This window comes from Brevundimonas bullata (assembly GCF_014207965.1).
GTDB classification, from domain to species: Bacteria; Pseudomonadota; Alphaproteobacteria; order Caulobacterales; family Caulobacteraceae; genus Brevundimonas; species Brevundimonas bullata_A.
Genome location: NZ_JACHLM010000001.1, coordinates 830,406 through 920,428, shown reverse-complemented (window position 1 = coordinate 920,428; position 90,023 = coordinate 830,406). Strand labels below are relative to the sequence as shown.

The window sequence follows — 90,023 nt, the reverse complement described above, 5'->3', positions numbered from 1 at the left end:
GCCTGTTCGCGGCGGAGGCGGTGTGTACCGCCTCAAGTTTTCCGTGTCAAGCAGTTCTTTTTAAAGAACTTTTTCAACACTTCCGAAGCCCGAAGACCCCGGCGGAGGCAGCTCTCTAAGGAAAGCCGATCCCCAAGTCAACCAACCATCTGAACTTTCTGAAGCTCCAAAAGCCGAAGCTTCCGAAGCCGCAGAAAACCAGCTGGAGAAGCGAAGAAGCCCCTCACACCGGCAAATCAGCGATTTGATCGAAGCGCGGAACCTAGCCGATCCAACCGACAGAAGCAAGAAGTTTTTCAACTCCCTACCCCGCCAAAACCCCAGAAACTCAGTCCCGAAGCCCCGTGGGCCAGCCCGTCTCCGAGCGAGCCGCGTCTATACGGACCACCCCCAGAGTCCACAACCCCTGAATGACGGATTTGCGAACTATCTCAACGAACCAGAGTCCCAGAACAGCGAAGCCCGCGCTCCAAATGCCGCTGCATATATAGAGTGCGCAAAAGGGCCGGCCGGGACCTCACAACCGGACCAGGACAGGCGCCCGGCATAACCCAGCGCACCCACCCGGAAGCCTGCCCCAAACCCGAGGCCGCACGCCCTAAAAGCGGAGCCGCAACACCGCCCCACATTGAACGGGTGAAAACGTGCACGCCAACCCCGCCAGAGCACAACAACCGCGCCTTGGAGCACGCGCAGAGCGCTGCAACGCACTTTTATTCCACATTTCGGCTGGACCGGGTTGCGCCGCAGCATCGAGGGCGGCATAAGAGCGCCCAGTTGAAAGGTTCTCCTGTGTCCCACCGCGCCGCCATTGCTGCGATCCTGAGCCCCGCGAAAGCGGCGGCCGATCTGCGTGTGCTGTCGCTGGGCGTACTCCTTCTTTCGGTAATTCTTATTCCGCTTAGCCGAGCGGTGTGGATGCCTGCGACCTGACCTGACCCCGTCAAAATCGCCCGCTTCACCCCGCTCCCACCCGGCAGCGGGGTTTTTCATGTGCCCAGCACAGACCCAACAGGCAGAACCTTCCAATAATCCGATGACCAACTCGTCCGACAGCAAAAAACAACCCAATTCGCGCAGTTCCGCCGTCACTCAGGGGCCGACCCGGGCTGCGGCGCGCTCCTATCTGCGCGCCGCAGGGATGCAGGACGCCGACTTCGACAAGCCGATGATCGCCATCGTCAACACCTGGTCGACGGTCACCCCGTGCAACATGCACCTGGACCGTCTGGCCAAGGACGTGCGCGCCGGCATCATCGCGGCAGGCGGCTATCCCATCGACTTCAACACCATCGTCGTCACCGACGGCATCTCCATGGGCACCCAAGGGATGAAGGCCTCGCTGATCAGCCGTGAGGTCGTCGCCGACTCCATCGAGCTGGCGGTCGAGGGGCATCAGCTGGACGGCGTCGTCTGCATCGTCGGCTGCGACAAGACCATCCCGGCGGCGGCTATGGCCCTGGCGCGGATGGATATTCCGGGCCTGGTCTATTACGGCGGCACCATCCTGCCCGGCCGGATCGGCGAGAAGGAGGTCTCGGTCCAGGAGGTGTTCGAGGCCATCGGCGCGCACGGCGCGGGCTCGATCGACGACGCCGAGCTGAAGGCGGTCGAAAGTGCCGTCTGCCCCGGCGCCGGCGCCTGCGGCGGTCAGTTCACCGCCAACACCATGGCCATGGCCCTGTCGATGATGGGCATCAGCCCCATGGGCGCCAACGACGTCCCCGCCGTCGATCCCGGCAAGGGCGCCGAAGGCGAGCGCTGCGGCCGCCTGATCGTCGAGCGCGTCTTTGCTGGCGACACCGCCCGCAAATACATCACCCGCGCCAGCCTGAAAAATGCGGCCATCGCGGTCTCGGCCTCGGGCGGATCGACCAACGCCGTCATGCACCTGACCGCCATCGCCGCCGAGGCCGGCGTCGACTTCGGCATAGAGGACTGCCACCAGGCCTGCGTCGAGGCCCCGGTCATCTGCGACCTGAAGCCCGGCGGCCGCTTCCTGGCCTCGCACCTGTTCGCGGCGGGCGGCACGCGCCTGGTCGCCCAGCGGCTGGCCGAGGCCGGGAAGATCGTCAACACGCCGACCGTCACAGGCCGCAGCCTGTTCGCCGAGGCCGCCGAAGCCGAGGAAACCCCGGGCCAGCAGGTCGTCGCCAGTATGGACGCCCCCGTCATGGCGCGCGGCTCCTACGCCGTCATCTATGGCGACGTGGCTCCAGAGGGCGCCGTCATCAAGCTGACGGGCCACAAGGTCGACCGCTTTGAAGGCCCCGCCGCCGTCTTCGACTGCGAGGAAGACGCCTTCCATGCGGTTCAGGACGGCTCGGTCGGCGAAGGCGACGTCATCATCATCCGCTACGAAGGGCCCAAGGGCGGCCCCGGCATGCGCGAGATGTTGCAGGTCACCGCCGCCCTGAAAGGCCGCAAGATCGAGAACGTGGCCCTGCTGACCGACGGTCGCTTCTCGGGCGCCAGCTACGGCTTCGTCGCCGGCCACGTCTCGCCCGAAGCGGCGGCGGGCGGCCCGATCGCTCTCATTCGCGATGGCGATCCGATCGTCATCGACGTCACCAACCGCCGGATCGATGTGCTCGTCGATCTGGAGGCGCGCCGGGCGGACTTCGCCCCCAACCGGGTCCGTCCGGCGCAAGGCGTTTTCGCGAAATACCGCGCCGCCGTCGCCTCCGCCTCGCAAGGGGCCGTGACCATCCCCAATCCGCCGCCGGCCCAAACCGCCGCCACCTATTCCAACGCCCCGATTTCTGAGGACGCCTGAACCATGGCCATCACCATCTACACCAACGACGACATCAAGCCGGGCGCCATCGCCGGCCAGCGCATCGCCGTTATCGGCTATGGCTCGCAGGGCCGCGCCCACGCCCAGAACCTGAAGGACTCGGGCCATGACGTCGTCGTCGGCGTGCGCCAGGGCGGCACCGGCTGGAAACACGCGACCGCCGACGGCGTCCCCACCGCCGAGCCGGCTGAGGCCGTTCGCGGCGCCGACATCATCGCCATCCTGACCCCGGACATGATCCAGAACGAGGTCTATCGCGACATCATCGAGCCCAACGCCAAGCCGGGCGCCGCCCTGCTGTTCGCCCACGGCTTCTCGATCATCTACGACCGCATCACACCGCGCGACGACATGGACGTCATCCTGGTCGCCCCTAAAGGCCCCGGCGATCTGGTCCGTCGCGAGTTCGCCCGCGGGCGGGGCGTCCCCTCGCTGTTCGCCATCGAGAAGGACGCGACCGGCAAGGCGCGCGACCGCGCCATGGGCTACGCCAAGGGCATCGGCGGCGCGACCGGCGGTCTGCTGGAGACTTCCTTCCGCGAAGAAACCGAAACCGACCTGTTCGGCGAACAGGCCGTCCTGTGCGGCGGCGCCAAGGAACTGGTCATGTCGGGCTTCAACACCCTGGTCGAGGCCGGCTACCAGCCCGAGATCGCCTACTTCGAATGCCTGCATGAGCTGAAGCTGATCGTGGACCTGTTCTACGAGGGCGGCATCTCCAAGATGCACCACTTCATCTCGGAAACGGCCAAGTGGGGCGCCGTCGCCTCGGGCCCGCGCGTCATCAACGACGAGACCCGCGCCCGCATGAAGACGGTCCTGACCGAGATCCAGAATGGCACCTTCGCACGCAACTGGATCGCCGAAAACGAGGCCGGCAAGCCGCAGTACGCCGCCTGGCTGAAGGCCGACAGCGAATCCCAGATCGAACAGACCGGCGCGCGCCTGCGCGAGCGCATGGCCTGGCTGCAGACCGCCAAGTCTGAAGCCGCCTGACCCGCATATATATAAAGAGAGACCGACCCGATGAGCGCCGCCGCGCCCGCCCTGAAAACCGCCTCCGCCCCGGCGACCGTGAACGACACGGCCACCGGCGCGCGCCTGCTCGTCTCCAGCCTGGAGCGGATGGGCGTGGAGGTGGTCTTCGGCTACCCCGGCGGCGCCATCATGCCGATCTACGACGCCCTGACCGGCACGGGCCTGAAGCATATCCTGGTCCGTCACGAACAGGGCGCGGCCTTCGCCGCCGACGCCTATGCCCGCGCCTCGGGCAAGGTCGGCGTCTGCATGGCCACCTCCGGCCCCGGCGCCACCAATCTGATCACCGGCATCGCCAACGCCATGATGGATTCGGTGCCCATGGTCTGCATCACCGGCAACGTCCCCCAGGGCGTCATGGGTACCGACGCCTTCCAGGAGATCGACATCCTGGGCGTCACCCTGCCCATCGTGAAGCACTCCATCCTGGTGCGCGACGCCTCAGAGATTCCAGCCGCCGTCGAACAGGCCTTCCACATCGCCGCCTCGGGTCGTCCCGGCCCGGTCCTGGTCGACCTGCCCAAGGACGTTCAGTTCGCCACGGCGACCGCCCCGTTCGGCTTCAACATTCCCAATGAGACCGCCGAGGTCGATCACGACGCCGTCGCCGAGGCGGAACGCTTCATCCGCGCCGCCCAGCGCCCGCTGATCTACATCGGCGGCGGCGTGAAGATCGGTCGCGCCACGGAGGCCGTCCGCGCCTTCGCCGAGGCCACGGGCATCCCGACCGTCTCGACCCTGAACGCCCTGGGCACCATCCCGACCGACGCCCCCGGCTTCTTGGGGATGCTGGGCATGCACGGCACGCGCGCCGCCAACGAGGCGGTTCAGGCGTCCGACCTGCTGATCGTTCTGGGAGCCCGTTTCGACGACCGCGCCACGGGCAAGCTGGCCGAGTTCGCGCCCCACGCCCGCGTCGTCCATTTCGACATCGACGCTTCCGAGATCGGCAAGCTGCGCGAGACCCATGTCGCGGTTCGCGGCGAACTGAAGCCCGGCGTCGAGGCCCTGACCGTGCGTCTGGCGGCTGCGCCTCTGGCCATCGACCCCTGGGTCATCCGCTGCGCCACCGCCGCCGTCCATCACGCCGCCCGCTACGACGCCCCGGGCGAAGGCGTCTATGCGCCCGCCCTACTGAAGCAGTTGTCCGAGGCCGCCGGCGACCGCTTCGTCGCCGCCTGCGACGTCGGCCAGCATCAGATGTGGGCCGCCCAGCACTGCCGCTTCTCCAAGCCGGAAGCCCACATCACCTCGGGCGGTCTGGGGGCCATGGGCTTTGGCCTGCCCGCCGGTCTGGGCGCCAAGCTGGCAGACCCCTCGGCCACGGTCGTCACCATCGCCGGCGACGGCGGCTTCATGATGAACATCCAGGAGCTGGCCACGCTGAAGCGCTACGGCGTCGCCCTAAAGATCGTCCTGCTGGACAACGCCTCGCTGGGCCTGGTGCGCCAGTGGCAGGAGCTGTTCTTCGAGGAGAACTATTCCGAGGTCGACCTGTCCGACAACCCGGACTTCGTGAAGGTGGCCGAGGCCTTCGGCGTCGAGGCCTTCCGCATCGACCGTCGCGATCAGGTCGAGGCCGGCATCGCCCGCCTGCTGGCCGCCGACGGCCCCTGCCTGGCCCACGTCATCATCAACCCCAAAGAGAACGTCTGGCCTCTGGTTCCGCCGGGCAAGAGCAACGCTGAAATGATGGAAGGCGCATGAGCATGAGCGACACCATTCACATCCAGATCGACCGGGCCGACGGCTCGCTTCAGCGTCTCATCGGCCTGGTGGAGCGCCGCGGCTTCCACATCGACGGCATGAGCATGGCCCCAGATTCTGAAGAAGGGGGCCCCTCGCGCCGCATCGCCCTGACCGTGCGCGGCCGCGACGCCGCGCGTTCCATCGATAACCTGGGCTGCCAGATCGACCGCCTGTTCGGCGTGTCGCGCATCGGCGCCCCTGCCTACCAATCCGAGGCCGCGTAAAATGTCCCGAGTAGAACGAGTATCCAGAACCGCCGAGATTACGGCGTCGGACCCCAACCGCGTCATCATCTTCGACACCACCCTGCGCGACGGCGAGCAGGCGCCTGGCTTCTCCATGTCGGCCGAGGCCAAGCTGAAGATGGCCCATGTCCTGCGCGACCTGGGCGTGGACGTGATCGAGGCCGGCTTCGCCGCCGCCTCGCCGGGCGACGAGGAATGCATCCGACGGGTCTGCGGCGAGATCGAGGGACCGGTCTTCGCCTCGCTGTCGCGCGCCAACGAGAAGGACATCGACGCCTCGTTCCGGGCTCTGTCGCCGGCGCCGAAGTCGCATCGCCGCTGCCACGTCTTCCTGGCCACCAGCCCGATCCACCGCTCGGCCAAGCTGCGGATGAGCACCAACGAGGTGCTGGCCACCATCTCGCGCACGGTGGAATACGCCGCCTCGATGTTCGACGACGTCGAGTTCTCGGCCGAGGACGCCTTCCGTACCGAGCCGGAGTTCCTGGCCGAGGCCCTGATGGCCGCCGCCGACGCGGGCGCCCAGACGCTGAACGTGCCCGACACCGTCGGCTACGCCACGCCGGAAGAAGTGCGCGCGCGCTTCGCCTATCTGGACGGAATCATCCGACCGCGCCACGCGGACGTGATCTTCGCGTCGCACGCTCACAACGACCTGGGTCTGGCCGTGGCCAACTCCCTGGCCGCCGTCGAGGGCGGGGCGCGCCAGATCGAGGGCGCCATCAACGGCATCGGCGAACGGGCCGGCAACGCCTCGATCGAGGAAATCATCATGGCCCTGCGCACCCGCGCGGACCGCTATGGCGTCAGCGTATCCGCCGAGAGCCGCCACCTGGTGCGCGCTTCCGAGACCCTGCGCGAAGTGACCGAGACGGTCATCGCCCGCAACAAGGCCATCGTCGGCCTGAACGCCTTCGCCCACGAGGCCGGGATCCACCAGCACGGCATGATGGCCGACGCCCGCACCTACGAGATCATGCGTCCCGAGGACGTCGGTTTCGAGGGCAGCTACTTCGTGCTGGGCAAGCATTCCGGCCGCCATGCGGTCGGCAAGCGGGCCGAGGCCCTGGGCCATGTGCTGGAGGGCCAGCGCCTGGCCGACGTCTTCGCCGGCTTCAAGCAACGCGCCGATCAGATCGGCGAAATCAATGACGCGGAGCTGACCGCCATCATCGCGGCCGTGACGGCTGCTGGCGCCTCCGCACAAATGGACACGACCTATGCAACCGCTGGCTAAGAATATCTGGATCAACGGCGAACTGACGCCCTGGGCCGACGCCAAGGTCCACGTCATGAGCCACGCCCTGCACTACGGCACCTCGGTGTTCGAAGGCATCCGCGTCTATGACACCCCGAACGGCCCCTGCGGCTTCCGCCTGACCGACCACGTGCGCCGCCTGTTCGACAGCGCGCGCATCTATCACTTCCCCCTGCCCTTCACCGAGGACGAGTTGGTCCAGGCCTGCAAGGACGTGGTCCGTTCCGAGGGCCTGCGTTCGGCCTACCTGCGCCCCCTGGCCTTCCTGGGCGAGTGCGGCATGGGCGTGTCCCCGTCGCCTGAGAACATCCGCACCGACGTCATGATCTCGGCCTTCCATTGGGGCGCCTATCTGGGCGAGGAGGCCCTGGAGAAGGGCGTCGACGCCTGCATCTCCAGCTGGAACCGCGTCGCGCCGAACACCATCCCTTCGGGCGCCAAGGCAGGCGGCAACTATCTGTCCGGCTATCTGATCGGCCGCGAGGCCCGTGTGCGCGGCTTCGGCGAAGGCATCGCCCTGGGCGCCGACGGCCTGCTGTCGGAAGGGGCCGGCGAGAACCTGTTCATCGTCAAGGACGGGGTGCTGATGACCCCGCCCGCCGCCGCCTCCATCCTGCAAGGCATCACCCGCGACAGCGTCATGAAACTGGCGCGCGGTCTGGGCTACGAAGCCCGCGAGCAGGTCCTGCCGCGCGAGGCCCTCTACGTCGCCGACGAGGTCTTCATGACCGGCACCGCCGCCGAGATCACCCCCGTCCGCTCGGTCGACGGCATCCCCACCCGCGCCAACGGCCCCGGCCCGATCACCAAGGCGGTCAACAAGGCCTTCCGCGGCCTGTTCGACGGCACGACCCCCGACCGCTTCGGCTGGCTGGAGCCCATCAGCGAAGCCTCGTCCGCGGCCCCGGCCAAGGAGCGCGTGCATGAGCCGGCATGATCAATCCTCCCCTGTCGCGTCGCGACGGGGGAGGGGGACCGCCGCAGGCGGTGGAGGGGGCGAATCCCATCCGTCGCGCTCGGCCTTCGCCCCCTCCACCATGCTGCGCATGGTCCCCCTCCCCCGCTGCGCAGGGGAGGATCGCTGATGAGCGCCCGCACCCTGTATGAAAAGGTCTGGGACCGGCACGTCGTCGTGCCGGAAACGGCCGAGACGCCGGGCGTCATGTATGTGGACCTGCACCTGGTCCACGAAGTCACCTCGCCCCAGGCCTTTTCCGAAATCGAGGCGCGCGGCCTGAAGGTCCGCCGCCCCGACCGCACCTTCGCCACCCTGGACCACTCCACCCCGACCCTGCCGGCGGGCGCGGACGGCCAGCGCCCCTACTTCACCGCCGCCGCCAAAAACCAGGTCGAGACGCTGGAGGCCAACTGCGAACGCCACGGCGTCGAACTGGCGGGCTGGGACTCGGATCAACGCGGCGTGGTTCACGTCATGGGGCCTGAGCTGGGCCTGACCCAGCCGGGCATGACCGTGGTCTGCGGCGACAGCCACACCGCCACGCACGGCGCCTTCGGGGCCCTGGCGTTTGGCATCGGCACCTCCGAGGTCGGCCACGTGCTGGCCACCCAGTGCCTGTTGCAGCGCCGCGCCAAATCCATGCGCGTCACCGTCGGCGGGGCCTTGCGCCCCGGCGTCTCGGGCAAGGACGTGGCTCTGGCCGTCATCGCCGCCATCGGCTTCGGCGGCGGCACCGGCTACGTCATCGAATATGCGGGCGAGGCCGTGCGGTCGCTGGACATGGAAGGGCGCATGACCCTGTGCAACATGTCCATCGAGGCGGGCGCGCGGGCGGGCATGATCGCCCCCGACCAGACCACCATCGACTGGCTGCGCGGGCGCCGTCACGTTCCCGCCGACTTCGACACCGCCGCCGCCGACTGGCTGACCCTGGCTTCCGATCCCGGCGCGACCTTCGACAAGGAGGTCGTTCTGGACGGCGCCGCCATCCGTCCCATGGCCACCTGGGGCACCACGCCCGACGCTGGCGCGCCCGTCGGCGCCCCGGCGCCCCATCCTCGCAAGGCGTCTGACCAGAAGGCCCTGGACTATATGGGCTTCACCGCCGGCGAGGCGACGACCGGCCACAAGGTCGATGTCGTCTTCATCGGCAGTTGCACCAATGGCCGCCTGCCCGACCTGCGCGCCGCCGCCGACATCCTGCGCGGCCGCAAGGTCCAGCCGGGCGTGCGCATGCTGGTCGTCCCCGGCTCCGAGGCCGTGCGTCGCGACGCCGAGGCCGAGGGGCTGGACAGGGTCTTCACCGAGGCAGGGGCCGAATGGCGCATCCCCGGCTGTTCCATGTGCATCGCCATGAACGGGGATTTCGTCGCCCCCGGCCAGTTGGCGGTCTCGACCTCCAACCGCAATTTCGAGGGCCGTCAGGGCAAGGGCGCCCGCACCATCCTGGCCAGCCCGGCCACCGCCGCCGCCAGCGCCGTGGCCGGCGTCCTGACCGACCCGCGCGCCTATCTGGAGGCCATCCATGCCTGAGGCCTTCAAGGTTCTGACGTCGAAGACCCTGACCCTGAGCCAGGCCAATATCGACACGGACCAGATCATCCCGGCCCGCTTCCTGACCACCACGTCGCGCGAGGGTCTGGGCGCCCACGCCTTCCACGACTGGCGCTATGAGGCCGATGGCTCAGCCAAGCCCGAGGCGGTGCTGAACCGCATCGATCCGACCGAGCAGCGCATCCTGCTGGCCGGTCCCAACTTCGCCTGCGGCTCGTCGCGCGAGCACGCCCCCTGGGCCCTGCTGGACTATGGCTTCCGGGCGGTGATCTCGACCGAGATCGCCGACATCTTCACCTCGAATGCGCTGAAGAACGGCTTCCTGCCCATCGTCGTCGATCAGGCGACCTGGGACGACCTGGCCGCCCATCCCGAACAACCCGTCACCATCGATCTGGAAGCCGGAGAGATCCGTCGCGGAAACGTCGCCCCCGTCCCGTTCAAGGTCGAGGCCTTCGCCCGCCAGTGCCTGCTCGACGGCGTCGACACCCTCGGCTGGCTGCAGTCGAAACTGCCCTACATCCAGACCTACGAACGCTTCCGTGAACCGGAGACCATCTGATGCCCCACACCCGCACCTTCAACATCGTCGTCCTGCCCGGAGACGGCGTCGGCCCTGAGGTGGCCCTGGCGGCCGAGCGGGTCCTGACCTGCATCGGCGACATCTACGGCCATCGCTTCGAGTTCGCCGAGCACCTGATCGGCGGCGCCGCCATCGACGCGACCGGCGAGGCCCTGCCCGAGAAAACGAAGACCGCCTGCCTGGCCTCCGACGCCGTCCTGCTGGGCGCGGTCGGCGGACCCAAATGGGACGGAGCCCCCGTCCGGCCGGAACAGGGTCTGCTGGCCATCCGCAAGGCCATGGGCCTGTACGCCAACCTGCGCCCCTTGCAGGTCTCGCCGGTCCTGGCCCACCTGTCGCCGCTGAAGAAGGAGATCGTCGAGGGCGTCGATCTGATCGTCTTCCGCGAGCTGACCAGCGGCGTCTATTTCGGCGAGAAGACCCGCACCGCAACCAGCGCCTCGGACCTGTGCGTCTATACGGTCGAGGAGATCGAACGCGTCGCCCGCGCCGCCTTCCAGGCCGCCGGCCAGCGTCGCGGCAAGGTCACCTCGGTCGACAAGGCCAATGTCATGGAGACCAGCCGCCTGTGGCGCGAGGTCGTGACCCGCATCCACGCCGAGGAATATCCGCAGATCACGCTGGAGCACGCCCTGGTCGACTCCATGGCCATGCACCTGATCCGCAAGCCGCGCGACTATGACGTCATCCTGACCGAGAACATGTTCGGCGACATCCTGTCGGACGAGATCTCGGTGCTGGGCGGCTCCATCGGCCTGCTGCCCTCGGCCTCGCTGGGCAGCAGCGGTCCCGGCCTGTTCGAGCCCATCCACGGCTCGGCTCCCGACATCGCCGGCCAGGACCTGGCCAACCCGATCGGCATGGTGCTGTCGGCGGCCATGATGCTGCGTCACAGCTTCGAGCTGGAAGACGAGGCGGATTCGATCGAGGCCGCCGTCGCTGCGGTTCAGGCTTCCGGCGCCGTCACCGCCGATCTGGGCGGCGCCCTGGGCACCGTCGAGGCCACCCGCGCCATCGTCGACGCCATCCGCGCCATCCACTGGGCCGCCGCCCGCCACGTGCCGATGCACTGGGCCTGAGCCTCAGCACATATCAAAGAGAAAGGGCGGGCCTCGCGGTCCGCCCTTTTTCTATTCAGTTGTCGATCAGACCCTGGAGCGCCCCGGCCATGCGCCGCGCCAACTCCGCCTTCTGGGTCTCGCCCAGCGACGAATAGCCGTCCGACAGCTCGCGACCGATAGCCATGCCCATGATCAGCCCTGCCGCCAGGCGCGCCCGCACCGGCGCGTCCGGCCCGCCGATCCACGCGGCCAGAGGGTCAAAAAAGCGATTGTTGGAGGTGCGCTGCATGACGTCCATCGCCTTGGCCGACCCGACCGACCGCAGCAGGATCAGCAAGCCCCGCATCTTGGCGCCGGCTCCCTCGTTCTGGCCGTCGTCCTGGCACGGCATGACCTCGCCATAGACGATCTCGCGCGCCAGCCGCTCGCCGAAATCCTCGCGCGGGCCGTCCATCAGGTCGCGACCGTTCTTGCAGCTGTCCAGGACGGCGACGAACAGATCTTCCTTGGAGCCGAAGTAGCGGCTGATCAGGGCCGCATCCACGCCGACGTCACGCGCGACGTCGCGCATGCCGACATCGTCATAGCTGTCGGAGCAAAAGCGTTCGCGCGCCGCCTCCAGGATAGCCTGGCGGGTGGCGTTGGCGTTACGCGGTCGGGGGGCGTCGCACAGGACCAATAGGTCGCACTCCAATAAACCTTATCACCTATATGGCTTTGTCATCAGGCGTTGACAAGCGGAACCGCGCTCATCATTAAGTCACCCGACGTTGACTGGCGCCTCCTCCCCCGAAGAGCGCTGGTCTGTTATGTTTGAAATCCCCCTCTCTCAGGAGAATGCGCCGATGCGCACGGTTAAGATCGCGGTTGCGTCCGTCATGATGTCAGCCGCCCTCTACGGCTGTTCCAAGGGAGGCGAGGCGCCTGCGCCTCAGGCGCCGCCCGTCACCGTCGCTACCCCGCTGGCCCGTCAAGTCGTCGATTGGGACGAAGTCACCGGCCGTTTCGAAGCCACCCGTTCGGTTGACGTGCGCGCTCGCGTCGGCGGCTACATCCAGGCGGTCCACTTCAAGGACGGCGACTTCGTGCGTCAGGGCCAACTGCTGTTCACGCTCGACCCGCGCCCGGCCCAGGCCGCCCTCGCGTCCGCCCAGGCTCAACTGTCCCAGGCCCAGGCCCAGCTGACCTTGGCCCGCAGCGAGTTCGCCCGCGCCGAGGGCCTGCTGGCCTCGCAGGCCGTGTCCCAGGCCGAGGTCGATTCCAAGCGCGGCGCCGTGGCCCAGGCCCAGGCCGCCGTCTCGGCCGCCAACGCCGCCATCCGCGCCCGCCAGCTGGACGTCGAGTTCACCCGCGTCACCGCCCCGATCGCGGGCCGCGTGTCCGACCGCCGCGTCGATCCGGGCAACCTGGTCGGCGGCGGCTCTTCGGCGGGCGACGTCCTGACCACCATCGTCTCGTCCTCGCCGATCTATTTCGTCTTCGACGGCTCCGAAGCCCTGGCGCTGAAGTACCAGCGCGAAGCCCGCACGGGCGGCCCGGCCCCGATCCGTATTCGCCTGCAGGATGAGGCCAGCTACGACCGCGTCGGCACGCTGGACTTCACCGACAACGCCATCGACAGCGCCTCGGGCACCATCCGCCTGCGCGCCGTGGTCCCCAACGCCGACGGCTTCCTCAAGCCCGGCATGTTCGGTCAGGCGCAACTGGCCGGCGGCGGCGCCTACCAGGCCCTGCTGGTGCCTGACTCGGCTGTCGCCACCGACGCCGCCCGCCGCGTCGTCATGGTCGTCAACGCCGACGGCTCGACGGCCGCCCGCGCCGTTCAGACCGGCCCCCTGGTCGACGGCCTGCGTGTCATCCGTTCGGGTCTGAAGCCGACCGACCGCGTCATCATCTCGGGCGGTCAGCGCATCCAGATGCCGGGCATGAAGGTCCAGCCGAAGAACGGAACCATCGCCCCGGTCGCTCCGAAGGCGGGCGACGCCCCCGTCACCCAGGCGGCGCCGGCCTCCAGCGCCTCCTTCGCCAACGCGGGCTAAGATAGATGAATATCTCCCGCTTCTTCATCGACCGCCCGATCTTCGCGGGCGTGATCTCGGTGTTCATCACCCTGATCGGCCTGTTCGCCTATCCGATGCTGCCCCTGTCGCAGTATCCGGAGATCGCGCCCCCGACGATCACCATCAACGCGGCCTACCCGGGCGCCTCGGCCGAGACCCTGGCCGAGACCGTGGCGGCCCCCATCGAGCAAGAGGTCAACGGCGTCGAAAAGATGCTGTACCTGACCTCCTCCTCCACCTCGGACGGGGCGGTGTCGATCACCGTCACCTTCCAGCCCGGCACGGATCTCGATTCCGCGCAGGTGCTGGTTCAGAACCGCGTCGCCCTGGCCGAGCCCAAGCTGCCTGAACAGGTCCGCCAGATCGGCGTGACGGTCAACAAGGCCGAAAGCGGCTTCCTGATGATCGTCGGCCTGACCTCGCCGGACGGCAGCCTGGATAACGACTACGTCGGCAACTACGCCAACTCGACGCTGCGGGACCGCCTGCTGCGCATCGACGGCGTGGGCCAGGTCCAGGTCTTCGGTGGCGGCAACTATTCGATGCGGATCTGGATCGACCCGGCCAAGGCCGCCGAGCGCGGTTTGACTGGTTCCGACATCGTCGGCGCCCTGCGCGCCCAGAACGTGCAAGCCGCCGCCGGCGCCATTGGCCAGCCGCCCTTCGCCACCAACGCCGCCGCCTTCCAGCTGCCGGTTCAGGTGCAAGGCCGCCTGTCCGACCCTGATCAGTTCGCCGACGTGGTCATCAAGACCGACGCCGAAGGCCGCGTGACCCGCGTCCGCGATGTCGCTCGCGTCGAACTGGGCGCCCAGGACTACGGCATCCGCGGCTTCTTCGACGGCCAGCGCGGCGTCGGCGTCGCCGTCGTCCAGCAGCCGGGCGCCAACGCCCTGGCCACCGCCAACCGCGTCCTGGCCGAGGTCGAGGCCGTCAAGGCCGAAGCCCCCGCCGGCATGGCCGTCTCCATCCCCTACAACCCCACGGAATTCGTCGCCGCCTCGGTCGAGGCCGTGCAGCACACGGTGTTCGAAGCCGTCGTCCTGGTGGCGCTCGTCGTTCTGATCTTCCTTCAGACCTGGCGCGCGGCCATCATTCCCATCATCGCCATCCCGGTCGCCCTGGTCGGCACCTTCGCGGTGCAGCTGGCGCTCGGCTATTCGATCAACTCCCTGTCGCTGTTCGCCCTGGTTCTGGCCGTCGGCATCGTCGTCGATGACGCCATCATCGTGGTCGAGAACGTCGAGCGATACCTGAGGCAGGGGCTGACCCCCAAGGAGGCCGCCTATCGGTCGATGCAGGAGGTCTCCGGCGCCCTGATCGCCATCGGCCTGGTGCTGACGGCGGTGTTCGTCCCGACCGCCTTCGTGCCTGGCATTCCCGGCATCTTCTACCGCCAGTTCGCCGTCACCATCGCCTCGGCGACGCTGATCTCGCTGATCGTCTCCCTGACCCTGTCGCCCGCCCTGGCCGCCCTGCTGCTCAAGCCGCACCAGGACCACCATGAGCGCAAGCCGGGTCTGTGGGGCACGGTCCTCTATTACCTCGGCTGGGCCGGCGCCAAGTTCAACCAGGGCTTCGACTGGCTGTCGGACAAATACGGCCGTCTGACCGCCCGTCTGGTCCGTTCGCTGATGCTCGTCGCGATCATCTATGTGGGTCTGCTGGCCATCACCGGCTGGCGCCTGGTGGACACCCCGTCGGGCTTCATTCCGGAACAGGATCAGGGCTTCCTGATCGGCGTGGTGCAACTGCCCGCCGGCGCCTCGCTCGACCGCACCCAGGCCGTGATGGAGCGCGCCAACGACATCATCCGCAAGACGGAAGGCGTCGACGGCACCGTGGCCTTCGCCGGTCTGGACGGCTCCAGCTTCTCGTTCGGCTCCAACGCCGCGACGCTGTTCATCCGCCTGGACGCCTTCGAGAACCGCACCAAGGAACAGGCCGCCACGGCTCTGGCCGGCGCCATCACCGGCGCCACCGCCGGCATCGAGGACGCCAACATCTTCGTCATCGCCCCCCCGGCTGTCCAAGGCCTGGGTAACGGCAACGGCTTCAAGATGATGATCCAGGATCGTTCCGGCGCGGGCTACCGCGCGCTGGAAGGCGCCACCTTCGCCATGATGGGCGGCGCGGCCCAGATCCCGGATGAAGTGCAGCAGGTCTTCTCGACCTACAACACCGGCTCGCCGCGCATCGCCGCCGACATCGACCGCAACAAGGCCCTGATGATGGGCGTCCAGCCCTCGGCCGTGTTCGACACCCTCGGCGTCTATCTCGGCTCGTCCTACATCAACGATTTCAACCTGCTGGGCCGCACCTTCCGCGTCACCGCTCAGGCTGAACCCTCGTCGCGGGACGACATCGCCGACATCGCCAACCTGAAGACCCGCTCGGCCACCGGCGCCATGGTGCCGATCGGCGCCGTCGCCAACCTGCGCGAGGATTCCGGTCCGGCCCGCGTCGTCCGCTTCAACCTGTTCCCGGCTTCCGAGCTGCAGGGTCAGGCGGCGCCGGGCGTCTCGTCCGGCGAGGCTCTGAAGACGATGGAGAACCTGGCCGCTCAAGCCCTGCCGCAAGGCTTCAGCTACGAGTGGACCGAACTGGCCCTGCAAGAGAAGCAGGCCTCGGGCGGCGCCTCCATGATCTTCGTCATGGCCGTGGTCTTCGTCTTCCTGGTGCTGGCGGCCCAGTATGAGGCCTTCACCCTGCCGCTCGCGGTGGTGCTGATCGTCCCCATGTGTCTGCTGGCGGCCATGATCGGGGTGAACATTCGGGGGCTGGACAACAACATCCTGGTCCAGATCGGCCTGGTCGTCCTGATCGCGCTTGCGGCCAAGAACGCCATCCTGATCGTCGAGTTCGCCAAGCAGGCTGAAGAAGAAGAGGGCATGGATCGCTTCGAAGCGGCGATCTACGCCGCCAAGGTGCGCCTGCGTCCGATCCTGATGACCTCCTTCGCCTTCATCTTCGGCGTCATGCCGCTGATGCTGGCGACCGGCCCCGGCGCCGAAATGCGCCAGTCGCTGGGCACGGCGGTCTTCTCCGGCATGTTGGGCGTGACCTTCTTCGGTCTGATCTTCACCCCGGTCTTCTACGTCATGATGCGCTGGCTCGCGGGCAAGCTGCCCAACTCGCCCGAGAAGCCGCGCGACCTGCCGACCACCTACGGCACGCCGCCTCATGATCCGTACGACCCCACCGACCCCGCGCCGGCCGGCCCCGCCACGGCCAACCCGCGCCTGGGAGACGCCTGATGAACCGTAAAGCCCTTTCCCTCCTGACCGCCTCCAGCGCCGCGCTTCTGCTCGCCGCCTGCGCGGTCGGGCCCAAGGCGCCGGCCCCCACGGTCCCGATCCAGGGCCAAGGCGCCTTCGTCGGCGCGCAATCCGCCTCGGTTTCGACCGAGGCGGCCCGCGCCGACTGGTGGCGGCTCTACAACGACGCCACGCTCGACGGTCTGATCCAGCAGGCCCTGACCGAGAACAACGAGCTGGAGGCGGCCGCAGCCAATCTGCGCGCCGTCCGGGCCTCGCTGTCCGAGGCCCGCGCCGGTCGCCTGCCCTCGACCAACGCCAACGCCGCCTTCAACCGCAGCCAGGCCTCGACCATCACCAACCCGGCGGCCAACGGCGCCAAGCTGGACGACGTCGACACCTACAGCGTCGGCCTGGACGTCGCCTATGAGGTCGACCTGTTCGGCCGCGTCGAGTCGACCGTTCGCGCCGCCCGCGCCGACGCCGCCGCCGCCGCGGAGGCGCTGGAGGTGGTGCGCATCACCGTCGCCGCCGAAACCGCCCGCGCCTATGCCGACACCTGCTCGGCCAACGCCCAGATCGCGGTGGCCGAACGCACCATCGACCTGCAAGGCAAGACCGTCGACCTGACCCAGCGCCTGCTGGACGGCGGTTCCGGCAATGGACTGGACGTGGCCCGCGCCCGCGCGGCGCTGGAGTCCACCCGCGCCAGCCTGCCGCCGCTGCGGGCCCAGCGCGACGGCGCCCTCTATCGTCTCGCCACCCTGACCGGACGCACCCCGGCCGAGGCCAGCGAGGCGGCGCGCGGTTGCCAGTCGCCGCCGCAACTATCTAAGCCGATCCCGATCGGCGACGGCGCGGCGCTTCTGGCCCGTCGTCCCGACGTGCGTCAGGCCGAGGCGCGTCTGGCCGCCGCCGCCGCCCGCGTGAACGTGGCCACCGCCAGCCTCTATCCGAGCATCAGCCTGGGCGGCTCGCTGGGCTTGACCTCGCTGGACTCCTCGGGTCTGGGCGACGACGCCAACTTCCGCTTCAGCGTCGGTCCGCTGATCAGCTGGAACTTCCCCAACATCGCCGTGGCCCGCGCTCGTATCAAGCAGACCGGCGCCCTCACCGACGCGGCTCTGGCGACCTTCGACCAGACCGTGCTGACGGCCTTGCAGGAAACCGAGACGGCGCTCAGCGCCTATGCCAACGAACTGGATCGCCGCACGGCCCTGCGCACCGCACGGGATCAGGCGGCGACCGCGGCCCGCCTGTCGCGTCTGCGCTTCGACGCCGGCGCAGACAGCTTCCTGACGGTGCTGGATTCGGAACGGACCCTGGCCGGCGCTGACGCGGCCCTCGCCGCTTCGGAAGCCCAGGTCGTCACCTACCAGATCGCCCTGTTCAAGGCCCTGGCCGGCGGCTGGGATCAGGCCCCCAACCCCGAAGCCTGATCCTCGGATCATCGCTAGAAATGCAAACGCCCGGCAGGTTCGACCCCGCCGGGCGTTTTCTTTTGGCCCTCGCCGCAAGATTTTCACGCCGACACACGTGACCCCGGCCCGAATGATGCTCTAGGGAGATGGCGTGACCCTTCCCGCCGCGCCCTCCCCCGCTGCCGAGATCGTCGCCGAGGCTTCGCCCGCGACGGCGCTCACCCATGCCCGCCGCGTGGTGGTCAAGATCGGCTCCTCCCTGCTGATCGATCCCGCCACCCGCGCCGTCGCCCGCGACTGGCTGGCCTCCCTGGCCCAGGACATCGCCGTCCTGCGTCAGCAAGGGCGCGAGGTCATCGTCGTCTCCTCCGGCGCCGTGGCCCTGGGGCGCGGACGCCTGAACACCACGCCCGGCCGGCTGCAGGACAAGCAGGCCGCCGCCGCCGTCGGCCAGACCCTGCTGATGCACGCCTGGGAAGAGGCCCTGGCCCCCCACGGCCTGATCACCGCCCAGGTCCTCTTGACCCGCGACGACACCGAACGCCGCCGCCGCTGGCTGAACGCCCGCGCCACGGTCGAGGCCCTGCTGGCCCACGGCGTCGTCCCTGTGGTCAACGAGAACGACACCGTCGCCACCGAGGAAATCCGCTACGGCGACAATGACCGGCTGGCCGCCCGCGCGGCCCAACTGGCGCGCGGCGATCTGCTGATCCTGCTGTCCGACGTGGACGGCCTCTACACCGCCGACCCGCGCCGCGATCCGAACGCTCGCCACCTGCCCCTGGTCGAAAGCCTCGGCGCCGACATCCTCGGCATGGCCACCGGCGCCAACGCCGACGCCGGGGTCGGGACAGGCGGCATGGCCACCAAGCTGGCGGCAGCCCAGATCGCCCGCTCCGCCGGTTGCGCCACCGTCATCGCCTCGGGCCTGACCGCGCATCCGCTCAAGGCCATAGCCGACGGCGCCCGCGCCACCCTGATCACCGCCCCCGCCACGCCGCTCGCGGCCTGGAAGCAGTGGATCGCCGGCAGCATGTCTCCGGGCGGCGCCCTGACGCTGGACGACGGCGCCGTGCGCGCCCTGAAGTCGGGCAAGAGCCTGCTGCCCTCGGGCGTGGTCGCGGTCAGCGGCGAGTTCGAGAAGGGCGACAGCCTGCGTCTGCTCGACCCGTCCGGCGCCGTCGTCGGCGTCGGCCTGGCCGCCTATGCGGCCGACGAGATCGCCCTGATCCGGGGCCGCCATTCCGACGAGATCGAGACCCTGATCGGCTATCGCGGCCCCTCGGTCGTGATCCACCGCGACGACCTGGTGCTGGAGACCCGATGACCGACGTAAGCGCCCTCATGCTGGACATGGGCCGCCGCGCCCGCGCCGCCGCTGACGCCCTTCGCGCCACCACGCCGGACGCCCGCACCAACGCCCTGACCCGCATCGCCAAGGGCTTGCGCGCCGCCGAGGCCGAGATCCTGGCCGCCAACGCGCGCGACATTGAAAACGCCCGCGCTTCCGGCCTGTCCGAAGCCCTGATCGACCGTCTGGCCCTGACCCCCGCCCGCGTCGAGGGCATGGCGGTCGCCGTCGAGACCATCGCCGCCCAGCCTGATCCCGTCGGCGCCGAGATGGCGCGCTGGACCCCCGCCAACGGCTTGGACATCGCCCGCGTCCGCACCCCCATCGGCGTGTTGGGCGTCATCTACGAAAGCCGGCCCAACGTCACCGCCGACGCCGCCGCTCTGTGCATTCGCTCCGGCAACGCCGCCATCCTGCGCTGCGGTTCCGACTGTCTGGAATCCTCGCGCGCCATCGCCGCCGTGGTCGCCCCCGCCGTGGCCGAAGCCGGTCTGCCCGCCGACGCGATCCAGTTGGTCCCGGTCCCTGATCGCGAAGCCGTCGGCGCCATCCTGTCGGGGCTCGGCGGCGCCATCGACCTGATCATCCCGCGCGGCGGCAAGAGCCTGGTCGCCCGGGTGCAGGCCGAGGCCAAGGCCCCTGTGCTCGGCCACTTGGAGGGCCTGTGCCACACCTATCTGGACGCCGCCGCTGACCTCGATGTCGCCCGCCGCGTCGTCGTCAACGCCAAGATGCGCCGCGTCTCGGTCTGCGGCGCCACCGAGACTTTGCTGGTCGATCGCGCCGCCGCCGAGCGTCTGCTGCCTGCCGTGGCCGCTGACCTGATCAAGGCTGGCTGCGAACTGCGCGGCGACGCCGAGACGCGCGCCTTGATCCCCGAAGCCGCCGAAGCCGTCGCGGCCGACTGGACCACCGAATACCTGGCCCCCATCCTGTCGATGAAGATCGTCGATGGCGTGCAAGGCGCCGTGGACCACATCCGGGCTTACGGCTCAGGCCACACCGAGGCGATCATCACCACCGACGCCGAGGCCGCCGAACGCTTCGCCAACGGCGTCGACAGCGCCGTCGTCCTGATCAACGCCTCGACCCAGTTCGCCGACGGCGGCGAGTTCGGCTTCGGCGGCGAGATCGGCATCTCGACTTCCAAGCTGCACGCGCGCGGCCCCGTCGGCGCTGAGCAGCTGACCACCTACAAATACGTGGTGCGCGGTCAGGGCCAGACCCGGCCCTGATCCTTCCCCCGGATAACGGCTCCGCCGTTTCCGGGATGACGCGGGCCTCAAGTAGCGCGAAGAGCGATAGGCCCCAAAAAAAGAGGGCGACGCCGCAGCGCCGCCCTCTCCTGTTCTAGTCAGGCCCGATCCGTCAGTTGACGGGGCGTCCCTCGGTATCCACCACCTGAACCTCGCCCAGGTTCAGGGCGCGGATCTTGGGCTCGATGGCGGCGCGGTCGCCGACCACGACCCAGGTCGTCGGGCCGTCGCCGACGATGGCGCGCGCTGCGACCGAGGCCGATTGCGGCGTCGTCGCGTTCACCCCGGCGGCATAGCCGTCGTAGTAGTTCTCCGGCAGGCCGAAGACGACCATCTGGGTCAGGTCGCCCATGACCGAGGCGTTGGTCTCCCAATCCCCGGCCATGCCCTGGATCAGATTGGCCTTAACCGCGCTCAACTCGGCCTCGGTGACCGGACGCGAGCCGACCACTTCGCTCAGCTCACGGCGGACTTCGGCCGCGCTCTCGGCGGTCTTGTCGGCCTGAACCGCCGCCGTCGCCGCGAACAGACGCGGGCCGTTGGCCGTGCGCACGCCGGCGCCCGCGCCATAGGACCAGTGCTTGTCCTCGCGCAGGTTCATGTTGATCCGGCTGGTGAAGGCGCCGCCGAGGGCCGTGTTGAAGGCGACCTGCGCGGGTTGGGCGGCGGCGTCGAAAGCCGGAGCCAGACGGCCCGCCGTAATGATCGACTGCGGGCCGGCGCGGTCCACGATCAGGACGCGAGGCTTGGCAGGCGGGGTCGCCGTCACCACCGGGGCCTTGACCGGCAGTGGGGTCGAGGGCGCGCGCCATCCGCCCAGGGCCCGCTCCAGCTGGGTCTTCAGCTCGGCCATGCTGATGTCGCCGACGACGACCAGGGTGGCGTTGTCGGGACGGAACCAGGTGTCATGGAAGGCCTTGGCGTCCGCCGGCGTCAGCGCCGCCACCGACTGCTCCGTGCCCGAGGTCGGACGGCCATAGGGGCTTTGCGGACCATAGACGTCGGCGGCCAGGATGCGGTTGGCGATGGCTCCGGGGTTGCGGTTGGCCTGCTGGATGCCCGACACCTGCTGCGCCTGGGCGCGGGTGAAGTCATCGGCGCGGAAGGCTGGGTTCTCGATGATGTCCGCAAACAGGTCCAGCGACGGCGCCAGACGCGGCGTCAGCGCCGTCAGCGACACCGAACTATAGTCCGTCGCCGACCCGGCGCCGAGCGAGGCGCCCAGCAACTGGACCCGGTCGCTGATCTGCAGGGCGTCCAGGGTCTTGGTGCCATTGGTCATCACCGCCGGGGCCAGCTGGGCGATGCCCGCCTTGTCGGCGGCGTCTGCGGCGGAACCGGCGTTGACGATCAGGTTCATGCTCACCGTCGGCACGCCGTCGCGCGACGCCAGCACCACCTTCAGGCCATTGGACAGGGTGGCGTGTTCGATGTCGGGGAAGTCAGCCGCCGGCACCGCGCCGGGCGTCGGCACGCCCTTGGAGCGGTCAACGTCCGTGGCCGCGACCTTGTAGTCAGGGAAGGGAAGGACCGACAGGGCGTAGCTGCCGTCGGTCAGCCAGGCCCGGCCTGCGGCGGTCAGGTCGGCGGGACGCGCCGCCAGGATACGATCATACCCGACCTTCCAGGCGCCGGGATCGCCCAGATAGACCTGGCTCTCGGCCAGGATGTCGGACTTGCCGCCAAAGCCGCCGATCCGCTCGGAACCGCGAATGAAGGCCGCGCCGACGTTGGTGCGGGCGCGCTCCAGCTCGTCAGCCGTCGGGCCGTCACGCAACAGCTTGGCCATTTCCTCATCGACGATGGCTTCGATCCGGTTCAGGTCCTGCCCGGGCTTGGCCGTGACCATGACCAGGAACTGGCTGCCGATCTCGGCTTCCGAGTTGAAGGCGCCGACCGAGGTCGCGATCTGATCATCGAACACCAGACGCTTGTAGAGACGCGAGTTGCGGCCGGCGCTCAGCACCTGGCCCAGCATCCCCAGATAGTCGGCGTCCGCCGTTCCCGTCGGCGGGGTGTTCCACACCTTGTAGAGGCGCGGCTGGCCGACGCGGTCGTACATGGTCTCGCTCTGAGCGCCGGTCATCTTGGCGATCATCTGGTTGGCGTGGGTCACCGGCGGGCCCGAGGGAATGTCGCCGAAATAGCGCTCGACCTTGGCCCTGGCCTCTTCCGGCGTGATGTCGCCGGCCAGGACGATGACAGCGTTGGCCGCGCCGTAATAGTCGCGGAACCAGGCCTTGACCGTATCCAGATCCGCCGCATTCAGGTCGTCCATCGAGCCGATGACCGTGTGGCCATAGGGGTGGTCGGCCGGATAGGTGGCGTTGGTGATGGCGTCCCAGACGCGGCCATAGGGCTGGTTCTCGCCCTGGCGTTTTTCGTTCTGGACGACGCCGCGCTGCTCATCCAGGCGCGCCTGATCGATGGCGCCCAGCAGATGGCCCATCCGGTCGCTTTCCAGCCACAGGATCGAGTCCAGGGCCGAGGTCGGCACGTTCTGGAAATAGTTGGTGCGGTCGGTGTTGGTGGTGCCGTTCTGATCGGTGGCGCCCAGCAGTTCCGTGCCTTTGAAGAAGTCGTTGTTGTAGTTTTCCGACCCGTTGAACATCAGGTGTTCGAACAGGTGGGCGAAACCCGAACGGCCGACCGGCTCGTTCTTGGAGCCGACATGATACCAGATGTTGACCGCGACGATCGGCGCCTTGTGGTCCTCATGGACGATCAGGGTCAGACCGTTCGGCAGCACCATCTTGGTGAAGGGGATGCTCACGTCCGGCAAGGCGGGAAGGGCTGCGGCCGCGGCCCGGTTCTGCGCGGCGGGCGCGGAGGCCGGGGCCGGGGCCGGCGCGGCGTGAGCGGCGGCGGCGGCCAGAAGGCTGGCGGCCACCCCGCCCATAAGGGCCAGACGGCGAGCGGTGATGGTCATGAAATTCCCCCGATGCGATGTCGCAATGAGGGGACCGTAACGTCGCTATTCCACTAGAAACAAACCTTTCAGAAATTTAATCCGCCCGCCGGTCTGCTCAAGCTTCAGCCAGGCACGAAACATTGCTGCATCGCACACGCCAAAACGGTCAATCCATGCTCATGCTTTGGCGCTAGAGCGCATCATCATGCCAGGATGCATGATTTTTGGAGCCTTTATCGAAATATATTTGCACTACCGCGCCAGATTTCGCTTAATGAGCAGATGCAAAAAGGTGGCCGTTCCAACCCTGGTGGTTTTCTGATCGAGCAGCGTCGGCTGGATAAACAGCCCGCTGATCTGCGCGTACGCGCCTTTACGGAGATCACGCTCAAACCGACCGCCGACAGCGGCGCGGCTCAGGCGTCGCGTTGCACCGACTGCGGCGTGCCCTTCTGTCAGAACGCCTGCCCGCTTCAGAACAACATCCCCGACTGGCTGGCCCTGTCGGCGGACGGCGACCTGCGCGAGGCCTGGCGCGTCGCCGCCGCCACCTCGACCATGCCCGAAATCTGCGGCCGCATCTGTCCGCAGGACCGCCTGTGCGAGGGCGCCTGCACCCTGCAACAGTCCGGCTGGGACGGCGTCACCATCGGCTCGGTCGAGGCCTGGATCGCCGACACCGCCTTCGACAACGGCTGGGTCGAGCCCATCCGCCCCCTGGCCGAGCGCGGCCAGAGCGTGGCCATCGTCGGCTCCGGTCCCGCCGGTCTGGCCGCCGCCGACCGTCTGCGCAGCGAAGGCTACGCCGTCACCGTCTATGACCGCCACGACCGCGCCGGCGGCCTACTGACCTACGGCATCCCGGGCTTCAAGCTGGAGAAGCGCATCGTTCAGCGCCGCGTCGACCGCCTGATCGAGGGCGGGGTCCAGTTCGTGCTCAACACCAATGTCGGCGTCGACGTGACAATGGACGAGCTGCGGTCGCGCCATGACGCGGTGCTGCTGGCCATGGGCGTCTATCAGGCCCGCACCCTCTCCGTCCCCGGTCGCGGGGCCGACGACACCGTCGCCGCGCTCGACTTCCTGATCGCCCAGAACCGCGTCGACTGCGGCGACGCCGCCGACGCCTCCGCCCCCCATGCGGCCGGTCGCGACGTGGTCGTCGTCGGCGGCGGGGACACGGCCATGGACTGCGTCCGCACCGCCATCCGCCAGGGCGCGAACAGCGTTGTCTGCCTCTATCGCCGCGACCGCGAGAACATGCCCGGCTCGGCCCGCGAGGTGCAGAACGCCGAGGAAGAAGGCGTCCGCTTCGAATGGCTGGCCGCGCCCAAGGCCCTGATGTCCAAGGGGGAGGCGGTGACGGCCGTCCGCGCCCAGCGCATGGCCCTGACTGAGGCCTCCGCCAGCGGTCGCCGCGACATCGCCCCCGTGGCCGGCTCGGACTTCGACCTGCCCGCCGATCTGGTGATCGAGGCCCTGGGCTTCGAGCCTGAAGCCTTCGCCGAGCAGCTCGACTCCGGCCTCGGCCTGAGCAAATGGAACACCCTGCAGGTGGCGCGTGGCGGTTTCGCCACCACCCTGCCCGGCGTGTTCGCCGCCGGGGACGCCGTGCGCGGCGCCTCCCTCGTCGTCTGGGCCGTGCGCGACGGCCAGGACGCCGCGGCTGAAATCGACCGTTATCTGCGCGCGCGTACCGAGGAAGCCGCCGCATGACCGACGCATCGCAACAGAACTGGCTGGCCCAGTACGAAGAGAACCGCGCCCGCCTGATCGAGGGCGGCGCCTATGACCCGTCGTCGGAACGCGACGCCTGCGGCGTGGGCCTGGTCTGCGCCATCGACGGCAAGCCCCGGCGCGAGATCGTCGAGATGGCCATCCAGTCGTTGAAGGCCGTGGCCCACCGCGGCGCGGTCGACGCCGACGGCCTGTCCGGCGACGGCGCCGGCATCATGATCGAACTGCCCCAGGCTTTCTTCGCGGCCCAGGTGCGCGCCGTCGGCCAGACCCTGCGCCCCGGCCCCATCGCGGTCGGCCAGGTCTTCCTGCCGCGCACCGACCTGGGCGCCCAGGACCACGCCCGCGCCATCGTCGAGACCGAGGCTATCCGTTCGGGCTTCTACATCTACGGCTGGCGCCAGACGCCGATGGACCTGTCGGTCGTCGGCGTGCGCGCCGACGCCACCCGGCCCGAGATCGAACAGATCATGCTGGCCGCGCCGGAAGGCATGGAGATCGAGGAACTGGAGCGCGAGCTCTTCCTGTGTCGCCGTCGCATCGAAAAGGCGGTGCAGGCGAGCGGCCTGAACGGCTTCTACCTCTGCTCCCTGTCGGCCCGCTCCATCGTCTACAAGGGCATGGTCCGCGCCGAGCTGCTGGGCCAGCTGTATCACGACCTGAACGACCCCACGGTCGTCGCCGGCTACGCCGTCTTCCACCAGCGCTACTCGACCAACACCTTCCCCGAGTGGAAGCTGGCCCAGCCCTTCCGCATGCTGGCCCACAACGGCGAGATCAACACGCTTCAGGGCAACCTGAACTGGATGCGCAGCCACGAGATCCGCATGGCGGCCTCGGCCTTCGGCGACCGCGACCATGAGGTCAAGCCGGTGGTCCAACCAGGCGGCTCGGACTCGGCGGCCCTGGACAATGTGTTCGAGGTCCTGGTCCGCGCCGGGCGTCCCGCGCCCCTGGCCAAGGCCCTGCTGGTGCCCGAGGCCTGGTCCTCGGACGACGTGGTGATGAAGCCCGAGCACCGCGCCCTCTACGCCTATTGCAATGCGGTGATGGAGCCGTGGGACGGCCCCGCCGCCCTGTGCGCCGTCGACGGCCGCTGGGTCGTGGCGGGCAAGGACCGCAACGGCCTGCGCCCCTTGCGCGCCGTCGAGACCGTGGACGGCCTGCTGCTGGCGGGCTCGGAGGCCGGTCTGGTTCCCCTGCCCGAGGGCCGGGTCAAGCGCCGCCTGCACATCGGCCCCGGCAAGCTGATCGCCGTCGATCTGAAGCACGGCCGCCTTTACGACGAACACGAGGCCGTCGACGCCCTGGCCGCCGCCCAGCCCTATTCGGACTGGCTGGACAATATGGTCGATCTGGAACCCATCATCGGCCCCGGACCCGAGCCCCGCGCCGCTGTCGGCGAGGCCCTGATCCGTCGTCAGATCGCCGCCGGCTTCAGCCGCGAGGATCTGGACCTGCTGCTCGACGCCCTGGTCCGCGACGGCAAGGAGGCGGTCGGCTCGATGGGCGACGACGCCCCGCCCGCCGTCCTGTCCAGCCTGCCGCGCCCCCTGGCCCACTACTTCCGCCAGAACTTCAGCCAGGTCACCAACCCGCCCATCGACCCCCTGCGTGAAGCGGGGGCCATGAGCCTGAAGACCCGCTTCAAGAACCTAGGCAATATCCTGGCCCAGGACGAGGCCCAGACCGAGGTCTTCGTGCTGGACAGCCCGGTCCTGACCACCGGCATGTATCAGCGGATGCTGGGCGTCATCGCCGACGGCTCGACCACGGTGATCGACTGTACCTACCCGCTGCCGGCTGAGGGCGACCGCCCCGGCGCGGGCCTGCGTCAGGCCCTGGACCGCATCCGCGACGAGGCCGAGGCCGCCGCGCGCGAAGGCGCCACCCTGATCGTTCTGACCGACGAGCACGCCTCGGCCGACCGTCTGGCCGCGCCCATGATCCTGGCCACCGCCGGGACCCACGGCCGCCTGATCGCGGCGGGCCTGCGCACCTATTGCTCGCTGGTCGTGCGTTCGGCCGAGACCCTGGACCCGCACGCCTTCGCCGTTCTGGTCGGGGTCGGCGCCACCGCCGTCAATCCGTGGCTGGCGCAGGAGCTGTTCCAGGACCGTCTGGATCGCGGCGCCTATCCGGGCCTGACGCTTCACGACGCCTGCCTGAACTACAAGCACGGCATCGAGGCCGGCCTGCTGAAGGTGCTGGCGCGCAAGGGCATCAGCATCATCTCCGCCTATCGCGGCGGCTGCGAGTTCGAGGTCCTGGGCCTGTCCCGCGCCCTGGCCGCCGAGTTCTTCCCCGGCGCCCCGTCGCGCATCTCCGGCATCGGCCTGGCCGGTCTGGAGCAGGCGGCGCTCAAGCGCCACACGTTGGCCTTCGGCGCGGCGGTCCCCTCTCCCTCGATGGGCGGCTTCTTCCGCATCCGTGCGGGCGGCGAGGCCCACGCCCATGACGCCAGGACCATCCACCTGTTGCAGGACGCGGTGAATCGCGGCGACTACAAGCGCTTCAAGCAATACTCCGCCGCCGTTCGCGAGCAGCCGGACCTGGCCCTGCGCGACCTGCTGGACTTCAAGGACGGCCTGACCCCGGTGCAGCTGCACGAGGTCGAGAGCGTCTCCGACATCCGCCGCCGCTTCCTGTCCCAGGCCATGTCCCTGGGCGCCCTGTCGCCCGAGGCGCACGAAACCCTTAACATCGCCATGAATCGGATGGGCGCGCGCGCCGTCTCCGGCGAGGGCGGCGAGGACCCGGCGCGCTACGTCCCGCGCCCCAACGGCGACAACGCCAACTCGGCGGTCAAGCAGGTGGCCTCGGGCCGTTTCGGCGTCACCGCCGAATATCTGAACCAGTGCCGCGAGATCGAGATCAAGGTGGCCCAGGGCGCCAAGCCCGGCGAGGGCGGCCAGCTGCCCGGCTTCAAGGTCACCGAGTTCATCGGCCGCATGCGTCACGCCGTGCCCGGCACGACCCTGATCAGCCCGCCGCCGCACCACGACATCTATTCGATCGAGGATCTGGCCCAGCTGATCTACGACCTGAAGGCGATCAATCCCGACGCCAAGGTCACGGTCAAGCTGGTCTCCGCCACCGGGATCGGCGCCATCGCCTCAGGGGTCGCCAAGGCCAAGGCCGACGCCATCCTGATCGCTGGTCACAACGGCGGCACGGGCGCCTCGCCCCAGACCTCGGTCAAGCACGCCGGCATGCCGTGGGAGATCGGCCTGGCCGAGGCGCATCAGGTGCTCAGCCTGAACCACCTGCGCTCCTCGGTGTCCCTGCGCGCCGATGGCGGCATCCGCACCGGCCGGGACGTGGTCCTGGCCGCGCTTCTGGGGGCCGAGGAATACGGCATCGGCACCTCGGGCCTGATCGCCATGGGCTGTCTGATGGTGCGTCAGTGCCATTCCAACACCTGCCCGGTCGGCGTCTGTTCGCAGGATGAGCGTCTACGCGCCAAGTTCACCGGCACGCCGGAAAAGGTGGTCAACCTCTTCACCTTCATCGCCGAGGAGGTCCGCGAAATCCTGGCCTCCATCGGCGCGCGTACCATCGATGAGATTGTGGGCCGCACCGACCTGCTGCGTCAGACGCGGCGCGGGGGTTCGCATCTGGACGACCTGGACCTCAACCCCCTGCTGATGAAGGTCGACGTCGACCGTCCGGGCCGCTGGGCCGACAAGGTCCGCCGCCCTGTGCCAGACAGCATCGACGCCCTGGTGCTGAAGGACGCCGCCGCCTTCCTTGAGCGAGGCCAGACGCTGGAACTCTCCTATCCGCTGAACAACACCCAGCGCACCGCCGGGGCCGGCGTATCCTCGGCCATCGTCCGCCGCTTCGGCCCAGAGGGTCCGCAAGGCCGTCTCAAGCTGAAGCTGGAAGGCATCGCCGGTCAGAGCTTCGGCGCCTTCGGGGCCAAGGGCCTGATCCTCGACGTCACGGGCGAGGTCAACGACTACGTCGGCAAGGGTCTGTCGGGCGCCGACATCCATGTCCGCCCCTATGAGTGGCGGGCCGAGCAGCAGATCTGCGGCAACACCACCCTCTATGGTGCCACCTCGGGCCGGCTGTTCGTGGCGGGCGCGGCGGGCGAACGCTTCGCCGTCCGCAACTCGGGCGCCGAGGCCGTGGTCGAGGGACTGGGCGCGCATGGCTGCGAATACATGACCGGCGGCCGCGTGGTCGTGCTCGGCGCCGTCGGCTGGAACCTGGCGGCAGGCATGAGCGGCGGCGAGTTGTTCGTGCTCGACGCTGACGGGCGCGCGGCCCAGGCCCTGAACGGCGACATGGCCGGGGTCGGCGTCCTCAACGCCGAGGCCGAGGCCCGGCTGAAGGCCCTGATCGAAGCCCACGCCGCCGCGACCGCCTCGCCCCTGGCCCGCCGCATCCTCGGCGACTGGCCCACGTTCGCGCCCCGCTTCGTCCGCATCGCGCCCAAGACCGTCCTGGCCGCCGAGGCCGCCGAGACCGACGTCAGGCTGGCCCAACCGGCCTGACGTCTCTCCCTGACTGGACGCGGCGTGAAGCCTTCGCCGCCGTGCTGCGTTCCAGCAGTATGGCGGCGCGCGGCGAACTCGACACCTATCAGGCCAAGCGGAACTTCGGCGTGACGCCGGAGCCGAAAGGCCGCAAGGCGAAAGCGCGCCAGACCGGCCTGCGCTATCTGATCCAGCGCCACGCCGCGACCCGCCTGCACTACGACTTCCGCATCGAGCATGACGGCGTGCTCAAGTCCTGGGCCGTCACCAAGGCCCCCTCGCGCGACCCTCACGTCAAACGCCTGGCGGTCGAGGTCGAGGATCATCCCCTCGATTACGGCGGCTTCGAAGGGACCATCCCGGCCGGCAACTACGGCGCGGGCACGGTGCAGATGTGGGATGTCGGCGAATGGCGTCCCCAAGACCCGGATAAGGACGCCGATCTGGACGCGGCCTTTGCAAAGGGCGTGGTCAAACTGACCCTCGACGGCGAAAGGCTGAAGGGCGGCTGGGCCCTGATCCGGCTCAAGTCGGATCGCGGGAAACCCTCCAAACGGGCCAACTGGCTGCTGGTCAAGGAGAAGGATGAATACGCCGTCGACGGCGAAGGCGACGCCCTGGCCGAGATCGACGCCTCGATCACCACCGGCCGCAGCCTGGCGGAAATCGTTGAGGGTCAGACGCAATGGACCGCCTCCAAGGCCACTGGCCGCAAGGCCCCGCCGAAGCCCAAACCACCGAAGGCGGCGCGCCCCGTCGCCCGCCCCCACGCCTTCGTCCCCATCCAGCTATGCAAGGTCGCCGACCACCCGCCCTCGGCGCCGGGCTGGGCGCATGAGATCAAGTTCGACGGCTACCGCATCCAGATCGCCGTCGGTCATGGCCGCGCCACCTTGCGCACCCGCAAGGGTCTGGACTGGACCGAGCGTTTTCCCGAACTGGCCGCCGACGCCGCCCTCTGGCCCGACGGCGTGCTGGATGGCGAGTTGTGCGTCCTGGACGAGCACGACATGCCGGACTTCTCGGCCTTGCAGACCGCCCTCTCGGAAGGCCGGACCGACCGGCTGGTCTATTTCGCCTTCGACCTGCTGTTCGACGGCCCCGAAGACCTGCGCAAGCTGCCCTTGTCGCATCGCAAGGCGCGGCTTCAGGCCCTGATCGACCGCACGCCCAAGACCGCCGCCGACCGTCTGCGCTACGTCGAGCATTTCGGCGCCAGCGGCCAGACCATTCTGGAAAGCGCCTGTCGCATGCATCTGGAAGGCGTCATCTCCAAGAAGCTGGACGCCCCCTATCGCGCGGGGCATTCGGCCTCCTGGGTCAAGTCCAAGTGCCGGGGTCGCGACGAGGTGGTGATCGGCGGCTGGTCGTCCGAGGGCGGAAGCCGCTTCCGCTCCCTGCTGGTCGGGGTCAAGACCAGGGGCGGGCTGCGCTATCTGGGCCGGGTCGGCACGGGCTATTCCGCCGCCCTGACCAGGACGCTTCTGCCCTCGCTGAAAGCCGCCGCCGCCGACCGCTCGCCCTTCACTGGCGCCAACGCCCCCGCCGCCGAGAAGAACGTCCACTGGACCACCCCGACCCTGGTCGCCGAGATCGAGCACGGCGGCTACACCGAGGCGGGGTCGCTGCGTCAGGCCGCTTTCAAGGGCCTGCGCGAAGACAAGGCGCCGTCCGACGTGACCGACGCCCCCCGCGCGCCGACAATCGTCAGCTCCGCCGCCTCCAAACCCGGCAAGCTGGTCGTCGCCGGGGTCGCCATCTCCCACCCCGACAAGGTGCTGTGGCCGGGCGTCGAGGGGCGTCCCCCGATCACCAAGGGCGACCTCGCCCGCTATTACGAGGCCGCCGCCGAGCGCCTTCTGCCGCACCTGATGGACCGCCCCGTCTCCATCATCCGCGCGCCCGACGGCATCGCCGGCGAGACCTTCTTTCAGCGCCACGCCATGACCAGTCACAGCCCCCGGCTGAAGCTGATCGACGTGCAGGAGCGCAAACCCTATGTCGCGGTCGTCGACGTCGGCGGTCTGGTGGCGGTGGGCCAGTCAGGCGGGCTGGAGCTGCATCCGTGGGGCTGCAAGCCCGGCGATCCCGAGACGCCGGATCAGATCACCTTCGACCTCGACCCCGACGAGGGTCTCGATTTCGACGACGTCATCGTCGCCGCCCGGCTGTTGAAACCCCGGCTGATAGCCCTGGGCCTGACCCCCTTCGTCAAGACCACCGGCGGCAAGGGTCTGCACGTCGTCGTGCCGATCAAGGCCGACGCCCGCAGCCGCGTCGACTGGGACGACGCCAAGGCCTTCGCCAAGGGGGTGTCGGAGGCGCTGAAGACCGATCACCCCGACCGCTTCACCACCACCCTGGCCAAGAAGGCGCGTGGCGGAAGGATCTTCCTCGACTACCTCCGCAACGGCCGCATGGCCACCGCCGTCGCCCCCTGGTCGCCCCGCGCCCGTCCCGGCGCCGGCGTCGCCCTCCCCCTGTCCTGGGATCAGGTGAAGCCGGGACTCGATCCGCGGGCTTTCAACCTGTGGACCGCCGGCGACCTGTTGCAGGCCCCCGATCCCTGGGCCGGGTTCCGCGCCTCGGCGACCTCGCTCAAGCCCGCCATTCGCAAGCTGGGCTAAGGTCCTGGCCGCCAAACGTGCTAGGCTTTGTCTTTACGGATCAAGGACACTCCCATGGCGGGCCTCAAGGACAAGCGCGGCTTCATTGACAAGGACCGGATCGACCTGTCGGAGCGTCAGTCCGTCGAATACTTCATGAAGCGCTGGGGCGTGACCAAGGACCAGATCACCGCCGCCCACCGCAAGGTCGGTCGCATGACCAAGGACATCGCCGCCGAACTGGGCAAGAAGCGCTGACCCGAGCTGCGCCGACAACGACCGTGCGTCAGGCCCTGCTGATCATCGACGTTCAGCCCAGCTTCAATCCGCCGGACTGGCTGATCGAGGGAATTAATCGCCTGATCGGGACCATGCCCTCGGTGGCCACGGTCGAGCGCCACGACGAGGCCGTCACCCCGTTCCAGCGCCAGCTCGGCTGGACGCCGGGCCCCGACGACGACAGCCTGGTCGCCGCCGACCTGATCCACGTGAAACACGGCTACGCTCCGCCCCCGGAAACCGTCGCCCATCTGAAGGCGCTGAACCCCGAGCGGGTTCTGGTCTGCGGCGTCCAGACCGACACCTGCGTCCTGGCCGCCGGTTTCGCCCTGTTCGACGCGGGCTTGACGCCGACCCTGATCAGCGATCTGACCGTCGGCTCTTCGCTGGACCGCGCGGGCGAACTGGGCGCCCGCCTGTGGCGGCACCATTTCAAGCATGTGATCAGCACCGCCGACCTCTAGCCCGCCTTCTTCTTCGGCGCGGATTTCTTGGCGGCATCCGCTTTCGACGCCGTCCCCTTCAGACTGGCCTTCAGCGCCGCCATCAGGTCGATGACATTGGTGTCGTCCGGCTCGGCCACGGCCACCACCCCCTTGCCGCCCTTCTGCTTGGCCTTGATCATCTCTTTCAGGGCCTCGTCATAGCCGTCGTGGAAGCGGGTCGGATCGAAGTCCGCCTCCTTCTGGCCGATGATGCGGGCGGCGATCTCCACCATGTCAGGGTCGGCCTTGACCTCGGGGATGTCGTCGAAAAAGTCGTCCGCGTCGCGCACCTCGTCGTGAGCGCGCAGGGTGTAGGCGACCAGCCCCTTGCCATGGACCTCCAGCGCCAGCTGCCGCTCCTTGCCGCGCAGCACCAGTTGGCCGAGCGCGATCTTGCCCGCCGTCTTCATCGCCTCGCGGATCACGGCGAAGGCTTCGACCCCCACGCCCTTTTCCGGCACCACATAGAAGGGGTCGTCCCAGTACAGCCGGTCGATGTCCGCCTCGTCGACGAACTGGTCGATGGCGATGGTCTTGGTGCTCTCCAGCCTCACCTTGTCGAAGTCGGCCTCGTCGAACAGGACGTATTCGTCCTTGGACACCTCATAGCCCTTGACCAGGTCGGACCGCTCGACCGGCCCCGTGTCCGGGTCGGTCGTCACCATGCGAATGCGGTTGTTGGTCGCCGGATTGATCAGGTGGAAGCGCACGTCATTGGCGCTGCTGGTCGCGGTGTACAGGGCGACCGGACAGGTCACCAGCGACAGCTTCAGATGTCCCTGCCAGGTGGGTCGTGCAGCCATAATCCGGTCCTCCAGCCCGGTTCAACGGGCCGACCGAGGATTTGTTCAGCCCTCTGGCCCCCCACCCAGAACCGGGCCATCATCCGCGCCATGAGCTGGATCGCCCGCCTCTACCGTCTGCACGCCGCCTTGTGGCTGGGGCTGGCGGTCCTGATCGCGGTCATCGCCCTGGCGCCCGGCGTCCGGGACTGGCCGACGCGGATCGCGGCGGGATGGGGCGCGGGCGCTGTCGCCTTCCTCGCCCTGACCTTCGCCCGCCTGTTCCGTTCCACCTCGGTAGAGGCGATTCGCAAGCGCGCCGCCGAGATGGATCAGGCGGGCGGCGCGGTCCTGCCGCTCAGCCTGCTGGCGGCGGCGGCCAGCGTCTTCATCATCGTCATGGAAGCGGCGGGCGAAGGGCGGCCGTCGGTGGCCAGCGCCCTCTTCTCCATCGGAGTCATCGCCCTGTCCTGGCTGTTCGTGCACGTCATATTCACCCTGCACTACGCCCACGAATTCTACGCTCCCGCCGAGAGCGGTCGGGACGGGGCAAGGGACGACCGCCGGGGCCTGATCTTTCCTGGCGAGGCTGACGCCGACTACTGGGACTTTCTGCACTTCGCCCTGATCATCGGCGTCGCCAACCAGACCGCAGACATTCAGATCAGCAGTCAGAAACTGCGCCGGCTCGCCACCCTGCACTCCCTGGTCGCCTTCCTGTTCAACACGGTGATCCTGGCCCTGGCGGTCAATATGGCGGTCAACCTGCTCTAGGCATTTACGCCGCTCGCCTTGACTTGGCCTTTATTGAGGCCCATCTGCGCTGCATCGCACCATGCGATGGCCGGCTTCCTGCAACGCGTGTGGGTCTTCCTCTGCGAAGACCTGATTGCAGACGCAGCTGGCGAGACCTCAGAGTCATTACGTCGTCCGGACACGCGGGGCGGCGCCCCGATCCACCCCGACGGCTTCATTCCGAAGCTCTATCGGGATTGGCGGAGCGTCTCTCCTAGCGTGCGTCGGGTCGAGAAGGCGGAGCCTTCCGACCGCACGCATCAGGACGCCGCTTCGTCCCATGCGAAAGACGTTCCGTGAGCAATATCACTTTTGAATCCATGGGCCTGAACAAGGCCCTCCTCCAGGCGCTGGACGCCACCGGCTACACCAAGCCGACGCCGATCCAGGCCAAGGCCATCCCCGACGTCATGCTCGGCAAGGACCTGCTGGGCATCGCCCAGACCGGCACCGGCAAGACCGCCGCCTTCGCCCTGCCAATCCTGCATCGCCTGGCCGAAAACCGCATCGCCCCCAAGCCGCGCACCACGCGCTGCCTGATCCTGTCGCCGACCCGTGAACTGGCCAGCCAGATCGCTGACAGCTTCAAGCAATACGGCCAGCACCTGGGCTTCCGCGTCGCCGTCATCTTCGGCGGCGTCAAGTACGGCCCGCAGGAACGCGCCCTGCAACAGGGCCTGGACATCCTGGTCGCCGCCCCCGGCCGCCTGCTGGACCACCTGCAACAAAAGACGCTGGACCTCAGCTCGACGGAAATCTTCGTCCTCGACGAAGCCGACCAGATGCTGGACCTGGGCTTCATCAAGCCTATCCGTCAGATCGTCAGCCGCATCCCGGCCAAGCGTCAGAACCTCTTCTTCTCGGCCACCATGCCGTCGGAGATCGGCAAGCTGGCCGGCGAGCTGCTGAAGGACCCGGTCAAGGTCCAGGTCACGCCCCAGGCCACCACCGTCGAGCGCATCAAGCAGTCGGTCGTCCACATCGAGCAAGGCCGCAAGCGCGCCCTGCTGACCGAGCTCTTCTCTGACGCGGCCTATACGCGCTGCCTGGTCTTCACCAAGACCAAGCACGGCGCCGACAAGGTCGCGGCCTATCTGGAAGCCGGCGGCGTTGAAGCCGGCGCCATCCACGGCAACAAGAGCCAGTCGCAACGCGAACGCGCCCTGGAAGCCTTCAAGCAGGGCAAGCTGCGCGTCCTGGTCGCCACCGACATCGCCGCTCGCGGCATCGACGTGGACAAGGTCACGCACGTGGTGAACTTCGAGCTGCCTTATGTGCCGGAAGCCTACGTCCACCGCATCGGTCGTACGGCCCGCGCGGGCGCTGAAGGCACCGCCATCAGCTTCGTCGCCGGCGACGAGATGAAGCTGCTCAAGGACATCGAAAAGGTCACGCGCCAGAAGATCCCGGCCATCGACCGTCGTAACGACAAGGCCCTGGGCATGCTCGACGCCTCGATCATGGCCGCCGGCGTCAACTCCAAGGCCACCCTGCCCGAGCGTGAAGAGCGCGGCGGACGCGGCGGTCGCGGCGGCGGCGAAGGTCGCAACCGCAACCCGCGTCGCGACGGCGTCAAGCCGGAGGGCGGCGGTCAGCCGCATCGCCTGCGCAAGCCTGCTCCGGGTCGCGCCCACGTCGAACGCCCGGTCGCCGCCTATGACCCCATGGCCGGCGAACGTCCCAAGTCCTCACCGCGCTCGGCTCCCGCAGCCGAACCCAAGGCTGTCGGCGAACTGAAGCGCCGCAGCCGTCGCCCGTCGAACGGCGGCAAGGGCTACAGCGCCCAGGGCTGATCCCTCGGATCATCACAAGTCAGAAACGCCGGGCTCTCCTCGAGAGCCCGGCGTTTTTCATTTCGGCAGCCCTTTCCTCCCCACTTGTGGGGAGGGGGACCGCGTAGCGGTGGAGGGGGCGGCGCAGACGTCAGCCGTCCAGTCGCCCCCTCCGTCACGGCCGCTATCGCGTCCGCGCCACCTCCCCATCGGCTCCGCCGACAGGGAGGAAAGGCCCGCCCATGAAAAACGGCGGCCCCCGCAAGGGAACCGCCGCATTCCTGTCAGGCCGTCGCCGGGATCAGAAGGCCCAGCGCGCCCCCATCGAGGCGACCAGGGCCGAACCCTCGGCCGTGCCGCGCAGGTGCGAGGTCGTGGCCGCCGGCGTGCCGCCGTAGAAGGTGCGGTCGTCGAAGATGTCGCTGTCGCTGAAGGCGATGTAGGTCAGACCGGCGTCGAAGGTCACGCCGGGCGTCACTTCAGTCGAAGCGCCGACCGAGACCAGCAGGCGATCGGCGTCCGGGATGCGGGCCGTGCGCAGGCTGTCGCGGGTCGGGGTCGGGTCATAGCCGACGCCGGCGCGCAGGGTGGTCTTGTCGCTGTAGGCGTAGTCCAGGCCGATCGCGCCCGTGGTCACGTCCTTGTAGTTCTGATGGATGGAATCGCCGCCGCCGGCGTATTCGACGTCGATGGCCTCAAACTCGCTCCAGCCGATGCGGTTGACCTGGGCGTTCAGCGTCAGCTTGTCGTTGACCGCATAGCGCACAGAGGCCGAAGCGAACCACGGCGTGTTGAAGCTGGCCTTGCCGGCGGTGGCGACATTGCCGCCCGCCAGCGGGCCCAGCAGGCCGGCGATGGTGATGTCGCCTTCCAGCTCATGCTCGATCTTGGAGCGGTAGCTCAGGCCGAGATCCCACGGCCCCTTGTGCGCCTGAACGCCGACGTTCCAGCCGTAGTCCCAGCCGTCGCCTTCCAGGGTGTTGGAGCCGTCCGGCAGCAGCGGCGACAGGTTGGGCAGGGCCGAGGTCAGCTTGGCCTTGACGAACTGGGCGTCCAGGCCCGCGCCCACGTCCAGCCAATCGTTGACCTGATAGGCGACGGTCAGGCCGGCGTTGGCCGAGCGCAGCTCGGACGTCAGGGCGTCATAGCGGGTGAAGGAGGCCTGCTCGTACTTGGTCGTGAAGTTGTAGGGCGCAGCCACCGACACGCCGACGGCGAAGCGATCACCGACCGGGGCAGCGAAGGCGAAGTTGGGCACCAGGCCGCTTTCGATGGGATCGACATTGGTGTTACGCGGATTGGTCACCGGCACATTGGCGCCGCCCGGATAGGTGACATAGGAGCCGTTGTTCTTGACCTCGGAATCGATCTTGATGCCGTGCATCCCGACCGAGACTTCACGGCCGCTGCGGGCGATGGCGGCGGGGTTCCACCACATCGAGCCCACGCCGCGGTCCGCCGCTTCGCCCGAGAAGGCGCGACCGGCGCCGCGCACCGATTGTTCCTGCAGATAGAAGGAGCCCGCGAAGGCCGGGGCCGCCACGGAGGCCATGAGGACAGCGAGGCCGCTGAGGCGGGCCATGTTCCTGGGAGTCATACTGTTTCACCTATGTGGTCCGCCCGTCCTTACTCATGAACGGGTCGTTGTTCGGGGAGGACGGCGACGCTAACAGCCACAGCGCTGGTGTCTCGAAAGCGTTGCCTCCAAGGCCCCTGTCGGACCGCAAATCGGCGAAACCGTGGCGGCGATGTCGCACAATTTCACACCTTGGTGAGCTTACGTTACGGCAATATCAATGCCCAAGTAACGCAGTTCTTGGGAAAGATCGTGTTCCGCAGCGTCAACTTCGGCCCGCTCTCGGCCACGGATCACCAACTGGGTTCCCACCTCTCCATCCGTTCCGAAGCCGAACGGATAGCTTCCATACGACAGGTCGGGCCGCGCCTCGGCGGCGGCCCGCAGAACCTCGGCGATGGCGCTTTCGCCGACGCCGACAACCCGGATCGTCCGAGCGTGGACCACCGCCCCGGTGCGCAGGCGCGGGGCCACGTCCTGCAGCATGGCCTCCATGATCTTGGGCACGCCGGCCATGACGAAGACATTGCCGATCTGGAAGCCCGGCGCATCCGTAGCAGGATTGGCGATCAGGCTGCCGCCCTCGGGAATGCGCGCCATCCGCCGCCGCGCCGCGTTGAACTCGCCCGGCCCGTAGCGTCGCTCCAGGATGGCCAGGGCCTCGGGATGCTCGGCCACCGCCACGCCGAAGGCGGCGCCCACGGCGTCGGCGGTGATATCATCATGGGTCGGGCCGATGCCGCCCGTCGTCAGGACATAGTCATAGGCCTGGCGCAGGGCGTTCAGAGCCCCGACAATCTGAGCCTGACGGTCGCCGACGGTGCGCGCCTCCATCAGGTCGATCCCCAGCGCCGCCAGAAAGCGGGCTATGGTGTTCAGATTCACGTCCCTGGTCCGGCCGGAAAGGATTTCATCGCCGATGATCAGGACAGCGGCGGTCGGAGCAGCTTGAGCGTTCATGGCTCCCACATAGGGAGCGCGCCGCGCCGCGTCATCGGCGCCGCCTGACGGGCTTGAGGTTTTGTGCTAGGTTGGCCATCTGACCCCAGAGTAAAAGCACCCAGCCGCGCCCTCCCCTTCTGCGGCCCGCCCGAAAGCAGATCATGTACGAGACCCCCGACCTGGATAACGACGCCTTCGTCCGCAGCCACGAAATCCGCATCCACGACGCGGACGCCTTCGAGGGCATGCGCAAGGCCGGCCGCCTGGTCGCCGAGGCGCTGGACATGATCGGCGAGCATGTGAAACCGGGCGTCACCACCGGCGAACTGGACGATCTGGTGCGCGAGTTCACCCTGGCCCGCGGCGGCATCCCCGCCTGCCTCGGCTACAAGGGCTACACCAAGACGATCTGCACCTCGATCAACCACGTCGTCTGCCACGGCATTCCCGGCGACAAGGTTCTGAAGGAAGGCGACATCGTCAACATCGACCACACCGTCATCGTCGACGGCTGGCATGGCGACTCGAGCCGCATGTATCCGGTCGGCGAGATCAACGCCCGGTCGAAAAAGCTGATCGACGTCACCTACGACGCGCTGGAACTGGGCCTGGCCCAGGTCAAGCCGGGCAACACCTTCGGCGACATCGGCTACGCCATTCAGAAATTCGTCGAAGCCCAACGCATGAGCGTGGTCCGTGACTTCTGCGGCCACGGCATCGGCCGCGTCTTCCACGACAGCCCCAACGTCCTGCACTACGGCCGTCGCGGCGAGGGCGCCGTGCTGAAGCCCGGCATGTTCTTCACCGTCGAGCCGATGGTGAACCTGGGCAAGCCGGCGGTGAAGGTGCTGTCGGACGGCTGGACCGCCGTAACCCGCGACAAGTCGCTGTCGTCGCAGTGCGAGCACACCATCGGGGTGACGGAAGACGGGCTGGAAATCTTCTCGGCCTCGCCGAAGGGCCTGTTCCGCCCGAAATTCTAGGCCCCGCTCATCCCCGCGGAGGCGGGGACCCAGAGCTTTGGCCCCGCAATCCAGCGCTTGATCCCTGCGACGGACAAGTTAGCGTCCGGCCCCAGGACTGGGTCCCCGCCTCCGCGGGGATGAGCGGATGGGGGCATCGTGTCCGACGGCGTCGCGGGAGCAATTCCAAAGCAGGCCAAGCCGCACCACGCCGGTCATCGCGAACGGCTGCGCGAACGCGCGCGCGGCGCGGGGATCCATCATCTGCCCGACTATGAGCTGCTGGAGCTCTTCCTGTTCCGCAGCCAGCCGCAGGGCGACGTCAAGCCGATCGCCAAGGCCCTGCTGACCCGCTTCGGCTCCCTGGCCGCCGTCCTGGCCGCCTCGGTCGAGGACCTGATGACCGTGCGCGCCGAGGACTCGCGCGGCCGTTCCAAGGGCGTCGGCGCCGAAACCGCCCTGGACCTGGCCGCCCTGCACGAGGTCTCGCGTCGCGTGGCCAAGGAAGAGGCCAACAAGCGCACCGTCATCTCGTCCTGGACCGCGCTTCTGGCCTATGTACGCCTGTCGCTACAGCACGAGCCGCGCGAGCAGTTTCGCGTCCTCTACCTCGACAAGAAGAACCAGTTGATCCTCGACGAGATCCAGAACCGGGGCACGGTCGACCACGCCCCCGTCTATCCGCGCGAGGTGGTCCGCCGGGCGCTGGAACTGTCGGCCAGCGCCATGATCATCGTCCACAACCACCCCTCGGGCGACCCGACCCCCAGCCGCGCCGACATAGACATGACCAAGCAGGTGATCGAGGCCGCGCGCGCGCTCGGCCTTCAGGTCCACGACCACCTCATCGTCGGCCGCGAAGGCGTGGCCAGCTTCAAGCAACTGGGTTTGATGTGACCGTCCTGACCACCGACCGCCTGACCCTGACGCCGGTCGCCGTCGGCGACATGGACGAGCTGATCGGCCTGTGGGCCGACGCCGACTTCACCCGCCACATCATGGGGCGCGGTCTTTCGGAAGAAGAGGTCTGGTTCCGGCTGCTGCGCGACCTCGGTCATTGGCAGGCCAAGGGCTATGGCAATTGGACGATCCGCGAGTCGGACACGGGGGCCTATGTCGGCAGCGTCGGCGTGCTGGACTATCGCCGCGAGATGACGCCGGCCTTCGACGCGCCGGAACTGGGTTGGGGCGTGGCGCCCGCCTTCCAGGGTCAGGGTCTGGCTTACGAGGCGCTTCAGGCGGCCCTAGCCTGGACCGACGCCTATCGGCTGGAGCCGCGCACCGTCTGCATGATCTCGCCCGACAATACGCCTTCGATCAAACTGGCCGAACGGGTCGGCTACCGCGCCTACGCCGAGACCGACTACAAGGAGTCGCGCGTCACCCTGTTTGAACGCCCCCGCGCGGTTGCGGGCTGACAGACGACGCGCACCTCTTTAGGTTTTACAGTTCAGAACCGATCTTCCGGTTTCGCGAGTAGCTTCATGCCCATGTCCGCCGACGTCCTTCGCGCCCATCTGGTCGAGGCCTTCCCCGATGCGGACATCGCTATCGAGGACCTAGCCGGCGACGGCGACCACTATCGCGCCAGGATCGTCTCCACCGCCTTCAAGGGCCTGCCCCGCGTGCGTCAGCACCAACTGGTTTACGGTGCGCTGAAGGGCCAGATGGGCGGTGAACTGCACGCTCTGGCGCTGGAGACCTCCGCCCCCGCCGAGGTCGGCTGAGCATGCGGTATCGCCCGTTCGGCGCCACGGGCGCGGCGGTGTCCAACCTGACGCTGTCGCTCGGCGCAGAAGCGCTCGGGCGCGGCCGCACCGCCCTCAGCGAACTCATCTTCACCGCGCTCGAGGCGGGGGTGAACTCCTACCACCTTGAAAACGCGGATCCGGTTCTGGCCGAGATCGTCGGCGAAGCCCTGGGCCACGTCGAGCGCCGCCTGGTCTGCGTCGGCGTCACTCTCGGCGTCGGCGACGGCCGAAAGAGGGGCTTCCGCGACTTCTCGGCAGACAGCCTCAGCAGCTCGATCGACCACGCTCTGCACGCCTCAGGTCTGGGCTGGTTCGATGTCGCCGTGCTGGACGAGCCGGCGGACGATGAGCTGCCGCAAGCCTCGCTGATCGCGCTCAAGGCCCTGCGCAAAGCCGGTCACGTCAAGCTGCTGGGCGTCTCCGGCGACTCTCCGGTGATGGACATCTATGTCTCGACGGGCGCTTTTGACGTTCTCTACACCCCCTTCCACGCCAATGTGGAGTGGCGCATCCGCTCGCGGATGCGGGCCGCGCGCGAGCGCGACATGGCCATCTTCACCTATGACTATTTTCCGGAAAGCCTGTCGACCGAACGCAAGGCGGCGGGCGCCGGCGTCCAGCCCAAGAAAAAGGGCCTGTTCGGCTTCGGCGCCAAGCCGGCGGAGACAGGCATGGCCAACGCCGGCTCCTTCGCCTTCCTGCACCAGACCCCGAACTGGAACGCTGAAGAGATCTGCCTGGCCTTCACCCTGACGGACCCGGCGATCGGCAGCGTCATCGTGGAGGCGATCAATCCCGAACGGATGGAAGCCCTGGCCGCCGTACCCGAGCGCGACCTGCCGCCCGGCCTCTCGGCCCAGATCGAAATGGCCAGGGTCGGCTCGGCGGTCGCCTAGCCGCCCATCGCCACGAACGGTCCGTTGAGGAAGCCCGGCTTGCCATAGGCCAGCCGCTGTCCATCCGCGCCCAGGACACGCCCGCCGGCCGCCTCCAGCACCGCCTGACCCGCGGCGGTATCCCACTCGCTGGTCGGGCCGGTGCGCGGATAGGCGTCGAAGCGCCCCTCGGCGATGAGGCAGAACTTCAAGGATGAATCCGTGCCCTGCCACTGGGTGCAGCCGTGACGTGCGGCCAGACGCGCGGCCTCCTCGTCGGTCATGCTGTGGCTGAGAAGAGCGATGCCCTCGGCCGGCTGGGCGCGCACCTTGATCGGGCGCCAGGCCTCGCCGAAGACGCGGCGCACCGCGCCCTTGCCCGGCGCCGTCGAGGCCCAGCTGACGCTCGACGCCGGCGCCGTCACCACGCCAGCGACGGGGCGGTCGCGGTGGATCAGGGCGATGTTGACGGTGAAGCTTTCTCGGCCCTGAACAAAGCCCTTGGTCCCGTCCAGCGGGTCGATCAGCCAGAACCAGTCGCTGACCGAAGCAGGCGCGCCGTCGGCGGCCACAGCCTCTTCGGCCACGGTCTGCACGCCCGGCCAGCGCTCGGCCAGCCGCTGCAGGATCAGGGCCTCGGCGGCGCGGTCCGCCTCGGTCACCGGACTGGCGTCGGACTTGGTCTCGACCGTCGTTCCCACCCGCCAGTAGGGCAGGATCAGGCGCGCGGCCTCCTCGGCGATGTCGGTGATGATCTCGGCGAGGGCGCCGGAAGCGAGGTCGGTCTCAAGAGCGTGCGTCATGTCTCCGCCTCGATAGCCCATGCGCCCGGTTTCATGAACCGGCAAATCAGGTCAGCCTTAACCATTCCCGACAGCAGACCGTCCGAGCGATGACCCTTTCCGATTTTTCCGCACAACCGTCCGCGCCCGAGCTCGCGATCGCCGACCTGCCCGCGGGCGGCGCCGAACTGGCCGCCTTCATCGCCGGCAAGCTGTGCCACGACTTCATCAGCCCGGCGGGCGCCATCATGTCGGGCCTGGACCTTCTGGAAGACCCCACGGCGCAGGACATGCGCGACGACGCCATGAGCCTGATCCGCCAGAGCGCCCGCAAGATGGTCGCTCACGTCCACTTCGCCCGCGTGGCCTTCGGCGCCGCCACGACCAGCGAACAATTCGCCTCGGTCGATCTGCGCGGTCTGGTGGGCGGTCTCTACGAGGGGGGTCGCGCCACCTTGGACTGGCGCATCGGCGACGGCGCGACCTTCACCAAGCCCCAGGCTCGCATCCTGATCAACCTGGCCTGGATGACCCTGGGCGCCCTGCCGACCGGCGGCGTCGCCACCATCACGGCCCGCCAAGACGGCGAGCGCCTGCAGTTGATCGGTTCGGCCGAGGGCGCCCGCGCCCGCCTCAAGCCCGAGGCCCTGACCGGCCTGAAGGGCGAGCGTCTGACCGAGGGCCTGGCCGGACAGTGGATCCAGCCCTACTGGCTGTGGCTGGCGGTCAATGAGGCTGGCGGTCGTCTGGACATCGCCGCCGACGAAGGCCGCGTCGGCCTGATCGCCCAGACCCCGCTCTGATGTCCGCAACGGCCCCCAGGAACGATCATGGCGCATGGCGCGCTGTGGGTTCGCGCGAAGCGAGATAGAGTCCATGGACTTCCAGACCTGCCTGATCGTCGATGACAGCCGGATCATCCGCAAGGTCGCGCGCCGCATCGTCGAGGGCCTCGGCTTCGAGGTGGCGGAGGCCGCCGACGGGGCCGAAGCCCTGACCTACTGCATGGGCGTCATGCCCCATGTTGTGCTGCTGGACTGGCAGATGCCGGTCATGGACGGCCTCAGCTTCCTGCGCCGCCTACGCGACCTGCCGGGCGGTCGTGCGCCCAAGGTCCTGTTCTGCACCGTCGAGACCCGCGCCGACCGGATTGCAGAAGCCCTGTCCGCAGGAGCCGACGACTATGTTATGAAGCCTTTCGACGGCGAGATCCTTCATTCCAAACTCGCCGAAGTGGGAGCTGTTCAGTCACCGTCATGACGCCGGAGGATTTCGATCGCCTTCAGACCTTGCTGGCGTCCCGCGCCGGCTTTCGGCTGACCCGCGACCGGATGCATCTGGCTGAGCATCGCCTGGGCCCCGTGGCGCGGCGCGAGGGCTACCACAACGTCGAGGCCATGCTGTCCTCGCTGTGGAGCCAGCCCGTCGCCTCTCTGGGGTGGTCCGTGATCGAGGCCCTGCTGAACGGCGAGACCTGGTTCCGCCGCGACCGCGCCGTCTTCGACGTCTTTTCGCGCGAACTCATGCCCGCCCTGACCGCCGCCCGCCCCGGCGGCAAGGTCCGACTATGGTCCGCCGGCGCTTCGACCGGCCAGGAAGCCTATTCCCTGGCCATCGCCGCGCTGGAGAACAGCGCCGACGTCGAGATTGTCGCCACCGACCTGTCGCGCCTGTCGATCGAGAAGGCGCACTCGGGCCTCTACACCTCGTTCGAGATTCAGCGCGGCCTGTCGGCCCGGACCATGCTGCGCTGGTTCGAGCAGGCCGACGAGCAGTGGCGCGCCCGCCCGGAACTGCGCAGCGCCATCAGGTTCGAGCGCGCTAACCTGCTGGACGAACCGACCGACGACGGAAGGTTCGACGTGATCTTCTGCCGCAACGTCCTCAGCGACCTGGAACCGGCGCATCGCGCTCGCGTGCTGGAAAGGCTGGAACGCCAGTTGGTGGATGACGGCTGCCTCTTCCTGGGCGTCGATGAACGCCCCGAGGGCGACAGCATCGCCTTCCGTCCAGTCGCCGGTCGCAAGGGCCTCTACGTAAAGGCCCCCTCGGCCCTACGCCGCGCCGCCTAGCAGCCCGGCTGCGGCCGCCGCCTTGACCCGCGCGTCAGGAACCTCCCTGAAGACCAGATCGGTCGCGCCGAAATACTCGGCCTGGTTCAAGGCGCACCAGTCGGTCGTGACCAGACGCACGGTCGGCTTGCCCGCCACGTCGCTCGCCGCCCCATAGACGAAGTCGCCGCTGCGCTCGGCCAAGGGCATGGGCCGGTCCTGATTGGCCCGCGCCATGAAGCCCGCCAGCCGCTCCGGCGACACCTCCGCGACCATCAGTTTCCCGTCGAACCGCACCACGGCGTCGAACGCGTAGCGCGTCACCGGCCCCGCCGGCAGGCCCGTGCCCAAGGTGGTGTGGCCAATGAAGCCCGCCTCCGCGCCCGCCGCCCGAGCCATGGCGGCGGCGACCGCCCGGCCCGTCTCGCCCAGAGTCAAGGCGCGCGGGCTGACGCCGATCACAGCCTTCTCTTCATCGGTCAGGGTCGTCGCCAGGGTCGCGGCGATCAGGTCCGCGATGCGCGGCGACGGCGCGGCGTCCAGGTTCACCGCCGTCGAACCGACCGTGATCCGGCCATCGGCGTACAGGGTCGCCGTCGTATAGGCGTTGCTCCACGACCCGGTGTGGGCGTAGGCGCTGCGGCCCTGCTCGTGCTGGAACAGCAGGTGGTTATGCCCGCCGATCATCAGGGCGCCGTCGGGCAGCAGTGGCAGGATGTCGCGATCCCCCGCCACGCCCGCATGGCTCATCACCAGCATCAGGTCGGCGTCGTCCAGCAGACGGGCCAGGTTGGCCTGCGCCCATGCTCCGGGTTCTGGGATGCTCAGCCAGTCGCGGCTGGCCTTGGGATAGGTGTTCAGCGAATCCGTCCCCGCCCCGATAATGCGCAGCGACCGCTGGCCCAGCGGCACGGTCACGGCGGCCTCCGCGTAGGCCTGGCCGGTGCGGGCGTCGATGATGTTGCTGACCACCAGAACGCCCAGAGACCGCATCCGCGCCACCACCTCGTGCAGGTCCGGCGTCAGGTCGTTGTCGTGGTTGCCCAGATTGACCACCGTGGGCGCCAGCTTCGGCAGTTCGCCGAGGAAGGCCCAGTCGATGACCCCGCCCGAGCGCACCGAGACGACGTTGCCATGCTCGAAGATATCGCCGTCGATCGCAATCAGATGCGGCGCATCCGAGCCCTCGATCTCGGCCTCCAGCGCCGCCAGCAACTGCCCCGTCCGCTCATAGGCCGAGTGCAGATCCGACATGGCCAGGATGCGGCCGATCGCCTGCGCCTGTCCGGACGGCGCCAGCGCGCCCAGACCCGGGGCGACGGCGGCGCCGGCCATCAGCTGGAACAGACGGCGGCGGTGAAGCATGGGGATCGACATGCGCAGGTTCCTGTCAGGCCGCGCCCGGCGCGACGAGCGTTTCTTCGCCCTGACGGCGGCGCAGCCCTGCCGTTTCGCATGGCCTATTGCGGCGCACAATGCCGGGAGGGCCGCGGCGGCGCTTGCAACGTCGAGTTTTGCCGCAGCGTGGCCGTGTCGCGAAAGCTTCATCGACCGCCCCTCTTCCAGACTGGAAAAAGCGTCGCTGTGAACCTAGGCCCTCGGCCAGTTTCAACGAGGACCCTCCCCCCATGTCCCCTCGCCTCTCCGCTCTCGCCGCCTCCGCCAGCGGCCTCGCCCTGCTCCTCGCCGCCCCGGCCATGGCCCAGACCGCAGACGCCGCCGAACAGGCTGTCAGCATCGACGAGATCGTCGTCACCGCCCAGCGCCGCAGCGAAAATATCCGCGACGTCCCCTTCGCCGTCACGGCGATGAACACCGAGACCCTGACCGCCATTTCGGCCGGGGGCGCCGACATTCTCAGCCTGTCGGGGCGCGTGCCCAGCCTGCAGGTTGAAAGCTCGAACGGCCGCTACGCCCCGCGCTTCTACATCCGCGGCCTCGGCAATGTGGACTTCGACTTCACCGCCTCGCAGCCGGTCTCGATGGTGATGGACGACATCGTTCTGGAGAGCGTCTATCTGAAGGGCTTCCCCCTGTTCGACGTGAAGCAGCTGGAAGTCCTGCGCGGCCCGCAGGGCACCCTGTTCGGCCGCAACACCCCGGCCGGCGTGATCAAGATCGACACGACCAAGCCCGGCCAGGACTTCACCGGCTACGGCTCGCTGACCTACGGCAACTACGGCTCGACCCGCACTGAAGCCGCCGTCACCCTGCCGGCCTCGGACACCCTGTCGGTCCGCGTCGCCGCTCTGTGGAACCACCGCGACGACTACATCAACAACGCCTGGGACGCCCCCTTCGCCAAGAAGGACGGCAAGGATCTCGGCAATTTCGACGACATCGCCGGCCGCGTTCACGTCGCCTGGACCCCGACCGAGCGCCTGTCGACCCTGCTGACCCTGCAGGCCCGCGACTACGAGGGCACGGGCACGATGAACCGCGCCAACGTCCTGACCAAGGGCTCGAACAAGCTGAACGACAACTTCGACCGCGAGACGGTCTGGTATGACGGCGGCCGCAACAACTTCCAGAAGCAGAAGACCACCTCGCAGTCGCTGCAGGTCGCCTATGACTTCGGCCCCGCCACCCTGACCGGCGTCGTCGGCTCCTATCAGGGCTCCAGCCAGGGCGACGGCGACATCGACGGCGGCGTGGCCTCGGCGCCCGCCGGCTCGGGCTTCAAGACCCCGTTCAACGTCGAGTCCGGCACCCTTTCCAGCGACCTGCTGCAGAACACCTATGAACTGCGCCTGACCTCGAACGGCGACGGCCGTCTGGGCTGGCAGGTCGGCGCCTTCTACTGGGACGAGCGCATCAACCTGGTCTCCGGCACCTTCAACGGCGTCGGCGGTCTGATCCCGACCAAGGCCACCGACATCGTGCAGAAGTCGGACTCCTGGTCGATCTTCGGCCAGGCCAATTATCAGGTCACGGACGCCTTCAAGCTGACCGGCGGCGTGCGCTACACCGACGACAGCCGCGACTACCACGGTAAGATCGTGATCGGCACGCCCGCCAACGCCGAGGGCCGGGTCTCGGTGGGCGACGAGCAGGTCAGCTGGGACGTCAGCGCCCTGTACGAAGTCAACGACAGCCTGAACCTGTTCGCCCGCGTGGCCAGCGGCTATCGCGGCCCGTCGATCCAGGGCCGCAACCTGCCGGTCCTGACCACGGCCGACTCCGAAACCGTCATGTCCTACGAGGCCGGCCTCAAGTCGCGGCTGTGGAACGGCCGCGCCCGTCTGAACGCCACCGCCTATCTGTATGACGTCAAGGACATGCAGTTCACGGCCATCGGCGGCGTCGACAACTCCAACCGTCTGATCAACGCCGACAAGGGTCAGGGCTACGGTCTGGAGATCGACGGCGACGTCTATCTGGGCGCCGGCTTCACCCTGGCCGGCGGCGTGGCCTGGAACCACACCGAGATCAAGGACAAGGATCTGCTGGTCGCCATCTGCGGCAACCACCTGTGCACCATCACCGACCCGATCGTGAAGGTGGGCGCCAGCGACCGCGCCGCCATCGACGGCAACCCCTTCCCCCAGGCGCCGGAATATTCGGCCAACCTGACCCTGTCCTACGTTCGCCCCCTCGGCGACGCCCAGGAGCTGTTCGCCTCGACCGACTGGGTGATGCAGAAGGACTTCAACCTCTTCCTCTATGAGGCGGTCGAGTTCCGTCAGGACGCCAACTTCGAAGGCGGCCTGCGCGCGGGCTGGCGCGACCTGAGCCGTGGCCTGGAGGCGGCAGCCTACGTGCGCAACATCACGGACGAGGCCAACGTCATCGGCGCCATCGACTTCAACAACCTGACGGCCTTCGTCAACGAGCCGCGCATGTACGGCGTGGAGCTGTCGAAGCGCTTCTAAGCCTTCACGGCGGATCGCATCGGAGGGCGGCGGCGGGGAGACCTGCCGTCGCCCTCTTGCCATCCGACGCCAGCTTGGCCTTACTGTCTCCGGGATCGGGGAGGATCTTTCACATGCGGCTGGCTCTGCTGTTCGGATCGCTGACGCTCGCCTTCCTGCTGGCGGTCTGGACCACCCAAGTCCCGAAACCCCGGCCCGCCGACGCCCCCGCTGCTGCCTTCTCGGCCGCGCGAGCCATGACCGACATTGAACAGATCGCCCGCGCCCCGCATCCGGTCGGCTCGGCCGAGCACGCCCGCGTCCGCGCCTATCTGAGCGCCCGAATGACCCAGCTGGGCCTGTCGCCGGAGGAGCAAAGCGGGCCGCTGTCCCCCGGCGCGATCCAGCGCCTGAAGAAGGCCGGCGGAGATCCCGACGCCGCGAACAATCAGGCGATCAATCTGATCGGCGTTCTGCCGGGCAAGGACCGCAGCCAGCCCGCCGTCATGCTGATGGCCCACTATGACACCGTGGTCGGCTCGCCCGGCGCGGCCGACGATTCCACCGGCGTCGGCGCCGTGCTGGAGGCCGTCCGCGCCGTCCAGGCGCGCGGTCCGATCGAACGCGACCTGGTCGTCCTGCTGACCGACGCCGAGGAACTAGGCCTGGACGGCGCTCGCATCTTCTTCGGCGGCCATCCGCTGCGCGACCGCATCGGCGCCGTGGTCAACCTCGAGGCGCGCGGCGGCGGCGGCCGCGCCGCCATGTTCGAAACCGGGCGCGAGGCCGGCCCCACCGTCGACCTGTTCCGCCGCGCCGCCGCCCGCGCCGACGGCGGGACCACCGCCACGTCGCTCGCCGTCTTCATGTACGAACAGATGCCCAACGGCACCGACTTCACCATTCCCAAGGAACGCGGCGTCGGCGGGCTGAACTTCGCCTTCATCGGCCGCCCGGCCCAGTACCACTCCGCCGACGCCACCCCTGCCAATCTCGATCAGGGCGCTTTGCAGCACCTCGGCTCTCAGGCGCTGGAGGCCGCCGACGCCCTGCTGCGCGCTCCCGCCCTGCCCGCCAAGGGACCGAACACCGTCTATGCCGACGTCTTCGGCCGCTGGATGCTCAGCCATTCGACGGCCATGGGTTGGGGCCTGCTGGGCCTGACCGCCTTGCTCGGCGGCTTCGCCGCCTGGCGCGCGCGCCGCGCTGTCGGCCTGACCGCCACACAGGTCGGACGCGGCCTGCTGGACGGGCTGTGGTTCCTGTCAGCCGGACTGGTCCTGGCCCAGGCCGTGCGCCTGCTGGCCGGGCCGATGTCGAGCCGCGCCGCCTCGTCCGAGACCTACTATGTCCTGCTGCATCGCCTGCCGTGGATGGAGGCGGGGGCCGTCCTGACCATCCTCGCCCTGGCCCTGCTGTTCCTGACCGGGGCGCGCCGGGCACGTCCGCGCGTGATCGCCGGGACCGTCGCCGTCCTGACGCTTCTGACCCTGCTGATCGGCGGCTTCAGCCCGGTCATGCTCGGCGCGGGCGTCATCGCCGTCGCCCTGTCGCTGTGGCCGGTCAAGGCCGCCACCACGACCTGGGGCGGTTGGCTGGGCCTGATCGCCCTCGTCTTCCTGCTCGGCTGCGCGGTTCAGGGCGCCGCCCCCGAGGCCGCCCTGCTGTTCGTCTGGCCCGCCCTGCTGGCCGCCGTCGCCGCCGCGCTCGCCGCCCTGATCAGCCCCGATCTGACCCGCTCCACTAGCCTGATCCCCGCCGCCGTCGCGGGCGTGCTCGGCGGCGCCTGGCTGATGGGCCTGGGCCATTTCGTCTTCCTCGGCGTCGGCATGGATCTGCCCGGCGCCCTGGCCCTGATTGGCCTGCTGGCCCTGCTGTTCCTGCGTCCGTTGAGCCCGCCTGTCAGCGCAATCCGGCCGTTCCTGATCGGCGCCGCCGCCTGTCTGATCCTGGCCTGCGGTCTCAGCCTCGCCGCCCGCTTCGCCGAGCCCGCACCCACGCCGGCCGAGGCCCGGTCCTGACCGCCCGCTGGCGAAACCGTGTCCAACCGTCTATCGCAGCCTGATGTCCACTGATCCCGTCCTCGTCACCGGCTCCGCCGGCTTCATCGGCTTCCACACCGCGCGTCGGCTGCTGGAGCGCGGCGAGACGGTCATCGGTCTGGACAACCTCAACGCCTACTACGACCCGGCGCTCAAACACGCCCGCCTGGCCCAGCTTCAGGCCTATCCAGCCTATCTCCACCACACGCTCGACCTGGCCGACCGCGCCGGCGTCGCCGCCCTGTTCGCCGAGCACAAGCCGCGCCGCGTCGTCCACCTCGCCGCCCAGGCCGGGGTCCGCTACAGCCTCGAAGCGCCGGAGACCTATGTCGATTCCAACGTCGTCGGCTTCCTCAGCATCCTCGAGGGTTGCCGCGCGGTGAAGGCCGCCAACCTGGTCTTCGCCTCGACCAGCTCGGTCTTCGGCGCCAACGCCGCCCTGCCGTTCTCGGTGCGCGATCCGGCCGACCACCCGCTGACCGTCTATGCCGCGACCAAGCTGGCCAATGAGGCCATGGCCCATTCCTACGCCCACCTGTTCGGCTTCCCGGCCACGGGCCTGCGCTTCTTCACCGTCTATGGACCGTGGGGCCGGCCGGACATGGCCCTGTTCAAATTCACCCGCGCCATCCTCAAGGACGAGCCCATCGACGTTTACGGCGAAGGTAAGATGAGCCGCGACTTCACCTACGTCGACGACATCGTCACCGGCGTGATCGCGGCGCTGGACCGCCCCGCCGCCATCGACCCGACCTGGGACGCCACCGCCCCCAACCCGGCCACCAGCGGCGTCGCCCCCTGGCGCATCCTCAACCTCGGCGCCGGCCGCCCCGTCGCCCTGATGCGCTACATTGAGGTGCTGGAGGAGAAACTGGGTCGCAAGGCCAAGCTTAACCTCATGCCCATGCAGGACGGCGACGTGGCCAATACCGAAGCCGACGTCACCGACACCCTGGCCGCCCTCGACTACGCCCCCACCACCCCCGTGGAAGACGGCGTCGGCCGTTTCGTCGACTGGTACTGCAACTTCTACCGCGAGAACTGACGCGAGGGCGGGCCTGCGCCCGTCGTGTCACGAGATGATCCGGGAATGCCTTGGTGGAGCCGAGGGGAGTCGAACCCCTGACCTCGTCATTGCGAACGACGCGCTCTACCAACTGAGCTACGGCCCCGACCGACAGGCAGGAGGCGAGATAAGCGGCGCGCTGAGGGGGTGTCAACGGGTCGCGGAGGAAACCTTGGCGTTCGACGGCGGCGCCGCTAGAAGCGAACAGGTTTCACAGGAATTCGCTCATGGGCATCGGCGCCGGCGTCATCGGCTTCATCTTCTTTCTGATCGGCGCGCTGCTGCAGCTGCTGCTGTTCGCCATCATCGCCAATGCGATCCTGAGCTGGTTGTTCGCCTTCGACGTCATCAACTACCGCAATCGCTTCGTCGCCCAGGTGGCCGAGTTCCTGGACCGGTTCACCGGACCGGTTCTGGCTCCGCTGCGCCGGATCATCCCGCCGCTGGGCGGCATGGACCTGACCCCGATCGTGGCCCTGCTGATCATACAGGGCGTGCAGGGCTATCTGCTGCCGCCGCTGCACGTGGCGGCCCTGGGCCTCGTCGGCGCCTACTGATCCGAAACGTTGAGGCGGGGACACGGGGGGCGAGGAATCTTAATCGCGCCCCATTCCGCCCCTTGCGCGCGGCGGGCGGGCTCCTAAGGTGCCCGCGATTGGTCCTCATGGGGCCGCAGATTGCGCGTATTTATGACCACGATCAGGACAGTCGCCGTCATCGGCGCCGGGCAGATGGGTTCGGGCATCGCTCAGGCGGTGGCCTCCGGCGGCTATGAGGTGCGGCTTTACGACCTGTCGGCCGAGCGGATCCCGCTGGCCCAGGGCGAGATCGCGGCCAGCCTGGCGCGTCGCGCCGCACGCGGCCTGATGACACCGGCCGAGGCTGACGCCGCCCTGGCCCGCATCCAGGCCGTCGCCTCCCTGGCCGAAGCGGCCCAGGCCGATCTGGTCATCGAGGCGGCGTCCGAGGACGAAGCGGTCAAGAAATCGGTCTTCGTCGACCTGCTGCCCCACCTGCGCCCCGACACCCTGCTGGCCTCCAACACCTCGTCGATTTCGATCACGCGCCTGGCCTCGGTTACCGACCGCCCCGACCGCTTCATCGGCCTGCACTTCATGAAGCCGGCCCCGACGATGAAGCTGGTCGAGATCGTGCGCGGCATCGCCACCGCGGCCGCCACCTACGAGGCCGCCGTCGCCTTCGCCGAGAGCCTGGGCAAGATCACCACCGAGTCCGAGGACTTCCCCGCCTTCATCGTCAACCGCATCCTGGTGCCGATGATGAACGAGGCCATCTATGTCCTGTACGAAGGCGTCGGCAACGTCACCTCGATCGACAAGGCGCTGAAGCTGGGCGCCAACCACCCGATGGGGCCGCTGGAACTGGCCGACTTCATGGGTCTGGACGTCGTCCTGGCCATCATGAACGTGCTGTACGACGGCCTGGCTGACAGCAAGTACCGCCCCTGCCCGCTGCTGGTGAAATATGTCGAGGCCGGCTGGCTGGGCAAGAAGAGCGGTCGCGGCTTCTACGACTATTCCGGCGCTGCGCCGGTCCCGACCCGCTGATGTCGCGTCTCGACCGGATCGAGGACCTGCCGGGGCTGAAGCGCGTCGCGCCCCGACATTCGACGCAGCGGTTCGTGCTGGCGGCCCTGGCTGCCGCCGCCTGGCCGCCGCTGATCATCACCCTGATCGTCTGGCCGCCCGAGAACTGGGCCTCGGGCGTCGACACCGACTGGCGGCTGGTGCTGCTGGTGCTGGGCCTGATCGCCGCCCCGGTCGGCCTGTGGATGCTGCGTCAGACCCATGCCCGGGTCGGTCGTCCCTCGACGCGACTGGGCGTGGTCTGCCGCTTCATGGTCTTCGGCGGGCTTCTGGCCGCCGCGGTGCAGATCCTGATCGCCGTGGTCATGTCCCTGCTGTCGGTCATCGCCTCGCAGAGCCTGGCTCAGAGCCTGGGGGCGCTGGAAACCACCCTGCTCATCTTCGGCGTCGCCGGCCTGCCGCTGGCGGTGCTGGTGGGCGTCAGCTACGCCCTGTGGGCCGGTCTGTGCGTGGCCTTCATCGCCTTTGCGCCCGCACCGGTGGTCAAGAACCGCATGGGCCTGATGCAAAACGGCGCGGGCTGACATTACCGCGATTTAAGGTGTCGCCGCCGCCCGCAAGCCGCATGAGCGATCTGCTCACCGGGGGAGAGCCGACGCCATGACCGACCAGACCATTCTCGCGGAGGGACCGCAGCCCGTCGCCGCCGGCGCCCGTATCCAGACTCTGGACGTGCTGCGCGGGGTCGCAGTGCTGGGCATCCTCGCCGTCAACGCCGCCGCCTTCGCCCTGCCCATGAATGCGACGATGGCGCCGGAGCAGTCTCCCTTCCCCCTCAGCGGCTCTTCCGCCACCGCCTATTGGCTGGTCGAGGTCTTCTTCCGTCAGAAGTTCGTCACCCTGTTTTCCATGCTGTTCGGCGTGTCGATTTTCCTGGTCGGCGGCGAGCGCAAGGACGCCGCGCGTGGGCGGGTGCTGCGTCGCCGCCTGATGTGGCTGGCCCTGTTCGGCGTCATCCACGGAGCGGCCTTCTGGTACGGCGACATCCTGCTGCTCTACGCCTGGTCCGGCCTGTTCGTCATGCTGATGCGCTCGATGCCGGCGCGCCCCCTGATCCTGTTCGGGATCGCCGCCACCCTGGCGCTGGCCACCATGCAGGCCGTTACGATGTGGCTGACGGTCAACGGCCCCGCAGAACTGGTCGAGGCCATGAACAACGACAGCATGGCCCTGGCCGACGGCGCGGTCGCCGCCAGCATAGCCGCCTACCGCAGCGGCTGGCCGGCCGCCCTGATCGAAAACCTCAAGGCCTGGGGCATCCTGCAAAGCGCCAGCCTGTTCGGCTACGTCTTCGCCACCGTCCCGCTGATGATGCTGGGCCTGGGCCTGTTCAAGGCCGGCTTCTTCCATGCGCGGCTGCCGAACCGCGTCTATGTCGCCCTGATCGCTGTCGGCGCGGCCGTCCTGACCCTGCTGGGCCTGCTGGAATGGCGCGAGGTCATGGCCGGACCCGGCGTCGAGGCCACGCACGGCTGGGCCGAGGTCGTCGCCTCCTACCCGATTTTCATCGCCCTGGCCTACGCCAGCGGCCTGATTTTGCTGACCTCGCGCGGCGTGGGATGGGTGCGCCGGATCTTCGCCCCCGTCGGACAGATGGCCTTCACCAACTACCTCACCCAGACCCTGATTATGACCACCCTCTTCTACATGCCGTGGGGGCCGCGCCTGATGGGACAGGTCGACTATCCGGGCCAGTGGGCCATCGTCGTCGCCGTCTGGGCCTTGCAACTGATCTGGTCGCCGCTGTGGTTGAGCCGCTTCCACATGGGGCCGCTGGAGTGGCTGTGGCGCCGCCTCAGCTATGGTCACGACCTTCCCTTGCGCCGCGCGGCCTGAACCCACGGTTCGGGAAGTTGCAGCCGGTCCGCTGATGGCTTAATCGCCCGGCATGACCGACGAAGCCCCCCTCCGCCCCGAAGCCCGCGCCCCCCGGGGGTTCGCCGACCGCCGCGGCCGCGACCTGACCGCCGAGCGGCGCATCGTCGCGCGCGTGTCCGAAGTGTATGAGCGCTGGGGCTTCGAGCCGCTGGAGACGCCGGCGTTTGAGTACGCCGACGCCCTGGGCAAGTTCCTGCCCGACGCCGACCGCCCCAACGAGGGCGTCTTCGCCCTTCAAGACGATGCCGGTTCGGACGAGCCGGGCGAGTGGATGGCCCTGCGTTACGACCACACCGCTCCCCTGGCCCGGTTCGCGGCCCAGAACTGGGAAACCCTGCCCAAGCCGTTCCGCCGGTATGCCTATGGTCCGGTCTGGCGCAACGAGAAACCCGGCCCCGGCCGCTTCCGCGAGTTCTGGCAGTGCGACGCCGACACCGTCGGTTCAGACCGTCCTGAAGCCGACGCGGAGATCATCGCCATGGGCTGCGAGGGCCTGCGCGCCGCGGGCCTCGGCGACGGCCAGTCGGTGATCCGCGTCTCCAACCGCAAGCTGTTCGACGGCCTGTTCGACGCCGGCGGCGTGACCGACGCGGTCCAGCGCCTGACCGCCCTGCGCGCCGTCGACAAGTATGATCGTCTGGGTCTGGAGGGTGTGCGCGCCCTGCTGGGCGAAGGCCGTCTGGACGAGTCCGGCGACTACACCAAGGGCGCCCGCCTGCCCTCAGCCGTGATCGGCGCGGTTGAGGCGTTCCTTGTTTCCGCCGAAACGCCCGGGCTCAGCCGCGCGGGTGTGCTGGACGCCGTGGCCAAGGCCGGCGCCTCGCTGGGCGCGGCGGGCGAAGCCGCCCTGGCCGAACTGTCCGCCATCGACCGCGCCCTGACCGCCATGCGCGTCGGCGAGGCCGAGGTGAAGTTCGACCCGACCATCGTGCGCGGGCTGGAATATTACACCGGCGCCGTGTTCGAGGCCGAGCTGTTGCTGGACACCAAGGATGACAAGGGCCGGGCCGTGCGCTTCGGCTCCATCGGCGGCGGCGGCCGCTATGACGATCTGGTCGCGCGCTTCACCGGCCAGTCCGTGCCGGCCACCGGCTTCTCCTTCGGCGTCTCGCGTCTGGCCTCCGCCCTGCGCGCCGCCGGTCGCGGGGCCGACGACGCCACGCGCGGCCCGGTCGTGGTCATCGTCTTCTCGGAAGACGACATGCAGCACTATCTCGACGCCGTGTCCGAACTGCGCGCCGCCGGGATCGCCGCCGAGCTCTATCTGGGCCGCGCCGGCATGAAGGCGCAGATGAAATACGCCGACCGTCGCGGCTCGCCCGCCGTGGTCATTCTGGGCGGCGACGAACTGGCCGCCGGGGAGGTCACCATCAAGGATCTGGACGCCGGACGGGCGCGGGCCGCCGCCATCGCCGACAACGAGGCGTGGAAAGCGGAACGTCCTGGCCAGCAGAAGGTGGCCCGTGGCGACCTGGTCGCAACGGTTCGCGCCATTATCGAATAGGCTTCGATTAAATCCGTGACACAGACATGAGTTATCGATGTTTAGTCACAAATGCCCGCTTTTTGACGTTGGCATTGATTGACTTGCCCGCCGCCTTCGCGTCAATTGGTCTCACTCAAGAGGCGCAGCGATAAAACGCAGCGACAACTTGAAGGCGTTTCGGGGAGGAAACGTCCGCTCCTTAGAGAGCGATAAAGCCCGCTGCGATGTATCCCCCGCAGCGGGCTTTTTCATGCCTGAAATTCAGAGAACCGCTCCGAGAATCAGCTTTGCCGCGCCAGGTATCGAACAGCCTTCGATAGACCGAGCAAATCATGAAAAAGGGCCGGAGCGTCGCCGCTCCGGCCCTCTTCATTCAGACGCCGCGCTTACCAGATGCGGACGCGGTCTTCCGGCGCGAGATAGTATTTCGAGCCCGGCTTGACGTCGAAGGCCTCGTACCAGGCGTCGACGTTACGCACCGGGCCGATGACGCGGAACTCGGCCGGGCTGTGCGGATCGGTGGCGATCTGCTGCTTCAGCGCCTCCTCGCGGTACTTCGACTGCCAGACCTGGGCCCAGCCGTAGAAGAAGCGTTGATCGCCGGTCGTGCCGTCGATCACGGGCGCGGGCTTGCCCGCCAGCGACAGATGATAGGCTTCCAGGCCCACCGCCGTGCCGGCGGCGTCGCCGATGTTCTCGCCCATGGTCAGGCCGCCCTGGACCGGGTGACCGGGCAGGGGCTCAAACTGGTCGTACTGGGCGCCCAGACGCGTGGTCAGGCCCTTGAAGTTGGCCTTGTCCTCGTCGGTCCACCAGTTGCGCAGCACCCCGTCGCCATCGGACTTGGAGCCCTGGTCGTCAAAGCCGTGGCCGATCTCGTGGCCGATGACGCCGCCGATGCCGCCGTAGTTGACAGCCGCGTCGGCGTTCGGATCGAAGAAGGGCGGCTGCAGAATGGCCGCCGGGAAGACGATCTCGTTATTGGCCGAGTTGTAATAGGCGTTGACCGTCTGAGGCGTCATGCCCCACTCGGCCTTGTCGACCGGCTTGTTCAGGCGGTTCAGCTGGTAGTTCCACTGGAACTGGCCCAGGCGCTGGGTATTGCCGAACAGGTCGTCGGCGCGGACTTCCAGGGCTGAATAGTCGCGCCACTTGTCGGGATAGCCGATCTTGACGGTGAACTTGCGCAGTTTCTCCTGCGCCGCCGCCTTGGTCTCCGTCCCCATCCAGGTCAGGTTGTCGATCCGGTGCGACAGGGCGATGCGCAGGTTGGCGACCAGCTCTTCCATCTTGGCCTTGGATTCGGCCGGGAAGTATTCGGCGACGTACAGGCGACCCGCCGCCTCGCCCAGCGAACCTTCAGCAAAGCTGATGGCGCGCTTTTCACGGCTACGCTGCTCGGGCTGTCCCGACAGGTCGCGCGACCGGAACTCCCACTGGGCGTCCGAGAAACGCTTGGACAGGCTGCCGGCGGCGTCGTCGGTGGTGTGGAACGCCTGCCAGGCCTGCAGGGTGTCGATCGGCGCTGCTGCGAAGATGGCGGCGATCTTGGGCATGGCCGTGTTCTGGCGCACGATCAGACGGTCGATCGAGCCCAGACCGGCGGCGTTGAAATAGCCGTTCCAGTCAAAGCCCGGCGCCTCGGCGGCCAGGGTCTGGATGGTGTATTCGTTGTAGGTCTTGTCGCGGTCGCGGTTCTCGATCGGGGTCCAGTGGGCCTCGGCGATCTTGGTTTCCAGCGCGACGATGGCGGCGGCGTGGCCCGCCGGATCCGCCCAGCCGATATTGGTCAGCATGCGCTCGATATAGGCCTGATACTTGTCCTTCTTGTCCGCGAAGCGGGCGTCCAGATAGTAGTCGCGGTTGGGCAGGCCGATGCCCGACTGGCCCGCCGACACGACGTAGCGAGTGGGCTGCTTCTGGTCGATGGTGATGCCGGTTCCGAAGAAGGACGAACCGACGCGGCCCTGGGTCTGACCCATGTAGGCGGCGATCTTTTCGTGCGTGTCAGCGGCGCGAATGGCGGTCAGGTAAGGCTGCAGCGGCTGAGCGTCGAGTTGCTCGATGCGCGCCTCGTCGATGTAGCTGCGATAGGCGTCGGCGATCTTGGCCTCGTCCGAACCAGCGGCCAGGTCCTTGCGCGCGACCAGCCCCTGGATCAGGGCCTTCATGCGGTTGTCCGACAGTTCGCGCAGCAGCGGGAAGGAGCCGTAGGAGGTGCGATCCGACGGGATCTGCAGCTTGTCGAAGGCCGTGCCGTTGGCGTAGCGGAAGAAGCTGTCGCCCGGCGCCACCGAGGTGTCGCGACCCGACAGGTCAAAGCCCCAGTCGCCATACTTGGGCGCATCCGTCCCGACCCAGCCGGCCGGCGCGGCGCCGCCTTCGGGCGCCGAGGCGCCGTGGAACAGCTCCACGACCGTGCAGCTCTCGTCCACGCAGGCGTGGTCATGACCGTCTTGCGCCGCCGCCATGCCGGCCGGCAGGAGCAGGGCGCCGACAGCGGCCCCGATCAGCAATTTCTTCATAAGCAATTCCCTCGACTAACCCGTGCTCAGGTTCGGCGCGGACCCTAATCCCGCCGTGAGCCTCGCCGCGTCTTAAAAAAAGTTCATGAAAGACGCGAGCCGTATCGCCAGATCGTGATCGCCCGCGACACAGTGCGCCGCTACGGAGGATGCATGGATCAAGCGCACGGCGGCGAATACCGAGACCTTGTAGTCTTTCTGGCGGCGGCCGGGGTCGTGGTGCCCTTGTTCAACCGGCTCCGGATCAGCCCGGTGCTGGGTTTTCTGGCGGCCGGCGTCCTGCTCGGCCCCGACGGCCTCGGCCGCCTCGCCCAGTCCCACAGTTGGCTCAATTGGCTGACCATCGGCGACCAGGCCCAGATCCGCCAGCTGTCCGAACTCGGGGTCGCCTTCCTGCTGTTCATGATCGGGCTGGAGCTGTCGTGGGAGCGGCTGAAGGCCATGCGGCGGCTGGTCTTCGGGCTGGGCATGCTTCAGGTCGCCGTCTGCACCCTCGCGATCGCCGTCGTCTTCATGGCCCTGGGCCAGTCTCTGGCGGGCGCCGCCGTGCTGGGCATGGGCCTGGCCCTGTCCTCGACCGCCGTCGTCATGCCGGTGCTGGCGGCCCAGGGCCGGATCAACAGCGAGACGGGCCGCGCCACCTTCGCCGTCCTTCTGGCCCAGGACGTGGCCGTCGCCCCCATCCTGATCACCGTCACGGTTCTGGCCACCCTCGCCCAAGGCATGCAGGGCGGCGGCGTCGAACCCCACGCTCTGGCCAGCGCCCTCTTCACCCTCGTCCCGGCCGCCGGCGGCCTTTTCCTGATGGTCCTGCTGGGGCGTCTGGTGCTGCGGCCCATGTTCCGTTCGGTCGCTCGCGCCCAGCATAGGGGCGAGGGTCGTGAACTCTTCGTCGCCGCCAGCCTGCTGGTCGTGGTCGTCGCCGGACTGGCGGCCCAGGCTGTCGGCCTGTCGATGAGCCTGGGCGCCCTGGTCGCCGGCGTCTTGCTGGCCGAGACCGAGTTCCGTCGCGAAGTCGAGGTCGCCATCGATCCTTTCAAGGGCCTGTTGCTCGGCGTCTTCTTCATCGGCGTCGGCATCGGTCTGGACGTGGACGCCGTAGCCGCCGACCCGGTGACGGTGCTGGGCCTGGCCGGCGGGCTGATCCTGCTGAAGGCCCTGATCATCTTCATCCTGGCGCGGGCCTGGGGCCTGGCGGCGCGATCAGCCATCGAAACCGCCCTGGTTCTGGGTCCGGCGGGCGAGTTCGCTTTCGTCGTCCTGTCCACTGGCCTGGTGGAAGGACTGGCCGACCCGAGCCTGACCCGCAAGGCCATGCTGGCCGCCACCCTCAGCATGTTCACCGTCCCCCTGCTGGCCGTGCTGGCGCGTGCGCTGACCAAAACCGCCACCCTCGCCGCCGCACCCGAGACCGAAGGCCTGTCCCCGGACGCCGCCGTGCTCTCGCCAGACGGCGCGGTGCTGATCGTGGGTTTCGGCCGGGTCGGGCGTCTGGTGGGCGAGCTTCTGGCGGAACACGACCAACGCTTCATCGCCCTGGACGCCGACCCCGCCTCGGTCCGCTCAGGCCGCACGGAAGGCCATGAGGTCTATTACGGCGACGCCGCCCGTCCCGAAATGCTGACCGCCTGCGGTCTGGAATCGGCCCGCGCCCTGATTGTCACCATGGATAGCCCGACTAAAGTCGATGATGTGGTCAAGACCGCCCGCGCCCTGCGGCCCGATCTGATCCTGATCGCGCGAGCCCGGGACGACCGCCACGCCGCCCGCCTTTACGCCCTGGGTGTAACTGACGCCGTACCCGAAACGACCGAGGCCAGTTTGCAGTTGGCCGAGAACACCCTGGTCGACCTCGGCGTGCCCATGGGACTTGTCCTGGCCTCGATCCACGAGCGTCGTGACGGTTTCCGCAAGACCTTCCAGGCGGCGGCTCCGGACGGTCGCGGCGCCCGTCCGGCCCGGGCGTTCAGAACCGCTCGGACGGTTGCTCAGACTCCGCCCCCAACACCAAAAGCTACGTAGAAACCCCTAGCTTCGTTGACCTTACGGCAAAGATTAAGCAAGATTTGAGATCGGCTCGCGACCCATTTTGGTCAATGTTCGGTGATGAAAGTTAGCTTCCCCCCATGGGACGTTCGTTGTCGTCTTACCGTGGTCCACGCCGAGGCGGCGTAGAATCCGGTCTGATGCTGCTGACGTCCTTCACGACCGGCGAGCGTTAAACCTTTGCCGAGCCAGAGTATTTTCCTGATGCGTGAGACCATTTCGTCTGCCCCCGAAGTCATCGACACCGAGGGCCAACCCCGCCTGAACCGTCGTCAGGCTGCCAAGATCCGCACCCGCCAGAAGGTGCTGGACGCCGCGCGCGCCTTGTTCGCCGAGCGCGGATACGACGCCGCCACCATCCGCGACATCGCCAAGGGCGCCGGAATGTCGACCGGCGCGGTCTTCGCCAACTTCCAGGACAAGGCCGAACTGTTCGAGTGCGTCTTCGCCGAGGAAATGGCCGGCCTGCTGCAGGACATCCAGACCGCCGCCGGCCATGAAGGTCGCGTCGTCGAGCGTCTGGCCGAGGGCCTGACCGCCGGTTACCATCGCTCGCTGGAGCACCTGCCGCTGATGCAGGCCATGGTCGCCCGCTCGTGGTTCCAGCCGGCCGCCGCCGACGAGCGTTCGCGCACCTTCGTCAAGCCCATTATCGAAGCCATCATCGCCGTGCTGCAAGCGGGCATCCGCGAAGGCGAACTGCGTCAGGACCTGGACCAGCTGGTCATGGGCCGCATGATCTGGGACGTCTTTATCGCCAACTTCCGCTACGCCGCCTACGACAACTGGGGCATCGAAGAGCTGACGCCGCACATCCGCAAGCAACTTGACCTGATCCTGTCCAGCCAGCTGGCGCGCCAGTAATCGGCAGGGGCTGACGCGCCCCTGACTGCTGAACAAAAAGGCCTCTCCCCCGCGCGGGGAGAGGCCTTTTTCTTGTCTTCAAGCTTGGAGCGAACGGGGTGTGGCCCGCCCTGCGCTCAGCTCTTCCACCGCAGCACCACTTCCTTGATGGGATTGACAAAGCCGCGGCCCTCGGCGCGGCTCTTGATCCATTCGCGCTTCAGCTGCTGGTACCACTTGGCCTGCTTGTCGGCGTCGTCGATCCAGATCAGGGCTGGGTCGTACTTCAGCCCCTCGTTCTGCAGGTTCACCATGCCGCCGTCCTGCTTCAGGAAGGCGACCACGCCCATGCGCAGGAAGGGCTTGGCGACATTGAACACCCAATGGTCGGACCAGAAGATCTGGGTGATGCGCGTCTTCGTTTCCGTCACCGGCGTCAGGCAGGTCAGGGCCAGAACTTGCTTGGCGCCCACCTGGATATGCTCCCAGCGATAGCCGGGCAGACGGAAGGTGATCTCCGTCGCCGGCGCCCCGCCCAGGATCTTGTACAGGCGGCTGTTCGACGACGGGGCGTGGCGCACCATGGCCCAGCCGTAGTCGCGCGGCGCAAAGGTCTTGGCTTTTTCGTGCATCGAATGCTCGGAGCGCCACCACCACTGCTGATGCACGAAGGGGCCGTGCGCCGGGTCCATCAGGCCGATGACGGCGTGGTCGATATGGCTGTCGAAATCCATCGCCTCGACCAGCTTCACCTCGCCCTCGGCGCCGGGGAAGAGCGGCGGCTCGTGGTCCGGCTCGGACGGATCGCGCGCGTCGGCGGCCATCCAGACGAAGACCAGCCCCTGGCTCTCGCGGACCGGATAGGACCGCACCCGAATGCGCTCAGCCTCAAAGGCTTGATCCTCGACCAGGGACGGGATGGCGGCGCAGACGCCGTCGGGACGGAAGCGCCAGCCGTGATAGGGGCACTCGATCGTCTCACCCTCGCCCGGCTTGTCCACCAGACGTCCGGCCGACAGCGGCGCGGCGCGGTGGGGGCAGATGTCGCGCATGGCATAGACCGCGCCCGCGCGCGTCCGCCCGATCAGCACCGGCTCGTCCATCACCTCATAGCGTTTCAGGCTGGCGACCGGCACGTCGCGCGCCAGGGCGACGAAATACCAGGCGTCGCGCACGAAGCCCTTGCCGAAGGCGGTCGGCGGCGCCTTGGCCTCGGGAGCGGTCGCGGGAGAAGAAGCAGCGTCAGCGGTCATGGCCGCTTTCTAGCAGCAGGGACCGCCGCCCGTCCAAAGCCCATTCCCTTCCTCGCGCGATGAATTAATCTGGGTCAAAATCTTCGGGGAGAAGACGCCATGATCCGCACCGCCTCCATTTTTGCTTTCGGGGCCGCCGCCGTACTGCTGGCGGGGGCCATGCCCGCCCTGGCCCAGGACGGCCACACAAACCATGCCGAGGGCCACGCCGCTCACGGCCACGCCCACGCCGACTTCGCCTCGGACCGCCTGCATGTGCGCGTCGATGGGCCGGAAGGCGCGCCCGACCTGATCCTGATCCCCGGCCTGTCGTCCTCGCCCGAGATCTGGCAGGGCGTGGTCGATCATCTGGGGGACCGCTACCGCATCCACCGCATCCATGTTCAGGGCTTCGCCGGCGCCCCGGCCAAGGGCAACGCCAGCGGCCCCGTCGCCGCCCCGGTGGCTGAGGAGATCGCCCGCTACATCCGCGAACAGGGCCTGCAAAAGCCCGCCGTCGTCGGTCATTCGATGGGCGGCACCATGGGCATGATGCTGGCCGCGCGGCACCCCGACCTGGTCGGCAAGCTGATGGTGGTGGACATGATGCCCTTCATGGGCGCCATGTTCGGACCGCCCGGAACCACGGCGGAAAGCGTCGTCCCTGTCGCCGACCAGGTCTTCACCGCCCAGTCCACCGCGCCACGCGACCAGTACCTGACCCAGGCCAAGGCCGCTGTCACCGCCATGATCAAGACCGAGGCCGCCCGCTCCGGCCCGCTGCAGGACACCGAAAACAGCGACCAGCAGGTCTCGGCCGCCGCCTTCCGCGAACTGATCGTCACCGATCTGCGCCCGGAACTGGGCAAGATCACCGCCCCGACCGAAGTCCTCTATGTGAAGTTCAACGACCCGCGCATGACCGACGCCATCACCGACGCCATCTATCAGATGTCGTTTTCGACCCTGCCGGACGCGAAGCTGAAGCGCATCGATGACAGCGCCCACTTCATCATGCTGGACCAGCCCCAGGCGTTTTACGGTGATCTCGACGCCTTTCTTTCGGCGAAATAAGTCCTCACGCTCCTGTGATTAGAGAAGACGGCGTTTTCTGCGACGGCGCGACCCGGCATCTTGCTTGCGCGAATATCTGAGTTTGGGCGCTGTCGCGTCCTGACCGATTTCGCTCTAGGGTCACGCCGCTGCAAAAGGGACTTTCATGGCGCGTAAAGACGGCGGACCGGACCGCAATGAGCAGGGCGGCGGCAAGAAGCCGCGTCGCTCCTTCCTCGGCAACCTCCTCTACTGGGGCGCGGTGCTGGCCGTCTGGGGCCTGATCTTCGCCGTCGTCTTCTTCGCCGTCTTCGCGCGCGACCTGCCGGACACCTCGACCCTCTATGACGTCGAGCGTCAGCCCTCGATCACCTATCTGGACCGCTCCGGCGCCCTGATCGCCGTGCGCGGCACCCAGATGGCCCCGCCGGTCGATCTGGACGCCCTGCCCGACTATGTCCCCGCGGCCTTCATCGCCATCGAGGACCGGCGCTTCTATCACCACCCCGGTTTCGACCCCATCGGCATGACCCGGGCCATGGCCCTGAACCTCAAGGCCGGGCGCGTGGTCCAGGGCGGGTCGACCATCACCCAGCAACTGGCCAAGAACCTCTTCCTGACGCCCGACCAGAACCTGAAGCGCAAGGTTCAGGAGCTGATGCTGGCCGTCTGGCTGGAGATGAAGTTCACCAAGAAGGAAATCCTCGCCCTCTATCTGAACCGGGTCTATTTCGGCGCCGGCGCCTATGGCATCGAGGCCGCCTCGCAGCGCTATTTCGACAAGAGCGCGGACAAGCTGACGGTGGGCGAATCCGCCCTTCTGGCCGGCCTGCTGAAGGCCCCGTCGCGCTATTCGCCGGTGTCTGAAAGCGAGCGCGCCGCCACCCGCGCCAATGTCGTCCTCAACGAAATGGTCGATGTCGGCGCCATCACCCCGGCCCAGCGCGACGCCGCCGTAGCCCAGCCCGTCCGCGTCTCGCGCACCCTGGCCAGCCAACACGCCCAGTACTTCATCGACTGGCTGGACAAGCAGATTCGCGGCCTGGTCGGCGAACCGACCGAGGACATGGTGGTCGAAACCACCCTGGACCTGACCCTGCAGACCGACGCCGAGCGCGCCGTGCGCCGCATCCTGGACCGCGACAAGGGTCGGGGCGTCGAGCAGGCGGCCCTGGTCGCCCTGGACGGCGAAGGCCGGGTCCGCGCCATGATCGGCGGCGGCTCCTATGCCGACAGCCAGTTCAACCGCGCCGTCGACGCCCGCCGTCAGGCCGGCTCGGCGTGGAAGCCCTTCGTCTATCTGGCGGCGGTCGAGGCCGGATACACCCCGACCACCCCCGTCGTGGACCAACCTGTGACCATCGGCGGCTGGTCGCCGCGCAACTATTCCGGCAACTTCTCGGGTCAGATGACCTTGGCTCAGGCCGTGGCCCAGTCGACCAACACCGTGGCCGCCTATGTCGCTGATCAGGTCGGCCGAGACGCCGTGGCCCGCGCCGCGCGTCGCCTCGGCATCACCAGCGAGATCGGCCTGCAACCGTCCATGGCCCTGGGCGCCGTCGAGGTCAGCCCTCTGGAGATGGCCCAGGCCTATGACGCCTTCGCCAACGGCGGCAAGCGGGTCGAGGCCTATGGCATCAGCCGCATCCGCACCCCCTCGGGTCGCGTCATCTATCAGCACGGCACGGGCGAGAACGGCCAGGCGATCAACAACCCGTCGCTCTATTACATGAACCAGATGCTGCGCGGCGTGATCACCTCGGGCAGCGGCCGTTCGGCGGCCATCGGCGGTCGCGACATCGCCGGCAAGACCGGCACCACCTCGGACTACAAGGACGCCTGGTTCGTCGGCTATACCGGCGGCTTCGTCGCCGCCGTCTGGGTCGGCAAGGACGACAACAAGGCCATGCGCGGCGTGACCGGCGGCTCCTCGCCCGCCGCCATCTGGCGCGGCTTCATGGAGGCCGCCCTGCCCAAGCTGGCGGTCCAGCCCATCCCCAACGGCCCGCCCCTGCCCGAGGGCTGGGTCGCGCCCGATCCGGTCGGCGACATGATGGGCCAGGTTCAGGACCCCTACGCCCAACCGCTGGAGAGGGAACCCGGCCCGGCCATCGTCGACGGCCAGCCGGTCCCGACGCCCGCGCCCCTGCCCAATGACCAGCCGGTCGTCCGCCCGACCTCGCCGCAGCCGTCCCCCAAGGACGCACCGCGCAGCGAGAAGAAGCCCGAGGCGGTGTTCTTCTAGGCCGAAGCGCCCACTTCTTTCGTCATCCTCCGGCGAGCGAAGCGAGACCGGGGGACCCAGCGGCGCCGAAGGCGATCTGGGCCGCAAGCGCGGCGCAGGATTTTGGCTGCCAAGCGCCACCCGTCGGGTCGCCCTCCGGGCGCCGCTGGGTCCCCCGGTCTGCGCGGCTGCGCCGCTTGCCGGAGGATGACGGAAGAGGAAGGGCCGCCCTATCGCCCCACGGCGTGCAGGGCTGCGCCGTGGTCGCGCAGCCATTGGCGGAACGGCCGATGGTCGCCTACCAGGCGGTGCACCACCGCCCAATAGGCCGAGCTGTGGTCGGCGTGGACCAGGTGGGCGACCTCGTGCGCGGCCAGATAGTCGGCCACCTCAGGCGGAGCCATGATCACCCGCCACGAATAGCGGATCGAGCGGTTGTGCGGGCTGCACGAACCCCAGCGCGAGCGGGTGTCGACGATCGCCACCCGGACCGGCTTCTGACCCAGCGTACTCAGATGAACCTCGGTGCGGGCGACCAGAAACTCGCGCGCCGCCCGCTTGAACCAGTTCTCGACCCGGCGTGAGAAGGCCTCGCCCTCGCCGCCCGAGCGGATCACCGGCCCGTCCGGCGTCTCGACCAGACGCGCCGCCCCGGCGCCTCCAACGGCTTCCAGTCGCACGCTGCGCCCGAGCCAGGACACCACCGCGCCGGGCTCCAGCGGCGAACCCGCGACCCGCGCGGCCAACCGGTCAGCGATCCAGCCAGACTTCGTCCGCGCAAAGGCCACCACCTCGGTCAACCGTCGCTCGGACGGCGCCACGGCCACGGCTTCGCCGGCGCGGGCGTCGATGCGGATCGACAGCCTTCGTGCGCGCGGGTTCACCGACAGGCGAAGGGCGCCCCCGCCCTCAAGCGGCAGCCGCTGGCCGTTCCGGTACTGCACTCAAGCTCTCGTTCTGGGCGATGAAGTCGCGCACCCGCGGATAGATCTCGTCGCGGAAGCGGCGCCCGTTGAAGACGCCGTAGTGACCCACCCCCGGCTGGACGTAGAGCAGGCGGCGGTCATCAGGGATGTTCGGCGTCAGGCCATGCGCGGCCTGGGTCTGACCCACGCCCGAGATATCGTCCTTCTCGCCCTCGACCGTGGCCAGGCCGATGTCGGTGATGGCGGACAGATCGACGCGCTTGCCCCTGTGCTCCAGCAGGCCGCGCGCCAGCAGATGCTGCTGGAAGACGATGTCGATGGTCTGGAGATAGAACTCCTCGGTCAGATCCAGCACCGACAGATACTCGTCATAGAACTGCTCGTGCTTTTCGACCCCGTCGCCGTCGCCGGTCACCAGGTCCTCGAAATAGCGGCGATGGGCGTCGACGTGCTTGTCCTCGTTCATCGACATGAAGCTGTAGAGCTGAACGAAGCCCGGATAGACCCGCCGCCCAAAGCCCGGATAGGGCCAGGGCACGGTGTGGATCATGTTCGACCTGAACCAGGCGAAGGGTTTGGCCTCAGCCAGCTGGTTCGTCACCGTCGGCGACAGGCGGGCGTCGATGGGCGAGCCCATGAAGGTCATGGAAGCGGGTCGGTTCGGGTCGTTCTCGGCCGCCATGACGGCGCAGGCCGCCAGCACCGGCGGTCCCGGCTGGCAGACGCCGACGACGTGGGCGCGCGGGCCGATGGCCGTCAGCATAGCCCGGACGTGATCGATGTAGTCGTAGAAGTCGAAGCGGCCTTCCAGCACCGGCACCTGACGGGCGTTCTCCCAGTCGGCGACATAGACGTCGTGGTCCTGCAGGAAGCCCTCGACCGTGCCGCGCAGCAGGGTGGCGTAGTGACCCGACAAGGGAGCGACGATGAGGACGGCGGGCGCCTCAAGCGCCTTGCCCGCTTTCTTCAGGTCGCCTGCGTCGCGCTTGAACCGGACCAGCCGACACCAGGGGGATGACCAGACGACCTGTTCGGTCGTACGCACGACATGGCCGTCGATGTCGATGGTCTCCAAGCCCCAGGCGGGCTTGCCGTAGCGCCGCGTCAGGCTCTCGAACACCTCGGCCGAGGCGTAGGCCGTGCGGCCTATGGCCGTGTCCGAGGCCGGATTGAAAGGCGACGTCCAGAACGACCGGGCCATCTGGGCCCCGATCCGAAACGGCGTCGCCGAATGATAGGCGAGCTCGTGAAAAGCGTAGAGCATGAAACCCCGACTGCGGCCCCCGCCGATGCGGCAGTGCAGCATATAACGCATCCCGGCGCAAAAAGGATTCCGCCGGTCTGCGATCAGGGAAAGGTGATCAGCCCCGCTCCATCGCCCGTTCGATCAGCTTGGCCGTCTTGTCCGGCCCCAGGTCATGGGCAACGGCGCTGCGGAACTGGCCGTCCGGCCCCATCAGATAGACGGTGAGGCTGTGGTTCATCGTATAGCCCTCGCCCTCGCCGACCTTCTGGTAGAAGGCGCGGTAGGCCTTGGCCACCTGGGCCGTCTGCTCCGGCGTGCCGGTCAGGCCGATAACGCCGTCCGGGAAACCGTCTGACGACAGATAGTCCTTCAGCAGCTTGGGCGTGTCGCGCTCTGGGTCGATGCTGACGAAGACGATCTGCAGGTCCTTGGCCTTGTCGCCCATGCGTTCCTGCACCGCGTTCAGGACACCCAGGGTCGTCGGGCAGTAGTCAGGGCAGTAGGTGAAGCCGAAGAAGACCAGGGTCCACTTGTCCTCCAGGATCGACTGATCGACGACCTGGCCATCCTGATTGGTCAGGGTGAAGGGACCGCCGACGGTCGGTTGGCCTGTGCCGGTCTCAGCGGCGATCTGAGCGGACTGCTCGCGTCCCTTGACCACGACCATGGTGATCAGGCCCAGGGCCAGGGCGATGACCGCACAGGCGGCGGCGAACAGAACGACGGGACGACGCGGCATCGACTTCTCCTCAAGGTCTGGCGACGGGTGTGCAGCCGCCAGCGTCGCGGTCTATAGAAGAGGCGTGAGCAGCACAGAAGCCCCCTCCCTGTCGCAGGCCGTGAAGGTCGCGGGCCATCCCGGCGCCATGGAGGCCCTGCGCGAGCGGCCCCGGCGCGGGCGCGGCCTGTCGCTGCGCACCCTGATCGTGCTGCGCTGGCTGGCCGTCTTCGGACAGACCTGCGCCATCCTGACCGCCTATTTCGCCCTGCACTTCCCGCTGCCGCTTTGGGAATGCCTGCTGACCATTGGCGCGGGGGTGGCGATGAACCTGGCCACCATGGCGCGCGCACGACGCGTCGACGGCAGCCTGCCCAACGGCCTGCAGACGGCGACGCAGTTGGGCTTCGACATCCTGCAACTGGCCACCCTGCTGGCCCTGACCGGGGGCCTCGACAACCCCTTCTGCCTGCTGCTGGTCGCGCCCGTGACCATCGCCGCCGCCTCCCTGCCCTCGCGTCAGGCCCTGGTGCTGGGGGTCATGGCCCTGATCGCCCTGGCGGTGCTCTTCTCCTGGTCCCTGCCCCTGCCCTGGCGGATGCATGAGCATCTGGTCCTGCCGCCCCTCTATCGCTTCGGCATGGGCCTGGCCCTGGCCACCGGCGTCCTGTTCACCTCGGGCTACGCCTGGAAGGTGGCCGCCGACGCCGAGAAGCTGGAGCTGGCCCTCGCCACCACCCAGGACGTGCTGCAACGTGAACAGAGGCTGGCGGCGCTGGGCGGTCTGGCCGCCGCCGCTGCGCATGAGCTGGGCACGCCGTTGGCGACCATCCAGGTCGTGGCCAAGGAGCTTCTGCGCGCCTCGCCGCCAGACAGTCCCGTGGCCGAGGACGCGGCCCTGATGCTGCAACAGGCCGAACGCTGCCGAGACATCCTGAAACAGCTGTCGGCCCAACCCGAGGAGGGTGACGCCCTCTACGCCGACATCGACCTCAAGGCCCTGCTGGAAGAGGTGGTCGAGCCGCACCGCGGCTTTGATCTGGACTTCCAGACCGCGATCAAGGCCCCGCCGGGCCAGCCCGTGCCGCGCGTTCACCGCCTGCCCGAGGTCATCCACGGCCTGTCGACCCTGATCGAGAACGCCGCCGACTTCGCCCACAGCCGGGTGCGTGTCACCGCCATCGTCGACGCCGGGTGGATCGAGATCGACATCGTCGACGACGGTCCCGGCTTCGCCTCCGAAATCCTGCCGCGCCTGGGCGAGCCCTATGTGACCAGCCGCCCCCAGACCAAGGCGCGTCGGGCCCTGGCGGCCCAGATCGCCGCCGCCTCGAACGCCCCGCGCAAGGGCCGCAAGGCCGCGCCGCCGCCGATCACCGCCCCCATCGCCCCCAGCCAGGGCGGCATGGGCCTGGGCTTCTTCATCGCCCGCACCCTGCTGGAGCGCAGCGGCGGCAAGGTCTCGGTCGGCGCCGGCGACGGCGAGAAGGGTCAACCCAGGGGCGCGCGCGTCACCATCCGCTGGCCGCGACAGGCCCTCGAAGTCGCCGATCCGGCGCTGGAGCCCCGCGTGGCGGATGGAACCTGATGTCGCAGTCAGGAGCTAAAACCTTGACCATGCGGCGCAGACGCACGACCTGAGCGTCAGGAGAACCGAATGTCCGAACTCGAAGCCCGTATCGCCACCCTCGCCGACAAGACCCTGCTGCTGCTGGACGACGACGCGGCGCTGCGCACCCGCCTCGGTCGGGCGCTGGAAGCCCGCGGCTTCGAGGTGACCCTGGCGGGTTCGGTGGCCGAGGCCGGCGACGCCCTGCGCGTCTCGGTCCCCGCCTTCGCCGTGCTGGACATGCGGCTGGAGGACGGCAACGGCCTGAAGGTGGTCGAGGCCATCCGCGAACGCCGCGAGGACGCCCGTATCGTCATGCTGACCGGCTACGGCGCCATCGCCACCGCCGTCGCAGCGGTCAAGGCCGGCGCCGTCGACTATATGCAAAAGCCCGCCGACGCCGACGACGTGGTCAAGGCCCTCCTCTCGGTCGGCGAAGCCCCCGAACCGCCGGAAAACCCGATGAGCGCCGACCGCGTGCGCTGGGAGCATATCCAGCGCGTCTATGAGCTGTGCGACCACAATGTCTCGGAAACCGCCCGCCGCCTGGGGATGCACCGCCGGACCCTGCAGCGGATTCTGGCCAAGCGCGCGCCGAAATAGGCGTCGCCTATTTGGTCCTTGAGGGGGCCTATCGCGCTTCGCGCTACTTGAGGCCCGTTGCGCCCCCTAGTCCCGCATCGTCCGCAGCGCGCCCAGCCGGGCGAAGGCCAGCGTCAGCGCCTTCCTCCGCGCGGGGGCCAGCGGCGTGACGGGCGGCTCGCGCACCACCGCCCCGCCGAAGCCGTCGGCGACGATCAGGCCCGGCGCTTCGGGCAGGACAGATTGAGGAAACTCCGGCGCCACGGCGAAGTAGAAGGCGTCGCAGAACGGCCCGTACTCCTGCCATTTGCGGTCCACGCGATAGTCGTCGATGCCAGACTTCACCTCGCAGATGACCACGTCGCCCTTCGGCCCCAAAGCCATGACGTCGGCGCGCCGCCCGTTGGGCAGACAGACCTCCAGCAGGGGCGCATAGCCCATGTCCAGCATCAGCCGCGCCGCCCCGCGCGTGACCGACAGTGTGGTCTCGGGGCGGCTGAAGACCAGTTCGAGGTGCAGAGCGGTGGCGGCCATACGCCTTTATGTTCCGCCTATGTTCCTACCGCAAGCGGCGCCGTCAGCGGCCAGTGTGAACCGGCTGGCCGCTGAAGCCCAACTCCCGCGCCCGTGCGATCAGCCGCGTCCGCGTGGCCTCGGACGGGCTCTGGCTGCGGTGCCAGATCCACCAGTTCGACTTGTTCGGCAGGCCCATGATGACCCAGCTGTAGTCGGGCGCATGGTCCCAGACCCAGTAGTTCTGACCCGCCAGACCGCCGAAACTGAGCAGGCCCGTCAGGGTGAAGCGGAACTTGGCGTTGGTCGAGGCGTCGGTGACGCGGGCGGCGGCGCGCAGGATTTCGATCTGTCCGCCCGGGCGTCGGGTGCAGGTCACGGCGATGGCGTAGCGCCCGGCCCGGTTCTGCGGCGTGAAGTCGATCTGGGCGCGGCTGCAATCCTTCTGAACATCATTGGGATTGCGCACGATCTCGAACCAGCGCCCGTCAAAGCGGTCCAGGTCCACCGCCTCGGCCTGGGCCAGGGCGGAGCCGGCGAACAGGCTGAGGCCGACGACCAGCGGCGCCAGGGGGCTCAAGCTGCGGTGTCTCATACGGCGTCCTCCGAAAGTCCCGACGAGGTCCTTACGCCCGACGCCGGGCTTCGGATGACCTGTCGGCTACAGACGCTCGCGGTTGACCCGCCATTGCTCGCGGGTCTGGCCCCACAGATTGACCGGATGGTGCTGGAACGGCGGAGGCATGGCGCCCAGCCCGCGATTGGTCGAGCCCAGCCGTTCGGCCACCTTTTCCGACGCCAGATTGTCCGGGTCGATGCAGTGGATCACGTCGGGCCAGTCCAGCACATCGAAGGCATAGTCCATGGTCGCCGCCGCAGCCTCGACCGCATAGCCCTTGCCCGTGGCGTCGCGGTGCAGGCTCCAGCCCACCTCGCGGCCCGGCCAGTCGTAAGGATGCAGCGGCCCGATGCGACCCATCCACTGCCCGGTCGCCTTCTCGATCAGCGAGAACATGCCCTCGCCGTGCAGGGCCCACATGCCGGCGACCGAGGCGATGCCGCGCCAGACCTCGTGCTTCGACTGCACCCCGCCGATGAAGCGGGTCGTCTCCGGGTCGCTCATGAAGTCGGCCCAACGTGGGAAGTCCTCCAGCGTCGGCGGACGCAGGAACAGGCGTTCCGTCTCCAGCGTCGGGCCAAGCGGGGAAGTCGGACGCTCGATCACAACAGATACTCCCGTTCCAAGGTATAGACGCTGCCGTCCCCGGTCAGGACGCTGGAATAGAGGCCGAAGCGGTCCACCCGGATCGGCGGCGACTTCAGCAGGTTGTGGCCGCTGATCCAGGCCCCCACGCGGTCCGGGTTCGCCTGGGGCTTCAGATAGGCCAGGGTCACGTGGGGCCGGTATTCGCGCTTCTCCGGCGGCACGCCCGCGCGCTCGCCCGCCGCGCGGCAGCGCCCGGCCAGGACGCTCAGCGGCTCCGACCGCTCCAGCCCGGCCCACAGGGTATGGGTGCGGTGGGCGTCGCCGAAGGCCCCGACGCCGTTCAGGGTGATTTCAAACGCCCCGCCGCCCTCGGCTCGGCTCAGTTCCGAGGCCAGATCGTCGGCCGTCCTTTCCGACGCCTCGCCATAGAAGGCCAGGGTGACGTGCAGCGCGTCCAGCGGTCGCCAGCGCGCGCCGGGCAGGCCGGACTGACGGCGCTGAAGCGTCTCGGCGACGTCTTCGGGAATGGCGATGGCGGTGAACAGGCGCAGCATGCGACCCTTGGTAGCGCCCGGAACGCCAGGCCGGAAGTCGGGTTTTCCTTGCAAGACGGGCCGTCCGTCACGATATTTCCCGTCAAGGTCGGCATTTGCCGTCCACTTAGGAGACTTCTTTCGCGATGAGCGACTTCAACAACGGTTATGCGCGCCCGCTTCCGCAGTCGGCGGACATGTCCGTCGACGCTGGTCTGCGCGCCTTCATGCTCGGCGTCTACAACAAGCTGGCCCTCGGCCTGGTGGTCGCCGGCGCCCTCGCCTACGTCACCGGCAATTTTGAGCCAGTGCAGCGCCTCCTCTATTTCCAGGCGGCCAACGGCCGCATCGGCCTGACCCTGCTGGGCATGATCATCCAGTTCTCGCCCCTGGTCATGCTGTTCGGTTCGATGTTCTTCATGAAGAACCCGACGGCCAAGGGCGTGAACATGCTCTACTGGGCCGTGGTTTCGACCATCGGCGCGGGCCTGGGCGTCCTGTTCCTGCGCTACACCGGTGGTTCGCTGGCCTCGACCTTCTTCGTCACGGCGGCGGCCTTCGGCGGTCTCAGCCTGGTCGGCTACACGACCAAGAAGGACCTGACGGCCATGGGCAGCTTCCTGATCATGGGCGTGATCGGCCTGGTCATCGCCTCGTTCGTCAACATCTTCATGCAGTCGGGCACGATGTACCTGATCATCTCGGGCCTCGGCGTGCTGATCTTCTCGGGTCTGATCGCCTATGACACCCAGCGCCTGAAGATGACCTACTACGCGCTCGGCGGTAATCAGGAAGCCATGGGCGTAGCCACGGGCTTCGGCGCCCTGAGCCTGTTCATCAACTTCGTGAACCTGTTCCAGTTCCTGCTGGCCTTCATGGGCGGCAGCCGGGAATAGAAGGCATCTAAGTGCGCTATGGCCGTGACACGGTCACGGCCGACTTGAGCGCGAACGGCCTCAAGTAGCCCGAAGCGCGATAGGCCACCAAGAATGAAGGCCCCGGCGGAAACGTCGGGGCCTTTTTCTTTGGGCCGACGCCACCACTATCCGTTCATCCCCGCGGAGGCGGGGACCTAGCGCTTTGGCTTCAAAGCGACTCCATTATGGGATGGGCTTCAGCTTGGCGTTCTTACTCGGTCCCCGCCTCCGCGGGGATGAGCGGGGGTGTAGGCCCTACTCCACCACCGTAAATTTGCGGCTGTCGAACACGCGCAGCACCTGGGCCAGGTCCCGGCCGCGTTTCAGCACATGGCCGCCCTCGCCGATCACCGCCCACTGGCCCTGTTTCAGCCGCAGGGCCGGGCGCTTCTCGATCCGGTAGAGCGGCGCGTCGCCCGAGCGGCGAAAGACGGCGAACTCGGCCACCTCCTTGTGACCGATCATGGCGTAGTCGCGCCATTCCCCGGCGGCGACCATCCGCCCATAGACCCGCAGCACCAGCCCCAGCTCCTGCCGATCAAAGAAGACCGGCCCGGCTTGCGAAGCGTCTGAACTGTGCGGATCAAGGCTCATCGTCTCTCAACTTAGGAGGCTCAGCGTCGAACGCCAGCGGCGCCGCGACTTGTCACCCGCGCGCCACGCGTCCAAAAGGCGGATCACGTTCAGATACGGAGACGAACCCATGGCGACGAGCGAAGGCTGGGATATGCCCACCGGCGACCTGATGAAGGGCAAGAAGGGCCTGATCATGGGGGTCGCGAACTCCAGTTCCATCGCCTGGGGCATCGCCTCGCAGCTGGCCGCCCAGGGCGCCGAGCTGGCCTTCACCTACCTGGGCGAAGGCCTTGAGCGCCGCGTGCGTCCTCTGGCCGAAAGCGTCGGCGCCAAGCTGCTGATCCAGGCCGACGTCACCGACGACGCCTCGATGGACAAGGCCTTCGAGGAGCTGGAAAAAGAGTTCGGCACGATCGACTTCGTCGTTCACTCGGTGGCCTTCGCCGACAAGGACGAGCTGAAGGGCTCCTTCGTCGACAACACGACCCGCGACAGCTTCCTGCTGGCCATGAACATCTCGGCCTTCAGCTTCGTCGATGTGGCCAAGCGCTCGGCCAGGCTGATGCCCAACGGCGGCTCGATGATCACCCTGACCTACCTGGGTTCGGAACGGGTCATCCCCAACTACAACACCATGGGCGTGGCCAAGGCCGCCCTGGAAGCCGCGACCCGCTACATCGCCCGCGACCTGGGTCCGAAGAACATCCGCGTCAACGCCATCTCGGCGGGCGCGATGCGCACCCTTAGCCTGGCCGGCATCTCGGGCGGGCGCGGTCTGCACTCCAAGTCGGCGCAGTTCTCGCTGATCAAGGAAGAGACCTCGATGGAAGGCGTCGCCGGCGCCGCCTTGTGGCTGTGCTCGGACCTGGGCCGCTCGACCACGGGCGAAGTCGTCCACGTCGACGCCGGCTTCCACGCCGTCGGCCTGCCGGACGACATGGAGGGCTGATCCTCTCCGGGTTCAGGATATGGAAGGGGCCGTCGGGAAACCGGCGGCCCTTTTTGCTTTCAGGGCGCCGCCGCCCGGCCTAGCTTGACCGCATGAGCCCGTCGCGCCTGCCTCCCCCCGCCAGCTTCTCCGCCGCCGCCGTGGCGACCGTCATCGGTTTCGGCGGCACCGTGGCGCTGATCGTTCAGGCGGGGCAGACGTTAGGGGCCTCGCCCGCCCAGATCATCTCCATGGTCACGGCGCTCTGCCTCGGCATCGGCCTGCCCGGCGCGGTGCTCAGCTGGCGGCTGAAGATGCCGGTCGTCCTGGCCTGGTCGACGCCCGGTGCGGCCCTGCTGGCGGCCTCGACGCTGGGACTGGGATGGAGCACCGCCATCGGCGCCTTCGTCCTCGCCGGGCTTCTGATGGTGCTGACGGGGCTGATCCCGGCCCTGGGGCGGCTGGCCGAGCGCATTCCGGCGGCTATCGCCTCGGCCATGCTGGCGGGGGTGCTGCTGCCCTTCTGCCTGAAGCTGTTCCTCGTCTTCCCCACCGACATGGCGCTGGCGGCGGGCCTGCTGGCGGTCTTTCTGGTCATGCGCCGCGTCGCCGCCGCCTGGGCCCTGCCTGCGGTTCTGGTCGCGGCCTTCGCCGTTCTGGCCCTGCGCGGTCAGGTCGGCCTGCCCGCCGGGACCGGCCTGTTCGGCGAGTTGTCGCCGGTCATGCCCGTCTTTGACTGGAAGGCGGCGATCAGCCTGGCCCTGCCCCTCTATCTGGTGACGCTGGCCTCGCAGAACCTGCCCGGTCTGGTGGTGCTGCGGGCCGCAGGCTACGCCCCGCCCGCCGGAAAGCTGATCTTCTGGGGCGGAATGACCAGCACCATCCTCGCCCCCTTCGGCGCCCACGGCGTCAATCTGGCGGCCATCACCGCCGCCCTCTGCACTGGCCCCGAGGCCCACCCCGATCAGGACCGGCGCTGGACCGTCGGCGTGATCTACGGCCTGATCTATCTGGTCGTCGCCCTGTTCGCCGCGCCGCTGGCGGGCCTGTTCATCGCCATGCCGACAGGGGCGCTGGCGGTCATCACCGGCCTGGCCCTGATCGCGCCGCTGACAGGGTCGCTGAGCGCCATGATGAGCGTGGCCGAGGATCGCGAGGCGGCGGTGCTGACCTTCGCCGCCACGGCGTCGGGCGTGGCCCTGTTCGGGGTCGGCTCGGCATTCTGGGGCCTGGCGATCGGGTTCCTGGCCCTGGCGGCGCGGCGCTGGATCAAGCCGCGCGCCTGATCCAGCCTGACCCCGTTTTACATTTCCCGCCCTTCCGTCCTCAGCGGGACTGTGAGAGCCTGACGCCCGGCCGACTGGCGGCCGTCTGAGCGAGGCGATCATGGCGCACAAGTTCGAAGTCTATCAGGACAAGGCCGGCGAGTTCCGCGTCCGGTTCAAGTACAACTCCGAAGTCATCTTCTCGACCGAGGGCTACTCCGACAAGTCGGGCGCCAAGCGCGCCATCGAGTCGATCAAGAAGCACGTCGGCGACGCCCCGACCGAAGAAGTCTGAGTTTCACGGGGGCGCGGCGCTTCCGCCCGCCCCCGCACCCCTCTCTTACGGCCGCGCCGGGATGTTCAGACCGCGCTGCACCGCCGGTCGCGCCAGCCCCCGCTCCAGCCAGGCGGCCACGCGCGGGAAGTCGGCGAAACCGACCAGATCGCCGGCCTCATAGAAGCCGATCAGGTTGCGCACCCAGCCCAGGCTGGCGATGTCGGCGATGGTGTAGTCATCGCCCATGATCCAGTCCCGGCCCTCTAGACGCCCTTCCAGCACCCCCAGCAGACGCCGCGACTCCGCGACGTAGCGGTCGCGCGGGCGTTTGTCCTCGAACTCCCGCCCGGCGAATTTGTGGAAGAAACCGACCTGGCCGAACATCGGGCCGATCGCCGCCATCTGGAAGAAGACCCACTGCAGGGTCTCATAGCGCGCCGCCGGATCGGCGGGCAGAAAGCGCCCCGTCTTCTCGGCCAGATAGACCAGGATGGCCCCGGACTCGAACAGGGCCAGCGGCTTCCCGCCGGGACCGTCTGGATCGATGATGGCCGGGATCTTGCCGTTGGGGTTCAGCGACAGATAGTCGGGCGTCCAGGTCTCGTTCTGGCCGATGTCCACCAGATGCGGCTCATAGGCCAGCCCCAGTTCCTCCAGCAGGATGGAGACCTTCACGCCATTGGGCGTCGGCAGGGAATAGAGCTGCAGCCGGTCGGGATGGAGCGGCGGATACTGGCGGGTGATCGGAAAGGCGGACAGGTCGGCCATGAGGCGCTCCGGGCGGGTTGAACCTTCCATGTTGGCAGCCTGACCGTCCACCGCAATAGCCACCGCGTCGGTGGCGGTCGATCAGGCCTCGTCGCGCTCGTCCACCTCGGTCGGGCGCACGATGCGCAGCCAGCCGTCCTTGAGGTGCAGCTCCGGCGCGGCCTCGCGGGTGAAGGGCAGATACCAGGTCGGCCCGCCCTCCCTCGGCGCGATCTCCAGCATGTCCGAGGCGCCGAAATTCTGCACCGACTTGACCGTGCCCACCGCCGTGTCGTCGAGGTCGCGAGCCTCCATCCCGACCAGATCGGTCAGGTAGAACTCGTCTTCCTCGGGCTCGGGCAGGCGGTCGCGCGGCACGAACAGCTTTTGCCCGCGTGCGGCGTCTGCCTGTTCCTTGGTGGCGATCTCCTTGACCCTGGCCACCACGCCCGCCTTGTCGGGACGCGCGGAGAGCAGGGTCAGGGCCTGCGTGCCGTCGGCCTTAAGCAGGGGCTGATAGGCCATCAGGGCCATGGGGTCGGCGGTGAAGGCGGTGATCCGCACCTCGCCCTTCACGCCAAAGGCGCCGCCGATCTGGGCGACGAGGATCATCTTGTTTTCGTCGCTCATCGACAGGCTCCGTTTCGTAGTTCCATGCGCCAGATAGCAGAAAAGCAGCGCCCGGGATCGGACGCTGCTTTCCATTTTCGCATCCCGGTCGGAACCGGGAAGCCGAAGGGCTTAGCCTTCAGCCTTTTCTTCGGTCGCTTCAGCAGCAGCTTCAGCCGGAGCTTCAGCGGCGGCTTCTTCAGCAGCGGCTTCAACCGGGGCTTCTTCGACAGCCGGAGCGTTCTTGGCGGCTTCGGCGGCGGCGGCGGCTTCTTCCTTGGCGCGAGCGGCGGCTTCAGCAGCCTCGACCTTGGCGGCGGCTTCAGCTTCCAGACGGTCGGCTTCGCGCTGGGCGCGCTCAGCGGCGCGTTCCTGGGCCTTCTTGCCCGGCGTGCCCTTGTTCGGGTTGTTCGACTGGGTCCACTTGACCTTGCCGACCAGAACTTCGTCTTGCGACTGGCTGATGAAGCGCGCGACGCGGTCGGTCGGTTGAGCGCCCTTGGCCAGCCATTCCGAGATGCGGTCGGCCTTCAGGACGACGCGCGGCGTGGCGCTGTCCTTGGACAGCATGGGGTTGTACGAACCCACGCGCTCCAGGAACTTGCCGTCGCGCGGGGCGTGCGAGTCAGCAACGACGATGTAGTAGTAGGGGCGCTTCTTGGCGCCGCCGCGGGCCAGACGAATCTTCAGCATTTTCAGTCTCTTTCTAGAAAGTCGAAATCAGTTCTTTTTCGGGAAGCCCGGCAGGCCCGGAAGGCCTCCCGGAAGTTGTCCGCCGCCCAGGCCCGCGAGGCGGTCCTGGATGGCTTTCATTTCGTCGGCGCTGGGTTCGGCCATCTTGCCGCCGCCCAGGGCCTTGAGGCGGGCCATGTCGGGACCGCCGCCCATGCCGGGAAGGCCGGGCATGCCGCCGCCGCCTCCGCCGAGACCGCCCATCATGGCGGCCATCTTCTGCAGGTTCTTGCCGCCGCCCTTGGACAGGGACTTGACCATGTCGGCCATCTGCCGGTGCTGTTTCAGCAGCCGGTTGATGTCCTGGACCTCGACGCCGGCGCCGGCGGCGACGCGCTTCTTGCGGCTGGCGTTCAGCAGGTCGGGCTTCTTGCGCTCGGCCTTGGTCATGGAGCTGATGATGGCTTCCTGACGGGCGATCATCTTGTCGTTGACGTTGCTGTCGGCCATCTGGGCCTTCAGCTTGGCCACGCCGGGCAGCATGCCCATGATGCCCTGAAGCCCGCCCATCTTCTTCATCTGCTGCAGTTGGGCGGCCAGATCGTCCAGATCAAACTGACCCTTGGCCAGCTTGCGGGCCATCTTCTCGGCCTTGGCCTGGTCCAGCTCGCCCGCGGCCTTTTCAACCAGGGCGACGATGTCGCCCTGACCCAGGATGCGGCCGGCGACGCGGCGGGCGTCGAAGACGTCGAGGGCGTCGACCTTTTCACCGGCGCCCAGATACTTGATCGGCAGGCCGGTGACGGCGCGCATCGACAGCATGGCGCCGCCGCGACCGTCGCCGTCGGCGCGGGTCAGCACCAGGCCGGTCAGCGGCAGGCGTTCGTGGAAGGCGGCGGCGGTGCGGACCGCGTCCTGACCCGTCAGGCTGTCGGCGACCAGCAGGGTCTCGACCGGATTGGCGACGTGGGCGACCTCGGCCACCTCGGCCATCAGGGCCTCGTCCAACGTGATGCGGCCGGCGGTGTCGAGGATCAGGACGTCGAAGCCCTGGAGCTTGGCCGATTGCAGCGCGCGCTTGGCGATCTCGACCGCCGACTGGCCCGCCACGATGGGCAGGGTCGCGACCTCGATCTGCTGACCCAGGGTCGCCAGCTGCTCCATGGCCGCCGGACGACGCGTGTCCAGCGAGGCCATCATGACCTTCTTCTTGTCGAACTTGGTCAGACGCAGGGCCAGCTTGGCCGAGGTCGTGGTCTTGCCCGAGCCCTGCAGGCCGGCCATCAGGATGACGGCGGGCGGCGTCGCATTGATGTTGATCGGGGTCGGCTCTTCGCCGCCCAGCATCTCGACCAGACCGTCATAGACGATCTTGACCACCTGATCGGCCGGCTTGACCGAACGGATGACCTCTTCGCCCGTCGCCTGTTCCTTGGCGCGGCTGATGAAGTCCTTGACCACCGGCAGGGCGACGTCGGCCTCGAGCAGGGCGACGCGGACTTCGCGCAGCGCTTCCTCGACATCCTTTTCGGACAGGGCGCCGCGGCCGGTGATCCGGTCGAATACGCCTGTCAGTCGCTCGTTCAGAGCCTCGAACATTCAAAACCTTTCATGCGCGAACCCTGACCTCCATAGAGAAACGGCCTCTGGCGACGATCACGTCGGCAGAGGGTCCTCGCCGGGCTCGTTCTTTCTTTTGGGGCTATCGGCCGGTCGGCCTACTTGAGCCCGAATGGGCTGTGCTCAAGTAGCGCTCAGCGCGGTAGCACGACCAAGAAAGCTGTCGTACCGGAGGAGGCGCAGGTTCAATTGCGCCGGAAGCCGCGGCTTATGGAGCATCCACAAGCAAATGTCGACTCCTGCCTCACCGCGCTCTCAACCACACAAAGGGTTTCAGCGTTGACCATAAGGGCTAGGCGGCTCGGATTCCGCTGATACGGTTCCGCCCCCAGCCTCCCCGCTGAAGGACAATGCGATGATCCAGGCCGCCGACGACCGACTGCGCCAAGAAGTTCGCCTGCTGGGCGCCCTGCTCGGCGAGGTGATCCGTGACGAGGGCGGCCAGGACCTCTACGACCGGATCGAGGCGGTGCGTCAGGCCTCGGTGGCCTACCACCGCGACCCGGCCTCGCACGACGCCTCTCAACTGGAGGCCTTGCTGAAGGACCTGTCGCTGGATCAGGCCATCGGCCTGACCCACGGCTTCGCCGCCTTCTCCCTGCTGGCCAATGTCGCCGAGGACCGGGCGGGCAAGCGCCGCGCGCGGGAACAGGCCGTGGCCGGTGAACGCGCCGACACCCCCGAAGGCGCCTTGAAGCGGCTGGACGCGGCGGGCGTGGACCGGGCGGCGGTGCGCGATCTGCTGAGCCAGGCCCTGATCTCGCCGGTGCTGACCGCCCACCCGTCCGAGGTGCGACGCAAGAGCGTCATCGACCGCATCGGCGCGGTCGGCGCCCTGCTGGACGGCTGCGACCGAGACGGGATCGCCTGTTCGCCTACCAGGCTAAAGGCAGAACTGCGCCGCCAGATCGTCATCCTGTGGGCCACGCGGCTGACGCGGGCCTCGGGCCTGGTGGTGCAGGACGAGATCAATACCGTCACCGACTGGCTGCAACGCATCTTCCTGCACGTCGCCCCGGCGCAGCTGGCCGAGTGGCGCACGCTTCTGGACGCGCCCGACTTGCCGCCCTTCCTGCGCATCGGCACCTGGGTCGGCGGAGACCGCGACGGCAATCCCAACGTCGACGCCACGGTTCTGGCCGCCGCCTTCCGTACCCAGTCGCGCGCCGTGCTGCGCTTCTATCTGGAGGAGACGAATGCGCTCGGCGAAGAGCTCAGCCTGTCGGCCGACCTGACCACCGTGACGCCCGAACTGGCGGCCTTGGCCGACAGCTCAGGCGACGCCTCGATCCAGCGCGCGGACGAGCCCTATCGCCGCGCGCTGAGCCAGATCTACGCCCGCCTGTCGGCCACCCATCTGGCCCTGACCGGCGGTCCCGCCCCCCTGCCCGCCCAGTTCGAGGCCCCGGCCTATGACGGCCCCGACGCCTTCCGCGCCGACCTGGCCGTGCTGCACGACAGCCTGATCCGCACCCACGGCGCCGTCTTCGCCGACGACCGGCTGGCGCGGCTGATCACGGCGGCGGACGTCTTCGGCTTCCACATGGCGACGCTGGACCTGCGCCAGAACTCGGATGTGCACGAGCGGGTCGTGGCCGACCTGCTGAAGGTCGCGGGCGTCTGTCCCGACTACGCTGCCCTAGACGAAGAGGCGCGGCTGACCGTGCTGGCCCGCGAACTGGCCAATCCCCGCCCGCTGTTCTCGCCCTATGCCGACTATGCGCCCGAGACGCTGAAGGAGCGCGCCATCCTGCAAGCGGCGGCGAGCGCGCTGTCCGCCTTCGGGCCCCAGGCCATCCGCACCCATATCGTGTCCAAGACCGACGCCGCGTCCGACATGCTGGAGGTCTATCTGTTGCTGAAGGAGGTCGGCCTCTACGACCCGGCCGACCCCGCCGCCTGCCCCGTCCAGGCCGCCCCCCTGTTCGAGACCATCGAGGACCTGCGCGCCTCGCAGCCCACGCTGGAGCGGGTGCTGGCCGAGCCGTCAGCCCGCGCCGTCGCGACCGCGCGCGGGGTGCAGGAGGTCATGATCGGCTATTCCGATAGCAACAAGGACGGCTCCTACCTGACCTCAGGCTGGGAACTGCACGAGGCCTCGCGCGCCCTGCTGGAGGTGACCCGCGCGGCGGGGGTCCGTCTGCAACTGTTCCACGGTCGCGGCGGCGCGGTCGGGCGCGGCGGCGGCTCCAGCTTCTCGGCGGTTCTGGGCCAGCCGGCGGGGACGGTGGCCGGCCGCATCCGCGTCACCGAACAGGGCGAGGTCATCGCCAACAAGTACGGCGAGCCGGAGGTGGCGCAGCGTAACCTCGACGCCCTGACCTGCGGGACCCTGCTGGCCTCGCTCGGCCCACAGACCGACGGCGGCTACAGCGCCCAGCACGGCGCCACGGCGGCGCGCCTGTCGGCGGCCTCGATGAAGGCCTATCGCGCCCTGGTCTATGAGACGCCGGGCTTCGTCGACTATTTCCGCGCCGCCACCCCCATCGCCGAGATCGCCGACCTGAAGATCGGCTCGCGCCCGGCCTCGCGTTCAACCTCCACCGCCATCGAGGACCTGCGGGCCATTCCCTGGGTGTTCAGCTGGTCGCAATCGCGGGTCATGCTGCCCGGCTGGTACGGCTTCGGCTCGGCGGTTCGGGGCGAGAACCCGGACGAGCTGCGCGACATGGCCGCCGCCTGGCCCTTCTTCCGCACCGTGGTCCAGAACATGGAGATGGTGATGGCCAAGGCCGACATGGCCATCGCCCGCCGCTACGCCAAGCTGGTCCCCGACCCGGCCCTGGCCGAGCGCATCTATGGCGCCATCCGTGCGGAGTGGGACCGGACCCGCGACGCCGTCCTGTCGATCACCGGCCACGACGACCTGCTGGGCGGCCAGCCCGAGCTGGACCGCCTGATCCGCCAGCGCATGCCCTATGTCGAGCCGCTGAACCATGTGCAGATCGAACTGATCCGCCGACGCCGCGCCGGCGACGACGACCCCCGCGTCAGGAACGGCATCCTTCTGGCCATCAACGGCGTGGCGGCGGGCCTCAGGAACAGCGGCTGATCACAGCCACTTGGTCCGCTTGAAGGTGATGTAGAGGCCAAGGCAGATGGCGAAGATCAGCCCCATCACCAGCGGATAGCCATAGGCCCAGCGCAGTTCCGGCATGTGCTCGAAATTCATGCCGTAGATGCCGGCCACCGCCGTCGGCGTGGCCAGGATGGCGGCCCAGGCGGCCAGCTTGCGGGTGATGACGCCCTGGCGCTGCTGCTCCAGCAGGTTGGAGACCTCGAACACCGAGGCCAGAATGTCGCGCAGGCTCGCCGCCCGGCTGGAGACGCGGCGGACATGGTCGGCCACGTCGCGGAAATAGGGGCGGACCTCGCGGTCGATGCAGGGCAGGTCCAGCGACTGCAGTTTATTGGCCACCTCCTCCATCGGGCCGAGCACCCGGCTGAACTTCAGCAGTTCGCGGCGCAGCTGGAACAGGCGCTTGATGTCGGCGCGAGACAGGAAGCTGTCCAGCGCCCGCTGCTCCATCTCCAGCACGCTGTCCTCGATGTCATCGACGATAGGGACGTAGGCGTCGACGATGAAGTCCAGCACCCCGTGCAGGATGAAGTCGGCGCCGTGCTTCAACTGCAGCGGCGAGGCCTCCAGCTGGGCGCGCAGCTGGGTATGGGCGCGGGCCGAGCCGTGGCGGATGGTGATGACGTAGCGGGGCCCGACGAAGACGTGGGTCTCGCCATACCAGATGGCGTCGTCGGCCTTTTGCGCCGTGCGGGCGACGATGAAGAGCTCGCCGCCATAGACCTCGATCTTGGGCATCTGATGCGCCGCCAGCGCATCCTCGACCGCCAGGGGGTGCAGGCGGAAGCGCCGCACCAGGACCTCAAACTCCTCGCTCGTCGGCTCGTACAGGCCGATCCACAGGTATTCGCCCGGCTTGAGCCGCAAGCCCTCATCGGTCAGCGGCGCCTCGCGAACCCGCTTGCCGTCCTTGTAGATATAGGAGGCGACGACGCTCATGGGCGCTCCTTCATGCGAACGGCCAAGGCTTACGCCACCTCAGCCGGAAACAGAATGGGCTTGCAGACAAGGCTCCTCCTCCCCGTCATTCCGGGGCGCGCAGCGAACCCGGAACCCAGGCGCCGACTCCCGTCGCGCCCTGCCGATCAAGCGCCTGGCCCCCGGATCGCCCCTCCGGGTCGTCCGGGGTCACAGCGCGGTTGGCGCAACGATGCCGGCCAAAGAAAAGGGCCCGGCGGATTACTCCACCGAGCCCTCTTCAACTTTAGCGCTAACGGGCCTCAAGTAGCCCGAAGGGCGGTAGGCCCCCTTACGAAACAGGGAAGCCGCGCACCTTCAGCAGGGCCGCCACGTCGGGGTTGCGGCCGCGGAACTGGCGATAGGCGTCGCCGCGATCCGTGGTGTTGCCGGGCGCCAGGATGATCGACTTGAAGCGGCCGCCGATCTCCGGGTTGAAGACGTCGCCCGACTCTTCGAAGTAGGCCCAGGTGTCGGCGTCCATCACTTCCGACCACAGGTAGGAATAGTAGCCGGCCGAGTAGGCGTCCGAGGTGAAGAGGTGGTTGAACTGCGGCAGACGGTGCCGCATCACGATCTCCTTCGGCATGCCCAGACGGTCCAGCGAGGCCTTCTCGAAGGCCGCGATGTCGGTCGGCGGCGTGGCCTGCATATGCAGGTCCATGTCGACCAGGGCCGAGGACAGGTAGCTGACGGTGGCGTAGCCCTGGTTGAAGGTCGAGGAGGCCTCGATCTTGTCCACCAGCGCCTGCGGCATCGGCTGCTTGGTCTCGACGTGCTTCATGTAGCCGTCGAGGATCGGGCGGCTCAGCACCCAGTGCTCGTGCACCTGCGACGGATATTCGACGAAGTCGCGCGGGGTGTTGCCGAACGACGGATAGGTCACCACCGACGAGAAGTAGTGCAGGGCGTGGCCGAACTCGTGGAACAGGGTCTCGGCGTCGTCCAGCGAGATCAGCAGGGGCTGACCGGCCTCGGCCTTGACGAAGTTGTTGTTGTTCGAGGCCAGGATCGGCTTGGCGCCCGTCAGGGTCGAGAAGGACCGATAGGTGGTCATCCAGGCGCCCGAACGCTTGCCCGGACGGGCGAAGTCGTCGGCGTAATACAGACCGATCAGCTTGCCGGTAGCCTTGTCAGTGACCTCATAGGTGGTCACGTCGGGCTCGAAGGTCGAGACCGTGCCCTTGGCAAGGGGCTTGAAGACGAAGCCGTACAGGCGCTCGGCCATGTAGAAGGAGGCTGCGCGGACGGCGTGCAGCTCGAAGTAGGGCTTCAGCTCGTTCTGATCGAGGTCGTACTTGGCCTTGCGGACCTTCTCGGCGAAGTAGAGGTAGTCCCAGGGCTCGATGTCATAACCGGCGATCGCCTTCATGTCGGCGATCTCTTCGGCCACGCGGGCCTTGGCCGGGGTCCAGACGCGCTGCATCAGCTCCATCGCCGCGGCCGGGGTCTTGGCCATGGTGTCCTGCATGCGCCATTCGGCGTGGTTGCCGAAGCCGAGCAGCTTGGCGCGCTGCTGACGCAGGGCCACGATCTGGGCGATGGTCGACTTGGTGTCGTTGGCGTCGCCGTTGTCGCCGCGCTTGACGAACTTCTTCCAGACCTGCTCGCGCAGGGCGCGGTCGTCGGCGAAGGTCAGGAAGGGGTCGACGCTGGAGCGGGTGTTGACGATGGCCCAGCCCTGGACGTTGCGCGAACGCGCAGCGGCGGCGGCGGCGGCCTTGTTGGACTCAGGCAGACCCTTCAGGCCGGCTTCATTGGTGATGACGGTCCAGGTGTTCTCGTCGGCCACCACCTTTTGACCGAAGCCGGTGAAGGCGTTCGACAGGGCGGTGTTGATGCGGCCCAGCTCGGCCTTGCCGGCGGCGTCCAGGGCGGCGCCGTTGCGGACGAAGGCGTCGCGGCTGCGCTCGGCCAAACGCTTCTGCTGGGCGTTCAGGCCCGCCGCCTCGGCGCCGTCGGCCACGGCCTTGATGCGGGCGAACAGCTTCTCGTTAAAGGTGATCTCGTCCGAGGCGGCCGACAGGATCGGCGACAGCTCGGTCTCCAGAACATCCCACTGCTCGCCGCCGATGTTCGAGGTCATGACGCTGAACACGTTCAGGGCCCGGTCCAGCGGCTCGCCGACCAGCTCCATGGCCACCAGGGTGTTGGCGAAGGTCGGGGCGTCGGGGTTGTTGGCGATCGCGGCCACGTCGGCGCGTTGCAGCTCGATGCCTTCCAGGATGGCTTCGCGCATCTTCGGCGCGGTCACCTTGTCCCACGGCGGAACGCCCTCATAGGGTCCGGTCCAGGGCTGCAGCAGCTCGGCGCGCGGCGCGGTCGTCGGCAGGACGGCGCGGGCGAGGCGGGCTTCGTCGGCGGTCGAGAGGGCCGTGGCCGATCCGGTCATTCCGTTCTCCAGGGCGCCGGCGGAGGCGCAGCCCGTCAGGGCGAAGAGGCTCGCGCCCCCGATGAGAAGATGGCGTCTGTGCATCCAGGTCTCCCAACCATAGCTGTTTCGAACTTCCCCCGGGGTGCTCGCCCGGACGTCGCATGAGGTTGATGTAATCCTAACTATTGGACGACGGAACCCCACGGGTCTAAAGCCGCGTCATGGCGATAGGCGTTTTTGACTCCGGCGTGGGCGGACTGACGGTCCACCGCGAACTCGTGGCCCGCTTTCCGACGCGGGACTTCATCTATCTGGGCGACCAGGGGCACGCCCCCTATGGCGGGCGCGGCGGCGAGGATATCGTCGAGCTGACGCGCGCCGGGTGCGAGCGTCTGTTCGAGGCCGGCGCCTCGGTTGTGGTCCTGGCCTGCAACACGGCCTCGGCCATCGCCCTGCGCCGGCTGCAGCAGACCTGGATTCCGGGCATGCGCGAAAAGCTGGGCCGTCCGGTCAACGTCCTGGGCATCATCGTGCCGACCATCGAGGCGGCCACCGGCCTGCCCTGGTCCTATGAGCACAACGGCCGGCTGGAAGGGCAGAAGAAGGAGGCGATCGACATCACCGGCGTCTTCTGCACCGCCGCCACGGCCATGAGCCGGGTCTATGAGATCGAGATCGACAAGCGCCGCGAGGACCTGGCCGTCTTCACCGAGGCCTGTCCCGGCCTGGCGGGCCTGATCGAACTGGGCGCCCCGGCCGAGGAGCTGAAGGTGGTGGTCGACGACCACGTCGACGCCCTGCGCCGCCGCATCGGCCGTCACCCGGACAAGGCCATCCTGGGCTGCACCCACTACGAGATCGTGGCCGACCTGTTCGCCGCCGCCCTGCCCGCCGGGGTCCAGGTGATCAGCCAGCCGACCGCCGTGGCCGACTCGCTGGAACGCTATTTCGCCCGCCACCCCGAATACGACCTGGGGTCGTCAGCGCGCCGCGACTTCCTGACCACCGGCACGCCCGGCCCGCAGTCCGACCTGATCGCCCGCTTCTGGGGCGCGCCGCTGACGTTTGACGCCGCCTGATTACTCGGACGACGCCGAGCGGCGCTGGCCGAAGGTCGGCGCCCGCTCTTTTTGCTGCGCCCAGTAGGCCGGGCCGTCGTCCGGCTTGAACATGGTGCGGGGCACGCCGTTACGGTCCGTCACGGCGAAGGTGTTGGTCGAGGCCTGATAATAGAGGGTGTCGCCGTTCGGGCGCTTGACCGTCTCGGTCCCCTTCGGCGTCGCCTCGGTGAAGGCCCGCACCTTGACCAGATAATCGTCCGCCGACTTCGCCCCGAACGACCCGCCGTTCCGCTCATACAGGCGCTGGATTTTGGCGTCGGCGGTTTCGCGCCGGTTGGCCGTGACCGGCGGCTTGGCCTCTGGAACCGTTTCCATC

The 90,023-nt window shown here is 68.2% G+C and carries 74 protein-coding genes and 1 tRNA gene (1 of these 75 only partly in view); 50 read left to right on the top strand and 25 right to left on the bottom strand.

Annotation, left to right across the window (positions count from 1 at the left end; all coding sequences use genetic code 11):
• Positions 1-1,036 precede the first annotated feature (1,036 nt).
• From HNP51_RS04440 to leuB, 9 genes are all read left to right on the top strand, one after another.
• The gene (locus HNP51_RS04440) at positions 1,037-2,776 is read left to right on the top strand and encodes a dihydroxy-acid dehydratase (protein ID WP_184267455.1); all 1,740 of its coding nucleotides are present in this window, start codon (positions 1,037-1,039) and stop codon (positions 2,774-2,776) included.
• 3 nt (positions 2,777-2,779) lie between these two features.
• Positions 2,780-3,793 (top strand): ketol-acid reductoisomerase, encoded by a 1,014-nt coding sequence (gene ilvC, locus HNP51_RS04435; RefSeq protein ID WP_184267453.1) that lies wholly within the window; start codon positions 2,780-2,782, stop codon positions 3,791-3,793.
• A gap of 30 nt (positions 3,794-3,823) precedes the next feature.
• A complete protein-coding gene (gene ilvG, locus HNP51_RS04430) occupies positions 3,824-5,542 on the top strand; it encodes an acetolactate synthase 2 catalytic subunit (protein WP_184267451.1) in 1,719 nt (572 codons plus the stop codon).
• Positions 5,543-5,544: 2 nt separating this feature from the next.
• Entirely contained in the window at positions 5,545-5,808 is a 264-nt protein-coding gene (locus tag HNP51_RS04425) for an ACT domain-containing protein (RefSeq protein ID WP_184267449.1), read from the top strand.
• A gap of 1 nt (position 5,809) precedes the next feature.
• Positions 5,810-7,066 carry a 2-isopropylmalate synthase gene (locus HNP51_RS04420; RefSeq protein ID WP_184267447.1) on the top strand — a complete coding sequence of 419 codons (1,257 nt, stop codon included), beginning with the start codon at positions 5,810-5,812 and terminating at the stop codon, positions 7,064-7,066.
• A complete protein-coding gene (locus HNP51_RS04415) occupies positions 7,050-8,024 on the top strand; it encodes a branched-chain amino acid transaminase (RefSeq protein ID WP_184267445.1) in 975 nt (324 codons plus the stop codon). The genes HNP51_RS04420 and HNP51_RS04415 overlap by 17 nt, the downstream gene beginning before the upstream one ends.
• Positions 8,025-8,171: 147 nt before the next feature.
• Positions 8,172-9,578 carry a 3-isopropylmalate dehydratase large subunit gene (gene leuC, locus HNP51_RS04410; protein WP_221415702.1) on the top strand — a complete coding sequence of 469 codons (1,407 nt, stop codon included), beginning with the start codon at positions 8,172-8,174 and terminating at the stop codon, positions 9,576-9,578.
• The gene (gene leuD, locus HNP51_RS04405; RefSeq protein ID WP_184267443.1) at positions 9,571-10,161 is read left to right on the top strand and encodes a 3-isopropylmalate dehydratase small subunit; all 591 of its coding nucleotides are present in this window, start codon (positions 9,571-9,573) and stop codon (positions 10,159-10,161) included. The genes leuC and leuD overlap by 8 nt, the downstream gene beginning before the upstream one ends.
• A complete protein-coding gene (gene leuB / locus HNP51_RS04400) occupies positions 10,161-11,261 on the top strand; it encodes a 3-isopropylmalate dehydrogenase (protein WP_184267441.1) in 1,101 nt (366 codons plus the stop codon). Before leuD ends, leuB begins: the two co-directional genes overlap by 1 nt.
• Before the next feature lie 55 nt (positions 11,262-11,316).
• Here the strand turns inward: leuB and HNP51_RS04395 are convergent, their stop codons facing one another.
• Complete coding sequence (locus HNP51_RS04395; RefSeq protein ID WP_260398296.1) at positions 11,317-11,922, bottom strand: TetR/AcrR family transcriptional regulator; 606 nt, start codon at positions 11,920-11,922, stop codon at positions 11,317-11,319.
• Positions 11,923-12,088: 166 nt separating this feature from the next.
• Between HNP51_RS04395 and HNP51_RS04390 the strand changes: the two genes are divergently transcribed.
• From HNP51_RS04390 to HNP51_RS04370, 5 genes are all read left to right on the top strand, one after another.
• On the top strand, positions 12,089-13,282 hold the full coding sequence (locus HNP51_RS04390; RefSeq protein ID WP_184267437.1) for an efflux RND transporter periplasmic adaptor subunit: 1,194 nt from the start codon (positions 12,089-12,091) through the stop codon (positions 13,280-13,282).
• Positions 13,283-13,287: 5 nt separating this feature from the next.
• Positions 13,288-16,560, top strand: coding sequence for an efflux RND transporter permease subunit (locus tag HNP51_RS04385; RefSeq protein WP_184267436.1), 3,273 nt, complete (start codon positions 13,288-13,290; stop codon positions 16,558-16,560).
• Entirely contained in the window at positions 16,560-17,999 is a 1,440-nt protein-coding gene (locus tag HNP51_RS04380) for an efflux transporter outer membrane subunit (protein ID WP_184267433.1), read from the top strand. The genes HNP51_RS04385 and HNP51_RS04380 overlap by 1 nt, the downstream gene beginning before the upstream one ends.
• Before the next feature lie 169 nt (positions 18,000-18,168).
• Positions 18,169-19,308, top strand: coding sequence for a glutamate 5-kinase (proB, locus tag HNP51_RS04375; protein ID WP_184267592.1), 1,140 nt, complete (start codon positions 18,169-18,171; stop codon positions 19,306-19,308).
• Positions 19,305-20,567 (top strand): glutamate-5-semialdehyde dehydrogenase, encoded by a 1,263-nt coding sequence (locus HNP51_RS04370; RefSeq protein ID WP_184267431.1) that lies wholly within the window; start codon positions 19,305-19,307, stop codon positions 20,565-20,567. The genes proB and HNP51_RS04370 overlap by 4 nt, the downstream gene beginning before the upstream one ends.
• Before the next feature lie 133 nt (positions 20,568-20,700).
• Here the strand turns inward: HNP51_RS04370 and HNP51_RS04365 are convergent, their stop codons facing one another.
• Positions 20,701-23,517 (bottom strand): pitrilysin family protein, encoded by a 2,817-nt coding sequence (locus HNP51_RS04365; RefSeq protein ID WP_184267429.1) that lies wholly within the window; start codon positions 23,515-23,517, stop codon positions 20,701-20,703.
• Positions 23,518-23,781: 264 nt separating this feature from the next.
• Here HNP51_RS04365 and HNP51_RS04360 point away from each other — a divergent pair, with 264 nt between their 5' ends.
• Genes HNP51_RS04360 through HNP51_RS04340 form a run of 5 tightly spaced genes read left to right on the top strand, consistent with a single transcriptional unit; the run spans position 23,782 to position 33,069 of the window.
• Positions 23,782-25,215 (top strand): NAD(P)-dependent oxidoreductase, encoded by a 1,434-nt coding sequence (locus HNP51_RS04360; protein ID WP_184267427.1) that lies wholly within the window; start codon positions 23,782-23,784, stop codon positions 25,213-25,215.
• Positions 25,212-29,738, top strand: a complete 4,527-nt coding sequence (gltB, locus tag HNP51_RS04355; RefSeq protein WP_184267425.1) for a glutamate synthase large subunit — start codon at positions 25,212-25,214, stop codon at positions 29,736-29,738. The genes HNP51_RS04360 and gltB overlap by 4 nt, the downstream gene beginning before the upstream one ends.
• Positions 29,739-29,797: 59 nt before the next feature.
• Entirely contained in the window at positions 29,798-32,347 is a 2,550-nt protein-coding gene (gene ligD, locus HNP51_RS04350) for a DNA ligase D (RefSeq protein WP_184267590.1), read from the top strand.
• 54 nt (positions 32,348-32,401) lie between these two features.
• Positions 32,402-32,584 (top strand): DUF3606 domain-containing protein, encoded by a 183-nt coding sequence (locus HNP51_RS04345; RefSeq protein WP_184267423.1) that lies wholly within the window; start codon positions 32,402-32,404, stop codon positions 32,582-32,584.
• Positions 32,585-32,607: 23 nt separating this feature from the next.
• Entirely contained in the window at positions 32,608-33,069 is a 462-nt protein-coding gene (locus HNP51_RS04340) for a cysteine hydrolase family protein (RefSeq protein ID WP_184267421.1), read from the top strand.
• Here HNP51_RS04340 and HNP51_RS04335 read toward each other — a convergent pair.
• Positions 33,066-33,893 carry a Ku protein gene (locus HNP51_RS04335; RefSeq protein ID WP_184267419.1) on the bottom strand — a complete coding sequence of 276 codons (828 nt, stop codon included), beginning with the start codon at positions 33,891-33,893 and terminating at the stop codon, positions 33,066-33,068. The genes HNP51_RS04340 and HNP51_RS04335 overlap by 4 nt on opposite strands.
• A gap of 90 nt (positions 33,894-33,983) precedes the next feature.
• Between HNP51_RS04335 and HNP51_RS04330 the strand changes: the two genes are divergently transcribed.
• Together HNP51_RS04330 and HNP51_RS04325 are read left to right on the top strand one after the other, a co-directional pair.
• The gene (locus HNP51_RS04330; protein WP_184267417.1) at positions 33,984-34,646 is read left to right on the top strand and encodes a DUF1345 domain-containing protein; all 663 of its coding nucleotides are present in this window, start codon (positions 33,984-33,986) and stop codon (positions 34,644-34,646) included.
• A 317-nt stretch (positions 34,647-34,963) separates the two neighbouring features.
• Positions 34,964-36,460: a DEAD/DEAH box helicase gene (locus HNP51_RS04325; protein WP_409360097.1), complete on the top strand. Its 1,497-nt coding sequence runs from the start codon at positions 34,964-34,966 to the stop codon at positions 36,458-36,460.
• 280 nt (positions 36,461-36,740) lie between these two features.
• Here the strand turns inward: HNP51_RS04325 and HNP51_RS04320 are convergent, their stop codons facing one another.
• Together HNP51_RS04320 and HNP51_RS04315 are read right to left on the bottom strand one after the other, a co-directional pair.
• Positions 36,741-38,036 (bottom strand): OmpP1/FadL family transporter, encoded by a 1,296-nt coding sequence (locus tag HNP51_RS04320; protein WP_184267415.1) that lies wholly within the window; start codon positions 38,034-38,036, stop codon positions 36,741-36,743.
• A gap of 180 nt (positions 38,037-38,216) precedes the next feature.
• Complete coding sequence (locus HNP51_RS04315) at positions 38,217-38,975, bottom strand: molybdopterin-binding protein (RefSeq protein ID WP_184267413.1); 759 nt, start codon at positions 38,973-38,975, stop codon at positions 38,217-38,219.
• Between the two features lie 143 nt (positions 38,976-39,118).
• Here HNP51_RS04315 and map point away from each other — a divergent pair, with 143 nt between their 5' ends.
• From map to HNP51_RS04290, 5 genes are all read left to right on the top strand, one after another.
• Positions 39,119-39,940, top strand: coding sequence for a type I methionyl aminopeptidase (map, locus tag HNP51_RS04310; RefSeq protein ID WP_184267410.1), 822 nt, complete (start codon positions 39,119-39,121; stop codon positions 39,938-39,940).
• Positions 39,941-40,078: 138 nt separating this feature from the next.
• The gene (gene radC, locus HNP51_RS04305; protein WP_184267408.1) at positions 40,079-40,816 is read left to right on the top strand and encodes a RadC family protein; all 738 of its coding nucleotides are present in this window, start codon (positions 40,079-40,081) and stop codon (positions 40,814-40,816) included.
• Positions 40,813-41,337 carry a GNAT family N-acetyltransferase gene (locus tag HNP51_RS04300; RefSeq protein WP_184267406.1) on the top strand — a complete coding sequence of 175 codons (525 nt, stop codon included), beginning with the start codon at positions 40,813-40,815 and terminating at the stop codon, positions 41,335-41,337. Before radC ends, HNP51_RS04300 begins: the two co-directional genes overlap by 4 nt.
• A 66-nt stretch (positions 41,338-41,403) precedes the next feature.
• Positions 41,404-41,646: a BolA/IbaG family iron-sulfur metabolism protein gene (locus HNP51_RS04295; RefSeq protein ID WP_184267404.1), complete on the top strand. Its 243-nt coding sequence runs from the start codon at positions 41,404-41,406 to the stop codon at positions 41,644-41,646.
• A 2-nt stretch (positions 41,647-41,648) separates the two neighbouring features.
• Positions 41,649-42,566 carry an aldo/keto reductase gene (locus HNP51_RS04290; protein WP_184267402.1) on the top strand — a complete coding sequence of 306 codons (918 nt, stop codon included), beginning with the start codon at positions 41,649-41,651 and terminating at the stop codon, positions 42,564-42,566.
• Here HNP51_RS04290 and cysQ read toward each other — a convergent pair.
• Positions 42,563-43,348, bottom strand: a complete 786-nt coding sequence (cysQ, locus tag HNP51_RS04285; RefSeq protein WP_184267400.1) for a 3'(2'),5'-bisphosphate nucleotidase CysQ — start codon at positions 43,346-43,348, stop codon at positions 42,563-42,565. The two genes, HNP51_RS04290 and cysQ, sit on opposite strands and share 4 nt — an antisense overlap.
• Positions 43,349-43,437: 89 nt before the next feature.
• On the opposite strand from cysQ, the gene chpT reads away from it, so the two are divergent.
• The 3 genes from chpT (at position 43,438) to HNP51_RS04270 (ending at position 45,399) form a co-directional block, all read left to right on the top strand.
• The gene (chpT, locus tag HNP51_RS04280; protein ID WP_184267398.1) at positions 43,438-44,130 is read left to right on the top strand and encodes a histidine phosphotransferase ChpT; all 693 of its coding nucleotides are present in this window, start codon (positions 43,438-43,440) and stop codon (positions 44,128-44,130) included.
• 73 nt (positions 44,131-44,203) lie between these two features.
• Complete coding sequence (locus tag HNP51_RS04275; RefSeq protein WP_184267397.1) at positions 44,204-44,587, top strand: response regulator; 384 nt, start codon at positions 44,204-44,206, stop codon at positions 44,585-44,587.
• A complete protein-coding gene (locus HNP51_RS04270) occupies positions 44,584-45,399 on the top strand; it encodes a protein-glutamate O-methyltransferase CheR (RefSeq protein ID WP_184267395.1) in 816 nt (271 codons plus the stop codon). The genes HNP51_RS04275 and HNP51_RS04270 overlap by 4 nt, the downstream gene beginning before the upstream one ends.
• On the opposite strand, the gene HNP51_RS04265 is transcribed toward HNP51_RS04270, so the two are convergent.
• On the bottom strand, positions 45,382-46,755 hold the full coding sequence (locus tag HNP51_RS04265; protein WP_184267393.1) for a metallophosphoesterase: 1,374 nt from the start codon (positions 46,753-46,755) through the stop codon (positions 45,382-45,384). The two genes, HNP51_RS04270 and HNP51_RS04265, sit on opposite strands and share 18 nt — an antisense overlap.
• On the opposite strand from HNP51_RS04265, the gene HNP51_RS04260 reads away from it, so the two are divergent.
• From HNP51_RS04260 to HNP51_RS04245, 4 genes are all read left to right on the top strand, one after another.
• Positions 46,754-46,966 (top strand): hypothetical protein, encoded by a 213-nt coding sequence (locus HNP51_RS04260; RefSeq protein ID WP_184267391.1) that lies wholly within the window; start codon positions 46,754-46,756, stop codon positions 46,964-46,966. The genes HNP51_RS04265 and HNP51_RS04260 overlap by 2 nt on opposite strands.
• 40 nt (positions 46,967-47,006) lie before the next feature.
• Positions 47,007-49,250: a TonB-dependent receptor gene (locus HNP51_RS04255; RefSeq protein WP_184267389.1), complete on the top strand. Its 2,244-nt coding sequence runs from the start codon at positions 47,007-47,009 to the stop codon at positions 49,248-49,250.
• Positions 49,251-49,363: 113 nt separating this feature from the next.
• Positions 49,364-51,250: a M20/M25/M40 family metallo-hydrolase gene (locus HNP51_RS04250; RefSeq protein WP_184267387.1), complete on the top strand. Its 1,887-nt coding sequence runs from the start codon at positions 49,364-49,366 to the stop codon at positions 51,248-51,250.
• Positions 51,251-51,293: 43 nt separating this feature from the next.
• On the top strand, positions 51,294-52,316 hold the full coding sequence (locus HNP51_RS04245; RefSeq protein ID WP_184267385.1) for an NAD-dependent epimerase: 1,023 nt from the start codon (positions 51,294-51,296) through the stop codon (positions 52,314-52,316).
• Between the two features lie 51 nt (positions 52,317-52,367).
• On the opposite strand, the gene HNP51_RS04240 is transcribed toward HNP51_RS04245, so the two are convergent.
• Positions 52,368-52,443 (bottom strand) — tRNA-Ala (locus HNP51_RS04240).
• A gap of 121 nt (positions 52,444-52,564) precedes the next feature.
• Here HNP51_RS04240 and HNP51_RS04235 point away from each other — a divergent pair.
• From HNP51_RS04235 to hisS, 5 genes are all read left to right on the top strand, one after another.
• Positions 52,565-52,894: a YggT family protein gene (locus HNP51_RS04235; RefSeq protein WP_184267383.1), complete on the top strand. Its 330-nt coding sequence runs from the start codon at positions 52,565-52,567 to the stop codon at positions 52,892-52,894.
• Between the two features lie 132 nt (positions 52,895-53,026).
• Positions 53,027-53,905, top strand: coding sequence for a 3-hydroxybutyryl-CoA dehydrogenase (locus HNP51_RS04230; protein ID WP_184267381.1), 879 nt, complete (start codon positions 53,027-53,029; stop codon positions 53,903-53,905).
• Positions 53,905-54,468, top strand: a complete 564-nt coding sequence (locus HNP51_RS04225; RefSeq protein ID WP_184267379.1) for a hypothetical protein — start codon at positions 53,905-53,907, stop codon at positions 54,466-54,468. The genes HNP51_RS04230 and HNP51_RS04225 overlap by 1 nt, the downstream gene beginning before the upstream one ends.
• Before the next feature lie 76 nt (positions 54,469-54,544).
• Positions 54,545-55,780 (top strand): DUF418 domain-containing protein, encoded by a 1,236-nt coding sequence (locus HNP51_RS04220; RefSeq protein ID WP_184267377.1) that lies wholly within the window; start codon positions 54,545-54,547, stop codon positions 55,778-55,780.
• 52 nt (positions 55,781-55,832) lie between these two features.
• Positions 55,833-57,326 carry a histidine--tRNA ligase gene (hisS, locus tag HNP51_RS04215; protein WP_184267375.1) on the top strand — a complete coding sequence of 498 codons (1,494 nt, stop codon included), beginning with the start codon at positions 55,833-55,835 and terminating at the stop codon, positions 57,324-57,326.
• Positions 57,327-57,694: 368 nt separating this feature from the next.
• On the opposite strand, the gene HNP51_RS04210 is transcribed toward hisS, so the two are convergent.
• Complete coding sequence (locus HNP51_RS04210) at positions 57,695-59,833, bottom strand: M13 family metallopeptidase (RefSeq protein WP_184267373.1); 2,139 nt, start codon at positions 59,831-59,833, stop codon at positions 57,695-57,697.
• A gap of 153 nt (positions 59,834-59,986) precedes the next feature.
• On the opposite strand from HNP51_RS04210, the gene HNP51_RS04205 reads away from it, so the two are divergent.
• Both HNP51_RS04205 and HNP51_RS04200 read left to right on the top strand, forming a co-directional pair.
• Positions 59,987-61,855 carry a cation:proton antiporter gene (locus HNP51_RS04205; protein WP_184267371.1) on the top strand — a complete coding sequence of 623 codons (1,869 nt, stop codon included), beginning with the start codon at positions 59,987-59,989 and terminating at the stop codon, positions 61,853-61,855.
• Between the two features lie 228 nt (positions 61,856-62,083).
• Complete coding sequence (locus HNP51_RS04200; protein ID WP_184267369.1) at positions 62,084-62,743, top strand: TetR/AcrR family transcriptional regulator; 660 nt, start codon at positions 62,084-62,086, stop codon at positions 62,741-62,743.
• A 116-nt stretch (positions 62,744-62,859) separates the two neighbouring features.
• Here HNP51_RS04200 and HNP51_RS04195 read toward each other — a convergent pair whose 3' ends face one another.
• The gene (locus HNP51_RS04195; protein WP_184267367.1) at positions 62,860-63,975 is read right to left on the bottom strand and encodes an aromatic ring-hydroxylating dioxygenase subunit alpha; all 1,116 of its coding nucleotides are present in this window, start codon (positions 63,973-63,975) and stop codon (positions 62,860-62,862) included.
• 99 nt (positions 63,976-64,074) lie between these two features.
• On the opposite strand from HNP51_RS04195, the gene HNP51_RS04190 reads away from it, so the two are divergent.
• Together HNP51_RS04190 and HNP51_RS04185 are read left to right on the top strand one after the other, a co-directional pair.
• Positions 64,075-65,028 carry an alpha/beta fold hydrolase gene (locus tag HNP51_RS04190; protein ID WP_184267365.1) on the top strand — a complete coding sequence of 318 codons (954 nt, stop codon included), beginning with the start codon at positions 64,075-64,077 and terminating at the stop codon, positions 65,026-65,028.
• A gap of 145 nt (positions 65,029-65,173) precedes the next feature.
• Positions 65,174-67,252 carry a transglycosylase domain-containing protein gene (locus HNP51_RS04185; RefSeq protein WP_184267363.1) on the top strand — a complete coding sequence of 693 codons (2,079 nt, stop codon included), beginning with the start codon at positions 65,174-65,176 and terminating at the stop codon, positions 67,250-67,252.
• A gap of 209 nt (positions 67,253-67,461) precedes the next feature.
• Here HNP51_RS04185 and HNP51_RS04180 read toward each other — a convergent pair whose 3' ends face one another.
• The 3 genes from HNP51_RS04180 to HNP51_RS04170 all read right to left on the bottom strand — a co-directional run bounded on the left by HNP51_RS04180 (position 67,462) and on the right by HNP51_RS04170 (position 70,142).
• Positions 67,462-68,175, bottom strand: coding sequence for a M48 family metallopeptidase (locus tag HNP51_RS04180; protein ID WP_184267361.1), 714 nt, complete (start codon positions 68,173-68,175; stop codon positions 67,462-67,464).
• On the bottom strand, positions 68,141-69,421 hold the full coding sequence (locus tag HNP51_RS04175; RefSeq protein ID WP_184267586.1) for a polyhydroxyalkanoate depolymerase: 1,281 nt from the start codon (positions 69,419-69,421) through the stop codon (positions 68,141-68,143). Before HNP51_RS04175 ends, HNP51_RS04180 begins: the two co-directional genes overlap by 35 nt.
• Positions 69,422-69,518: 97 nt before the next feature.
• Positions 69,519-70,142, bottom strand: a complete 624-nt coding sequence (locus HNP51_RS04170) for an SCO family protein (RefSeq protein ID WP_184267359.1) — start codon at positions 70,140-70,142, stop codon at positions 69,519-69,521.
• Between the two features lie 64 nt (positions 70,143-70,206).
• Here HNP51_RS04170 and HNP51_RS04165 point away from each other — a divergent pair, with 64 nt between their 5' ends.
• Positions 70,207-71,709, top strand: coding sequence for an ActS/PrrB/RegB family redox-sensitive histidine kinase (locus tag HNP51_RS04165; protein ID WP_311769899.1), 1,503 nt, complete (start codon positions 70,207-70,209; stop codon positions 71,707-71,709).
• A 69-nt stretch (positions 71,710-71,778) separates the two neighbouring features.
• The gene (locus HNP51_RS04160; RefSeq protein WP_184267357.1) at positions 71,779-72,333 is read left to right on the top strand and encodes an ActR/PrrA/RegA family redox response regulator transcription factor; all 555 of its coding nucleotides are present in this window, start codon (positions 71,779-71,781) and stop codon (positions 72,331-72,333) included.
• A 66-nt stretch (positions 72,334-72,399) separates the two neighbouring features.
• On the opposite strand, the gene mmcB is transcribed toward HNP51_RS04160, so the two are convergent.
• From mmcB to thpR, 4 genes are all read right to left on the bottom strand, one after another.
• Complete coding sequence (gene mmcB / locus HNP51_RS04155) at positions 72,400-72,846, bottom strand: DNA repair putative endonuclease MmcB (RefSeq protein ID WP_184267355.1); 447 nt, start codon at positions 72,844-72,846, stop codon at positions 72,400-72,402.
• Between the two features lie 43 nt (positions 72,847-72,889).
• Positions 72,890-73,420: a lipocalin family protein gene (locus HNP51_RS04150; protein ID WP_184267353.1), complete on the bottom strand. Its 531-nt coding sequence runs from the start codon at positions 73,418-73,420 to the stop codon at positions 72,890-72,892.
• Between the two features lie 66 nt (positions 73,421-73,486).
• Entirely contained in the window at positions 73,487-74,050 is a 564-nt protein-coding gene (locus HNP51_RS04145; RefSeq protein ID WP_184267351.1) for a GNAT family N-acetyltransferase, read from the bottom strand.
• Complete coding sequence (gene thpR, locus HNP51_RS04140; protein WP_184267349.1) at positions 74,047-74,586, bottom strand: RNA 2',3'-cyclic phosphodiesterase; 540 nt, start codon at positions 74,584-74,586, stop codon at positions 74,047-74,049. Before thpR ends, HNP51_RS04145 begins: the two co-directional genes overlap by 4 nt.
• 125 nt (positions 74,587-74,711) lie before the next feature.
• On the opposite strand from thpR, the gene HNP51_RS04135 reads away from it, so the two are divergent.
• Positions 74,712-75,461, top strand: a complete 750-nt coding sequence (locus HNP51_RS04135; RefSeq protein ID WP_184267347.1) for a Bax inhibitor-1/YccA family protein — start codon at positions 74,712-74,714, stop codon at positions 75,459-75,461.
• Positions 75,462-75,737: 276 nt separating this feature from the next.
• Here HNP51_RS04135 and HNP51_RS04130 read toward each other — a convergent pair whose 3' ends face one another.
• A complete protein-coding gene (locus HNP51_RS04130) occupies positions 75,738-76,076 on the bottom strand; it encodes a DUF2794 domain-containing protein (RefSeq protein ID WP_184267345.1) in 339 nt (112 codons plus the stop codon).
• A 133-nt stretch (positions 76,077-76,209) separates the two neighbouring features.
• Here HNP51_RS04130 and HNP51_RS04125 point away from each other — a divergent pair, with 133 nt between their 5' ends.
• From HNP51_RS04125 to HNP51_RS04115, 3 genes are all read left to right on the top strand, one after another.
• Positions 76,210-77,007 carry an enoyl-ACP reductase gene (locus tag HNP51_RS04125; RefSeq protein ID WP_184267582.1) on the top strand — a complete coding sequence of 266 codons (798 nt, stop codon included), beginning with the start codon at positions 76,210-76,212 and terminating at the stop codon, positions 77,005-77,007.
• A 92-nt stretch (positions 77,008-77,099) separates the two neighbouring features.
• Positions 77,100-78,272 (top strand): benzoate/H(+) symporter BenE family transporter, encoded by a 1,173-nt coding sequence (locus HNP51_RS04120; RefSeq protein WP_184267343.1) that lies wholly within the window; start codon positions 77,100-77,102, stop codon positions 78,270-78,272.
• A gap of 100 nt (positions 78,273-78,372) precedes the next feature.
• Entirely contained in the window at positions 78,373-78,546 is a 174-nt protein-coding gene (locus HNP51_RS04115; protein ID WP_082891494.1) for a DUF1508 domain-containing protein, read from the top strand.
• A 45-nt stretch (positions 78,547-78,591) separates the two neighbouring features.
• Here HNP51_RS04115 and HNP51_RS04110 read toward each other — a convergent pair whose 3' ends face one another.
• The 4 genes from HNP51_RS04110 to ffh form a co-directional block, all read right to left on the bottom strand.
• On the bottom strand, positions 78,592-79,296 hold the full coding sequence (locus HNP51_RS04110) for a glutathione S-transferase N-terminal domain-containing protein (protein WP_184267341.1): 705 nt from the start codon (positions 79,294-79,296) through the stop codon (positions 78,592-78,594).
• Between the two features lie 81 nt (positions 79,297-79,377).
• Positions 79,378-79,911, bottom strand: coding sequence for a ribosome maturation factor RimM (gene rimM, locus HNP51_RS04105; protein ID WP_409360100.1), 534 nt, complete (start codon positions 79,909-79,911; stop codon positions 79,378-79,380).
• Between the two features lie 105 nt (positions 79,912-80,016).
• Entirely contained in the window at positions 80,017-80,577 is a 561-nt protein-coding gene (gene rpsP / locus HNP51_RS04100; protein WP_184267337.1) for a 30S ribosomal protein S16, read from the bottom strand.
• A gap of 27 nt (positions 80,578-80,604) precedes the next feature.
• On the bottom strand, positions 80,605-82,155 hold the full coding sequence (ffh, locus tag HNP51_RS04095; protein ID WP_184267335.1) for a signal recognition particle protein: 1,551 nt from the start codon (positions 82,153-82,155) through the stop codon (positions 80,605-80,607).
• A gap of 376 nt (positions 82,156-82,531) precedes the next feature.
• Here ffh and ppc point away from each other — a divergent pair, with 376 nt between their 5' ends.
• Positions 82,532-85,228 carry a phosphoenolpyruvate carboxylase gene (ppc, locus tag HNP51_RS04090; RefSeq protein WP_184267333.1) on the top strand — a complete coding sequence of 899 codons (2,697 nt, stop codon included), beginning with the start codon at positions 82,532-82,534 and terminating at the stop codon, positions 85,226-85,228.
• Here the strand turns inward: ppc and HNP51_RS04085 are convergent, their stop codons facing one another.
• Positions 85,229-86,194 carry a magnesium and cobalt transport protein CorA gene (locus HNP51_RS04085; protein ID WP_184267331.1) on the bottom strand — a complete coding sequence of 322 codons (966 nt, stop codon included), beginning with the start codon at positions 86,192-86,194 and terminating at the stop codon, positions 85,229-85,231.
• A gap of 310 nt (positions 86,195-86,504) precedes the next feature.
• Positions 86,505-88,688 (bottom strand): M3 family metallopeptidase, encoded by a 2,184-nt coding sequence (locus tag HNP51_RS04080; protein ID WP_184267329.1) that lies wholly within the window; start codon positions 88,686-88,688, stop codon positions 86,505-86,507.
• A gap of 119 nt (positions 88,689-88,807) precedes the next feature.
• Here HNP51_RS04080 and HNP51_RS04075 point away from each other — a divergent pair, with 119 nt between their 5' ends.
• On the top strand, positions 88,808-89,665 hold the full coding sequence (locus HNP51_RS04075; protein ID WP_184267326.1) for a glutamate racemase: 858 nt from the start codon (positions 88,808-88,810) through the stop codon (positions 89,663-89,665).
• Here HNP51_RS04075 and HNP51_RS04070 read toward each other — a convergent pair whose 3' ends face one another.
• Positions 89,666-90,023 carry the 3' portion of an S-type pyocin family protein gene (locus HNP51_RS04070; RefSeq protein WP_184267324.1) on the bottom strand. 140 nt of this gene lie beyond the right edge of the window, so the window shows 358 of its 498 coding nt (coding positions 141-498); its start codon lies beyond the right edge, outside the window; it ends in the stop codon at positions 89,666-89,668.

Coding starts and splice junctions, on each gene's coding strand:
- HNP51_RS04440 (WP_184267455.1), top strand. CDS start 1,037: ATGACCAACTCGTCCGACAGCAAAAAACAACCCAATTCGCGCAGTTCC.
- ilvC (WP_184267453.1), top strand. CDS start 2,780: ATGGCCATCACCATCTACACCAACGACGACATCAAGCCGGGCGCCATC.
- ilvG (WP_184267451.1), top strand. CDS start 3,824: ATGAGCGCCGCCGCGCCCGCCCTGAAAACCGCCTCCGCCCCGGCGACC.
- HNP51_RS04425 (WP_184267449.1), top strand. CDS start 5,545: ATGAGCGACACCATTCACATCCAGATCGACCGGGCCGACGGCTCGCTT.
- HNP51_RS04420 (WP_184267447.1), top strand. CDS start 5,810: ATGTCCCGAGTAGAACGAGTATCCAGAACCGCCGAGATTACGGCGTCG.
- HNP51_RS04415 (WP_184267445.1), top strand. CDS start 7,050: ATGCAACCGCTGGCTAAGAATATCTGGATCAACGGCGAACTGACGCCC.
- leuC (WP_221415702.1), top strand. CDS start 8,172: ATGAGCGCCCGCACCCTGTATGAAAAGGTCTGGGACCGGCACGTCGTC.
- leuD (WP_184267443.1), top strand. CDS start 9,571: ATGCCTGAGGCCTTCAAGGTTCTGACGTCGAAGACCCTGACCCTGAGC.
- leuB (WP_184267441.1), top strand. CDS start 10,161: ATGCCCCACACCCGCACCTTCAACATCGTCGTCCTGCCCGGAGACGGC.
- HNP51_RS04390 (WP_184267437.1), top strand. CDS start 12,089: ATGCGCACGGTTAAGATCGCGGTTGCGTCCGTCATGATGTCAGCCGCC.
- HNP51_RS04385 (WP_184267436.1), top strand. CDS start 13,288: ATGAATATCTCCCGCTTCTTCATCGACCGCCCGATCTTCGCGGGCGTG.
- HNP51_RS04380 (WP_184267433.1), top strand. CDS start 16,560: ATGAACCGTAAAGCCCTTTCCCTCCTGACCGCCTCCAGCGCCGCGCTT.
- HNP51_RS04370 (WP_184267431.1), top strand. CDS start 19,305: ATGACCGACGTAAGCGCCCTCATGCTGGACATGGGCCGCCGCGCCCGC.
- HNP51_RS04365 (WP_184267429.1), bottom strand. CDS start 23,517: ATGACCATCACCGCTCGCCGTCTGGCCCTTATGGGCGGGGTGGCCGCC.
- HNP51_RS04360 (WP_184267427.1), top strand. CDS start 23,782: ATGCAAAAAGGTGGCCGTTCCAACCCTGGTGGTTTTCTGATCGAGCAG.
- gltB (WP_184267425.1), top strand. CDS start 25,212: ATGACCGACGCATCGCAACAGAACTGGCTGGCCCAGTACGAAGAGAAC.
- ligD (WP_184267590.1), top strand. CDS start 29,798: ATGGCGGCGCGCGGCGAACTCGACACCTATCAGGCCAAGCGGAACTTC.
- HNP51_RS04345 (WP_184267423.1), top strand. CDS start 32,402: ATGGCGGGCCTCAAGGACAAGCGCGGCTTCATTGACAAGGACCGGATC.
- HNP51_RS04335 (WP_184267419.1), bottom strand. CDS start 33,893: ATGGCTGCACGACCCACCTGGCAGGGACATCTGAAGCTGTCGCTGGTG.
- HNP51_RS04330 (WP_184267417.1), top strand. CDS start 33,984: ATGAGCTGGATCGCCCGCCTCTACCGTCTGCACGCCGCCTTGTGGCTG.
- HNP51_RS04320 (WP_184267415.1), bottom strand. CDS start 38,036: ATGACTCCCAGGAACATGGCCCGCCTCAGCGGCCTCGCTGTCCTCATG.
- HNP51_RS04315 (WP_184267413.1), bottom strand. CDS start 38,975: ATGAACGCTCAAGCTGCTCCGACCGCCGCTGTCCTGATCATCGGCGAT.
- map (WP_184267410.1), top strand. CDS start 39,119: ATGTACGAGACCCCCGACCTGGATAACGACGCCTTCGTCCGCAGCCAC.
- HNP51_RS04295 (WP_184267404.1), top strand. CDS start 41,404: ATGCCCATGTCCGCCGACGTCCTTCGCGCCCATCTGGTCGAGGCCTTC.
- HNP51_RS04290 (WP_184267402.1), top strand. CDS start 41,649: ATGCGGTATCGCCCGTTCGGCGCCACGGGCGCGGCGGTGTCCAACCTG.
- cysQ (WP_184267400.1), bottom strand. CDS start 43,348: ATGACGCACGCTCTTGAGACCGACCTCGCTTCCGGCGCCCTCGCCGAG.
- chpT (WP_184267398.1), top strand. CDS start 43,438: ATGACCCTTTCCGATTTTTCCGCACAACCGTCCGCGCCCGAGCTCGCG.
- HNP51_RS04275 (WP_184267397.1), top strand. CDS start 44,204: ATGGACTTCCAGACCTGCCTGATCGTCGATGACAGCCGGATCATCCGC.
- HNP51_RS04270 (WP_184267395.1), top strand. CDS start 44,584: ATGACGCCGGAGGATTTCGATCGCCTTCAGACCTTGCTGGCGTCCCGC.
- HNP51_RS04260 (WP_184267391.1), top strand. CDS start 46,754: ATGCGCAGGTTCCTGTCAGGCCGCGCCCGGCGCGACGAGCGTTTCTTC.
- HNP51_RS04265 (WP_184267393.1), bottom strand. CDS start 46,755: ATGTCGATCCCCATGCTTCACCGCCGCCGTCTGTTCCAGCTGATGGCC.
- HNP51_RS04255 (WP_184267389.1), top strand. CDS start 47,007: ATGTCCCCTCGCCTCTCCGCTCTCGCCGCCTCCGCCAGCGGCCTCGCC.
- HNP51_RS04250 (WP_184267387.1), top strand. CDS start 49,364: ATGCGGCTGGCTCTGCTGTTCGGATCGCTGACGCTCGCCTTCCTGCTG.
- HNP51_RS04245 (WP_184267385.1), top strand. CDS start 51,294: ATGTCCACTGATCCCGTCCTCGTCACCGGCTCCGCCGGCTTCATCGGC.
- HNP51_RS04235 (WP_184267383.1), top strand. CDS start 52,565: ATGGGCATCGGCGCCGGCGTCATCGGCTTCATCTTCTTTCTGATCGGC.
- HNP51_RS04230 (WP_184267381.1), top strand. CDS start 53,027: ATGACCACGATCAGGACAGTCGCCGTCATCGGCGCCGGGCAGATGGGT.
- HNP51_RS04225 (WP_184267379.1), top strand. CDS start 53,905: ATGTCGCGTCTCGACCGGATCGAGGACCTGCCGGGGCTGAAGCGCGTC.
- HNP51_RS04220 (WP_184267377.1), top strand. CDS start 54,545: ATGACCGACCAGACCATTCTCGCGGAGGGACCGCAGCCCGTCGCCGCC.
- hisS (WP_184267375.1), top strand. CDS start 55,833: ATGACCGACGAAGCCCCCCTCCGCCCCGAAGCCCGCGCCCCCCGGGGG.
- HNP51_RS04210 (WP_184267373.1), bottom strand. CDS start 59,833: ATGAAGAAATTGCTGATCGGGGCCGCTGTCGGCGCCCTGCTCCTGCCG.
- HNP51_RS04205 (WP_184267371.1), top strand. CDS start 59,987: ATGGATCAAGCGCACGGCGGCGAATACCGAGACCTTGTAGTCTTTCTG.
- HNP51_RS04200 (WP_184267369.1), top strand. CDS start 62,084: ATGCGTGAGACCATTTCGTCTGCCCCCGAAGTCATCGACACCGAGGGC.
- HNP51_RS04195 (WP_184267367.1), bottom strand. CDS start 63,975: ATGACCGCTGACGCTGCTTCTTCTCCCGCGACCGCTCCCGAGGCCAAG.
- HNP51_RS04190 (WP_184267365.1), top strand. CDS start 64,075: ATGATCCGCACCGCCTCCATTTTTGCTTTCGGGGCCGCCGCCGTACTG.
- HNP51_RS04185 (WP_184267363.1), top strand. CDS start 65,174: ATGGCGCGTAAAGACGGCGGACCGGACCGCAATGAGCAGGGCGGCGGC.
- HNP51_RS04175 (WP_184267586.1), bottom strand. CDS start 69,421: ATGCTCTACGCTTTTCACGAGCTCGCCTATCATTCGGCGACGCCGTTT.
- HNP51_RS04170 (WP_184267359.1), bottom strand. CDS start 70,142: ATGCCGCGTCGTCCCGTCGTTCTGTTCGCCGCCGCCTGTGCGGTCATC.
- HNP51_RS04160 (WP_184267357.1), top strand. CDS start 71,779: ATGTCCGAACTCGAAGCCCGTATCGCCACCCTCGCCGACAAGACCCTG.
- mmcB (WP_184267355.1), bottom strand. CDS start 72,846: ATGGCCGCCACCGCTCTGCACCTCGAACTGGTCTTCAGCCGCCCCGAG.
- HNP51_RS04150 (WP_184267353.1), bottom strand. CDS start 73,420: ATGAGACACCGCAGCTTGAGCCCCCTGGCGCCGCTGGTCGTCGGCCTC.
- thpR (WP_184267349.1), bottom strand. CDS start 74,586: ATGCTGCGCCTGTTCACCGCCATCGCCATTCCCGAAGACGTCGCCGAG.
- HNP51_RS04135 (WP_184267347.1), top strand. CDS start 74,712: ATGAGCGACTTCAACAACGGTTATGCGCGCCCGCTTCCGCAGTCGGCG.
- HNP51_RS04130 (WP_184267345.1), bottom strand. CDS start 76,076: ATGAGCCTTGATCCGCACAGTTCAGACGCTTCGCAAGCCGGGCCGGTC.
- HNP51_RS04125 (WP_184267582.1), top strand. CDS start 76,210: ATGCCCACCGGCGACCTGATGAAGGGCAAGAAGGGCCTGATCATGGGG.
- HNP51_RS04120 (WP_184267343.1), top strand. CDS start 77,100: ATGAGCCCGTCGCGCCTGCCTCCCCCCGCCAGCTTCTCCGCCGCCGCC.
- HNP51_RS04115 (WP_082891494.1), top strand. CDS start 78,373: ATGGCGCACAAGTTCGAAGTCTATCAGGACAAGGCCGGCGAGTTCCGC.
- HNP51_RS04110 (WP_184267341.1), bottom strand. CDS start 79,296: ATGGCCGACCTGTCCGCCTTTCCGATCACCCGCCAGTATCCGCCGCTC.
- rpsP (WP_184267337.1), bottom strand. CDS start 80,577: ATGCTGAAGATTCGTCTGGCCCGCGGCGGCGCCAAGAAGCGCCCCTAC.
- ffh (WP_184267335.1), bottom strand. CDS start 82,155: ATGTTCGAGGCTCTGAACGAGCGACTGACAGGCGTATTCGACCGGATC.
- ppc (WP_184267333.1), top strand. CDS start 82,532: ATGATCCAGGCCGCCGACGACCGACTGCGCCAAGAAGTTCGCCTGCTG.
- HNP51_RS04085 (WP_184267331.1), bottom strand. CDS start 86,194: ATGAGCGTCGTCGCCTCCTATATCTACAAGGACGGCAAGCGGGTTCGC.
- HNP51_RS04080 (WP_184267329.1), bottom strand. CDS start 88,688: ATGCACAGACGCCATCTTCTCATCGGGGGCGCGAGCCTCTTCGCCCTG.
- HNP51_RS04075 (WP_184267326.1), top strand. CDS start 88,808: ATGGCGATAGGCGTTTTTGACTCCGGCGTGGGCGGACTGACGGTCCAC.